The sequence below is a fragment of the Ruegeria sp. YKSD179 genome, assembly GCF_059612885.1.
Map to the genome: position 1 here is coordinate 57,672 of NZ_JBXWRL010000004.1, position 114,104 is coordinate 171,775.

Below are 114,104 nucleotides of genomic sequence, written 5' to 3' on the forward strand. Positions count from 1 at the left end.
GTTTTTCCGCAGCAAACCGTGATCAACGAAAACACAGGTCAACTGATCCCCGATAGCTTCGTGAATCAATATGGCTGCGACGGAACTGTCGACGCCGCCGGACAGGCCGCAAATGACCTTTTTATCTCCGACCTGCTGGCGGATCTTGTCGATCATCTGTTCACGATACGCGCCCATCGTCCAGTCGCCAGTAAACCCCGCCAGCTTTACAAAGTTCTCGTAAAGCTTTGCGCCTTTTGGTGTGTGGTGAACTTCGGGGTGGAACTGCACCGCGTAAAAATGCCTGTCGGTGTCGGCAGTTATCGCGAAGGGAGCATTCGGTGACGTGCCAAAAACTTGGAACCCCGGCGCGATTTCGCTGACATGATCGCCGTGACTCATCCAGACCTGTTCATCACCGCCCGCAAACCAGCCGGTTAGAATATCCAGCTTACCTTTTGGGGTGACAAAAGCCCGACCGAATTCGGCGGTTCCATGGCCACTTTCGACGCTGCCGCCCAATTGGTGCATCATCACTTGTTGGCCGTAGCAAATTCCCAAAATTGGAACGCCAAAGTCAAAAATTTCTTCTGGAACTCTTGGAGAACCCGCCCGGGTGACGCTGTCGGGCCCTCCCGAAAAGATAATCGCACGAGGCGCCATTTCACGTACGAATTCCATCGTGACGTTTTGGTAAGGGTGAATCTCGCAATAAACGTTCAGTTCGCGCAGACGACGAGCGATCAACTGCGTTACCTGGCTGCCGAAGTCGATGATCAGAAGGCGGTCATGAGTGTCTTGGGTCATGCTTGGCTATTAGGTCGCATACCTTGCTTGTGCAAGCGCAATGAGGTCAAATGCCTTGCACCCTTGGTTTGGCAACGACAGGAGAACGAAAAAATGGCCGCTATCGAGTACCGGGCAGCTGTTCCTTCCGATTCTGGCGCTATACGTCTTTGCGTTGCCCGTGCCTACGCATCAGCGCTTGGCGCCATAGCCGATTTGCCGGACGTGACCAGCGGAATCGAGCAAGATATCAACAAGCACAACGTGACTGTCGCGGAAGTGGACGAACAAATCCTTGGGGTAATTATCTTCGATGAAGTTTCTGACGCCATAATGATATTCAACCTTGCCGTTGCTCCCGAGGGGCAGGGCCGTGGTATAGCGCGTCGCCTATTGGAAGTTGCTGAAACTACAGCACGCGATTGTAGTTTTTCATTGCTGAGACTTCGTACGCACAAGCTTATGCGAGACACGAGATCGATATACCGTCACCTTGGCTGGTTCGAAGTCGCCCAAACAGAGAATTCGGTACTACTGGAAAAACCAGTTGCAACGTTAGTTGCTGAGCAGTGATTTGCTGGGTCCTTACATGTCGCTTTTTCCCCGATTACGCCGTTATGAACCTTCGGCGTCGTGCAGTGATCTTGTAACAAACCAGGCAACAGTTACCAAATAGACGGGATAATCTCATGGCAGAGGCAAACACCCGCCGCAGGGCGAGAGGGGGCGGAGGCGCGGCCCGTCGAGCTGAACGGACCGCGGTTGTCATCGAAACCGCTAAGTACATTGAGCGCAACATACCCAATTTTGAAGTCCTAAACGATGAAGCGCTGGAAATAATCGAAAACAACGCGGAAACCGTACTAGAGGAAATCGGGGTAAATTTCGTTGACAACCCCGCTGCGTTGGATCGTTGGAGCGAGGCGGGTGCGGACATTGACGGCGAACGTGTCCGTATTCCGCGCGGGTTGGCGCGTCAGTTGATAAAGACAGCGCCCTCGCAATTCACTCAGCATGCCCGAAATCCAGAAAAATCTGTGGTGATCGGTGGGCGAAATTTGGTTCTTGCCCCGGTTTATGGGCCTCCGTTTGTGCGGGATGCGCAAGGTGGGCGGCGTTACGCGACCATGGACGATTTCAACAAGTTCGTGAAACTGGCCTACATGTCGAAATGGCTGCACCACTCCGGGGGGACAGTATGTGAGCCGACGGATGTGCCCGTGAACAAGCGCCATTTGGATATGCTGATGGCTCATATGACTTTGTCAGACAAACCCTTCATGGGATCAGTTACAGAGCCGAGCCGCGCGCAAGATTCGGTGGACATGTGCGAAATTCTGTTTGGAAAGGATTTTGTGCAGGAAAACACCGTGATGACGTCTCTTATTAACATCAATTCGCCAATGACTTTTGACGATGTGATGATGGGCGCGCTGGAGGTTTATGCCAAAAACAATCAGGCGTGCATCGTCTCTCCGTTTATTGTCGGAGGTGCAATGGCACCGGTTTCTGTGGCGGGAACCCTGACACAAGTTCTGGCCGAAGTTTTGGCAGGTGTTGCGTATAGTCAGCTTATCCGACCCGGAGCCCCGGTAATTTTTGGCGCTTTCGTTTCTTCAATCGACATGAACTCCGGTGCTCCGACATTCGGCACTCCGGAAGCGTCACTTGTGACATATGGGGCCGGCCAATTGGCAAGGCGGTTGGGCTTGCCGTATCGCTCTGCGGGTTCGTTCTGTGGGTCGAAATTGCCTGACGCGCAGGCTGCATATGAGACAGCTAACTCGTTGAACATGGGGCTGATGGCGGGCGTGAATTTTATGTTGCATTCCTGCGGTTGGCTGGAAGGCGGTTTGGTAGCTGACTTTGAAAAATTCGTGATGGACGCGGATCAACTGGGTGTGTTGCACGGTTTGGCTAAAGGCGTTGCCTATGACGATAACGCACTGGGTCTGGATGCCATACGCGAGGTAGGCCCGGGTGGTCACTATCTCGGCTGCGCCCACACGCAAGCCAACTTCCGCGATGCTTTCTGGAAATCCGAACTGCTGGACTACAAGCCGTTTGAAACCTGGGAAGAAGAAGGCAGCCGCGACACCCGCGTTTTGGCCTCGGCGCGTGTCGAGCATTTGTTAGCGAACTACAAACAACCGCAGCTTGATCCGGACATCAATTCCGCTTTGCAAGACTATGTGGGCGAAAAAAAGGCATCAATGCCGGATGCCTTTACCTAACTACTGAAGGCGATAGGCGCGGCTTGCTTGAAATAGTCGCGCCTCTCCAACTATTGCGATCATCAGATCTAAATGACGAACCAGTGAATAAGCTGAGTCATCCTCAAGGCGTTGTGCATTAACGTCACGCTCCAATTCCATAAGACGCATCAAAGCTGCCCCTGATCCAGGTAAGCTGCCGTAACCAAGAATGCGCTGCAGGTGCCGCTCACGCACGTATTCCAGAGCGCCCTCTTTTGCCGCTCGGGCCAGCAGGCGAGGGCGGTGGAGTGTCGAGATCGTTGTCATCAAGTCCTGCACTGTGTGTTCCTTTGCATTTGAGGTTGCACGGTGTTTGTACACAACCTGAGCAAGTGTTCCCTTGGACCCCGTCACGCCGGACGATGGTTTCACGAGTGTTTATCTTTATAATTGAATTTTATCGTTCCCCGTCTGCGGTTAACGAACAAGTAACAAAAACGTACATATTTATAATTGGTTAACCATGAATCCAGCGGCGAGCAGTGGCAGTTTGTTAAATCGACAAAGGCTTAAATCTATGGAAAACACTCTGGCTTTCACCGTTCCAGCGTGGGTCCCTGAAGGGGCTCAACGTTATCTCGATCACACTGAGTCCGGCCGATCCATTCGTGATATTGCGCGGTCGGCAGGGTGCCATGCCTCGACCATTCTCAGGCAAATTCGTCGTATAGAAATGCGCCGGGATGATCCGTTGGTTGATGCGGAATTGCAATCGTTGGCTCGGACGCACTTTCCGCACGTTGATGGGGGTGACCAAATGGCCGGAAACGCTACGCGTCAAGCGGACTTTGAAGCTCAAGGAGATGATGAGTTTGAGCGAGAAGTGCTGCGAGTGCTGCGCAGGTTATGCGAGACAGGAGCGGTGCTTGCCGTGGCAGAGGACATGGAAAAGGCGGTCGTCGTGCGCGATGGAGGCTTCAGAAGTGCGACTAAAACCACGGTTGTCGACTGCAAAATCGCCCAAGCAATGGCCCTTAAAGATTGGATTTCATGCGATAAACCGGGGCGAATTTCGCGCTACAGAATCTCCACGTCAGGCCGTGCGGCGCTTAGCCACCTTATTGCCAAAACTGAAAACACAGCCCGAACCCGAAATGAATACGGAATGGGCGAGGCTCAATCTGCTTTCCAGCCATGTGCAGTGGATGAAAAAGATCGGATTAGTGAACGGACGCGACGAATACGCTACAACGCCGCCGAAAGTCCGTTGATGGCATTGTCACGCAGACGCGATCGGAATGGCAAACCATTTCTTGATGAAACGTTAGTTGCTGCCGGAGAACGTCTGCGCGAGGATTTCGAGCTTTCGCAGATCGGTCCGCAGGTGGCCCAAAATTGGGACCGATATTTAACTGGAGGCGGGCGAGGCGGCTTCCAGCCTGACACTTTTTCCGGGCAAGGCGCATCTGCCGCGCGAGACCGGGTGGGTCGGGCCCTGTCGGATCTTGGGCCTGGCCTAAGTGACGTGGCTTTGCGCTGTTGCTGCTATTTGGAAGGGTTGGAACTTGCCGAAAAGCGAATGGGTTGGTCAGCACGGTCTGGCAAAATTGTCCTACGTATCGCACTGCAGCGACTTAAGCGACACTACGATGATCAAGCCGAACGGGACCGTCTAATCGGATAAAATCCCGCCATAAAAATAAGGCCTTCTTGCGAAAATGCCGAAAATTGATAGTCAGAGGTTATGAATTTTACTCTTAGGCAGTTGCTATATTTCCAAGCCGTCGCTGAACAGCGAAACTTTGGCAGAGCGGCGCAAGTCTGTAATGTTTCGCAACCGGCTTTATCCGTTCAGATCAAAGCACTGGAGGAGGCAATGGGCGGATCTCTGTTGGAGCGGCAGGCCCGCGACATCCTGCTTACCCCTCTAGGCCGAGATGTCCTTGAACGGGTACGTTCAATTCTTGAGGCGGCGGACCATTTGGAAAAGTTTGCTCATGATCACTCGGGCGGACACCGTTCTTTGTCGCTGGGTATAATACCGACGGTAGCCCCCTATTTGCTTCCGGGTGTACTGGCGGGGCTACGCGCGGGTGATGTCTCGTTGCGGGTGCAAATTCGAGAGGCCAGAACCGATGGATTAATATCAATGTTGCGTAACGGCGAGATTGACGCGGCTGTTCTGGCTCTGCCGTCAGGCGGCGTTGATTTGTACGAACAACCACTGTTCGAGGATCGGTTCCTATTGGCAGGCAGCGGCGAACGCGTACGCCGACTTGGCGTCAACCCAGATGCTGTACGACCGGTCGATCTCAAAGCTGCGCAGTTGATGTTACTTGAAGACGGTCATTGTTTAACCGATCAGGCGTTAGAGGTTTGCGGGCAGGATCGATCCAGCGGTCAAATCAATATGGGCGCGTCTTCACTGGCGACTTTATCACGGTTGGTAGCAGAGGGATTCGGGCTTACGCTGATGCCCGAGCTGGCGGCGCGATCTGAGACGGAAGCGGTTCCGGGCCTGCAACTACTCAGATTTGGATCTCCACAACCATCCAGAACAATTGGATTGGTCCGGCGCAACTCGACCGCCTCGGAAGAATGGTTTGATGGGCTGTCACACGTGGTGCAGCAGGTCGGTGAGAGGATTGTGAAGAACACACGTATATAGTTTCACGCCACACCCTCAATTATCACGCTGGAAATCCTTTGCATTGATCGCGTTCAACGCTTGATCTGTTCAGTTCTTCTCCGGAATACGTCTATACGCTGAAACCATGATTGCGTAATTGGAAATTCACAGAAACTATTGACGCCAAAAATCTGATTTTATTGGTTAACCTAATTTTGAGTGTGCTTCATTGTGATGCTTTATTTTCCGTTAGAGATAAAAGGTATTTCCGACTGATACAGTCAGGTGTGCGTGTCGAAAACAAATTCCTGGTGAATGCGCCGCGGCAGTGCGATGATAGTCGTGACTGTATAAAAGATTTCGAATGTGCATTCAGCGACTTAAGTTCCGAATCCACGCCCAAATTCGCATAGCGGATATGCTCTGATGGTCTAGAGGCCGTTCGCAAACTATGTTAGGCAATGGAAAATTCACAAATAGCCAGGAATTACGTCAGTGCGTGATCTGAAAATACCCGAGCAAAGACATCCTGAAAAAGCCCATCGGCCTGACAACGCGCAGCCGAAAAAGCCAAAGTGGATTCGCGTGAAGGCCCCGGGTGGCAAGGGATACGCGGACACTCACAAGATCATGCGTGAAAATAATCTGGTAACTGTTTGTGAGGAGGCCGGATGCCCGAATGTTGGTGAGTGTTGGAGCCAAGGGCACGCAACCATGATGATCATGGGTGAGATTTGCACCCGAGGATGCACGTTTTGCAACATCGCTACCGGGCGCCCCGATGAACTTGACGTTTTCGAGCCCGGTCGCGTAGCTCACGCCGTTGAAAAGTTGGGCCTAAACCACGTTGTGATTACGTCTGTCGATCGGGATGATCTCGAAGACGGAGGGGCAGACCATTTCGCACAAACTATCCGAGCTGTTCGACACCGTTCGCCAAAAACAACGATCGAGATTTTAACGCCCGATTTCCTCAAATGTGATCCGTCAGTTCTGGAAACTGTGGTTGAGGCGCGACCTGACGTTTTTAATCACAATCTTGAAACTGTTCCCGGCCTTTATCCGCAAGTGCGTCCGGGCGCCCGGTATTTTCATTCGCTACGCCTTTTGCAACGTGTGAAAGAGATGGACCAATCGATTTTCACTAAATCGGGCATTATGGTCGGATTGGGCGAAGATGAACAACAGGTCCGTCAGGTTATGGATGACATGCGTGCAGCCAACATCGATTTTCTTACCATCGGTCAGTATCTGCAGCCGACCCCAAAACACCACCGTGTCGATCGCTTTGTCACACCCGAAGAATTCGCCGCATACGAAAAATCGGCCTTTGGTAAAGGTTTTCTGATGGTTTCTGCGACGCCTTTGACCCGCTCCTCATATCATGCAGGAGATGATTTTGTCCGGCTACGAAAAGCACGTGAGCAAAAGTTGACAAAAGGGTGACTCCTGAGGATCAGGCGTGGTTGACGCAAATTCGCCACGATCTTCACAAGCGCCCGGAAATATCTGGGGAAGAACAAGAAACTGCGGCTGCAATCGTGGAAGTTTTAGCAGCCTGTTCCCCGGATAGAGTATTGACTGACGTAGGTGGCCACGGTGTCGCCGCCGTATATGAAAGCGGAAAAAAGGGCCCGATTGTAGCAATCCGGTGCGAGCTTGACGGGCTGCCGATTCAAGAGACCGCAGACTTAACCTATGTGTCCGAATATACCGGCAGAGGGCATCTGTGCGGTCACGATGGTCACATGGCCATGGTTTTGGGTGTGGCCAAGGCGCTGTCTAACTCTCGACTGGAAACCGGATCGGTCGTTTTAATCTTTCAGCCCGCAGAGGAAACAGGAAAAGGCGCAGTTGCTTTTCGTCATGATCCGAAATTTGCAGAAATCACTCCGGACTATGTATTCTCGCTCCACAATTTGCCGGGGCTTGACCTAGGGCAAGTTGAGTTATGTCCGGGTCCAGCAAATTGCGCGTCGCGCGGAATGCGAATAGTTTTGGTCGGCAAAACCTCTCACGCAGCTGCGCCACATGACGGCAAATCTCCCGCGCAGGCATTATCTCGGTTAATGTTTGAACTTGAAAAAATGGGGCCGGACGGCCCTATGGATGAAGCCTTTGCTTTAACCACTGTAACGCACGCCAATCTGGGCGCAGCCACATTTGGTGTGTCCCCGGGTCATGCTGAGCTGTGGGTGACATTACGTACAGTGACGGATGTCAGAATGGCGGAATTGATTGGGGCAGCCGAAAGCATGGTTCGTTCTTTGGCGGAAGCTGAAGGTCTGTCTGTAACCATTGAATACGATGATATTTTCGAAGCTTGCAGCAATGATTCCGAAGCTGTTCGAGTTGTTTCGGACGCATGTGCAGCGATGGGTCTATCTGTTCTAACATCGTCAAATCCACAGCGATTTTCCGAAGATTTCGGACAATTTGCCAAAGGTGCGAAAACGGCGATGTTTTGGCTCGGAGCAGGCAAGCACCATCCGCAATTACACAACCCTGACTATGATTTTCCAGATGCCTTGATTCCGGTCGGAACCGGCGTTTTTCTGGCCGCTATAAACCGTCTTTTGGGTTTTGAATCCTGATGTCGACTGGTTAGCTTCGGGCACAAATACACGTTCGTTTCATGTGGTGCATGACAGTGTGTGAGATCCCCTTTAGTCGCCAATAAAGCGTACTTTACCGATAAAAGGCAAATTCCTGTTTCTTTGTGCGTAGTCGATTCCGTAACCCACCACAAATTCATCCGGAATCTCAAATCCGATCCAATCGGATCGGAAATCCACTTCTCGGCGGCTTGGTTTGTCCAGCAAGGCAATGGATTTTAACCGCTTGGGTGATCGGCTATTCAACAGTTGCGTGACATGGTTTAGCGTGTGCCCAGTGTCGACGATATCCTCGACAACCAGAACGTCACGACCTTCAATAGCACCCCGCAAGTCTTTGAGAATACGAACTTCTCTACTACTTTCCATCGCGTCTCCGTATGAGGACGCTTCGAGAAAATCCACCTCGATTGGTAAATCGAGTTCCCGCACCAAGTCTGCGATGAATACAAAACTGCCACGCAGCAGGCCGACAACAATCAGCTTGTCGGTATCACCGAACTCTGCCGTGATTTCCCTACAAAGCTCTTCAATCCTGGCGGCGATCGCTTTGGCCGAGATCATCTCATCTATCACATATGCGCGGTCGCTCATCAGTGCCCCCTTGATCTTTGGCGCGCAACATACGACATGACGCGCCATTGTCACCTGCTAATACAGAAAGCCATGCCGACCCATTCCGAAACGCGAACTCTGCCATACACTGCCCAGCAAATGTACGAATTGGTGGGTGATGTGTCGCGATACCCAGAGTTTTTACCATGGTGCGCTGCTGCGCGTATCAGGCGAACTTATTCCAAAGACGAGGGAAAAGTGATGGACGCGGATCTGGTGATTTCGTTTAAGGTGTTCCGAGAGCGGTTTGGCAGTCGCGTAACGCTCTTTGATGCGCGAAAAAAAATCGACACCGAATACCTGGACGGACCATTTAAATACATGAGGTCCGACTGGCAGTTCGAGGATGCACCAGATGGTGGATGCAACGTTTCATTTCATGTGGATTTTGAGTTTAAGAACGCGGTGTTGCAGGGCATTATTGGTGTCGTATTCAACGAAGCGATGCACCGTATTGTCCGCGCCTTTGAACAACGTGCGGCAGATCTTTACGGCTGAGGCTTTACCCGCCCAATACGGACGCTAGACTGTTTTTCATGACGGTTTTGACCAACGCTCTTGCTAATTTTGCGGCCCGACCTGTATCGACTACGGCTCAGGCGCGCATTGTGACTTCTCTTTCAGCATTGGATTGGCTGGCCGTGGGTCGTGCGGGTGCAGATGAGCCCGTCTCGCAAATCGTTCGCAATATGGTACTGGCCGAAGGCGGGGCAGAGCAGGCCAAGCTATTCGGAGGCGGCGCGGCTCCTTTGCGTGCGGCCTCTTTAGTCAACGGAACAGTTTCGCATGCGTTGGACTATGACGATACCCATTTTGCCCATATCGGCCACCCATCCGTGGCTGTTTTTCCGGCAGCACTCGCAGTCGCCCAGGCCTTAGACAAGCCGATAGTCGATCTGCTTGAAGCGGCTTTGGTTGGGATGGAAACATCGATACGCATTGGCCTTTGGCTTGGACGAGGGCACTATCAGGCTGGCTTTCATCAGACCGCGACATCGGGGGCATTCGGGGCAGCGGTGGCCTCAGGTCGTTTGATGGCTTTCGATATGGAGCAGATGAAAAAGGTTTTGGGCCTGACGGCAACTCGTGCCGCTGGACAGAAAACGCAATTTGGAACGATGGGAAAACCTTATAACGCAGGTCTTGCATCGTCCAACGGGGTTGAGGCGGCTTTGCTTATCCAAAGCGGCTTCGAAACCAATCCTGATGCGGTCGAAGCAACCAATGGGTTTGGAGCGACTCACCTTGGGGCGGATGATACAGCAAGCGCTCTGGAGGGTCTTGGTGAGGAATGGCTGTTCGAAAATGTCAGCCACAAATTTCACGCCTGCTGCCACGGCTTACACGCGGCCCTTGAAGCAGCGCGAGAGTTGGACATTGCTGAACCCGAGGTCGCCGAACTTAAGGTCAAAACTCACCCCAGATGGATGAGTGTGTGCAATCAATTGGCGCCGACAACGGGGCTTGGTGCAAAGTTTTCTTACCGGACGGTTATTGCAATGCAGGCTCTTGGCCATGATACGGCCTTGCCCGAGAGTTTTTCGGATGAAGTTTGCACTGATCCGCGTCTGATATCCCTACGAGACCGAATTTCGGTCGAAGCCGATGAAAATTTGTCTGAAACACAGGCGTTTCTGTCTTTGTTGAGAAGGGACGGAGCGCGGCGCGAGGCAGTTCACGATCTGTTGACTCCTCTTTCATTGTCCGATCGTGAGGACCGAGTGAGGGAAAAAGCGTCAAAGCTAATTGGCGGTGAAACGGTCGACGAAATTTGGTCCATGTTGCGTACGGGTGGGCGCGCGGCAGAGTTGGCCGCGCGATTGGGCGGCTAGGAAACGCGCCAATGCAATGGAAACCCTGGCTCGAATACGGTCACTGGGCCGTCGTCAGTTTCTATCTTCGCCGGATACTCAACTGGGCTGCCTTTGGTAAGGGTGATCGTTTCCTCATTGACAGGTAGACCATAAAAACTGGGCCCGTGGATCGAGGTAAACCCTTCCAGCTTGTCGAGCGCTCGTTTGCTTTCGAACATTTCAGCCAGCAATGACATGGTATTGCTGGCGGTGAAACATCCGGCACATCCGCAAGCCATCTCTTTATTGGCATCAGTATGTGGCGCACTGTCAGTGCCCAGAAAAAACCGTTCGTCGCCTGAAGTGGCGGCGACCAAAAGTGCTTGACGGTGCTCTTCTCGTTTGGCGACCGGCAAACAGTAGTAGTGCGGCTTTATCCCACCCGCCAGTATATGGTTTCGATTGATAATCAGATGATGCGTGGTGATTGTGGCTCCCAGACCGACTTCACTCGAAACGACATACTCGACGGCGTGCGAGGTAGTAACATGCTCCATCACAACGCGTAATTCCGGCGTGGACATGCGGACAGGGTCCAGTACTCGATCAATGAAAACCGCCTCACGGTCAAAAATGTCGATCTCGGCATCCGTGACTTCGCCATGCACGCACAACGGCAGGCCAATTTCCGCCATCCTTTCCAGCACCGGACGCACCTTGTCAAAATCACGCACACCCGAGGCTGAATTGGTTGTAGCGCCTGCGGGGTACAGTTTGACTGCTTTGATCAGTCCGCTTTGATGGGCGGCGGCCACATCATCAGGGTCGGTATCCTCCGTCAGATATAATGTCATCAAAGGCTCGAAGCTCATACCGTCGGGCAATGCATCCAAGATTCGGTCACGGTAAGCGGCTGCCTGTTCGCCTCGTACAACCGGTGGTACCAAGTTGGGCATGATTATTGCGCGCGCAAAATGACGGGCAGATTCGGGTAATACGGCGTGAAGCATTGCGCCATCGCGCAGATGCAGATGCCAGTCGTCGGGGCGGCGGATCGTCAGCGTGTCTGTCATTATATCCCGCTACCACAGCCTTAATCGCTGTAAAAGGCCATAGGGTCGAAGTCTTAATCTATAAAAAGTTTGCCATTGGATCGCAGCGTTGTAACTCCTCCGATGAAGACAGCCTTGACGAGCGGTTTTGGTCGTGACCTGTTGGGCGGAACACAAGTGAGGGCAACATGAAGCATCCAAATTCCATAGATGCCGTGCAGCAAGTTTTAAAAGAACAGGGTTACGTTTGCGGCAGGGCGCTGGCGACGGTCGTTTTCCTTTCGCTGAAATTGGGAAGACCATTGTTTCTGGAAGGTGAAGCCGGTGTCGGCAAAACAGAGATTGCCAAAGCGATTGCCGCGGGGTTGGGACGTCGACTAATTCGACTGCAATGTTACGAAGGGTTGGACGCGTCTTCGGCTGTCTATGAATGGAACTTTCCGGCTCAGATGGTTGCGATTAGGACGGCTGAGGCCGCGGGCGGTGCTGATCGGGGTGCGCTGCAAACCGAGCTTTTTTCGGATGAATACTTGGTAGAACGCCCTTTGCTGCAAGCGATGCGGCCCGACGAACAGGGCGCTCCTGTCTTGCTGATCGACGAACTCGACCGAACAGACGAACCTTTCGAAGCTTTTCTTCTAGAGGCGCTCAGCGATTTTCAGGTTACAATTCCTGAACTGGGAACAGTCAAAGCCCCAGAACCACCGATCGTGATCGTAACGTCGAACCGAACGCGCGAAGTGCATGATGCGTTGAAGCGTCGCTGTCTTTATCACTGGGTCGATTACCCCGACTTTGAACGCGAGATTGAAATCCTTCACGCCCGTGCACCAGAGGTTGCGGATGCACTTAGCCGTGAGGTCGTGGCGTTTGTTCAGCGTCTGCGCACCGAGGATTTGTTCAAGAAGCCGGGCGTGGCCGAAACCATCGACTGGGCAAAATGCCTGCTGGCCCTGGACGTGATGAACCTAAGCCCTGAAGTGATTGGTGATACGCTGGGGGCCATACTCAAGTATCAGGACGATATCCAAAAACTACAGGGGTCCGAAGCCAAACGGATTTTGGATGAAGCCAAAGCGACGCTTGAACCTGCCTGATTGTTATGGCTGAACAACTCCCGCTGGACATACCGGACAATCCAAAGCTGGCGCATAATATCACTCATTTTGCGCGGGCGCTGCGCAAGGCTGGGTTGCCGATTGGACCCGGTCGTGTGATCGATGCTATCCGCGCCGTACAGGCAGCGGGTTTTACCAAAAAACAGGATTTTTACTGGACGCTTCATGCCTGCTTCGTCAACCGACCAGAACACCGTACAGTTTTTGCGCAGGTTTTCCGAATGTATTGGCGCGATCCGCGATACATGGAACACATGATGGCGATGATGCTGCCTGCTATTCGCGGTGTGCAGGAGGAACGTAAGGCCGACGCTGGTGAAAAACGCGCGGCCGAGGCGCTGCTGGATGGAGTGGAACGCGACGCACCCGAATCGGTTGATCAACAGGAAGAAGAAACCGAGATCGAGATTGATGCGACACAGACCGCGTCATCTGAGGAACGGCTACGTAATCTTGATTTTGAGCAAATGAGTACGGCCGAAATTGCCCAGACAAAACGGATTTTGGCGCGTATGACATTGCCGGTTAAGCCCATCCAGTCGCGTAGGGGTAAAGCCAGCCATCTTGGACACCGCATTGACCGGGCACGAACGTTACGTGCAGCTATGAGGCAAGGGGGCGAGATGCGAGACATCGCACTGTTACAGCGCAAACCGCGCTGGCCCAACCTTGTGGCGCTTTGCGATATCTCTGGTTCGATGAGTCAATACAGCCGTATTATTCTACACTTCCTGCACACAGTATCGAATGCTAAAGGCGCGGGTTGGGCCAAGGTCTACGCTTTTACGTTTGGCACTCGGCTTACCAACATAACTCGCCATCTTCATCAACGTGACGTCGATGCAGCGCTGGCCGCGGCTGGTGCCGAAGCACAGGATTGGGAAGGAGGAACCCGCATCGGCGATTGCCTTCATCAGTTCAATCGCGACTGGTCAAGACGTGTCATGGGGCAGGGGGCGGTGGTTTTACTGATAACCGATGGTTTGGAGCGTGGCGATCCGGACCGCCTTGAAGCAGAGATGGAACGCCTCCATCTGTCATCCCGCCACCTGATATGGCTAAATCCATTATTGCGATGGGACGGGTTCACTCCTAAGGCGCAGGGTATTCTTGCAATGCTGCCGCATGTCGACAGTTTCAGAGCAGGCCATTCAATTGCTTCTCTGGAAGAATTGGCCGCCGTGATCTCGCAACCCGACGACCAGGGACAGAAAGCTCGGCTAATGGCCTCGCTCACCTCATAGTGTTTACGACAGTTGTTCTTCGTTACATTTTCGCGCCATTTCCATGGCTTTGTATGTGCCTGTAAGATCGACTGAAAAGGCAAACTCCTTTTCAGGGAAAACGATCATGACCTTTTGTCTGGCAATATCATCGGCGAACTGCGGATCATCGGATAAAACATAGCCGCCAGAGTACCCTTTGGTTATGTTGCCCTTCATTCCGGTGGCTTCGCCGACGTAGATATTTTCACCCAAAAGAATGGCAACGGCTTCTGTCTCACCTCGTTTTATATCAGTCTCTGCCTTGGTGAAAACGCCGACGTAACCTACGCCTCTATCTTCGGTAAGACCCATTTGCACGACGTTTTCAGAATCGTCGACTGCTTCGATCAGGCAGGACTTTTTATCTTGGTCAATAAAGACCTTCCAACCTTCAACCTCGCCATATTTCAGAAATGTGTCTGCTGACACAGCTGAGGCAGCGGTTAGCCCGATTATTGTGGCCATTGAGGTAATGATTTTCAATTTTCTGTCTCCTTTTTTAGAAATTTGGCGGGGACTGCGCTGAAACAAAGATGCTGCGCTTAGTTCAAGCTAAATCTCGTACCTTACATAATCAACGCTTTGTGTATTCGTATACTTGTGGCACGAGGATATCCACTCATCCAAAGAATAAAGAATTCTGGCTGTGCAGTCCTGGTAAGGGTAGTTATGCCCGCCATTACCTTGGAAGGTTTGAACAATCCGCGAAGCGATTGTCGACAGAGGGGAAGTGGCGTGCAGTATGCACAGACAGCTTTTCATTGCGCTAAACCTCCCTATGTTGGATCGCAATACCGTCGGAGGTTAGGATGGACAGATTCGACAACAGTTCTGAAACAGCACTGAACTGGTACCGTAGTGGCAAGGGTGCTGCGCTAGCGACAGTCGTGCAAACATGGGGTAGCGCACCAAGGCGTGTTGGATCACAATTGGTAATAGGAGGCGATGGTCAAATTGAAGGATCGGTGTCGGGTGGTTGTGTCGAAGGGGCGGTAATTGTCGAAGCCCTTGACGCTATCGAAGAAGGCGAAGCCCGCCTTTTGGAGTTCGGCGTCAGCGACGAGGACGCCTTTGCCGTCGGTCTTGCCTGTGGTGGAACGATCAGAGTGTTGGTCGAGCCGATCGGCAGGGTTTTCCCCGAAGCAATGCTTGAGGAATTGGTGGCAGCCCGCGCTAATCGGGAAGCGATTGCTTACGAGGTAAATGTCGAAACCGGGCAACGTGCCTTACGTCACAACGCCTACCCGGATCGATTGCGAATGGACCGTTCGGGTTTCGAAGAGGACGGTCAGACGTTTGTCGCAGTCCACAACCCTCCGTTGCGCCTAATCGTTGTCGGGGCGGTTCACATCGCGCAAGCACTTGTTCCCATGGCAAGAATTGCAGGCTATGATCCGGCCATTGTCGATCCAAGGGAAGCTTTCGCCTCTAACGCCCGGTTTCCCGGAGAGAAAATCCTAACGGATTGGCCGGACGAGGCGGTAAAACAGCTTGGGCTAGACTCGCGAACTGCAATTGTTTTGCTTTCACATGATCCGAAACTGGATGACCCCGCGCTGCAAGCCGCTTTACAAGCGAACGTTTTTTATATCGGAGCCTTGGGATCCACCCGTACACACGCCAAGCGCATTGATCGGATGAAACAGGCCGGTTTCACGGATGATCAGATTGCGCAAATTCATGGTCCAATTGGGCTTGATATCGGTGCCGCGGACCCATCTGAAATCGCCGTTGCAATTCTTGCGCAAATGACTGCGGTTCTACGAGGTAAGGCGTGAAGTTCGGACCGATCCCGGTTTCGCGAGCTAGCGGAACGATTCTCGCGCATTCTGTTAAGGTCGGGGATCGAAAGCTCCGCAAAGGTGTTCGGCTGACACCCGAACATATCGCTCAGATGGATCGGGCGGGTTTAACAAATGTCACAGTTGCACGGATGGAACCAGGCGATTGTCACGAGGACGAAGCCGCGCGAACTCTGGCAACTGCGCTTGCTCCTGATCCATCTTTGGCCAATCTAAGATTGACCGAAGCATTCACCGGGCGTGTCAATTTGGTTGCTGAAAGCCCCGGGGTCGCTGTATTGAGTACAGACGCGCTGCATCGGTTCAATCAAGTTAACGCGATGATTACTGTTGCAACGGTACCCCAATATCAGCAGATGAATGCTGGCGGCATGGTGGCAACCATCAAAATCATCTCTTATGCCGTCCCTAAGGCCGATGTAATTTACGCTGCAAACCTTGCTCATGGCGCGATACGGGTTGCGAAACCAGTTTTGCATACTGCAGGTCTTGTCGTAACGGATATTCCAGGCGGCCCGCCCAATGAAAAAGGCATCGCCGCTATCCGAGGCCGGGTGGAAGAGCTAGGGATGGAGTTGTCGGACGTTCGAATCGTTCCCCACCAAACACAGGCGATCTCAAACGCGATTCTGGATACTCACGGCGACGTAGTGATGATTCTTACGGCTTCGGCGACCTCGGACGAAAATGATGTTGCACCCGAGGCGGTTCGCGCTGCGGGTGGAACCGTGGATCGGTTTGGTATGCCAGTAGATCCTGGCAATTTGCTATTTCTTGGGTCCTTGCATGGCCGTGCCGTAATCGGTCTGCCGGGTTGCGCACGCTCGCCTGCATTGAATGGGGCAGATTGGGTTCTGTCCCGAGTAGCTTGCGGGATCGAAACGACAGGCAACGACATTGCCGCCATGGGTGTCGGCGGCCTTCTCAAAGAGATACCAACAAGACCGCAACCCCGCGCCGCAAAAAGCAAGTGACGCAACGGCACTTTTGCCGAATTGCTGTGTTGATCCACTATCATAGACTCGAGAAAGTTCATCTTGGGAAAACACGCAAATATTTTTGTTCTCAAACAAAAATTCCCGTGTTTAACTCGGGCCAAGGAAAAACACTAAATAGGGAGGATCTCATGACACAGGTCTCAATGACCGTGAACGGTAAGGCCGTTAGCGGTGACGTCGAAGGCCGGACCCTGTTGTCCAGCTTTTTGCGGGAACACCTGTCACTGACCGGTACCCATGTTGGCTGCGACACCGCACAATGCGGGGCTTGCGTCGTACACGTGAACGGAGAAGCCGTTAAGTCGTGCAACATGCTTGCGCTGGAAGCAGACGGATCGGAAGTTGGCACGATCGAAGGTCAGGCAAACCCGGACGGGTCGTTGAACGTGATTCAACAGGCTTTCCAAGATCATCACGGTCTACAATGCGGTTTCTGCACGCCGGGAATGGTAATGAGCGCGGCAGCACTACTGAAGGAAAACCCGCGCCCAACTGAGGCCGAGGTGCGTAAGTACCTTGAAGGAAACCTGTGCCGTTGCACAGGCTATCACAATATCGTCAAAGCGATCATGGCCGCGTCCGGCCAAGACGTCAGCAGCATAGCCGCCGAGTAACGCGGCCAAAAAAGAATTTTCCAGGGAAGTTCTTTTTCAGGGAGGAGAACAAGCAATGCCCAAAGACAGTGGCATCGGAGCCAGTTCCAAGCGGCGCGAAGACGTGCGCTTTCTGACCGGAGCAGGCAATTACACCGACGACATCAACGTGCATGGCCAAGCTTATGTGCATTTTCTAAGATCCGACATCGCGCACGGCAGAATTAAGTCCGTGGACACCTCTGCGGCAGAAAACATGCCCGGAGTTGTGAAAGTTTTTACCGGTAAAGATTTCGAGGGCGTAGGCGGGATGCCCTGCGGGTGGGAAGTGACCGATCGTCATGGCGCTCCTATGCAGGAGCCACCGCATCCAATTCTGGCGCAGGGAAAGGTTCGCCATGTAGGGGATCCGATAGCAGCGGTAGTCGCGGATTCGCTGGAACAGGCGCGTGATGCGGCCGAAGCAATTGCTTTGGATATCGAAGAGTTACCCGCGGTTCTTGACATGAAAGCTGCTGCGCAGGACGGCGCCACTCTGGTTCACGATGATCTGAAAAATAACATCTGTTATGACTGGCATCTTGGTGAAGCTGATAATGCAAAGGTAGATGAGGTCTTTGCCAATGCGGCGCATGTGACCACGCTGGATTTGGTCAACAACCGTTTGGTTGCAAACCCGATGGAGCCTCGCGTTGCCGTTGCTGAATACAAGCGCGGTACTGACGAGTACACGTTGTACACCACGTCGCAGAACCCGCACGTTATCCGTTTGCTGATGTGCGCTTTTGTTCTGGGCCTTCCGGAGCACAAGGTTCGCGTCGTCGCACCCGACGTCGGCGGTGGATTTGGCACCAAAATCTTCCACTATGCGGAAGAGGCTTTTTGTACCTTTGCGGCGAAAGCTTGTGGGCGACCCGTCAAGTGGACCGCAAGCCGATCCGAGGCGTTTATGTCTGACGCACAGGGCCGTGATCACGTCAGCAGAATCGAATTGGCGCTTGACGCGGACAACAATTTCGTCGGCTTGCGTACTGACACATATGCCAACTTGGGCGCATATCTTTCGACTTTCTCTAGTTCAGTTCCGACTTGGCTGCACGGTACTTTGATGGCGGGCAACTACAAGACGCCGGTCATTCAGGTGAACGTGAAGGCTATGTTTACCAACACGGTGCCGGTGGATGCCTATCGCGGGGCAGGTCGCCCCGAGGCCACGTTCCAGTTAGAGCGTGTGATCGACAAAGCCGCCCGTGAATTGGGTGTGGATCCGATTGCTCTCAGACGGCAGAACTTTATCACCGAGTTCCCATACGACACTCCCGTGGCGTTGACCTACGACACTGGGAATTACAATGGGACAATGGACAAGCTTGAAGCAGCTGCCGATCTGTCTGGCTTTGCGGCGCGCCGCGCGGAAAGTGAGGCCAATGGCAAACTACGCGGCTTGGGTATAAATTGTTACATCGAGGCGTGTGGAATTGCCCCATCTAACATTGTTGGCATGTTAGGGGCTCGTGCGGGTCTTTATGATGCTGCGACGGTGCGGGTAAACGCCACTGGCTCAATCAGCGTCATGGTCGGCGCACACAGCCATGGCCAGGGCCACGAAACGGCTTTCCCGCAAGTCGTAGCGGACATGATCGGTATCGACGAGTCGATGGTCGAGATCGTGCATGGTGATACTTCCAAAATTCCGTTTGGAATGGGAACGTATGGTTCGCGTTCGCTGGCCGTCTGTGGCTCGGCCATGGTAAAGGCAACAGAAAAAGTGATCGATAAAGCGAAAAAGATCGCTGCGCATCTGTTGGAAGCGTCAGAAGCTGATATCGAATTGAAGGATGGTCAGTTCACTGTTGCTGGCACGGATAAATCCGTGGCGTGGGGCGATGTGACGTTGACGGCTTACGTTCCTCACAACTTCCCTCTGGAAGTGGAGCCTGGGCTGGAAGAGACGGCGTTCTATGATCCAGCCAATTTCACGTTCCCTGCGGGAGCCTACGCTTGTGAGGTCGAAGTCGATCCAGAGACTGGACAGGTCACAATTGAAACTTTCACGGCGGCAGATGACTTTGGCAATATCATCAACCCGATGATTGTGGACGGTCAGGTGCACGGTGGAATTGGTCAGGGAATTGGTCAAGCATTGCTTGAAAATTGTGCCTATGACGAAAATGGCCAACTCCTAAGCGCCTCATTCATGGATTATGCGATGCCGCGTGCGGACGACCTTCCGTTTTATGGTGTGGATCATTCCAGCCAGACGCCGTGTACGCACAATCCGCTAGGCGTCAAAGGCTGCGGAGAGGCTGGCGCAATCGGGTCGCCTCCTGCAGTGGTCAACGCGGTTCTGGACGCTTTAAACTCGGGTGGCAAAACCGTCGATCACATCGACATGCCGGTAAGCCCCTCACGCGTCTGGGCAGCTTTGAACAGCTAAGTTGTTGTGTGGGTGCGAGGGGCAATCCTTCGCACCCCAAGGATTTTAATTGCCAGAAGAAGGGCGGTTCCGCGCCTTTTTGAAAGGAAAACGAAATGTACAATTTCGAGTTCGAAAAACCCTCAACCATCGCCGATGCAGTTGCAGCGATGGGAGGAGAAGAAGCTCAGGCATTGGGGGGCGGGCAAACCTTGATCCCTACGCTAAAGCAGCGATTGGCCGCACCATCGTCTTTGGTATCTTTGACAGGCATCCAAGAGATGCGGGGTGTTTGCGTCGAGGATGATGGGTCAGTTTCTATTGGTGGCGCTACGACGCACGCTGCCGTGGCCGCTGATGCGGCTGGCAGCTATCCCGCGTTGGCGGCCCTGGCCGGTCAGATCGGCGATCCTGCCGTTCGAAACCGTGGTACCATTGGTGGCTCGATTGCTAACAACGATCCTGCAGCCTGCTATCCAGCGGGTGCGCTCGGCTCAGGAGCAACGATCGTTACCAATAATCGCCAAATTTCTGCAGATGACTTCTTTGAGGGTATGTTTAGCACCGCCCTGGAAGAAGGCGAGATCATCACGTCGGTCCGCTTTCCAGTGCCTCAGGCGGCAAGCTATCAGAAGTTCTTGCAACCAGCCTCCCGTTTCGCGTTAGTCGGGGTGTTTCTGGCACGGTTCGCCGACGGCGTTCGAGTCGCGGTAACTGGTGCAAGCGAAGATGGGGTGTTCCGCTGGTCCGAAGCAGAACAGGCGTTGAGCAAAGAATTCCGCCCAGACGCCCTGATGGATCTCAGGATCAATGCAATGAATATGATTGCCGACTTGCATGGAAGCAAAGCATATCGTGCACATCTTGTCAGTGTTATGACAAAGCGCGCCGTCGAAGCGTGTATGTAACTAGAGACGAAAAAACAAAAAAGCCTCGGCTAATAACCGGGGCTTTTTATTTTCTTTACGCGGGGCAGTCGTGATGGTTGCCAATATGCCCCCGTATCTTCGCGGGCTTTTAAGTGAAGTTCGACCCGGTCACGCGCGGCGTCACCGCCCGCAGAAACGAGATGCCCCAACAAACACTCCAAAACAGCCATCGCCCCCGAAAAGCTGGAGAAATGGTGCAATGATCGTGTGCTTACTGGTAAAACCACGTCTGCCGAGATACCTGGCGCGATTACATCGCTATCGGACATCATTATCAGTTTGAGTCCTTGTTTTTTTTGCAAATCGCATCGCTTGGATCGTATCGGAAGAATAGGGTTGAACAGTTATAGCAAACAGACAATCCCGTTCATCAGCACCAAGCAAATCATCGATTGCCGAGCCAACATGCCGAGGCGCTAATTTAAGCCCAGGATGCGCCATTCGCCCTGCATAATGAAAATAATATGCCAGGGCATAACTGGCGCGAGTTGCTGTGACATAACAACGATTAGACTGCATAATCAATTGTGTCGCCGCGCCTATCGTTTCAGGTTCCAGCAACCTTAGGGAGCGTGACACAACATTCAATTCGTTCCTGGCGAATTCCGCCTGCGCAGTTCCGTAATTCCCGGATTTATCTGATTGGTCCAGCCAATCCTGACCTAGTTTTTCTTCGGCATCCGTAACCAATGCAGACCGAAATGGTTGGCGGAACGCGTTGAAACCGTCAAATCCCATTTTATCGGCCAAGCGGACTAGTACGTTTGGGCTTACTCCGATCTTTTGAGATGTGACCCGAATTGGGTCGATCCCAAAATCACCCGGGTGATCAATAATATATTTTGCAGCTGCCTTTAGTTGCGTTGGCAAATCGTCGATGTCGCGACGCAATCGATTTGTCAGTTGTGTTACATGGAGTTCCATATCAAGAAAAAAACATATGTTTTGGAAATTACAAGTGCGAAACGTTTGGACTGAACGTAGACCGCAACTATAGCGCCTAAAAAGAGGGCTATGGGTAGATTAATCAGGAAGAACATCGTGTCGCAATTAGATGCAACTGGGCCTTACATTCTGGTTGCTCCAAACGGAGCAAGACGCCGGCTTACGGATCATCCGGCGATACCGATTTCAATGGACCAGATCGTTTCAACGGCGAAGGCGTGTTATGATGCTGGTGCGCGTGGCTTACATTTACACGTTAGGGACGACTATGGCCGGCATTCTTTGGACGCTGGCAGGTACCTCGAAACGATTTCGGAACTGCAACAAAATGTACCTGCGATGGATGTTCAAATCACGACTGAAGCAGGTGGTATGTATGACGTTGAGGCGCAATATCTCTGCCTGTCAGAAGTTAAGCCCAAATGGGCTTCGATTTCAGTCAGAGAGGTTGCAAAAAACCCTGAACTTGCGGCACGTATATACAGCCTTTGCGAGGATCAAGGAACCCGCGTACAGCATATCCTGTACGATGCGGCAGATGCAGATTTATTGATCAAGTGGCAAACTGAGTGTGTGGTTAAACCGTCGCAAGTGGAAAGACTTTTGGTGTTGGGACGCTATTCATTAGACCGAAATTCAGCGCCTGAGGATATCGATCAATTTCCCATCGACACTTCTCCGTGGATGGTGTGTGCCTTTGGATCGCAGGAGCATACTTGTTTGGTTAACGCCGCATTGCGCGGAGCTGATGTTCGGGTTGGGTTCGAAAACAGCTTGACCATGGAAACTGGTCAACAATGGGTCGACAATGCCGCATCAGTCGCAGCATTAGTGGCGCAGATAAAAGGTAGATCAAGATGAGTCATGTTTTCCCACGTCACACAAAATCTGAATTGCCGACCGCAATAAGCGGGGAGGGTTGTTATCTGATCGACAGTCAAGGGCGGCGATATTTGGATTGCGGCGACGCTGCGGTTTCGTGCTTGGGGCATTCGAACAAGGCAGTCATCCAAGCTGTTCAACAACAAGTGGAACAGATTGCCTTTGCTCACACCGGATTTATGACTTCGGAACCAGCTGAGGCTCTTGCTGACCTGCTCATAAAATACGCTCCGGGAGAACTGGATAGAGTCTATTTTGTGTCCGGTGGATCAGAGGCAACGGAGGCAGCGATCAAGCTGGCTCGGCAGTACTTCCTTGAGATTGGACAGCCCACTCGAAGTCACGTCATCGCACGTCGTCAGAGTTATCACGGCAATACATTAGGCGCATTGTCGGCAGGTGGGAATGAGTGGCGCCGGGCACAGTTCTCTCCGATGTTGATAGAAATGAGCCACATAGCACCCTGCTACGAATATGCCGAAAAACCCGACGCTGAGAGCAGTTTTGAATATGGGCAACGAGTGGCCAATGAACTGGAGACAGAAATTCTACGTCTTGGACCAGAGTCGGTCATGGCATTTATGGCCGAACCTGTAGTGGGCGCGACATTGGGAGCAGTTCCTGCCGTTGATGGATACTTCAAACGGATCAGAGAGATTTGTGATCAATACGGAGTGTTATTGATTTTGGATGAGGTCATGTGCGGCATGGGACGGACCGGGCATCTGTTTGCGTGCAACCATGACGGCGTGGTGCCAGACATTCTGTGTATCGCAAAGGGACTGGGCGCCGGATATCAACCAATCGGCGCCATGATGTGTACCGGAAAAATATATGACGCTATTCGCGACGGATCGGGTTTTTTTCAGCACGGCCATACTTATGTCGGACATCCAGTTGCCACTGCTGCAGCTTTGGCGGTTGTGACAGAATTGACCGAAAGAAACCTGCCGGAACGGGCGGGCGTCAAAGGTGAAAACCTGCAATCGGCATTAGAAGCGACGTTTGGCCAACACCCGAATGTCGGCGACATTCGGGGAAGGGGACTTTTCCGAGGAATCGAATTAGTTTCCGAAAGAAACAGTAAGACCCCATTTGATCCCAACAACGGAATCGCAGGTAAGGTCAAAAAAGCAGCCTTGGCCGAAGGGCTGATTTGCTACCCGATGTCAGGTACCCGCGACGGCCGAACAGGAGATCACATATTGTTGGCGCCGCCGTTTATAATCCAAGACTCTGAGGTCGACGAGTTGGTGGTAAAGCTGAAACGCGCTCTAAATAACGTATTATGAAAAGGGCTCCACCCACTTTTGAAGGAGCCCTTAGAATAAGAAATACGCAATCTTACTTTTGTGGTAGCGGCCCAATCATCATGATCATTTGACGGCCTTCCATCTTCGGCATGTTTTCTATCTTGCCGATTTCCTGAATGTCTTCAGCGACGCGTTCGAGCAACTCGCGCCCGAGATTTTGGTGCGCCATCTCACGGCCACGAAAGCGTAGAGTTATTTTGACCTTGTCGCCCTTTTCAAGGAACTTTACGACGTTTTTCATTTTGACGTCATAGTCATGCGTGTCGGTGTTCGGACGGAATTTGATTTCCTTCACCTCTATGACTTTTTGTTTCTTTCGGGCTTCGCTTTCGCGTTTTTGCTGTTCGTATTTAAACTTGCCAAAATCCATGATCTTGCAGACCGGTGGGTTCGCGTTGGGCGATATCTCGACCAGATCGAGGCCAGCTTCGGCGGCAAGTTGCATGGCTTTCGCGGGATGAACCACCCCGACATTTTCGCCATCAGCGCCTATCAGGCGAATTTCGGGGGCACGGATTCTGTCATTTACGCGCGGTCCGGTTTCTCTCTGCGGTGGCGCGTTGTGAGGTCTGCGAGCTATGGGTTCATTCCTTTGATGATTTCAGAAATTCGAGCCCGGAATTTAGACGTCTCCGGGCATCGTTTCAAGCGGCATAACGGGGTATTACACCGAAAAATCTAAGTTTTGTCTGGGGTTTTTAGCAGGCAGGGTAAGTTTTAGCCCTGCCTTTGAATTGTGTCAGCCCACAAAGGCCTTTTCGACCACGAATTCTTTGGGTTCGGAATTAGCGCCTTCGCGCAAGCCGAAACCTTCCAGAATAGCTTTAATGTCGTGGTTAAAGGCGAGACTTCCGCAAACCATAGCACGATCTGTCTCGGGCCTTATTCCACCTTCGACACCCAAATCAGCGAATACAGTTCCGTCCTGCAACAAGGTGGTGATACGTCCCATCTTTGGACTCTCTTCTCTTGTTGTTGTCGGATAATACCGAATCTTGTCGGCGAAGTCTTCACCGATGAGTTCGGCCAGTAACTCGTCCTGCCGAATGTTGTCGATCAATTCCTGGCCATAGTTCAACTCGGCCACGTCGCGACAAGTGTGAGTGATGATGATCTCGTCATAATCTTCATAAGTCTGTGGTTCGCGCAGCAAGGAAGCAAAAGGAGCGAACCCAGTTCCTGTGGCAAAAAACCAAATACGCTTGCCCGGCAAGAGCGCGTCGTGCACCAGGGTGCCAACTGGTTTGGGTCTTAGAATGATCTGATCGCCAGGTTTGATATGCTGCAGCTTGGACGTAAGCGGGCCATCCTGAACCTTGATCGAGTAAAACTCCAATTCTTCGTCCCAAGAAGGGGAGGCGATAGAGTAGGCACGCAACAGCGGTTTACCGTTATCACCTAACAGTCCAATCATAACAAATTCACCTGAACGGAACCGTAAAGAGGCCGGGCGCGTGACTTTGAACGAGAACAAACGATCCGTCCAATGTTTGACGTCGGTCACAGTTTGGGCGTCTGGCAAGACGGGAGCCTTAACGGCGGTTGCTTCGGTCACGGATTTCATCTCTGTCATCGTTTCGCTGCCGATCTGCTAAACCGACATCTCCGTTTAATCTTTGATCCAAGTCAGGAAAAGGGGCAGATTGTCCCTTTCGGCGTCTTACGTTGAAGCGTCGGTCGATCAGCCGCGAAGACGCGCCTGATAGTTGTGCTCCTGCCAATCGGCTCTGCTCAGCCATTGGTCTTCGGGTTGGCGGGCAGCCAACGCGTGATCAATCTCAATCTCATCAAATCCACTTCTTCGGGCCATTGCATATTGATCAGCCAACACATGGCCCTTGGCCCTCAATCGGCCTCTATAGCCTTTCAGGCGCAATGTCCGCGCGATGGTAAAGCCGCGACCGTCAGCAAAGGACGGGAAGTCCACGCGAACCATTCGGGAGCTGCCCAAGCGTTCCATTAACTCGTCAGGATCTGCGTCTGAATTCACATCCAGCGCGACAACATCATTAGCCGCATCATCAAGTGTGACGAAACCGTCTGTCCAGTCATCAGGGGAAAACCCCCCGTCGGTAACAATTACGTTCATGTTTTTTCTCCGGTACGGACCATTTTTCCATCAATGAAATGGATGCCGCATTCTTCTTTGTTCTGATTGCGCCAACGTCCGGCGCGCGGTTCTTCGCCCTCTTTGACCGGCGATGTGCAGGGGGCGCAACCGATCGAAGGGTATCCTTTTGCCACCAGTGGATGTCGTGGTAAGCGATTTTCGTCCATATAGGCACGTACGTCTTCTGGTGCCCAATGTGCCAACGGGTTGACCTTGATCCGACCTGTTCCGTCTTCGACTTCGAAGAACTCCAGAGTGGCCCGATTGCCCGACTGAAAGCGCTTTCGCCCTGAAATCCAGCCGCTGTAGCCAGAAAGTGCCTGTTGCAAGGGAAAGGTTTTCCGCAGATTGCAACAGGCGTCTGTATCATGAACGTGAAGGGCGCCATATGGGTCGTCACGCTGTACATCTTCATCATTCGCTCGGATAATACGGACGTTGCTCAGCCCCAGTCTATCACTGACTTCATGCTGATACTCCAAGGTCTGAGTAAACAGCATCTGCGTATCAATGAACAACACTGGTGTAGCCTTATCGACTACTGCCACCATGTGCAGCAAGACGACTGATTCCGCTCCAAAGCTGGAAACCAGGGCAAGATCTTCGATTTCTGCCAGCGCGCCATGCATCACGTCATGAGCACTGTGGTGCCGGAACCGATTATTCAGCGCACCGACTTGCTGTGTCAGCGCGCGACGATCCCGGCCAAGTTCCGTTTGTATCAGGTCAAGCGGCATTTGCTCGAGCCTCTGGATAGAGAGCAGCCTTGAACGGCGCCATTCCAACGCGACGGTAAGTTTCCAGGAAAGTCTCTTCGGTGCCGTCTCGCTGCTCCAAATAGGTTTCTACGATACGTTCCACGGCAGGCACGATTTCGTCGTAAGCAAAACCAGGCCCGGTGCGATCACCAACCGCGGCGGCTTCGGTTGCGTCGCCACCCAATGTAATTTGATAGTTTTCGACGCCAGCACGATCCAAGCCAAGAATACCAATATGGCCTACGTGGTGGTGGCCACACGCGTTAATGCAGCCCGAAATCTTGATCTTCAGGTGGCCGATATCATGCTCAAGCTTCAGCTCGTCGAAGCGGGTCGCAATCTCTTGTGCAACCGGGATTGAACGGGCGGTCGCCAGCGCGCAGTAATCCATGCCGGGGCAGGCAATGATGTCGCTGATCAGGCCGATATTGGCTGTGGCCAGCTCATACTCTTGCAGCTTGGCATGGATCACCGGCAGGTCCAACTTGTGGACATGCGGCAGAATCACGTTCTGCTCATGGCTGATGCGCAGTTCGTCATAGGCGAACTCTTGGGCCAGATCCGCCATCACGCGCATCTGCTCGGCAGTCGCATCACCCGGTGTCTGACCGTGCTTCTTGATCGAGATCGTGACGATCGCGTGGTCCGCGTTCTTGTGCGGTGCGATGTTGGTATCGACCCACGAACGGAAGACCGGATCGTTGGTATAGGCGCCTTCGAACGACGCAACCGAACCTTTGCGGAAGGCCGGAGGTGCAAAGTGGCCTTTGATCTCATCCAGCAGAGCCATATCGGCGCCCTTGAACTGCGGGCGAACCTGTAGGAAGCGCTCATTCACCTTGGCGCGGATGGCGTCGATGCCATGTTCGTGCACAGTGATCTTAATGCGCGCTTTGTACTTGTTGTCGCGGCGGCCGATCTGGTTCCACACGGACACCGTGGCTTCCAAATAGGCCAGCAAATCGTCAAATGCGACGAACTCGGACAGCTCCTTGCCGATCATCGGAGTACGGCCAAGACCGCCACCCACGATAACACGGGCACCAAGAACGCCGTCACGTTCAACCAGTTGCAGGCCGATATCGTGCGCCTTTATCACTGCGCGATCGTTTTCCGATCCGGTAATAGCGATCTTGAACTTTCGCGGCATGAACTGGAATTCCGGATGGTCGGTGGACCATTGACGCAGAAGTTCAGCGTAGGGGCGGGGGTCCGCAATTTCATCTGCCGCGGCACCCGCAAAATGGTCGGCAGTAACGTTGCGAATGGTGTTGCCCGAGGTCTGGATGGCGTGCATGCCAACCTCGGCCAGCGCATCCAGCATATCCGGCACGTCATTCAGTTTGGGCCAGTTGTACTGGATGTTTTGACGGGTGGTGAAGTGACCGTACCCTTTATCCCACTTCTCGGCTAGCAGGGCCAACTGGCGCATCTGCGCGCTGGACAGCGTACCATAGGGAATAGCTACTCGCAGCATGTAGGCGTGCAACTGCAGATAAAGGCCATTCATCAAACGAAGTGGTTTGAATTCATCTTCGGTCAAAGAGCCGTCAATTCGACGTTCAACTTGAGCGCGGAACTGCGCGTTGCGCTCTGACAAAAATGCTGCGTCAAACTCAGAGTAACGATACATGATTAGTTGTCCTTAATTGCAGCCCCGAACCTTGGGGGCCTTTACGGGGAGAGAGGGCCGGAGGTCAGGCCCGGGGCTGCGGGGAAGTTTCCTGTTTGCCATGGGCATAATTGGACGGGCCAGTCCGTCGGAAATCTTCCCGAAAATGGGTAGGTTCAGGACCTGAGTCACCCGCCACAGCATCAGCGAGATAGGCGCCGACAATCTTGCTGTACTGGCGTTCGGCATCTAGCAATCGAACTTGCGCGTGTGCTTCGTCGGTGATCAGTTCCGCATCAGAAAAATCGCGAGACCAACGGTCATCTTCTGTCAGGTAAACCACATCTCCTTCCAACAGATCGTTGGCGGTGACAACTTTGGGTGTAAAAGCGCGGGCCATCAGGCAAGCTCCTTGTTGAAATCTTTCTGTGCGGCGAATGCGTCTCGCGGCGACAAACCGTAAAATGTCAGCGCAGGTCCGTTCATCTCAGCGGCGGTCAGATCGGCTGACAAACGATCCAGTGTCGTGTGCACCACGCACTGATCAGAACGCGACGCGTTTTCGACAATGGTAACGGGTGTATCGCGATCTGCCCCATGCATAATCAGACGGCCCTGGATGAATCTGGCGGATTTTTTGCCCATATAGATTGCGGCCACAGAGCCAGGGCGCGCCAAAGCAGCCCAATCGTGATCAGCAAACCCGTTCACATCGTGGCCCGTTAGAAATCGAACGGATGAGTTACGTTCTCGCCGAGTGAGGCTTTGACCAATTGTCGCTACTGCTGCCGACGCTGCAGTAACACCGGGCACAATGCGCCATGAAATACCTGCGGCCTCAACGGCATCTATTTCTTCATCAAGGCGGCCAAAAACGGTCGGGTCGCCAGACTTCAAACGAACGACACGCTGATACTTGGTTGCGTATTCGACCAGCAATGCGTTTATGTCACTTTGTTTCCATGACGGGCCAAAACCGGCTTTACCTACATCCACTAGGGGCGCTTTTTTGCCGGCCAGCTCGAGCACTTCAGAACTTATTAAGCGGTCATGCAGAACAACGTCCGCCGATTCAAATGACCTTATCGCCTTAACGGTAAGCAGTTCTGCATCGCCGGGGCCAGCGCCGACAAAATCGACGTTACCGGGTTGAACTATGTCTTGATGATGCTGCATTTGGCGATCCGGGCGTGGTTTGACTTACCTCACAATATAGGAAATATTTCCTCCACGACGCCATAATGTGTGAAAAAAAAGAACATTTGTTCCAAATTTTACTGCCGGAGGAACAAGAGTTTCGAAACGAGAGGAAAACAAGAATGTCGGTGCGAATAGACGCCACAGACCAGAAAATTCTGTTCGAGCTGCAAAGAGACGCTAGCCAATCTCTGGATGAGATCGCAGCTCGTGTTGGTAGTTCGAAGACACCAGTTTGGAATCGCATACGAAAGCTGAAGGGTGCTGGTGTTATAGGTCAGCAAACTGTGTTGCTGGATGCCGAGGCGTTAGGTTTCGAGGCGACATTCTTTGTCCTGATCCGAACTTCGGAGCATGAGGCTGAATGGCAGCGTAAATTTCTCAACGCATTGCGAAATCGCCCCGAAGTTCAAGAAGCGCATCGGCTAGCAGGCGACATCGACTACATTCTGAAGGTTCGGGTCAAAAATGCCCGCGCATACGATGCGTTTTATCAAAACCTGATTTCCGAGGTTCGGGTTCACAACGTCACGGCCTTACTATCGATGGAAGAAATTAAGTCCACAACCATGTTGCCGTTGAATGCGATTTCCCTGGACTAACACGCGAAATTCAAGCTTGGACCATTAAGTTTGACAGGCCGTGAAAGTGATAGGTGTCAGCGTACCGCGCCTTTTCAATGAGGTGCAAATTTGGACATCTATCGAACAAAACGCGCAACGCAATGCGCATCTCAAGTCGCGCAAGAGGAGCTCCGACGCAGAAATGCAGCCCTCCGCCAAAACTAACATTAGCAATTGCTTTGCGGCTGGGATCGAATAAGTCTGGCTGCGGCCAAACCTCGGGGTCTCGGTTTGCTGCCGCTAGCAGTAAGGCGATTTGCTCACCTCTACAGAAGGTATTTCCAAAAACTTCGACATCTTCATAAGCGTATCGCGTGAACATGTGCAAAGGTGGGTCGTACCTTAAGACTTCCTCGACCAATTGGTCTAAGGGGCTGGAAAATAAGTCCTGAGAAAAGGCTCCATCAGTCAGTACAGCATTTAAGCCATTTCCAAGGGTGTGCACGGTTGCTTCATGTCCCGCGTTCAGCAAAAGTATGCAGGTTGCAATTAACTCATCTCTGTTTAGCTTTTCACCATCTTCTTCCGCTTGAATCAAACGTGTGATGAGGTCGTCTTTCGGATCGTTACGGCGGTGTTCGATGTATTCGTTTAAGAACGCACTGAATTCGCTTGAAGATTGGGCAGCCGCGTCTTCGGTTTGCCTTGTCCTGCCTGCCTGATACATAGCGACCATATCGTGCGACCAAGCCAGAAGTTGTGGGGCTATATCCTCAGGCACCCCGAGCAAGCGACAAATAGTGATGACGGGAACTTGATTGCAGTATGCTGGCAAAAGATCGAACGGTTCTTTGGGAAATTCGTCGATCAGACTATTGCATAGCTCTTCAATGCCCGTTGACATCGCTGAGATAGCCCGGGAAGTGAACGCGCGCAAAACCAATGCCCGCAACCTTGTGTGACGAGGCGGTTCAAGCTCAAGCATTGAGTTGATCTCGACCGACAACCAAGGGGCTAGATGCGAGGGTCCCGGCGAAGCCATTTCAGGCGGAACCTCGCGGCCAAAGCGACGATCACGCAACAGGGACAGGACAGCCCGATTAGATACAGCCGCAACCATCCCGTAATCGTGCCAAAAAAACAGGTCGCCATATTGTCGAGCTTCAGCATAAAAGGAATAGGGGTTCTGTACGAAGGACGGGTCAGTAGGAGATTGTGTCAACGTCTTCATGAACCGCACACTTGCCATGGCGCCCGTCGAATGCAAGACCCTAAAGCATGCATCGGTTATGGATCATACTAGGGTTTCTCTCAGCGGTCGGGCTATTGTCTGTGGGCGTTTGGACCTATGCCTATCGTCAAGCTCTCTCGCAACTAAGTGAAAAGGCAGAGGCGGACCTCGAACTTGCGGCCGACAGGTTGAGCACACAGATGCAGGTGTACCAAGAATTGGCCGTGTTGATGGCAGACCACCCGGGCCTGCGTACGCTCGAAGACGCATCGCAGAAACGGGCAGCGCGGTTATTGTTGTTGGACGTGGCGGACAAAACTGCTGCAGTCAACATTATGTATTTGGATCGCAAAGGGCAGGTTCTGGCGGCAGCACAACCGACGCCACAACCAAGTTTAGCGAAACACCCGGCATTTAAACGGGCAATGCAAGGCGCCTTGGGCACTGCGCATGGAGTCATGCCGAACAGCGATGATCGTACATATTCATATGCTGCGCCTTCTTTCGGTCCTTTTGGGGAAATTGAAGGCGTCTTGATGGTCGTCGCAGACGTTCAGGATGTGGAACAAACCTGGCGTGGTAGCACCGAGGCGGTATTCTTCGTCGATTCCGATGGGATCGTCTTTATCTCCAATCGGTCTGATCTTTTGTTTTGGCAAAGGTCCGAAGGGCAACCCGGACTGGTCCCTCCCAACGGTGGGTCCGTTGATTTCGCCTCAATTCACGTTGGGGTTCACGAGGTTTGGAAACTGAACTGGGGCCGTTATCTGCCTAACCGCGCACTGCATCTTACGCTTGATCTTCCAGTGATCGACATGACGGCGGAGGTGTTGGTGGACGTCGCACCCGCACGGCGCTTAGCTATTTTACAGGCCGCTGCCGTTGCTGCGATTTGTTTGGCATTTGGTGCATTTTTGTTTCTTGCGACCGAGCGTCGACGTGCGCTGTCCGAAGCTAATGCGGTATTGGAAAGCCGCGTTGCGCAGCGAACACGCGCCCTCACTGCCGCAAATACTGCTCTGCGCCACGAGGTTTCAGAAAGACAAGAGGCGGAAGCGGCCCTTCGACAAGCACAGGCTGAGCTTGTGCAAGCTGGTAAGCTGAGTGCGTTAGGGAAAATGTCAGCAGGGATCAGTCACGAACTGAACCAACCACTGATGGCAATTCGGCAATTTGCTGACAATGGCTCTGCGTTTCTTGATCGTGGAAACGAGTCGCGCGCTGGGGAAAACTTGGGGCGGATTTCCGAAATGGCGGCTCGTATGGCGCGGATCATCAAGAACTTGAGGGCATTCGCCCGAAACGAAAGCGAACCCATGGGTAGGGTTGATCTCGTTCAGGTCCTCAACACAGCTGTGGAACTGACCGAAACTCGTTTGCGCACTGATGGAGTCGATTATGACTGGGAACCTCCAACTACACCGGTATGGGTTTGGGGCGGCGAAGTTCGTTTAGTTCAGGTTTTTGTTAACCTTATCACCAATGCCGCGGATGCTATGGAGGGATCCCAAAACGCAAGAGTCAAAATAACACTACACACTGATAGACGGCCAAGGGTCTCGGTTCGAGACACCGGGCCAGGCATCGAGGACCCGGATCGTATGTTCGAACCTTTCTACACCACTAAATCAGTCGGCAGCTCGGAAGGTATGGGGTTAGGCTTGTCAATATCGTATGGGCTTGTTCAGAGTTTCGGGGGCGACATACGGGGCAGGAACACACCAGAAGGAGCTGAATTTACTGTCGAGCTTGACCCCTATACCAAGGAAAAGGCGGCATAATGCGCAAAGTTCTTTTGGTCGACGATGATCCTGCTGTTCGCGAAGCTCTGGCACAGACACTAGAACTTGCGGACTATGAACCGGTTTCCACAGGTTCGTTTGTCGCTGCCAAGGATCATATTCGAAGGGATTTCGCAGGAGTAATTGTATCTGACATTCGTATGCCGGGTCGCGATGGTTTTCATCTGCTTACATACGCCCGAGACATCGATCCAGAGTTACCGGTTATTTTGCTTACCGGAGAAGGCGACATACCAATGGCGGTTCAAGCTATGGGGAAGGGCGCCTTCGACTTTCTGGAAAAACCTTGTGCCGCCGACGATTTAGTGTCGGTGCTGAAAAGAGCGTTCGCCGCCCGTGACGAAATACTCGATAAGCGAAAACAAAAACGGGAACTAGAGAAGGGTGACCCTGCGGCGCGCATGTTATTTGGGTTGTCGGATCAAGCGGAGGCGCTGCGGGCCAGGGTTAGGACAGTAGCCGCAACCAGGGCTGAGGTTTTAATTAAGGGTCCGACCGGTAGTGGTATTTCCAAAGTCGCGGAAGTCGTGCACTTGATATCCGCCAACGGACAGGGGGCTTTTGTAAAACGCCCTGCGTCGGGCTTGTCGAGCCAAGAGTTGATACAAAGCTGTGAGGACGCAGCCGGTGGCTCGTTGTTTCTGGATGAAATTTCGGCAATGCCCACCGCGACTCAATACGCGGCACTGGACATTATGGAAAAGGGTTCCCTTGCACGGATCATCGCCGGATCGACAGCTGATCTGGAGAAATTGTCTGCAGAGGGGCAGTTCAACGCAGATCTTTTCTATCGATTGGACGTAATGCGTGTAAGGATCCCATCGTTGGCTGAACGGCCCGAGGATATTCCCGTTCTTTTCCGGCAATACGTCGACCAGGCCGCAGAGCAAGCGGGATTGACGGCACCCGACGTATCCTCGGAACACCTTGCGGCACTGATGGCGCAGGATTGGCCGGGTAATGCCAGATCTTTAATGTCGGCGGCGATGCGTTTTGTGCTTGGTATGCCAGAAGAGGCCGCAAAAGCTGCGGATCAGGGTTTGAATGAACAGATGGCCAGCGTAGAGCGTTCGCTGTTGATCGCGGCTTTGGGGCGACACAACGGTAAGGCTTCGGAGGCGGCAAAAGCGCTAAAGCTGCCGCGTAAAACATTTTACGACAAACTCGCTCGTCACCAAATACGGCCCGAGGATTATCGAAGATAACATCTGTTGCCGCGTCTTCGAAACATAAGTGCGCCTCGACCTGTTGATTCGATGTGTGCGGATTTTCGCACAACCAAGGAGACCGGTGTGCGGGAATTCGCACAATGAATTCTGGATCATCGCTCAAACTTTTAGCTGAGGGTCATAAAACAATGTTTTTGTGGCAAAAACTGTTTGGCGGAGAGCTTGGAAACAAATCGTTGAGGTCCAAGCGGCGATTCGCTTCACTTCGCGCAGCGATCGCTGGCACAGCGTTCAGCAGTGAATTGAAGTCTGGGAGGAAAGACAAATGAAGTTTTTGACAACAGCTGCCACGGCTCTGGCCCTGTCCGTCACGGCCACGGCAGGTTTTGCCGCATGCGAAGAAGGCGAAATCGTCGTCAAATTTGCGCATGTGACAAACACGGATAAGCACCCCAAGGGGATTGCGGCATCACTTCTTGAGCAGCGCGTAAATGACGAGATGCAGGGCGTGATGTGCATGGAAGTTTACCCGAACTCCACGCTTTACAACGACGACAAAGTGCTTGAGGCGATGTTGCAGGGTGATGTGCAGCTAGCGGCTCCGTCGCTATCGAAGTTCGAAAAATTCACCAAGCAGTTCCGGCTGTTTGACCTGCCGTTCATGTTCAAGAACATTGACGCTGTGGATGCTTTCCAGGCGTCTGCTGACGGCCAGGCTATGAAAGACAGTATGCAGCGCCGCGGACTGCAAGGACTGGCATTCTGGCACAATGGCATGAAGCAGATGTCGGCTAACAAGCCTCTTATGGATCCGTCAGATGCCGACGGCCTGAAGTTCAGAGTTCAGTCGTCAGACGTTCTGGTTGCCCAGATGGAGGCAATTGGCGGCAGCCCGCAAAAAATGGCGTTCTCAGAGGTTTATGGTGCGCTGCAGCAAGGCGTTGTGGACGGACAAGAGAACACTTGGTCGAACATTTATGGCAAAAAATTCTTCGAGGTTCAGGACGGTATCACAGAAACCAATCACGGCATTATTGACTACCTTGTTGTGACGTCCGTTGACTGGCTGGACAGCCTTGACCCCGAAGTAAGAGAGCAGTTCCTAACCATTTTATCCGAGGTCACCGAGCAACGTAACAAAGAAGCTTTCGCCGTAAACGAAGCTGCAAAAGCCTCGATAACAGACGCCGGTGGCATTATTCGCGATCTCAACCCAGAACAGCGTCAGGCTTGGGTCGATGCGATGAAGCCTGTGTGGGACAAGTTCGCAGATGACGTAGGTCAGGACAAAATCGACGCCGCTCAGGCGATCAACGCAGGGTTCTGATCCCTGATCGGGTCGCGCGTCTGACGACTGGGGAGTGATCGACGCGCTGGCCGGGCGGGCGACATTTGGCCCGCCGCACTTTACTCTCGTTACAAAAAAATGCGGGGACAGATAAATGTCTGGTTCAAAAACCGGCCAAGGCGGGTTGGTTGACCAAATCGAAGAAACCATGATTGCGTTGCTGTTGGGTCTTATGACAGTTGTGACTTTCGCCAACGTGATCGCGCGGTTTGTGTTCAACTCCAATATTCTTTGGGCTCTTGAACTAACGGTCTTCACTTTTGGCTGGTTAGTTCTTTTGGGTGCATCATACGCCGTTAAAAAACACGCCCACCTGGGAGTGGACGCGATCCTTAATATGCTTGCGCCTGCACCTCGTCGCATTCTAGCCTTGATAGCCGTTGCGTGCTGCCTTGTTTTCTCGTTGCTGCTGTTGAAAGGGTCCTACGACTATTGGGCCGTCTTCGCGGACTTGCCACCAACATCTGGTCGCTGGTTTCCAACTGGGTTCGATACCGGCGCGCGTAGCCAAAGTTTTTATGAAGTAGATGACATTCCAATGGTTGCACCGTTGCGCTTTCTGGAAGACCTCATCAACTACGGCGAAGGCTATGAAAAACTTCCCAAGGTGGTGCCGTATCTTGTTCTGCCTGTTTCCATGCTGCTGCTTGTGATCCGATTTTCACAGGTCGCCGTGCAGATCTGGCGCGGTGAGACTGATCGCCTTGTTGCCAGCCACGAAGTTGAAGACGAGATCGAAGAAGTTCGGGCTCAGCAGGGAGAGCACGACTAATGGACGTAATACTTCTATTTTCGATGGTCATCGGCCTGCTGTTGATCGGGGTTCCGATCGCCGTAGCTTTGGGCCTAAGCTCAACCCTCTTTCTGTTGATCTACTCCGACAGCTCGCTGGCCTCTGTCGCCGGCACGCTCTTTGAGGCGTTCGAGGGTCACTTTACTCTGCTTGCGATTCCTTTCTTCATATTGGCCTCGTCCTTCATGACGACCGGTGGTGTCGCGCGAAGGATCATTCGCTTTTCAATTGCCTGCGTCGGTCACTTGCCAGGAGGTTTGGCGATTGCCGGTGTCTTCGCCTGTATGTTGTTTGCGGCTTTGTCCGGATCCTCTCCGGCCACGGTCGTTGCAATCGGTTCCATCGTCATCGCGGGAATGCGCCAAGTCGGTTATTCCAAGGAGTTTGCCGCCGGTGTGATCTGTAATGCTGGGACATTGGGTATCCTGATCCCGCCATCAATTGTGATGGTTGTCTATGCTGCAGCTGTCGAAGTTTCAGTTGGGCGAATGTTCCTTGCCGGAGTTATTCCGGGCCTGCTTGCAGGTTTAATGCTTATGGTCACCATCTATGTCATGGCAAAGGTGAAGAACCTGCCAAAAGGCGATTGGAAAGGGTGGGGCGAAATAGTCGTTTCGGCCAGAGAGGCCGGTTGGGGTCTGTTTCTTATTGTCATCATTCTGGGCGGAATCTATGGCGGTATTTTCACCCCGACGGAGGCAGCGGCCGTGGCTGCGGTTTACGCCTTCCTGATTGCGAGCTTTGTCTACAAAGATATGGGCCCGTTAAGCACTGAAGGCGAGGCATCAAATGTTTCTCTGCTGAAGAAACCTCAGGCACTGATTACGGCGTTTTTTCACCCAGATACAAAGCACACGTTGTTTGAGGCCGGAAAACTGACTGTTACGCTGCTGTTTGTGATCGCCAACGCCTTAATCCTGAAACATGTACTGACAGACGAACAGGTGCCGCAACATATTGCCAGCGCAATGCTTTCCGCGGGTTTGGGTCCGGTAACTTTTCTGATTGTGGTCAATGTAATTCTGTTGATCGGTGGTCAGTTCATGGAACCATCCGGCCTTTTGGTGATCGTTGCGCCATTGGTATTTCCAATCGCGATCGAACTGGGAATCGATCCGATTCACTTGGGCATCATAATGGTCGTAAACATGGAAATCGGAATGATAACGCCCCCGGTGGGATTGAACCTGTTTGTGACTTCGGGTGTCGCGGGGATGCCAATGATGGGCGTGGTGAGGGCCGCGCTGCCCTTCTTGGCAGTGTTGTTCGTGTTCTTAATATTGGTCACTTATGTCCCTTGGATATCGACCTATTTACCAAACACGTTTATGGGGCCGGAAATCGTCACGAATTAGAATATCTACAATGAAAGGGGGCGGACCCTTTGCGGGCCCGACCTCTCTTTTTTGAACATAATCAAGTAATGTCAGGCGTTTTCCAACGCTTGAATAATGCCTGAGAAGTCTTCTGCCTTAAGGCTGGCGCCGCCTACCAACGCGCCATCGACGTTTGAAACGGAAAAAATTTCGGAAGCATTTTGCGGCTTTACCGACCCACCGTACAGTAACCGGATCGAGCTTGCTGAGTCCGCGCCAAAGCGGTCTGCAAGTTTTGTCCGCATAAAGTCGTGAACTTCGCAAATCTGATCCAGAGTGGGAATTTTGCCTGTTCCAATTGCCCAGATAGGTTCATATGCCACGACTAGGTTCTCTCCGATTGGTTGGTCCGGAATAGAACCCGAAATCTGTTCACCTATAACATCCAGTGTTTCCGCAGCCTCGCGCTGCTCTATGCTTTCCCCCACACAGACGATGGCAATTAGTCCGGCATCCTTCGCTGCGATGGCCTTAGCTCTTACGAGTTCATCGGATTCGCCATGATCCTGCCGCCTCTCAGAGTGGCCCAGGATCACGTATTCGGCGCCTGCATCTTTTAGCATCTCGGCGCTCAGATCACCGGTGTGTGCACCGGCAACTAGTGCGTGGCAATCCTGTCCACCCACGATGACGCTGTTGGCCTGAACAGCCTGAGCTGCCCGATGCAAAAGCGTCGCGGGTGGGCAAATCAGGATGTCGATATCTGGATTTGGGTACAAACTAGAGAGTTTCTCTAATTCCGCGAGAGAGGTAGCCGTACCGTTCATTTTCCAATTGCCCGCTGCAAGTTTGCGCCGCATCTCCAACTCTCCGTTGTGAAAATTTCGTAGCATTTCAGTTAGCACCCCTATCGAAAGCTTACAATTCCGCTTGCGGTCAGTTGCATTGCAGGGCAGGAGTTTCGCGCGAATAAATCTGGTGCAAAATGATAGACAACCTAAATCTTGAAAAATTGGATCAACGCGACCCCGCAGAACTAGCCCGACTAGCGCGAGGGGTACGCGAGCTTGGCTTTCTTACAGTTTCCGAAACCGGACTGAACGAGCAACAACTTAAGGACGTTTTCGACGCCTATCGTAATTTTTTTCACTTGCCCGAATCTGAAAAACAAACGGTCAACATGGCTGCCACCGGATCGAACCGGGGATGGGGTGCGCCAAAGTCAGAGCAATCCAACCCTGATGCTAATCCCGATTTCAAAGAAGTTTTCGACTGTGGATATGAGCTTCCACCCGGAGACCCTTATAGCATCCGAAATCTCAGCGTTTATGCACCCAACCTGTGGCCAGAAAATCCGCCTGGATTTCGTCCGACAATCGAATCTTACTACAGCACCGCCTGCAATGTCGCGATGAGGGTGCTTCGGGCTATCGCCGTAGCCGTCGGTCGTGATGAAGCCAGTTTTGACAACGCATTCGACACCCCGATGGCGCTGCTACGTGGAAACTATTATCCGCAGCGCCCTCGATGGGCCGGAGAAAAAGACTTCGGAATTGCCGAACACACTGACTATGGCTGCCTGACCTTGCTGGCAACCGATGGAACACCTGGGCTTGAGGTGAAATTGCCTGATGGAAGCTGGCAACTGGTTCAAGCTGGACCCGGTCAATTCATAATAAATTTCGGAGAAATGTTGGAACTCTGGACTTCCGGAGAGGTCAAAGCGACGTTGCACCGTGTGAAAGGAGGGGGACAGGAACGGATTTCGATCCCACTATTCTTCAACCCGTCATTCGACACAAATGTCGCCCCGCCGCGTTCGGGTGAAACCATAACCGCAGGCGAACATTTGACGCGGCGGTTCAACGAGACCTATGTACATCTGCAAAAAGCGTCCTAGGACTGGGGCGCGATGTTTTCGTCGAATTTGATGGACTCACCGCAGCCACAGGCATCAACTACGTTGGGGTTGCGAAACTTGAATCCTGATTCAAGCAACGACACCTCATAGTCGATTTCGGTTCCAAAGAGGAACATCTGGGCCATCGGAGCAATAATAACGCGGGCGCCGTCCTGTTCGACGACTTCATCGTTTGGATCTGCCTGATCGACGTAGTCCATGGTGTATTCCATCCCGGCGCACCCGCCCTTTTTCACACCGATGCGCAGCCCGGCATGACCACCCGACTGCATCAGGCGAACAATCTGCTCGGCGGCTTTAGGCGTCATAGTAACGGCCTGTTTGCCCGGAATACCAAACATAGAAAACTCCAACTTCCACGTGCTGACACCAATTTAGGATGGACAGAAGCCGGGCTCAAGAGACGTCAAACAAAGACATGCAACAATTCTACCGAAGTTTCGTCAATTTGAGACGGGTTGCGTGTGATTGGTGGATGGAGTTAGCCTGCCTGAAATATAGAATTAGTTGAATTGGAAGGCATCGAGCAATGGCTCAACTAAGTAAATTCTACAACAAAAATCTGACGCTGATGGCTGCCTTAGGATTGATGTGTATTGGACACGCGCAATTGGCAGTCGCTGACACAAAACGCCACCCAGTCGGTTGCGCCACAGCCGAAGGCGATTTACGTGCAATAGCGGCAGAGAAAAAACATGCCCAAGATCAACAGGTTGAAAGCGTTGTTTCCATCACTCCGGCCGGCGCACTTTTGGGTTTAGTTACCGGAACCGAAGACAAAAGGCTCGAAATGCTGTCCGGTGAGTATGTCAAGCAACTGGACGAACGAGCCGCGGAAATAAGAGCGAAGTGTAACGTTAAGTAATTAAACAGATCGTTCTTTGGCGACTGCGGTCCGCAGCGGACCAAAATTGTAGGGATGGCAGGTACCAAAGGCCCGTGCAGTTCGCGCAATACGTTTCGGCAGCTGGCCAGTTGGAAAAGACGCCCTTAACCTTCATGTCCCGCGCAGGACACAACCAGCAACAATATGACATTCCGGAAACAGTTATTTACCAACCTACACATCGCCTTGTATCGGCCAAGCATTTGTTCAGGATATACCGGAGTTACATAAAGCCCAGTTCAAGACGTGCTTCGTCGGACATCATTTCCATGCCCCACGGGGGTTCCCAAGTGAGCTCTACATCAACTTCCTTAACACCGGCAACCGGTTCGATCGCCTCAACGATCCAACCCGGCATTTCGCCAGCTACCGGGCATCCCGGTGCCGTTAAGGTCATGATGACCTTGACGACATTTTCGTCACTGATGTCAATCGTGTAGATCAAGCCCAAGTCGTAGATATTGACCGGAATTTCAGGGTCATAGACCGTTCTACAGGCGTCAACCACAGGCTCGTACAAAGGATGCTCGATAGTAGATGGAGCAATCAAAGGACTGCCTTCAAACTGTTCGCTTGGGTGGTTCATCTATGCCTCGGGTCTGTTACCTGACGAATTATATAGGGAAAGACCTCGGCACCGTCCAGAGGCGGTATTGTGCCCGAGATGCGGGCACCGTACCGGTTCATTCGTTAATGTCGTGATCAAAGGTTTTTACTTGCCCGTGCGGCATTGCGAACATACGGCGCAATACCAACCAAACGATCAGTGATAAGGCAGCAAAAATTAGAAGCAACACAGGCAATGTTGGCGTCATTCCAGAGATAAGCAACAAAATTCCGGTTGCCGCTCCGCCGACGGCAAATCCCAAAAAGATAAAACCGGGCAGGAACACTTCGAGAATGGCCAGTGAAATGGCGGCCGCTATCCAGATCCACCATGTCAACCAAAATGGATCAGCCATTACTTATTTCCTTTCAGCATGTTAAACGCATTTCCGAATGCTTCTAGCGCGTTTGCAGGGACAACAATAGTCTGAGTTCCGCTGCCGTTACCGAGCGCGTTCAGAGACTCAACCTGTTTCAGCGCGACCTGATATTGCGCGGCCTCCAGCCCGTTTTCCTGGATTGCTTTGGCAACGACACCAGTGGCATAAGCCTCTGCCTCGGCCTGAATACGTCGCGCTTTGGCGCTTTGCTCGGCTGCATAAAGCTCAGCTTCAGCCTGAAGCTCGACAGCACGCTTTTGACCTTCGGCCTCGGTCACTTGCGCGCGACGCGCGCGTTCGGCGTTCAATTGCTGCAACATTGCGTCACGGGTGGCCTGGTCCAGATTCACGTCTAGGATTTCAGCCCGGGTTACTTCGATTCCCCAATCGTCAACTGCAGTTTCAACACTCTCTTGAATGCGTGTTATCAGTTGCGCGCGGTTAGATTGCACTTCATCTAGGTCCATTTTACCGATTTCCGCGCGAACTATTCCCGCCACAGTCGTGGCTATCGCTCCGTCGACATCGCGAATACGATAGACCGTCTTTTCAGGTTCAAGGATACGGTAAAACACCGAAGTGTCGATTTGAACAAGTACATTATCCTTGGTGATCGCATCCTGTGTGGCGTTGGGCAACTGACGCTCTAGAATGGATATCTTATGCCTTGCAACATCTAGAAAAGGGACAATAAAATTAATTCCAGGACCAAGAACAGAGTGCAGACGCCCAAATCTTTCGACAACATATTTTTCGGATTGCGGAACTATTTTTATGCCTTTGAATATAACGGCAATTATGAACGCCGCCGCCAGTAAGTAGATTATGTTTGAAGAAATCAGGCCTATTATCTGGTCTTCGGTCATGTCTGTCCTCTATTATTGTGTACGATAGTATACATTTGGGGATTGAGTCAGCAGATATCAACTCTGGTTGGAATTGAGGTCGCAACGTTGAAAGTTACTAAGCTGATCATGTCAAACGAAATACCCGTGAAGTGATTGCTTTGCATCCTGTTCTGACTGCGATATCGGACGGTAATGAAGCTGATTATTGATACAGACCCCGGAATTGACGACGCAATGGCAATTGCATACGCAGCAGCCGCGCCTGAAATTGACTTGATCGGTCTTACAACCGTATTCGGAAATACTCTGATCGACCAGTCCAGCCGAAATGCCAGGTTTCTGTTGGATAAACTCAATCTAACCGTACCTGTTTCTCAAGGTGCGTCTTGGGCTTGGGGTAGGGACAGCCATCGCGCTTCGGTACATGTTCATGGCCCAGAGGGATTTGGGGACGTTACAGACATTCCCGACCTTGGCAAAAACCACCACATGCCTGCAGCCGAGTATCTGGTCGAGATGGCCCGACGCCACAAAGGTCAATTGACAGTTTGCGCCGTGGGTCCATTGACCAATATCGCCGACGCAATCGCGCTTGATCCTGCGTTCTCGTCCAATTTGGCGAGATTGGTGATTATGGGAGGTGCGGTATTTTGCCGAGGCAATGTCACGCAACACGCCGAGGCCAACATACACAATGACCCCATTGCTGCGCAGGCTGTTTTTGACAGGCCTCCTGAGACGGTTTTGGTCGGTCTGGATGTCACAATGCAAACCCTTTACCAAGGTTCGGATTTCGATGCTTTAGCCAAGCAGTCCCCGGATTTCGGAGGGTTTTTGCGCGCTATTTCGGACTTCTACCTTAGGTTTTATCAGGACATAGCTGATCAGGATGGCTGTGGATTGCATGACTCGACCGCAGTAATTGCCTGTAGTCACGAGGATATGTTCGAGACTGTCGAAACGGGCATGAGAGTTGTTCAGGACGGTCCAAGCGTCGGTCAGACCGTACCCGACCCCAATCGGCCAGCGATAAAAGTGTGTCAAGATCTCGACGCTGTGGGAGTGGTTAATCTGTTCACAGAGCGGTTAGGTTCACTTCCCTGACGGGTTGCAATGCCTCGACAGATGAGGCAAAGCCTGCCCGTTCTGGACCCGAGGCATAACGATGACTGACCGTTTCTCATTTGATTTGAAAGCAACAGATGGAAAGGCCAGAACCGGCGTAATTCATACGCCAAGGGGTGAGGTTCGGACACCTGCTTTCATGCCTGTTGGCACTGCCGGTACTGTGAAAGCGATGATGCCAGAAAGCGTGCGCGCAACCGGGGCTGACATTCTATTGGGAAATACGTACCACCTGATGTTGCGCCCTACAGCGGAACGTATAGATCGTCTTGGCGGATTACATAAGTTCATGAATTGGGACTTACCGATCTTAACAGACTCGGGCGGATTTCAAGTAATGTCTTTGGCCGGGCTGCGCAAACTTACAGAAAAAGGTGTCACCTTCAAATCTCACATCGATGGTTCGAAACATGAGCTTACCCCGGAACGTTCGATGGAGATTCAACGTTTGTTGGGTTCTGACATCGTTATGTGTTTCGATGAATGCCCAGCGTTGCCAGCGGACCGCCATCGCATCGCGGAATCGATGCGCCTGTCTATGCGATGGGCAGAAAGGTCGCGTGACGCATTTGGAGAAAGACCAGGCCACGCTCTGTTCGGCATAATGCAGGGTGGTTTGGAACAGGATCTAAGACAGGAGAGCGCCGAAGCACTGACGTCTATCGGCTTTGAGGGTTACGCTGTAGGCGGTCTGGCGGTTGGGGAAGGGCAACAAGCCATGTTTGGCTGTCTTGATTATGCGCCCGGTTTTCTGCCTGTCGATAAACCACGTTATTTGATGGGAGTGGGGAAGCCAGACGACATCGTCGGCGCTGTTGCCCGTGGAATTGATATGATGGATTGCGTACTTCCATCTCGCTCTGGCCGTACCGGACAAGCGTTTACACGTTTTGGTGTCGTGAATATTAAAAATGCGCGTCATGCTGACGACCCGCGACCGCTGGATGAAGAATGTAGCTGCCCTGCTTGCTCAAACTATTCACGGGCGTATTTGCACCACGTGTTTCGCGCAAATGAAATGATCTCGGGAATGTTGCTGACATGGCATAATTTGCATTATTTTCAGAAGATTATGCATGGAATGAGGAATGCGATCGGAAATGGTACGTTTTTGTCTTGGCAAGAAGAATTCTATTCCAAAAGAGAACAAGGCGATATCGAGCCGTTGTGACCCATTAATCGAAGAAAATTGCCGGATATGTGCGCTTGATGCCTTGCAGTCGGTTCGACCTCGGGTCATTCTTAAGCCCAACAGGTGATGGTAAGGTTGAAATGTGGCGCGAACCGCCCCACCTTTACCGTCCAAGACAGGAGACGGCCGGGAGTTGCCTCGATGAGGGACCAGAGCCGTCTTGCCAACGATAAGGATAGAGCATGCAAGAGCCTCTGAACTCCTCATACCCAGTACTGCCACTGCGCGATATTGTTGTGTTTCCACACATGATCGTCCCACTTTTCGTGGGCCGAGACAAATCTGTCCGCGCCCTGGAAGAGGTTATGCAGGATGACAAGCAAATACTATTGTCCAGCCAAGTAGACCCGGGCGAAGACGACCCGAATACAGACGGCATTTACCGTTCAGGAGTGCTGGCCAACGTACTGCAATTACTGAAATTACCGGATGGTACAGTCAAAGTTCTGGTCGAAGGTCAGGCTCGGGTTCAAATCACAGAATTTCTCGAAAATGAGGATTTCTTTGAGGCTCGTGCGGAATATCTGACGGAGATTCCGGGTGACGTGACTACCACGGAAGCGTTATTACGGACCGTCGCAGATGAATTCGAGCGTTACGCCAAAGTTCGTAAGAACATCCCCGAAGAAGCGTTGACAGCAGTTGGCGAAACGACGGAGCCAGCCAAATTGGCTGACTTGGTATCAGGTCATTTGGGTATCGAGGTTGAGCAAAAGCAAGAATTGCTGGAAACGCTATCTGTAAGTGAGCGGCTCGAAAAGGTTTATGGCCTGATGCAGGGCGAAATGTCTGTTTTGCAGGTCGAGAAAAAGATCAAAACACGCGTCAAATCACAGATGGAGAAAACACAGCGCGAGTACTATCTGAATGAGCAAATGAAGGCGATTCAGAAAGAGCTTGGCGATGGCGAGGATGGAAGTAACGAAGTCGCCGAACTGGAAGCTAAGATCGCAGAAACCAAGCTGTCTAAAGAAGCCCGGGAAAAGGCCGAAGGTGAGTTGAAAAAACTCCGCAATATGAGCCCGATGTCGGCCGAAGCTACTGTAGTTCGGAACTATCTAGATTGGATTCTTTCTCTGCCGTGGGGCACCAAGTCTCGCGTTAAAAAGGATTTGGGTCGTGCGCAGGATATTCTCGATGCTGATCACTATGGCCTCGAAAAGGTCAAGGAACGGATTGTCGAATATCTGGCAGTTCAACAGCGTTCGAAAAAGCTGAAGGGTCCGATCTTGTGCCTTGTGGGTCCCCCGGGTGTTGGTAAAACCTCTCTCGGTAAATCAGTTGCCAAAGCTACAGGTCGTGAGTTCATTCGCATCTCGTTGGGTGGTGTGCGTGATGAATCTGAGATTCGTGGGCACCGCCGCACCTATATTGGTTCGATGCCTGGCAAGATTATCCAGGCGCTGAAAAAGGCGAAAACTACAAACCCGCTCATCTTATTGGACGAAATTGATAAGATGGGTCAGGATTTCAGAGGTGACCCAGCCTCGGCCATGTTGGAAGTTTTGGACCCGGAACAGAATAATACGTTTATGGATCACTATTTGGAGGTCGAATATGATCTTTCCAATGTAATGTTCCTGACCACTTCGAACAGTTACAACATGCCTGGGCCTTTGTTGGACAGGATGGAAATTATCCCGCTTGCTGGTTACACTGAGGATGAAAAAAGCGAGATCGCCAAACAGCACTTGATCAGCAAGCAGATCAAAAACCACGGGCTGAAAGCAAAGGAATTTGATCTGACTGACGAGGCGCTGCAGTCGATTATCCGTACCTACACGCGGGAAGCAGGAGTGCGGAACCTTGAACGTGAGATCGCCAAAGTAGCGCGAAAATCACTGACCAAGATCATCAAGAAAGAAGCGGAAACCGTGACGGTTACGCCTGACAATCTTGATGAATTCCTTGGCGTGCCCAAATATCGCTACGGCTTGGCGGAGCAAGACGATCAGGTTGGTGTGGTGACTGGCTTGGCGTGGACCTCGGTTGGAGGCGACCTGCTGCATATTGAGGCTCTTAAACTGCCCGGTAAGGGCCGGATGAAGACCACCGGTAAGCTGGGTGATGTGATGAAGGAGTCCATCGACGCGGCTTCGTCTTATGTTAGGTCCGTTGCGCCTGAAATAGGGGTGAAACCGCCGAAGTTCGACAAGATTGATATCCACGTGCACGTGCCTGACGGAGCGACCCCCAAGGACGGTCCAAGCGCAGGACTGGCTATGGTAACGTCAATTGTTTCGGTTCTGACGGGCATCCCAGTACGTAAAGACATTGCCATGACGGGCGAAGTGTCCTTGCGTGGGAACGCAATGCCGATAGGCGGATTGAAAGAAAAACTGTTGGCGGCGCTGCGCGGTGGAATAAAGACTGTGCTGATACCGGAGGAAAATGCAAAGGATTTGGCTGAAATCCCGGATAACGTTAAGGACGGGCTTGATATTATTCCGGTAAAACATGTTTCGGAAGTTCTAGAGCATTCGTTAGTCCGCAAGCCCGAACCTGTAGAATGGGACGAGGCGGCAGAAAAGGCGGCTGCGGCTGCGACCAAGTCCGCAGACACAGGTGGGCAGACGGCGACTGCTCACTAATATTCGCAACATAGTACTTTCAAAGGCGGGCTTAATGCCCGCCTTTTTTGACTGCCCAAAGGTTGCAACTCTAAACCACGGCCCCTCAGAATCTATGTATAACGCTCCGTGGTGTTTGACTGGCATGACGTTAATCCTGCCGATCATGAAGTTGATATGATATCAATGCGTTGCGGACAAATTTTCACTCGCTCATAATTCTAGAAGAATCTTTGAGAAACCATCAAAAGTAATTTCTCGATAAAACATCCACTCGTCGCCAGACAAAAGGAATTTGCTCAAAAAGATTAATCTAATCGTTCTGAAATGTCTCGCGGTCCAGAAAACCTCGAAAACAGGAAAAAACTTTAAAACGCCGCTTGACGATACCGGGGTTGAGCCATAATACACCCCAACGTTCAGCAATGAACGGGCAGTGGGCGGTTGTAGCTCAGTTGGTTAGAGTACCGGCCTGTCACGCCGGGGGTCGCGGGTTCGAGCCCCGTCAACCGCGCCATCGCTGCCAGCCTTAGATCCGGGCAAATGGATCGGACATAGACCCAAAATGCGCGGTTGTAGCTCAGTTGGTTAGAGTACCGGCCTGTCACGCCGGGGGTCGCGGGTTCGAGCCCCGTCAACCGCGCCATCATTAATTCAAACTGAATTACAAATTGTGCGCACCCGAAGTATGGGGCCGTGGTGGCAATGTGAATTGGTGTCGGCAATAAATCGTTAGTTCACACTTTGTTCTAAATTTTTTGTTGGAGACTCAGTGCCGCTCGCCTATTTCTAAGACACTTATGTTTTGGGGGCCGAAATGGCTGAACTAAAGAATATTGAGGTGCGTGGCGCACGCGAGCATAACCTCAAAAGCATTGATGTTGATATTCCACGTGACCAGCTTGTCGTGATTACAGGGCTTTCTGGTTCGGGTAAGTCTTCATTGGCCTTCGACACCATTTATGCCGAGGGCCAACGCCGCTATGTCGAAAGCCTTTCGGCTTATGCGCGGCAATTTTTGGATATGATGGAAAAACCAGATGTGGATCACATCAGCGGTCTTTCACCTGCTATTTCCATTGAACAGAAAACGACTTCGAAGAACCCTCGCTCGACGGTGGGCACTGTAACGGAAATTTACGATTACATGCGCCTGCTGTTTGCACGTGCCGGGACTCCCTTTAGCCCGGCAACGGGGCTGCCAATCGAAGCGCAGCAGGTGCAAGATATGGTGGATCGAATAATGACGATGGAGGAGGGGACACGCGGCTACCTTCTTGCTCCAATCGTCCGTGATCGGAAGGGAGAGTATCGAAAAGAGTTTCTAGAGCTTAGAAAACAAGGATTCCAACGCGTTAAGGTCGACGGCGCGTTTTACGAGTTGGATGAACCACCGACGCTGGACAAGAAGTTTCGCCATGATATCGACGTGGTGGTAGACAGACTTGTGGTGCGCGAGGGCATGGAAACCCGATTGGCCGACAGTTTGCGAACCGCGCTGGACTTGGCCGATGGCATCGCGATTCTTGAAACGGCTCCGCGCGAGGGCGATCCGGAACGTATCACATTCAGCGAAAATTTTGCTTGTCCGGTCAGTGGTTTTACGATCCCGGAAATCGAACCTCGGTTATTTTCTTTCAATGCGCCATTTGGGGCCTGCCCGGACTGTGATGGTTTGGGAGTCGAATTGTTTTTTGACGAACGGCTGGTGGTTCCGGATCAAACCCTACAGCTTTTTGATGGTGCGCTGGCGCCGTGGCGAAAGGGAAAATCACCCTATTTCCTGCAGACAATCGAAGCAATAGCGCGCCATTATGAATTTGATAAGAACACACCCTGGAAGGACTTACCTGCCAAAGTTCAGCAGGTTTTCTTGCAAGGATCAGGCGAAGAAGAAATCCAGTTTCGGTACGACGAAGGCGGGAGAGTGTATCAGGTCACGCGCAGCTTTGAAGGCGTCATTCCAAATATGGAACGCCGCTATCGCGAGACAGACAGTGCCTGGATCCGCGAGGAATTCGAGCGTTACCAAAACAATCGGCCCTGCGGGACCTGCAACGGATATCGGCTTCGGGCCGAGGCTCTTGCGGTCAAATTAGCGGGCCTGCATGTTGGGCAAGTGGTCGAGATGTCAATCCGCGAAGCGCTGGATTGGATAGAGGACGCTCCAAATCATCTCAGTAGCCAGAAAAACGAAATTGCTCGTGCGATCTTGAAAGAAATACGTGAAAGGCTTGGGTTTCTGAATAACGTAGGTCTGGAATACCTTACGCTTTCACGTTCAAGTGGCACATTGTCAGGTGGTGAAAGCCAGCGCATCCGTTTGGCCAGCCAGATCGGCTCGGGGCTGACTGGTGTGTTGTACGTTTTGGATGAACCTTCGATCGGGTTGCATCAACGTGATAATGACCGCCTTTTGGGGACACTCAAGAACCTTCGAGATCAAGGTAATACGGTGATTGTTGTCGAGCATGACGAAGAAGCAATCCGTGAAGCCGACTATGTTTTTGATATCGGCCCAGGAGCTGGAGTGCATGGAGGCCAGGTCGTGAGCCATGGCACGCCTGATCGCATCGCGGGGGATGCAGCTTCTATAACTGGGCAGTATTTGTCGGGAACGCGAGAGATTGCCGTGCCGGCCGAAAGACGCAACGGCAAGAAACACAAGGTTACGGTGGTTAAGGCGACCGGGAACAACCTTAAAAACGTGACTGCGGAATTTCCACTTGGCAAATTTGTGTGCGTGACGGGTGTCTCTGGTGGAGGTAAATCTACCTTAACAATCGAAACCTTGTTCAAGACGGCCTCGATGCGCCTTAATGGTGCACGTCAAACACCAGCCCCCTGCGAAACGATAAAAGGTCTTGAATATCTGGACAAGGTTATCGACATCGACCAGCGTCCCATCGGGCGGACTCCTCGTTCAAATCCAGCCACTTATACCGGGGCTTTTACCCCAATCCGCGATTGGTTCGCAGGCCTGCCCGAGGCGAAGGCGCGTGGGTACAAGCCAGGTCGGTTCAGCTTTAATGTCAAAGGTGGTAGGTGCGAGGCTTGTCAAGGTGATGGTGTAATTAAGATCGAGATGCACTTTTTGCCAGACGTGTACGTGACGTGCGAGACCTGCAAAGGAGCGCGCTACAATCGAGAGACACTGGAAATTAAGTTCAAGGGTAAATCCATCGCGGATGTGCTTGATATGACGGTGGAAGACGCTCAGGAGTTTTTCAAAGCCGTTCCGTCGATCCGAGATAAGATGGATGCTCTGGCGCGGGTTGGGCTTGGATATATCAAGGTCGGGCAACAGGCGACCACGCTTTCGGGCGGTGAAGCTCAACGAGTGAAACTTTCAAAGGAGTTGTCTAAACGTTCGACTGGCAGGACGTTGTATATCCTGGACGAACCAACAACTGGTCTGCATTTTGAAGATGTTCGCAAGCTTTTGGAAGTACTGCATGAACTGGTCGACCAAGGCAACACTGTCGTCGTAATCGAACACAATCTGGACGTGGTTAAGACTGCGGACTGGATCATCGACATCGGCCCCGAAGGCGGAGATGGGGGCGGCCAGATCGTAGCCGTGGGAACACCCGAAGATGTGGCTGATTGCGAACGCAGCCACACGGGTCGATATCTTAAACCAATGCTGGAAGGTCGTGCAGTTGCGGCAGAATAATTCGGATTAGTACAAGATATCCGCGACAGCGCCGATCAAATTAAGCACCTTTTGTGTGTCGGGATCGACACGATAGACATAATTGCCTGCGCGCACGTAATTTCCACGACGGTCCAGACCGTAGCGGAAAGGATCCTCAATCCAAGTATAGTCGCTACCTATCTGGTCTCCGACACGATACCGGTTCTTGACTTGACCAGGTGGAACACACGGTACGGCCTTTTTGGCAAGGCCGGGCGGACAATGCTTCGACTTTGCCACAATAACACCATCTTGCGGTACCGCTCGGTGGACTTCAAAACCCTTGCTCTTACTCTTTCCATTTCCAGCTAACCCAATGGTTGGGCTAATGGCCATCAGCGCGATCGATACTAAAAAGGCGTTAGGTTTCATTTACGCGGTCTCCAACAAGGAATTGTGGATCATATAGCCACTAAAGTTGCTGGATTCCCGCGAATTCTACCCCTTGAGCGGGTTTTCGCCTTGATGCGATCAACTGCGATTGCGTTTTTCATAACGTGGAAGCATCGCACTGAAGTCCATACCCATACCATTCTCGTTTTCTACGAACTGCTCATATAAATTTGTTGCGATGTATCCCATTGGGGTGTCTGCATCCACGCTTTCTGCTGCCTGCTGACTAAGGCGCAAGTCTTTGAGCATGAGTTCGGCGGCGAACCCGGGTTTATAGTCATTGTCGGAGGGGCTTTGAGGGCCGACACCCGGAGCGGGGCAATAGGCGTTCATGGTCCAGCTATAACCAGATGAAGTGCTGACGACATCGAACATTTTTTGCCGGTCCAGTCCTAGCTTGTCTGCCAAGGCAAAAGCTTCGCACGTAGCGATCATTGTCACGCCCAAGATCATGTTATTGCAAATCTTTGCTGCTTGCCCTGCGCCGGATTCTCCGCAGTGAACGGCCTTCTGTCCCATAATATCGAATAACGGGGCAGCTTGGGCAAACGCCGCTTCACTGCCGCCAGCCATAAACGTCAGAGTTCCAGCCGCTGCTCCGCCAATTCCACCCGAAACCGGAGCATCGACAGGAAGAAGCCCAACAGTCTGAGCCTGATTTGCGACAGCACGCGCACTTTCCACGTCAACTGTCGAACAATCCACGAACCCAGCACCCGCTTGCATCACTGGTATGATGTCGTCAGCAACTGCGCGCAAGATTTCGCCATTTGGCAACATAGTGATCACCACGTCCGCGTCCGATGCAGCCTCTGCGCTCGATCCGGCCATCACTACGCCCTCGACGCTTACGCTTGCCATATCAAACCCTACGACTAAGTGCCCCGCCTTTGCCAAATTGGCGGCCATCGGTGCGCCCATATTTCCAAGCCCAATAAACCCAATTTTCATTGCCTACTCCTCCGGAAAACTTAATGCATCCGATCCAAGCGGCTGCAGCATTTTTGAAACCGCTACCGCCGGGACGTTCATGTCGGCAAATTGCCATTGCGGATTGCGGTCTTTGTCGATGATTTGGGCGCGAATTCCCTCTAGGATGTCTCCGTGTTCCATAGCTCTGAAGGTGAACCGGTACTCCAATTCCAGCGCCTTTCGTATGGTCAAACTCGTTCCTCGCAGCCGGTGAAGCATCTCTATCGTGCAGGCAACTGAAAGAGGCGAATTGCGTCGAAGGGCGGTCATCGCCTTGTTCGAAAACTCGGATTCAATGTTGCGTAAATTGTTCAAAATGTCTGACAGGGTCTCTCCATCAAAACACTGATCGATTTCTGCCTGTAGATAGTTAAGAGTCCCAATGGGTGGCGTATGCGCGTGATCGTCTATTATTTCGGCGCGTCCTGAAGCCTCAAGCAACTCGATCAGGTCGGGCCAGTTTATTTGCGGGATAAAGTAGTCCGCGAAACCAACAAGGATCGCGTCTGCCGGACCCATGCGATACCCAGTAGTGCCCAGGTATTCTCCTAGTCTTCCTGGCGCAAGTGCAAGCATGAGCGATCCGCCAACGTCGGGCACCAAACCAATCGAGCATTCGGGCATCGCAATCTGAGAACTTTCTCCTACCACTCTGTGGCTTCCGTGGCATCCGATCCCAACGCCACCGCCCATGGTGAAGCCCTGCAAAAAACTGATTACGGGCTTGGGGTACTCAAATATCAGCGCATTCAATCGATACTCATCGCGCCAAAAAGTCTGACCAAAAGAAAAATCTTCTTTAGTGCCAGTTTCGTAAAGTTCCGCGATATCACCACCGGCGCAAAAGGCCTTTTCCCCTTCTGCATCCAGAATAACCAGATCCACATCGTCGTCCTCGCGCCAGTTGCGCAGGGCGCTATCGATAGCCATACACATGTCATAGCTGAGGGCATTCAGCGCCTTATGACGGGTCAAAGTAATACGCCCGGCGCGTCCTGTCGTTTGAATATCGATGTCCGGCATTGAGTCCTCAGCGATTTTTCAACATCTGCCGCGCGACGATGACGCGCATTATTTCATTGGTGCCTTCCAAAATCTGATGCACGCGCAAGTCACGTACAAGTTTTTCGATCCCGTAGTCGGCAAGGTAACCATACCCGCCGTGAAGTTGCAGACACTGATCGACAATTTTCGAGCCCGTCTCGGTAACGAACTTTTTGGCCATGGCGCAGAACTTGGTGGCGTCCGGTGCACCCTGATCCAGCTTCCATGCTGCATGACGCAGAAACGTGCGGGCTGCTTGCAAATCGATTTCCATATCTGCAAGGCGGAATTGCAAGGCCTGAAACTGATCAATTGATTGACCGAATGCTTTTCGTTCCGACATGTACTGAAGCGTCATGTCCAAACCGTTTTGCGCCGCCCCCAGGGAACAGGATGCGATATTCAACCGGCCGCCATCCAGCCCCATCATCGCGTATTTAAATCCATCGCCCTCAGATCCAATAAGATTTCCCGAGGGAATTTTGCAATCGTCGAACTGAACTTGAGCCGTCGGCTGGCTCTTCCAACCCATCTTTTGTTCAAGGGCTCCAAAGCTTAGGCCGGGTGTTCCATCTTCCACGTAAACAGAAGATATCCCCTTGGGCCCGTTCTCACCGGTACGAACCATGCAAACATATGCGTCAGAGTAGCCACCCCCTGAAATGAAGGCTTTGGTACCATTCAATGTATAGCCTTCGTTTGTTCGTTCTGCGCGCGTTTTCAAAGCAGCTGCGTCGGACCCTGAACCGGGTTCCGTCAAGCAATAGCTGAGAACGGTGTTGAGACTAAGAACATCCGGCATTATCCGCGACTTCAACTCATCATTGGCGAAGCTGTCTAGCATTTTGGCGCACATGTTGTGGATCGACAGAAACGCCGCCACGGAAGGGCACGCCATGGAAAGGGCTTCGAAAACAAGCGTCGCATCTAGTCGCGTTAACCCAGAACCCCCGGCTTGTTCCGAGACATAGAGTCCGCCGAAACCGAGTTCACCAATCTGTGGCCAAAGCTCTTTAGGGATCGTGCCGTCGGCTTCCCACTGTCGAGCAAATGGCGCGATGTGCTCTTGCCCAAATGCGTGTGCCATGTCGAATATGGCTGTCTGTTCCTCGGTCAGCGCGAAATCCATTGCGGAAAATCCCTGTTGCTGGTGGAATTGAACAAGTGTTTTATTATTCAATCCTTACAGAACTTTTGCAATGACAGCAAACCATCCAGTCAAGTTTCGGGAACTCCCATGATGCGCTATAATGCAGGCATTGTTGCAAACAAATTTACGGAGGCATTGATGTCCAATTTCAAAATGGCAGTAGTCGCCATTCACGGCATGGGAAGCCAGCATAATCCGCAGAACCAACCTCCGTCGTCCACGCCCACATTTTCAAAGGATCTACGGAAGAAAGTTGCTAGAGAAGTTGGCTCGGACATGGACAAAGTGAACTGGCAAGAAGTTGTTTGGGCTCAGATTTTGCAGGGACGACAAAAGGGATACCTACGTAAGATCAATCGGAGCCTGGGCTATGACAAGTTGCGCGAATTTGTTGTCTGCAACTTGTCGGATGCGGCGTCTTATCGTCCTACTCCTGATGAAGGTGACAAGATTTACGCCGCAATTCACGAAAAAATAGAGCTCGTGATGCGGGTCATCCGGCATCAGATCGGGGACCACGCCCCGATTTTAATCGTAGCCCACTCACTGGGCGGTCACATAATGTCGAATTATATTTATGACAAACAACGACACTTGAGGCACGGTGGACCGCCAACAGAACCCACGCCAGTTGAAAACATGCAAACAGTGGCCGGCATCGTGACATTTGGCTGCAACATCCCAATTTTCCTGTTTGCCTATCCCGAAAACGAAATTTATCCGATCATGGCACCAAACCGGGATCTGCCGCCTGCGCTGCGGTTTCGGACCTGGTGGTACAACTACTATGATCGTCACGATGTTTTGGGCTTTCCATTAGGCAAAAGTGCTCCGAGTTACGAACAATTGGCCAGAGACAGGGCGCTGAGAGATAAGCCAATAAATGCTGGTAAGATTTTCACATCTTGGAACCCGTTTTCGCACAACGGCTACTGGAAAGATCGGGATTTGTACGAGCCGGTAGCGGACCGCATCAAAGACATTCTTGCGCGGGTCTGACTTTAGAGGTCAGCGTGGAATTCCTGGATCAAGTGCTCGACTACCGCTTTGCCCGGATCGGCCCCGCTGGCGGCAGCCTCGGCATGTACGCGGCGTTGACGGGTTGCCGAGGTTCCGTTTTCCGCGATTTGACGCAATCGGGCAAGTTCAGACATGGTGCCCAAAGCTTCGGCATCTTCTGCCAGCATGCCCATCAATTCACCCATAAGCTCGGCCATTGGTTTAATCGAACGGTCCCCAAAATCAATCAAACCTTCGCCAACGCCGTAACGCTGGGCGCGCCACCGATTTTCTCCAATTAAGAAACGGTCATACTGCCGCCACCTAAGGTTTCGTGCCTTCAGGCGGCATAGCATTCGGGTAAGAGCCTGATTGAGTGCGGCCAATGACAAGGTATGTTCCAGTCTGGGTTGAACATCCATGATACGAGTTTCAAGGGTTGGAAACCGATGTGAGGGTCGCAAATCCCACCAAATTTTGGTGGTATCTTCGATCACTCCCAGTTCGACAAGTGCACCGGTGGTCCGTTCATATTCAGCCCAACTTCCAAAGATAGGCGGCAGACCCGTACGCGGTAGATTGTCAAATACGGTTAATCGGTAAGAAGACAAACCAGTATCTTCGCCGCTCCAGTAGGGAGAGGAGGTGGATAGCGCCAACAAATGAGGCAGGAAATATGAAAGCTGAGGCATTAGATCAGCCCGCAGGGCCGGGTCCTCGATGCCGACATGCACATGCATCCCGCAAATCAGCATACGGCGCGCGACGCCGCCCAAAGCATGTTGCAACGCGTCATATCGTTCCTTGCGGGTGTGGTGCTGGTCCTTCCAATTGGCAAATGGGTGACAGGAAACAGCAATAGGTGCCAGATTATATTCCGCAGCCCGTTTGGAGACACAAGAGCGCAGGCGCTTTAAGTCTTCTCGCGCGCTCTTAATCGTTACATGAGGTCGCGTCCCAACTTCGATTTGGCACTGCAGAAATTCAGGGCTTACTTGACCTTCAAAATCAGCCTGACATGCGTCCATCAACGCTTCTGGGGCTTCAGCAAGTTGCAAGCTGTCGCGGTCGACCAGCAGGTATTCTTCTTCAATACCAAGAGTAAATTCTTGCTGCATCGCGCTCCCCCGTCGTTCAGGTTAAACCAGTGAATACGGAATTAACCGGTTTGCCAAGGGATTGACGCAGTGCGGCTTGCGAACACCCGGCTCCCACGGGTAAGGAGCATCAATCAGATCATTGCTTGGAGTCACCTGCGTGAAACCCAGAAAATTTCCCCGAATAAATTCTGTCCTTGATCGGATTAGCGTAAAGCTTATCGACAAAGTGACCGAGCGGGAGGAACAAGCGCGTTTGGAGACTTTTGAGCGCGCTGGCGGGTTGGCCAAACCTGCATATGCCCTGTCTCCGGGAATGGAGGGGTTTGATGTAACGCAGCTTCTCGAAGGGTTTTCGACCCATTCACAAGCGCTGGAAGCTTTGAAAGACCCCGCTAAAAATCAAACCGGCTATCGTTCCGGAAATGGCTACTATGACAGTCCGGACGCCGATGCGCTTTATCTGATGATCCGGCGTTTTCGACCAAAGAATGTTGTCGAGGTGGGTTGTGGGAACTCAACCCGGGTGACAAGGCAGGCGATCATTGATGGCGGACTGGAGACGAAAATCACTGCAATAGATCCCTTTCCAAGGGCCGACATAGCGCACGTGGTAGATTCATTTGAACAAAAACGGTTGGAGGAAGTCGATCCTGCGCTTTTCGAAAGACTGGAAGCAGGCGATGTCTTGTTTATAGATTCTAGCCATGTCGTGAGAGTCAGTAACGACGTCGCGCATCTGTTTTGCAGGATCATCCCATCCCTGAAACCAGGTGTTGTTGTTCACGTGCACGATGTTTTTTTACCTTTCGAATACCCCAAGCGCTTTTTCTACGATTGCCCCGGCTGGGGGGAGCAGTACATGCTGCACGCAATTCTTCAATCTGGTTCATTTTCAATGCTTTGGCCGGGTTACTTTCTACAGCAGATGCGGCCAGATGTGGTTGAGGCACTGCCTTTCTTAAAGGACGGTCGAGCGCAAAGTATCTGGGTTCAAATTAAAGAAAATTGAAACCAAAGTGATCCGCTAGCGCAAACCTGCCGTATCCCTCCTCATAACAAGCTGGAGAGGAGAAGACAGCCATGTTCCGCCGTACATTTATGGGCGCAGCCGCCGCACTAGCCTTTGCTATGCCTTTAAAAGCCGAAGCAGCAGACATCGTTGATACCGCTGTATCAGCAGGTTCGTTCAACACCTTGGTCGCTGCCGTCCAAGCTGCTGGTTTAGTAGATACGTTGAAAGGCGATGGTCCATTTACAGTGTTTGCTCCGACGGACGAAGCGTTCGCGGCACTACCAGAAGGTACAGTCGAGTCTTTGTTGTTGCCCGAAAATAAGGATCAGCTCGTCTCGATCCTGACCTACCACGTAGTACCAGCGAAAGTGATGTCAGGCGACATAGCAGGAAAGCGTGCGAAGGTACTTACAGTGCAGGGTGATCGGCTCAGCGTAAACGCGAAAAACGGTGTCAAAGTCAACGATGCTAAAGTCGTACAGGCTGACATTGAAGCCAGCAATGGTGTCATACACGTCGTAGACGCGGTAATTCTGCCAGAATAATTACTGGTATCCTCTAAAAGGTAAGCCCCGGTCCAGAACGGCCGGGGCTTTCCATTTTGAAAATCCAGCCTGCAGTTAGACCAGTCGTACCTTTGTGCCAACCTTAACCAGCGGATACAGTTCTTCAACGTGCTGGTTGTAGAGGCCAATACACCCAGACGAGCTTTGACGCCCGATCTTGCGAGTATCATGCGTGCCGTGAACCAAGTAAGCCGGCCAAGACAGGTACATTGCGCGGGTTCCTAGCGGATTACCAGGGGCGCCCCCTTCGATACTCACGGGCAGGGATGGATCCCTTTCACGCATGGACGCGGTCGGCGTCCAGCTTGGATTTTCTCGCTTTCTTACAACTTCAGTGTAACCGCGCTTAGTAAGTTCCTCGCTCATTGGAACAGAACTTGGATACAGTTTATAAGTGCCGTCCGGCCCCCAATAATGGACTGCGCGACTGGTGATATCGGCCAACAAACATCCAACTCCGATCTGATCAAAATGATCTTGCCAGCTCTGTTGCGAAAACGACGAAGTGTTGCGACGCACAGGTAATTGCGTGCTGATCGCTTCCTCGTCCTGCGGAAACGCGTCCAGGCTTTGAGCGCGTAAAAGGGTGGGGGTCGCCAAAAGGGACGACACGCCCAGCAAAGCGGAACGACGGGTAATACGGGATTGGGACAATGCTGCCTCCGAGGATAAAATCTGCACAATCGTCAACTTGGCGGCAAACTATTCGCACAAACACTAATTTTCCAGAGTTGTGGTTCTGAATTTCTCGTGATTGCGGCACTTGGGCATTATGCTATCAGTTTTTTGAAAAACTCGGCCAATTTATTTGGCCGAGTTTCGTTTCTTAGGTGAGTGAGAGTGAGTGGTGGTGCTGTCTGGATCAGTCCATGGCTTTGAAGTTGAACTCGCCACCTTCCTTGATCCCGGACGGCCAGCGTGACGTCACAGTCTTAGTACGGGTATAAAACTTAAAGCTGTCGGGGCCATGCTGGTTCAGATCCCCAAACATGGATTTCTTCCATCCACCGAAGGTGTGGTAGGCCAACGGCACTGGAATTGGGACGTTGACGCCAACCATGCCGATGTTGATGCGGCTGGCAAAGTCACGCGCAGTATCACCGTCGCGGGTAAAGATGGCTGTGCCGTTGCCGTATTCGTGATCCATGGCAAGTTTCAGCGCCTCTTCGTAGGATCCCGCACGAACGGTGGAAAGTACCGGGCCAAAGATTTCCTGTTTGTAGATATCCATGTCAGGGGTGACATGGTCGAACAGATGAGGGCCAACAAAGAAGCCGTCCTCATATCCCTGCAAACTAAAGTCGCGGTTATCAACAACCAATTTCGCGCCTTGTTCCACGCCCGAGTTGATCAGCCCAAGAATACGCTGCTTTGCGGCACCTGTAACGACCGGCCCCATGTCCACATCATCACCAGCGGTATATGGTCCAACCTTAAGCTTTTCGACACGTGGTATCAGTTTATCTATTAGTGCGTCGGCTGTTTCCTCGCCTACCGGAACCGCGACTGAAATTGCCATGCAGCGTTCGCCCGCTGCACCGAAACCAGCACCAACTAACGCGTCTGCCGCTTGGTCCATATCAGCGTCTGGCATAACGATCATGTGGTTTTTTGCACCACCGAAACATTGCGCGCGCTTACCGTTCGCAGTTGCACGTGAATAGATATATTGTGCAATCGGCGTAGATCCGACGAAAGACACACCCTGAATTATTTCGCTATCTAGAAGAGTATCGACGGCTTCTTTGTCGCCATTAACGACTTGGAACAAGCCCTTTGGCAAACCAGCTTCTACAAACAGTTCAGCCAGCATCAGTGGGACAGAAGGGTCGCGCTCGGATGGCTTCAACACCACGGCGTTGCCGCAGGCCAAAGCTGGACCAACATGCCACAACGGCATCATGGCCGGGAAATTGAAAGGCATGATCGAGGCAACAACACCAAGCGGTTGACGCATCGAATACATGTCGATGCCTGGGCCCGCGCTGTCAGTAAATTCTCCCTTAAGCATCTGTGGGGCGCCGATGCAATATTCGATCACTTCCAGACCACGTTGCAGGTCGCCCTTGGCGTCGGGAATGGTTTTACCGTGTTCGCGGCTTAGCGCTTCGGCCAGTTTGTCCATGTCTCGGTTTATCAGGCCGACCATAGCCATCATAACACGTGCGCGTTTTTGCGGGTTCGTTGCACCCCATGCAGGCTGGGCGGCCGCTGCCTGTTCGATGGCCATAGTTGTCTCGTCAGCACTCGCCATTGGGCATTTGTACTGAACTTCACCCGTCGCAGGGTTGAATACATCGTCGAAACGACCAGACGTGCCCGGTACCATCTCGCCGTTAAAAAAATGAGTCAGGTCGTTCATTGCAAACTCCTCAGATAAATTTAGCCGCACAATAGACTTGCAAAAATCCCCCGAACAGAGGCAATGTCTCAAAAGAGCTTTGCAAAAATGCAAAGAGGACAGGAATGACACCAAACTGGGACGACATGCGGATATTCCTGGCGATTGCGCGCGAGGAAAGTCTTTCGGCGGCGGGGCGTATCCTTAAAATTGATCCAGCAACCGTAGGGCGCAGGATTGCCCGCCTCGAGGCGTCTTTGGACACGGTGCTATTCACCAAATCGCAGCAGGGTTACGTATTGACTGCCGCTGGTGAAAGACTGATGGATCATGGGCTTCAAGCGGAAGAGGCGATGCGGAGTGCAGCCGGAGCCGTCGCTGGATCTACAAAGTCTCTGAGTGGTCAAATCAGAATCGGCGCGCCAGACGGATGCGCCAATTACTTACTTCCACAAGTTTGTTCGCGTATCTGCGACGCCAACCCAGACCTCGACATACAAATTCTAGCCTTGCCGCGGATCATCAACCTTTCCCGGCGAGAGGCCGACATGGCGGTAACCGTTAGTGCGCCTACGGCAGGCAGGTTGTTGGTCCAAAAGATAACAGACTACCGGTTGCATGTGGTGGCCAGTCAAAATTACTTGCAACGAAACGCACCCATAATGTCAGGCGATGACCTAAAGCGGCATCGAATGATCGGATACATTCCAGACATGATATTTGATCGTGAGCTGGATTACTTGAATGACCTTGGAATTGACAGGGTTGCCCTGGCATCAAATTCCGTCTCAGTACAGTTGCGGCAGGTGTCGCTGGGATCAGGCCTTTGTGTTGCACATGACTTCACCCTTCCGTTTCATCCTGGACTGCAAAAAATTGTAACGGATCAAGTTAGTTTGACCCGGAGTTTCTATCTGGTTCGGCATCAGGGGGATCAGCGCAACGAACGGCTGAACCGCTTCGCTGGTGAGCTGACGCAAGGCTTGCGCGATGAGGTTACGCGACTTGAGGCAGAAGCTTCACCTTGACAGGTTCATTCATTCCGGCAACGCTTTGTAAAACGGCAAATTATTTCGGAGGTTTTGCATATGCTGGTTCAGGCCATTCTCACATCAAAGGCTACCGATGGGGTGGTGACGATTGAGCCGTCGGCAACAATTTCCGAAGCCGCCAAAATTCTCGCTGAAAAGAGGATTGGCACGGTCGTAGTCTCAGAAGACGGCGGACAAACGGCAATCGGAATTTTATCCGAACGGGATATAGTACGGGAATTGGCTGCAAGCGGCAGTGGCTGTCTGAATAAAACTGTCAGCACCTACATGACCAAGAAGCTTGTGACAGCCAGTCGTCAAGATTCGGTTCAGGATGTCCTCGCGCAAATGACCGAGGGTCGGTTCCGCCACATGCCAATCGTTGAGGACGGTCAACTCCTGGGCATCGTTACCCTTGGCGACGCCGTTAAGGCGCAATTAACCGAGTTGGCCATGGAGAAAGATGCGCTCGAAGGCATGATAATGGGTCACTGACGCTCGCCCGGCTCATGCCGAACCCTTGCACCTATGACAAAGTTGTGTTTGCTTGCGCCGAAATTTTGCTGCGCTGGAGTGTTTGATGCGCGTTGGATTATACCCCGGAACTTTCGACCCGATCACGTTGGGGCATATTGACATAATTCGGCGCGCAACAGCGTTGGTTGATAAATTGGTGATCGGGGTCGCGATCAACCGAGACAAAGGACCTTTGTTTTCTCTGGAAGAACGCGTAGCGATGATCGAGGCTGAATGCGCATTTCTAACAGAACAGACCGGCACCGAAATTGTTGCATATCCGTTTGAAAACCTTCTGATCGACTGTGCGCGGGACGTTGGAGCACAGATCATCGTACGTGGTTTGCGCGCCGTGGCGGATTTTGAGTATGAGTTTCAGATGGTTGGTATGAACCGGGCATTGGATAACTCGATTGAGACTGTCTTTCTAATGGCTGAGGCCCGGCATCAGGCGATTGCATCAAAGCTGGTTAAGGAAATCGCAAGGCTGGACGGTGACGTTTCAAAGTTCGTTACCCCGCGAGTGAATGATGCATTGCGCGAACGGCTTGGCTAAAACTCCGATCGAGCGTGTGAACGTGGGTGAAAGGTCCGTTAGGTTTTTCTCAGCGCCAAAAGGCTAGCCAATCAAGAAAGTCGTACAGTTTTTTGCCCAGAAACAACAAATGTTCGGTTCCTACCAGGGCCACATCCACTACGACGCCCCCAAGAATGAGAACACCTAGCCAGATGGCGATTTGATTGGTCATAGCGGCCCCGAACGAAAACGCCCGCCCAGATAACCTGAGCGGGCAAATAGGTTCAAGCAAAGTCCTTAATTTCAGTTAAGGCGTCCCATTGTAACAGCGACGTCGGCCATCCTTACGGAGAATCCCCACTCATTATCGTACCAAGCCAACACGCGCACCATGCGGTTGTCGACGACACGAGTCTGGTCCGGGGCAAAAATCGAGCTTTCCTCGGTGTGATTGAAATCCGTCGAAACAAGCGGCGCTGGTTCAAAACCTAATACGCGCTGCATGGGCCCTTTGGCGGCTTCTTCGACGATCGCGTTCACTTCTTCAACCGTCACATCGCGCGCGGCGCGAAAGCTGAGGTCGACCGCCGAAACATTTGGTGTAGGGACGCGAATTGCGGAACCGTCCAAGCGCCCTTTGAGATTGGGGAGAACTTCACCCAGCGCCTTCGCGGCACCTGTACTCGTAGGGATCATTGACATCGCTGCAGCACGCGCGCGGTAAAGGTCGCTGTGTCTACGGTCCAGCGTCGGTTGGTCACCGGTATAGGCGTGGATCGTGGTCATAATACCGTGTTCGATGCCTATTCCCTCGTCCAGAACCTTGGCAAGCGGAGCAAGGCAATTCGTGGTGCAGGATCCGTTGGACACCATTCTGTCCTTTGTAGAAAGGCTATTGTGATTGACGCCAAACACTATTGTCTTGTCGACATTCTTTCCGGGGGCTGACAGCAAAACCCTTTGAGCGCCCCGCTCAAGATGCGTCTTGGCCTTATGGCCATCGTTGAATTGGCCAGTGCATTCCAGAACGACGTCACAGCCTTCCCAGTCCAGTTCGTTCAATTCGTATGTCGAAAACATCTCCATAGGGCCGCGGCCAAGGTCCATGGTGCTACCGCTGATGGAAATGTCACGAGGAAAGCGCCCGTGTATGCTGTCGTATTTCAAGAGGTGCGCAGATGTTTCAAGGGGGCCGGTTGCGTTGACCTTGATCACTTCAATGTCGTTGCGGGCCGAAGCCGCGATGTGGGAGAGAGTACAACGGCCAATCCGGCCAAAACCATTTATACCGACCTTAATGGTCATACGACGCCTCCAAATTCGCTTGCGTTAATGGCCATATAGCGACGAAACCAATTTCCCAAAAGAGTAAAAACGTCATATTTCTAAGGTGTTAGCGCAAACTTGCGCCGATTGCGCTAACGCTTGCGCTAATCTTTGAATCAGTTAGGGTCCAGGTGCGACGGATGAGACGAAGGAAAGCGCAATGAGTGGTCTTTTGGCCCTGTTAGACGACGTGGCGGGAATTGCAAAAGTAGCCGCGTCTTCGGTCGACGACGTAGTAGCGGCGGCAGGTAAGGCAGGGGCCAAGACTGCAGGTGTCATTATTGACGACGCGGCTGTTACACCAAAGTACGTTCAGGGATTTGCTCCGGCTCGGGAATTACCGATCATCTGGCGTATCGCTCGGGGCTCGGTCTTCAACAAAATAGTTCTCTTGCTTCCGGTCGCTTTGTTACTTGCTAATTTTGCTCCTTGGATGATCACGCCATTGCTGATGATAGGGGGGTCATATCTATGTTTCGAAGGCGCGGAAAAGATATTCCACGTCCTATTTCCACATGGCAGCCATGAAATTGACGAAGATATGAAAGTCCGCGACCCAGGACATCTTGAAGAGCAAAAGGTCAAAGGAGCCATCAAAACAGATTTTATTCTGTCTGCTGAAATTATGACGATAGCACTGGCAGCTATCGAAGCGCCGAATCTATGGATGCAAGCAGCCACCCTCGCGGTAGTGGGAATTGGTGTCACGGTTGCCGTTTATGGATCCGTCGCGCTGATCGTGAAGATGGATGATGTGGGGCTGTTTTTGGCAAAGTCCGCGCATACACCAATTGGCCGCGGCATGGGGCGCGGACTTGTCAAGGCGATGCCTGTCGTAATGAAGGTTCTTTCGGTCGTTGGGACCGCCGCCATGCTATGGGTTGGCGGGTCAATAATAATCCATGGGCTTGAGGTTTTGGGTTTTGGGTGGCTGGGCCACCACATCCATGACTGGGCTCATGCAATTGGCCATTCGGTCACGGATCAGTGGACCGGGGTTGTCGAGTGGGTTTCCAAGGCGACAATGGACGGTATTTTTGGCCTAGCTTGGGGTTTTGTCCTGATCCCAATCGCGACCAAAGTGGTCGGACCCATGCTGTCCAAGAGGTCCGAGACGCATTGAAAACGGGCGGTCAAAGCCGCCCGTGACCAGTTGAAACTGCTCGTCACAACTTACAGTCCTAGAAGACCCTTTACTTTGGCAACCGCAGACGCAGCTATAATGTCGAAATGTTTGTATAAATCCCCGGCAGGGGCGGAGGCTCCGAAACTTGACATACCGATGAAGCCTGCTTTGGCCTCTCGTCCGCGCTCTCCAAGCAGCCATCGGTCCCAGCCTCCGGCCCGAACAGCCGCTTCGATGCCTACTCGCACTGGGCCACCGGGCAGAACGCGCTTTCGATAGGCTTCCTCCTGCTGAGCGAACAGCTCCATGCATGGCATAGAAACAACGCGGGTGCCGATACCTTCGGCTTCAAGCATCGCCTTAGCTTCTATCGCCAGCGAAACTTCGGAACCAGTGGCGATAAGAATTGCCTGCCGTTTACCTTCGGCTTCAGCCAGAACATAAGCGCCTTGCGCGGTCAGGTTCTTGGCCTTGTGCTGGGTTCTTACCGTTGGAACACCTTGACGCGTCAGTGAAAGAACCGACGGACTTGTTTTGAAGGTTAGCGCCAACTCCCAAGCTTCGGCAGTTTCAACAGTATCCGCTGGCCGGAAAACGTAAGTATTCGGTGTCGCGCGGGAAATTGCCAGATGTTCGACCGGTTGGTGGGTAGGACCGTCCTCGCCCAAACCAATCGAGTCATGCGTCATGACAAAAACAGTGGGCACTTTCATAAGCGCCGCAAGTCTCATTGATGGGCGAGCATAGTCAGTGAACGCCATAAATGTACCGCCGTAGGGGCGTATTCCACCATGCAAGGCCATTCCGTTCATCGCGGCGGCCATGCCGTGTTCGCGTATTCCGTAGTGGATATATCGACCCTTACGGTTTTCCGGCAGGAAAACGCTCATATCAGCAGACTTAGTGTTATTGGATCCTGTCAGGTCTGCAGACCCACCGATGGTTTCAGGCATGATAGGGTTTACGACATTCAGAACCTTTTCAGAGGATGCTCTTGTGGCCAGTTTAGGCTGTTCCTCAGAAATCTGTTTTTTGAAAGACCGAATAGCCGCAGACAGCTTTTTCGGTGCTTCGAAACTGTAGGCCCGATTAAACTCTTCCTGCTTACGTTCTGACAAAGTGGCAAATCGTTCTTCCCACGCTGCACGTTCAGTCGCGCCCCGGGCTCCAATTGCTTCCCACGCGGTTTTGACGCTTGCCGGAATGTCGAAAGCATCGTGAGGCCAGCCATAGCCCTCTTTCGCAGCTTTCAACTGATCTTGATCCGTCAGCGCGCCGTGGCCTTTTGACGTATCTTGCGCAGCGTGGCCTAAGGCGATGTGACTTTCGCACGCAATCATGGTGGGCTTGCTTGATTTTTTCGCCGCGACGATGGCTGCGTCGATCGCTTGAGGATCGTGACCATCAATTTCGATTACATGCCAACCTGAAGCCTCAAAGCGTTTAACCTGGTCCGTGCGGTCCGCCATATCCACAGTACCGTCGATGGTGATATTGTTGTTATCCCAAAACACAATAAGCTTGCTCAGCTCATGCCTACCAGCCAGAGTAATGGCTTCTTGGCTAACGCCCTCCATCAGGCAGCCGTCCCCGGCGATCACGTAGGTGTAGTGATCCACAACCTTTTTTCCGTAATGCGCGCGCTGAATTTCTTCGGCCATGGCAAACCCAACAGCGTTCGCAATCCCCTGACCAAGTGGTCCGGTTGTCGTCTCGACGCCATCGATCAGAAAATTTTCAGGATGACCGGCGGTTTTGGCGCCCAACTGCCGAAAGTTTTTAATTTCTTCTATCGTCACATCCGCATGACCGGTGAGATACAGCAGAGAGTATACCAGCATCGATCCGTGCCCCGCGGACAGAATGAAACGGTCGCGATCGGGCCAGTTCGGCACCGACGCATCAAATTTCAAGTGCTTTTCAAACAGTACAGTTGCTACGTCGGCCATGCCCATGGGCATACCGGAATGGCCTGAATTGGCAGCAGCGACGGCATCAAGGGTTAAGGTGCGAATAGCCGCAGCTTTGTTCCAATGTTCGGGGTTGGCATTTCGCAGCGCAGTAAGGTCCACGGGCGTTGTTCCTTTGGATTACAAGCAGATCGGGCGCTGAATACCACTCACCCTCCAAAGTGCAAGTGGAACTGGTCGTTCCAAACTGCGAACGCTTGAAGAGTGCAATCCAAACCCTTGAAAGCAAACAGTAGGTATTTTCCAACACATTCAGTTAGACTAGGTCAAATTATCGCCACCCGTGATTCGGTCTGGCGCTAAACAGAACGAACCTTGGTTAAGAGGTGACAGGCGCATGAGCCAAATTGAGGAATTACAACGACGTATCATGGCGGCAATGGAGCGCATTGGCTCTGGGGTTGAGGCGTTGGACAAACCGATCTCACCCAGCGGTGATTATGATCAGGAACTAAAGTCTGCATTGGAGGAAGAGCGTCTCGCTAATGCGCAGTTGGAAGAGCGGTTAAAAGCTCTCAAGGATCGTCACGATCAAGAAACTGACGCTATGCGTGCTGATATCGAAAAGTTACGCGGTCAATCCAACTTAGATGGTGAGAACGCTCAATTGCGTGCTCAACTCGAGGAAGCCACATCCAAGCTGGCAACTGTTGAAGCCGCTCGCGAAGACTTGGCCGAAGCCAAAGCAGCACTGGAAAATACAACAAAAATAGTAGAGTTGACGGCCGAAATTGAATCTTTGCGTTCTCTGAAAGGCGCAGCAGAGGAGGCGGCGGCGCTGAGAAAAGAACTTGAAGAACTGACCCCGCTAGCAGATCGCGCTGAAGAGTTGCAGGCCGAAGTGAAAGCCTTACGTGCGTCTACGGCTGACACGGAGCGGTTAGGCGATTTGAACGCCGAGCTTGAGATGTTGCGCGCAGAACGCACAAGCCATGGCGCCGCCATGTCCCGTTTGGACGACGACCTGCAGCGGCTGCGCAAGGCAAATGAGGAGTTACGAGGCACTGTGGAAGAGTTGCGGTCTGCTGCTCAACAGGGTGTTACAGACGCGGCGCTTTTGAATCGTGCGACGGCTGCGGAGTTGGAAGCGACCAGAGCTGCCCGCGCGTCGGACGCAGCTGAGGCCCATGCTGTTCTGGCGCGACTTGAACCGCTGCTGAACCAGGCCAACTTGGCGGAAGGAGAAGTTGAGTGATGCCCGAAGTGACAATTCATATCGGCGGCCGAGGTTTTGAGGTGTCTTGTAGGGACGGCGAAGAAGCGTTTTTACAAGCGGCAGCAAAGTTGCTGGATGACGAAGCTCAAGTTCTGTCGGACCAAATTGGGCGTATGCCTGAATCGCGCATGTTGCTAATGGCAGGTCTTATGCTTGCCGACAAATCGGCCAGTCAGGAAGATCGCGTCAAAGCGGCTGAAGCCAAGTTGACCGAAGTAGAGGCGGAACTGAACAAAATGCGTAATGTGCCCAAGCCGGAACCCGAACGCATCGAGGTGGCAGTTGTACCACCATCTGTCACTGATACGTTGGCCGAAATGGCGGCACGTGCTGAAGCTTTGGCAGCCGTCATAGAAGAAAAATCTAAAGTATGACGCTCGTGCGCTCGATCGCGGCAAGCTTGATTTTGGCCTCGCTCGGATTTGCGGCCACGGCCCAAATCGACATCTTGTCAGTCACGTTTTCCTGTGAAGACAACACAGAAATCCCAGTTTCATACTTCAATGCCACCGACGGATCTGGTGCTGCTGCCATGGTGATTGACGGTGAACTAATAGCAATGCGCCAAGCCGAAAGCGGCTCTGGCGTTCGCTATATCTCGGAAGGTGCAGAGGGCACCTATACCCTACGTTCGAAAGGCTGGGACGCTTTGATCTCGTATCAGGCGTCCGGCAACACTGCACCAGAACAGCTGTTACTGGGGAACTGCACAAGCCGATAAAGACGTATCAGGCGTTGGCCTCGCGAATTTTGTCAGCGGCGTCCTTGTTGTAGCTAACGCCATTGTCATCAAACAATGTGTCCAACTCACCCGACAGGGTCATCTCTGTGATGATATCACAGCCACCGACGAATTCGCCCTTTACATAAAGCTGGGGAACGGTCGGCCAGTCGGAATAGTCCTTGATGCCTTGACGTACCTCTTCATCAGCCAGGACGTTAACGTCCGTGTATGCCACACCCATATAGTTCAGCACGCCAGCAACACGTGAGGAAAACCCGCATTGCGGCATTTCTTTAGTGCCTTTCATATAAAGGACAACGTCGTTGGCTTTGACGGTTTCGTCGATCTGGTTTTTCACGTCGGTCATGTCGCGTTTCCTTCATGTCTCGCGTCTGGCGTTGGTGTTTCTAAAATCCCGCCAAGTGTTTTTTCGTTTGGGTTCTTTAATAAGGTCAAGCTTGGGCGCCTACATTCCTAACTGCGGGTTCCATCTGTCCCAACGCTTTGCGACCTCATTGGAAAACTTCTTCATTCCGGCACTTTCGTCGTCAGCGCCAATGCATGCAGCTCACCATCTGGGCCATCCATTTTGCCTTTCAAGGCTGCATAGACGGCACGTTGTTGCTGAACCCTGTTCTTGCCGCGAAAGCTTTCATCCACGACCATAGCAGACATATGCACGCCATCATTGCCACCAACCTGAATTTCCGCATCAGGAAAAGCTTCGCGCAGCAGGTGTTCGATTTCGTGGGCGCTCATCGGCATGTAGGTGTCTCCTGAAAAATCTTTTCAAAGATGTAGAGCGATGTGCATGGGCGTGCAAGGTGCGGTTAATGTTCTGAAACAACAGGAGCCGCGACGTGAGAAAGCGCGCGGTCCACTTTCAAACGAGAAACCTATATGCCTTAGATCAAGCTACCGCTGCAGCAAAACTGGAGCGAAATGTCTGTGCCAGCTCGGACAGCGGTGCCTCGGACGACCCTATCTTCACGCTGTCGCCTGTAAAACGTCCAACTGAAACCATCGGTACACCAGCTTGTCCTGCTGCGATCATTAACGCCTCAGCCTGATCGAAATTGCAGGCGATAAGATAACGAGCCTGATCTTCGCCGAAAAGGAACTCGGCCGGCGCATCGTCCAAGTTTACACCTACACCAGAATTTTCCGCCAATTCAAAGGCCGCTAAGGCAAGGCCTCCGTCGCTTAGATCTGTGCACGCTTTGATCATCTCGCGGTTGGCTCGGATGAAATCGCCATTACGTTTTTCGGCTTCCAAGTCGACGTGCGGGGCGTCACCGTCCTCGCGGTTGAAAACCTCGACCAAAAGGGCTGATTGGCCGAGATGGCCTTCAGTTTCGCCGACGACCAGCGCAACATGACCGTCACGTACTTCGTTGCCAATGATATCATCTGCGTGGTCAAGCAACCCAACTGCACCGATCGTGGGCGTCGGTAAGATCGCCTGACCATCGGTTTCGTTGTAAAGCGACACGTTCCCCGAGACGACCGGCATGTCCAGAGCCGCTACAGCTTCTCCAATTCCTTGAATCGCGCCGACGAATTGACCCATAATTTCAGGTTTTTCAGGATTGCCGAAGTTCAGGTTATCTGTGGTAGCCAATGGTTTTGCGCCGACGGCTGTTAAATTGCGATATGCTTCGGCTACAGCTTGTTTTCCGCCTTCAATTGGATTTGCGCGCACGTATCTAGGTGTCACATCACTGGTAAATGCCAACACTTTGTTTGTGCCATGAACGCGTACCATTCCAGCGCCCAATCCAGGCGTCCGCGAAGAGTCTGCCATTACCATCGTGTCATATTGCTCATAGACCCATTGTTTGGCGGCATAATTTGGCGAGTTGAGCAGGGCGCGAAGCCCATCGATCGGATCAATCTGCGGGACTTCGGCGAGTTCTTCCGCCTTAGGTGTAGGTTGCCATGGGCGGTCATATTCAGGCGCCGTAGAAGCCAGCTTAGATAGGGGTAAATCTGCTTTGATCTCGTCGTTGTGCATGATCAAAAAACGATCTTGGGATATAGTCTCTCCGACGATTGCAAAGTCCAAGTCCCACTTTTCGAACACCGCCCGGGCTTCGGTCTCAAGTTCGGGTTTAAGAACCATCAACATGCGTTCTTGCGACTCAGAGAGCATCATTTCATACGCAGTCATGTTTTCTTCGCGCTGGGGAACGGTTTCGAGGTTCAGACGAACGCCGAGTCCCCCCTTGTCGCCCATTTCGACGGCAGAACAAGTCAGACCAGCGGCTCCCATATCTTGAATCGAGATCACGGCGCCTGTTTGCATCAATTCCAGCGTTGCCTCCATCAGACGCTTTTCTGTGAAAGGGTCGCCGACTTGAACGGTTGGGCGCTTTTCTTCGATAGTGTCATCGAATTCGGCCGAAGCCATAGTAGCACCACCGACACCGTCGCGACCTGTTTTTGCGCCCAAATAGACGACAGGCATACCGACGCCGGAGGCCGCGGAATAAAATATCTTGTCACTATCGGCCAAACCAGCAGCGAAAGCGTTCACAAGACAGTTGCCATTGTATGCCGGATGAAACCGGACCTCTCCACCAACGCAAGGAACACCGAAACAGTTGCCATAGCCGCCGATTCCTTCAACGACCCCGTTGACCAGTTGGCGCGTCTTGTGATGATCAGGCTCGCCGAAAGACAGAGCATTCATTGAGGCGATAGGCCGAGCACCCATAGTGAATACGTCACGGAGGATCCCACCCACACCTGTCGCGGCCCCTTGGTATGGTTCGATATATGAAGGGTGATTGTGGCTTTCCATTTTGAAAACCACTGCCTGACCGTCACCAATGTCAACGACGCCGGCATTTTCACCTGGTCCACAAATCACTTGTGGACCCGAAGTCGGCAGGGTGCGCAACCATTTTTTTGAAGATTTGTAAGAGCAATGCTCATTCCACATTGCCGAAAATATCCCAAGCTCTGTAAAGGTTGGCTCACGCCCGATAATTTCGAGGATCATGTCGTATTCTTCGGGTTTTAACCCGTGTGCGGCGATCAGATCCGGGGTAATGGCGGGCTCGTGCATCGTATGTCCTTATCCAGAGTGGCCGGGATTGCGCGCCTTTTAAGCCAAGGGCGCGTCGGTGGAAAGGGTATTGAAGACACGGTCAGTTCAGAACCGTTGACCGACATAAATATACAGCTGATCTTCGTCCAGATCGTTTCGCGCCCAATCAACTGAAAAGTCCACCGGGAACTTTTTCGAAACACGATAACGCGCACCAAGACCAACTGCTGAGTGGGTGCCCCCGTCGGATAGATCGGAAAAGCTGTCTCCGGTTTGGCCGACACCTCCAAAGGCAACAGCGCCAATCCTTTTTGTGAATTGATGGCGGTATTCAATTTGAAGGGAAGCCGACCTGAAGTCTAAAAACTGGGTTACAGGAAAACCACGGAACGCGTCGGTCCCGCCAAGAGAGCATTGATCGAAAAATGGTGTATCCTGCGAAGCCCCACAGATCGACGCACGAGCAGCAATTACACCCTTTGCTGTAGGGTTCAGGTAATGCGTGTAATTGACAAACGCTTTCGAGTAGTCCCCGGTTACTCCTTTGAGCGTGTAGCTATGTGAAATTTCGGCCTGAAGGTTCGATCCTCTGGTAGGGTAAATCGTGTCATCCCGCCGATCCCATGCGGCTACCAAAGCTGGAGTAATAATGCGCATGTTCAAAAACTGGTCAAACGGAGGTGGGATTGGCGGCAGCCCAAGACCATCCAAACTGACCGAGGTATCCAGGTATCGAACCGAAAGTCCCGCAGAAATTTCCGGCGTAATTCCGTAAGAAAACTCAATCCGAGCCAAGTCGCCGTCCTGTGTCACAGGCAGTTGCCCGGTTGTAGTAAACAGGTCGTAGTTGATCGTGGCCTTGGCATACAAAGTCTCGATTTGCCATCGGTTGCTGTCAAAGGCAAAATTAGCAGCACCGCCATAAGCCCGTGTACCGTTACTGGAGCCAAGAACGGCTATACCGAACAATGACGGCTTGGACTCTTCGTCCATTTGATAAAGATACCCAGCACCGAGCGTCAGACCCGATCCAATAGTGGGATTGGAAAACGGGATGGGTACCGCGATGAAGGAACCGTTACGAAATCCGATAGACGCCTCGGACTGTGCTTGGTCGAAACCGTCCACATTTGTTTCCACCGTCACGGAACCCGAAAAGGCAGTGTTCGGCAAGACGCTTAATAATAGTGTTTTTAAGGTGATTCCGGATAGTCTCACGACAACAATCTCATGAACTGTAGAACCGGATTTTACCCGGTTCTATTAATGTCAAAGTCAGGCTGGTCCTTGCTCTTTGTTTACCGCATCGCTCGCCGCCGCGCCAATGGCCGCTTTTTGTGGTTCCGAAAGGTGTTCGGCCTCATCCAGTCCTGGGATCGCAACACGGACTTCGCGGCGCGCAAAATCAATTCCGTTTTCTTTGAAAGCGGCTTTTACCCGATTGAAAATTTCCTTACGCAAGGTGAATTGCTTGCCCGGTTTGGCCATGAACTTGCCGCGGATAATCATGCCCACATCGTCAAAGTCAAAAACACCTTGGGATTTGAATGGTTGGAGGAAACCATCCTTGTGAGTCTCGTCCTCCATCATCTCGGCACCGATCTTCTTAAAAATCTTTTTCACTTTGTTGGGGTCCGTGTCGAATGGCACAGTGAATTTAAGCTTCATTATTACCCAGTCGCGGCTGTAGTTGGTCAGCTTTTGGATTTCGCCGTAAGGAATGGTGTGAACTGGCCCTCGGTGATGGCGCAATTGCATCGACCGGATCGATATCTTTTCGACTGTCCCGGTCGTGCCTCCAACATCCACATATTCACCTACACGGAACGCGTCATCGATCAGGAAGAATATTCCACCAACGATGTCCGAAACCAGTTTCTGGGCACCAAATCCGATAGCAAGACCAAGAATACCGGCACCTGCCAGCAATGGCGTGATATCAAGCCCCAGAGCGCCTAACGCCAACAGCGCGAAGATTACGGCTATCGCGACCTGCGCTGTCACTCGCAATAATGGCAATACGGTCGCTAAACGCGAGCCTCCGGTACCGCCACCTTCGCCAGCTTCTTCGTCAGGGCTTTGTTCGGCAGCGGTTTGTTCTTTGGCCAGACGTCGGTTGATCCACAAAGACACAACCTCGTTTAGGATATAGCCGACAGCGATTATGATGAAAAATTGTATTACTTCACTGCCAGAATCAGATGAGCCACCAGCAATTTCCTGAAGGTCTAAGTCCCAGGCACCTGCAATCATCAGAATCACAAGAATGCCTGCCAAAACGCGCCCGATGCGGATGTAACTGCGCTTGGTGGATTTATAAGCTCTTTCCGCCACTGGACCGTCTCCGATCATTGGTGGCTGCAGATGCCGCACCAATCCTCTGATCAAGGTGTCCAAAGCTGGCGCGATAAGCAGCCAGAACATGGTGGTGAAGTGGGCACCATGGGCAAGTAGGGCAAAGACTGTTGGGTTTCTCTGTGATGCCAGATACTCCACGAGCAGCCAGATACCCGCCGAAACTCCGATTGCGAAATAGGGGTATATCCGCGCTACGTCTTCATCGAACTTTGTACGGTCAGGATCTGTACCGAGCATCATGTCCGACAAACCATCGCGAGCTGTCCATGCGATAACGCCAATGTAGATGTGGATCGCAGTATTGAGCCAGAACCCCAAACGGGATTCACCCGGAGGAACACCATTGGTTGAGTTGAAGTCCAGGATGAACATTGTGAAACCGATCAGTAGGAACAGACCGATCAGGTTGCGATGCAGATATTTGGCCCAATGGTCATCTACGTTTACCAAGCGCAAGTTGTGCTGTTTAGGGGCCAGAATAAAACGCGAAATAGCCGCGCCCAAGCGGGGAAACCAGATCAAATAAAAGACAAACGGACCCGCCTGAGCGATCTGCTGTTCGTCCAACAATTGCCTGCCCACAAAGACCAGCGTGTAGTAAAAGACGAGAAGGCCCAGAAATTCGAAACAGAAACGCTTGAACAGAAAGGTGACTGCACCGAGCAGGTCGGTCGAGGAGTCGCCATCTACGACCTTCATCCAGCGCCGTGTCCACAAACCAACGATGTTTTCAGCCGCGTAGCCAACGGCCAGGGCAAGGAAAGTAAATCCAAAAAGCGTCATTAAACCACTGGCGCCAAATGAGTTGCCAAAGTTGGAAAATGCCTCGATCTGGGCTGTAATTAGCAATGGAATTTTTCGAATGACGTCCAACCATGAAGCGGTCATGCTGCTGACGGTATCCGATATGGCCTGTACCACGCTACGACTGGTCGGAGCGGCTTCTTCCTGTTTCGCAGCCACAGCGTCCAGCCGTTCTAGCAAAATCGCGCGTACCTGATCGTCAGACATCCTTGCAACGAGGTCGTCGACCTGATCCGGTGTCAGATCTTCGGGGATGGTGGCAGGTGCGGTGGAGGTCGTACTTTCCTGAGCCAAGACTGGCAGTGACAGAAAGATTACCGATATGAACGCCAGCAAAAGGCGGAGTGGGTGGAACATTAAATTACCCTCGAAGCCGAATTTTAGGTCTGTTTTTCTGGATCATAGGGGTAGGTGGCTCAATTTGACAGCATGTTGTAATGTAAACGGTGAAAAACCAAAAAAAAGGCCGAGCACTAAGCTCGGCCGTAGTCCAACAGGGAGGTATGAAGATGATGAGCGTTTCAGCATCACCGCCTTCGAATGCTCATTTAGGGATCACATTGTTGACTATCAAGGGATTTTCCCTTTCTTTGGATCATGTCCGCTATGACGTTACTGCATAGCTAGAGTTTTCCCATTTGTCTCAATTGCTTACGATGCGAAATGATTTCGTCCTGAACAAAGTCGCGGAAGGCAGAAATCCTCTTGGAATGGCGCAGTTCCTCGGGGTAGGCAAGGTAAACAGGTACTTCGGCCCCTTGTATATCAGCTGGAACATGCACCAAATCGGGAAAATCTTGCGTGACATAGTCTGGCAAAACGCCAATTCCCAGATCATTTAAAACGCCTTGTAAAACACCAAAGTAGTTGTTGACCGTCAGTAATGAGCCCGGATTGTGGGTCATTAATTGACGAACCATCGCTGCACTCGCGCCGACTTGCGGGGCCGCTGGTGTCTGACAAATCAACCTGTGTTTTGAAATATCCTCGACTTTTTGGGGTGGCCCGCCATGGGAATCCAGATATCTGCGTGTAGCATACAGTTGCATCTGAACAGTCATTAGACGCTTTCGCACGAGATCCGCCTGGCTAGGTTCCTTCATTCGAATGGCGACATCAGCTTCACGCATGGGCAGATCCAAAACACGCTCTTCCAACATCAAGTCGACATTGAGGTCTGGATATTGTTCGTAGAGTTTTGGTAACCGTGGCGCCAACCATAAAGTGCCAAACCCAAAGGTGGTCGTGACCCGCAAGACGCCAAACACTTCGTCTTCGCTATCGCGGATACGGGCGGCTGTGGCATCCAGGCGTTTGGACATCGCCGACGTAGCGTCGAATAGCAGTTCACCTTGTTCGGTGAGAATCAACCCACGAGCGTGACGGTGGAAAAGGGTGGCATCCAGCGATTCCTCAAGAGCGCGAATCTGTCGACTAACAGCGGATTGAGACAAATTTAGCTTGTCTCCCGCATGAGTAAGGCTGCCTGCGTCGGCGACCGCGTGAAATATTCTAAGCTTGTCCCAATCCATCGACGCAACTTTCGTTATTCAAGCGCACGCCTATATGAAAGACGTAACAAATTCCACAATCAAACGGGGAAATCGTTACATCTAAGGGGAATTTCACTATGCAGGTCAGTATTTATGACCTAATATAACAGATATTGGAGCACACTAATCGGACCTGGGAGGCGTCAGATGAGTCAGCCAAAAGTTTCGCTTAATGACAGGTTCGATCTGTCGAAATCACCAGTTTTACTGAACGGGACTCAAGCGCTTGTCCGTCTAATGCTAATGCAAAAAGCCCGCGACGTTGCCGCAGGTTTGAACACAGCTGGCCTGGTAACCGGGTATCGGGGTTCTCCACTTGGCGCAGTAGATCAGCAAATGAGCCGAGCCCAAAAACAGTTGGCCGAAAACGACGTCACATTCCAATACGGCCTAAACGAGGATTTAGCTGCAACGGCGCTGTGGGGAAGCCAGCAAGCCGGCCTGCGAGGAGACGGCAAGTTTGATGGCGTTTTTGGCCTTTGGTACGGGAAAGGCCCCGGTGTTGATCGTTCGGGCGACGTTATGCGCCATTCCAACATGGCGGGAACGGCAAAGTATGGCGGCGTGTTGATGGCCATGGGGGACGATCACACGGGCGAAAGTTCGACCGTTCTACACCAGTCCGAATGGTCGTTGGTCGATATGTATATGCCAGTTGTTAGCCCGGCCGGTGTGCAAGAGATACTAGATTACGGAATTTATGGATTTGCTCTCAGCCGGTTTGCGGGTGTGTGGGTGGGTTTGAAAACCATGAAAGACACGATCGAAGTCACGTCAGTAGTTGATGGATCGCCCGACCGGATGCAACTGGTTACGCCCGAATTCGACATGCCAGAAGGCGGCCTGAACATTCGATTGGGAGACACACCGCACCTGCAGGAGGCTCGGGTAATCGACTATAAACGGTTTGCAGCTGAAACCTTTTCCCATGCTAACAAATTGGACAAAAGGGTCTGGGGCAAACCCGGAGCGAAGATTGGCATCGTCGCTGCTGGCAAGAATTGGCTCGATTTAGTTCATGCAATGTCTTTGCTGAATATCGATGCCAATGAAGCCGAACGGCTGGGCATTACAACTTACAAAGTTGGCCAGACATTTCCATTAGATATGAAAGGCTTTCACGACTGGGCGGAAGGGCTGGATCTGGTCATAATCATTGAGGAAAAGCGCAAGCTTATCGAAGTGCAGGTCAAGGAGGCGATATTCGATGACCGCCGAGGACGGCGCGTTTACGGATGGTACAAAGGCGGTGCGGGTACTTTGCATCGCGAAGAACTATTCCCGACCCGAGGGGCCTTGGACCCAATCATGATTGCTGAAAAACTTGGCGGCATCCTGGTCGAAGAAGGCCGAGATACTGACGGAGTCCAAGCCGGGCTTGCTGCTTTGTCCGAAGCCCGCCGCGCAGACAACGCCCAAGAAATCGCTGCACGCCTTCCATATTTTTGTTCAGGATGTCCTCATAACAGCTCAACAAAACTGCCCGAAGGCAGCCGGGCTTATGCAGGCATCGGGTGTCATTACATGGTTCAGTGGATGGATCGTGAAACAACGGGTTTTACACAGATGGGCGGTGAAGGCGCCAACTGGATTGGTGAGGCACCATTTTCTACGACTAAACATGTTTTCCAAAATCTCGGCGACGGAACCTACAACCATTCCGGTGTTCAGGCCATACGGGCCGCTTTGGCCGCTGGAACGAATATTACTTTCAAAATCCTATTTAATGATGCGGTTGCCATGACGGGCGGACAGGATAATGAGGGCGGACTGAGCGCGGAACGTATTGTTGCTGAAGTGAAAGCGATGGGCGTTGAACATGTGGCAGTCGTATACGACGAGAAAGAAGACTTAGATATTAAGTCGTTACCAGCCAACGTTGAAACTCATGAACGAGCCGAATTGATCAATGTTCAGGAAAAGTTTAGGGAAATTGAAGGTGTCTCTGTCATTGTGTATGTGCAAACTTGCGCTGCCGAAAAACGCCGACGCCGGAAACGCGGCACCTTTCCTGACCCTGACAAACGAGTTTTCATCAACACCGATATTTGCGAAGGCTGCGGAGACTGCGGCGTCCAATCAAACTGCGTTTCAATCGTACCAAAAGATACCGAATTGGGGCGCAAACGCGCGATTGATCAATCAAGTTGCAACAAGGATTTCTCTTGCCTTAACGGGTTTTGCCCGTCTTTTGTCACGTTAGAAGGTGCCATGATCCGCAAAGAAGCGACGACAGACTTTGATTTGCCGGATTTGCCTGACCCCGAATTACCGCAGATCCAAGGTACTCATAACATCGTGATAACAGGTGTTGGAGGCACCGGTGTCGTGACAATAGGTGCAGTGCTTGCACAGGCAGCCCAGATTGATGGTAAGGGGGCTGGTATGATGGAAATGGCTGGCTTAGCGCAGAAAGGCGGCGCGGTACACATCCATTGCCGCCTGGCTAACGCACCCGAGGACATTAGTGCGATTCGAGTGGCAACGGGCGAGGCCCACGCGTTAATCGGTGGCGATCTGGTTGTATCAGCCGGCGCCAAGACTCTCGGGTTAACCCGGGCGGGCCATACTGGAGCGGTAGTCAACAACCACGAAATAATTACTGGTGACTTCACCCGCGACACAGAATTCAAGATCCCAAGCGACCAGTTGGAGTTGGCCTTGCAGGCTCGACTAAAAGAACGGGTCGACCTGTTTGATGCAAGTGAACTTTCTCGTGCAGTAATGGGTGACTCCATCTATTCAAACATGATGGTTTTTGGAGCGGCTTGGCAACGCGGGCTTGTACCAATTCACCTCTCTTCGATTTTTCAAGCTATCGAGTTGAATGGAACTGCTATCGAACGCAACAAACGGGCGTTTCAGGTCGGGCGTTGGGCTGTGCTGTACCCTGAGGTTGTCTCGGGAATCCTTGGCCAGAATGTGACCGAAATTCCCAAAACATTGGAACAAACTATCGACTTCCGGGCCAGTCACCTGGTTCAGTATCAAGGGAAAGGGTTGGCTAATCGATACCGAAAACTGGTTGATTCGATTTCGGATGAAACAGTTCGTGAATCTGTGGCCAAGGGGTATCATAAGGTTCTGTCTTACAAAGACGAATACGAAGTCGCCCGTTTGCTGCTGCAGACACGGGAAAATGCCGTGGCCGAGTTTGACGGCGATTTCAAAATGACTTTCCATCTGGCACCTCCGATACTAGGAGGGAAATCCGCCAGCGGACGACCTAAAAAGCGGGCTTTCAGCGAAAAAATAATAGGACTGCTTAGACTTCTAGCGCGGTTCAAGTCATTGCGTGGTACGCCTTTGGACCCATTTGGTTATAGCAGCGAACGCAGGATGGAGCGCGCGTTGATACGGCAATATGAAAAAGACATGAAAGAGGTGTTACCGAAACTGACACCCGAAACGCGGGAAGCGATTGCAGCGTTGGCAAGGTTGCCCTTAGATATTCGTGGTTTTGGTCCTGTCCTTTCGGAAAACGAGGCAAAGGCGGCCAAACGCCGCGAGGAATTGCTGTCCGTGATCCGCGATGGAGGCCCTGATATTCGGGCTGCGGCAGAGTAAATCGTCACGAGACTGTCATGTTGCCTCGGCAAAATCGTTACCTGCATTACAATGGCAGGTCATAGTCCGGAGTTCCCAATGCCCTCGCACCGTCATGTCGCTCGTGACATTTCATATTCCTATTCCGCTGAGACAAGAGGCGGTCGGATGATCATTAAGCTAATGGAAAACACGACGGGTCGACTGCGTTTGATAAAACGCGCCGACGGGTACGAGCAGGAGGTGGCAAACGGGCGGAACTTTTGGTCTGTAATGGTCGAACGATATGGTTTGTCATTGGATGTGGTTGGGGGATCCTTGGCCAACATTCCGAAGGAAGGACCGCTGGTTCTCATCGCGAACCACCCCTACGGTATTCTTGACGGGTTGATGATGGGACACATCCTGTCACAAACGCGTTGCGATTTTAGGATTTTGGCTCACAGAGTGTTTCGAAAAGCCGGCGACCTAAACAGCATCATTCTTCCAATTTCGTTTGACGAGACGAAAGACGCGATCAAGCTGAACCTCCAGACCCGAAAGGCATCACTCGATTATCTTGACCAAGGTGGTGCGATCGGAGTTTTTCCGGGTGGAACAGTCAGTACCGGGGTCAAACCATTCTCTCATCCGATGGACCCGGGTTGGCGCGGATTCACCGCTCGAATGGTTGCAAAATCAAACGCGACAGTCGTTCCGGTTTTTTTTGAAGGCCATACATCGCGCCTTTTCCAGATCGCCAGTCATATGCATTCGACGTTGCGTATGGGTCTATTGATCAAAGAGTTCAAAAAAAGGGTCGATACTCCCGTTGAAGTAGTCATAGGAGAACCGATCGGGCGCGATGTTCTGGACCCGTTGGGAAAGGATACGCGCAAGATGATGGATTTCCTGCGCAAAGCCACGTATGAGCTGTCCCCGAAGCCGCTTAAGTCTTATGACTACGGCTATGAATTCGAGGAACGGCATCGCGCCTGAAGGGGCAAATGGCAGTAGGAATATTTGATTCTGGATTGGGCGGGCTTACCGTCCTGGACGTCGCGCAGAAACGCCTGCCTGACGTTGATTTCCTTTATTTTGCCGACAGCGCGCACGCGCCGTATGGCGTTCGCGATGCCGACAACATCTATGACCTTACCCGTAACGCGGTGCACGACCTATGGGCGCGCGGCTGCGATTTGGTGATTCTCGCGTGTAACACTGCCAGCGCCGCCGCACTGCGCCGGATGCAAGAAGCTGGAGTTCCGGATGGCAAGCGTGTGCTCGGTGTATTCGTGCCTTTGATCGAGGCGCTGACGGAGCGGCAGTGGGGTGATAATTCTCCTCCCAGAGAAGTCGAAGTCCAACACGTGGCACTTTTTGCAACACCGGCAACAGTTTCCAGTCGCGCTTTTCAGCGGGAACTGGCGTTTCGCGCGATAGGCGTGGATGTCGAAGCGCAGGCATGTGGCGGTGTAGTGGATGCTATTGAAGACGGGGATATGATTCTTGCCGAGGCGTTGGTTCGGTCACATGTTGATGCGCTAAAGCGCAAAATGCCCACACCGCAGGCGGCTATTTTAGGATGTACCCATTATCCGTTGCTGTCTGATACATTTCAGCAAGCGCTTGGATCAGAAGTTAAAGTCTACAGCCAAGGTGATTTGGTTGCAGAAAGTCTTGCTGACTATCTAATCCGTCATCCCAACATGCTGGGCAAAGGCGAGGGCGGTTTCCTGACTACTGGAAAACCTAGCGTCGTCAGTGACCGCGCAACTCAATTTCTCCGACGAAAAATCAACTTTGAGGCGGCCTGACCTAGGTCAAGGAAGGCTCTGCGCGAACAATTAAATTATCGGCCGTCTCGTTGGTCCACAAAACACCTGACGTTTAAGTGAAAGAGGTCTGGCATGACCCACAAAATCGCAATTCTTGGTTCATCCGGCTATACCGGAGCGGAACTTGTACGGCTGATAGCCGAACACCCGAACATGCAAATCGTTGCCTTGTCGGCCGAACGCAAAGCCGGACAATCCATGGCACAAGTCTTTCCGCACCTCCGCCATTTGGATTTACCGGACTTGTGCAAAATCTCCGAAATCGATTTTTCGCAAGTTGATCTGTGTTTTTGCGCTCTGCCGCATAAAACGAGTCAGGCAGTCATTAGGAACTTACCCAAGACGCTAAAGATTATTGATCTGTCTGCGGACTTTCGGCTTCAAGACCCGCAGGAATACGAGAAGTGGTACGGTAATCCGCATTCCGCTCTTGAGCATCAGAAAGAGGCCATTTACGGCCTTACTGAGTTTTATCGTGACGAAATTCGCGCTGCGCGACTTGTTGCAGGTACAGGATGTAACGCTGCGACTGGCCAGTATGTTCTGCGGCCTTTGATCTCTGCCGGAGTTATCGATCTGGATGACATCATTTTGGACCTGAAATGTGCTGTGTCTGGAGCGGGTCGGGCGCTAAAGGAAAACCTTCTGCATGCGGAGCTTAGTGAAGGTTCCAACGCTTATGCGGTCGGTGGTTCGCATCGGCACCTTGGTGAGTTCGATCAGGAGTTGTCAAAGCTGGCGGGCCGTACGGTTCACGTTCAATTCACCCCGCATCTGATCCCCGCAAACCGCGGAATTCTTGCAACTTCTTACGTCAAAGGTGACCCACAGTCTGTTTACGAAACCCTGGCAGCCACCTATCAGCATGAAACCTTCATAAGGATGTTGCCTTATGGAGAAACGCCGTCAACGCATCATGTTCGCGGGTCCAACTTTTGCCATATCGGTGTTGTGGGCGACCGGATTGAGCGCCGTGTAATCGTAGTTGCAGCGTTGGACAACCTTACGAAAGGCAGCAGTGGCCAAGCCTTGCAGAATGCAAACCTGATGTTAGGTGAAGATGAGACTACGGGCCTGATGATGGCTCCTTTGTTCCCATGAGGCACCAATGAAAACGCTAAAGAAACGCCGTCGTGTTCAGATCATTCTGGTAGCCATAGTGGCGCTTGCCTTGTCTACCGCGCTCATTGGATATGCGATGCGCGACGGAATTAATTACTTCCGCTCACCCAGTGAGGTGATTGCTGAACCGCCTCAACCTTCGGTCGTATTTCGCATCGGCGGTCTGGTAGAGGAAGGCTCGATTGAACGCGGACAGGGTGAAACTGTGCGCTTTGTCGTAACGGATGGTGGTGAAAGTGTTCCCGTCGCCTTTAAAGGAGTGCTGCCGGACCTGTTTGCTGAAAATCAAGGCATGGTCGGTACAGGAAGTTACGTAAATGGCGTCTTTGAAGCCACTGAAATTCTTGCGAAACACGACGAGACTTATATGCCAAAGGAAGTTGTGGACGCGCTAAAAGAGCAGGGCGTCTATAAGGAAAGTGGCGGTAGCTAAGGAAAAACTCAAAGAAAAGATTTCTGATTAGGCGTTGCGAGGGGAAGCCGCGCAGCGGTTTTTACGTTGTTAATGATTAAATAGATTTTAGGGACAGTTTGTTCAGCAAATGCAGCGGAGAAACGATGCAGACTGTACATCAAATAGCCAAAGAAATTGTCGAGCGTGAAGGTGGTTTCGTGGAAGACCCGGATGATCCTGGCGGGGCTACAAAATTTGGTGTGACCATTCATACCTTACGCCGCCTAGGAATGGACGTAACCGGAGACGGTACGATCGACCGCTCGGATGTCAAAGCTTTGAGCAAATGGCAGGTGGTTGAAATTTTTTTAACCCACTACTTCGAAAAACCAAAAATAGGGCTGGTTCCTAAAGGACTACAACCTTCCTTATTTGATATGTATGTCAACGCCGGAGGTGAGGCGGTTAAAACTTTGCAGGCGTTGCTCAATCAAATGGGCTTCTATGTCGATGTGGACGGGATCATTGGCCCACAAACGAGTAAAGCCGCCCATACAGCCGTAGACCCCGATCCTCAGATGTTACGAGATGCCTACGGGGTGGCGCGGCGTAACTACTATTTTAGGTTGGCAGATCGTCGGTCTACACTCAGAAAGTTCGCACGCACGCGTTCCGGCGCCAAAGGTGGTTGGATAAAACGGGCCGAGGAATTTCTATCGCCCAAATACCACCTCAGTGACGAAGAATTTCAAAACAGGGTTTCTAAATGGGATTGATTTCTGGACTTTTGAGCTTGTTGTTTGGCGGTGAGCGGAATGTTGTGCGCGAAACAGCTGAAGTTTTTCTTGAAAATGCGGAATCTGCAGCAGCGCGGTCGGCCGCACAGCGCGAGCAGGCTTTAATGCAATTCGGTGCAGAATTCCAATTGCAGCCCAAAAGTGGCTTCGATCGTTTTATGGATGGAATAAATCGTTTACCGCGACCCGCGCTTGCATTGGGGACGTTGGGATTATTCGTCATTGCGATGATCGATCCGCTTTGGTTTGCAGAACGAATGCACGGAATTGCATTGGTTCCCGAGCCCCTGTGGTGGTTATTGGGTGTGATCGTTTCATTTTACTTCGGTGCACGCCACCAAACCAAAGCTCAGGAGTTCCAACGTGAAGTTGGGGTGACATTGGCGCAAGCCCCGAAAGTTATGGAAAATTTGGAGGCCTTGGAGCGCTTGCAAAATCGCAGTTCTAGAGATGCCCGTAAGGAGCCAAGCAAACAACGCACCAGAGAGGGCCGCAACCCAGCATTGGATGATTGGCGACGACTTCGAACCGCTGAATAGGCCGCGACACTATGTGCGCGCCGCATCGATAAATGTTAATGGCGCGCCACTGATGCGAGCGGTATATATGTTTCATGATTACAGAGCTCGGCCATTTTGCACTGATCCTGGCTTTCCTTGTTGCCATCGTACAAAGCGTAGTGCCACTGATCGGGGCCGCCAAAAGGTGGAGCGGATGGATGACCTTCGCAGAACCTGCCGCAATCGCGCAGTTTCTGCTTACAGGGTTTTCATTTGGCGCGCTTACATGGGCGTTTGCGTCATCTGATTTTTCACTACGAATTGTTGTTGAAAACAGTCATTCCCTAAAGCCGATGATTTACAAGATCAGCGGCACTTGGGGAAACCACGAAGGGTCAATGTTGCTGTGGGTATTGATTGTCACGATTTTCGGTGCGATGGCTGCAGCCTTTGGCGCAGGCCTGCCACCGACGCAAAAAGCGCGCGTTTTGGCGGTTCAAGGCGCGATTGGAGTGGCGTTTTTCGCGTTTATTCTGTTCACGTCCAACCCCTTTGACCGCATGGCGGTTCCACCTTTTGACGGGCGCGATCTAAATCCACTGTTGCAGGATCCCGGTCTCGCGTTTCATCCCCCATTTTTGTACTTGGGCTATGTCGGGTTAAGCATGGCGTTCAGCTTTGCCGTTGCTGCCCTTATCGAGGGGCGCGTGGACGCGGCTTGGGGCCGCTGGGTGCGACCCTGGACGTTGGCGGCGTGGGTGTTTTTAACCATTGGAATCGCTTTGGGATCTTGGTGGGCCTATTACGAATTGGGTTGGGGCGGCTTCTGGTTTTGGGATCCGGTTGAAAATGCGTCGTTTATGCCATGGCTGCTGGCTGCCGCCTTGCTTCACTCTGCAATTGTCGTAGAGAAGCGCGAGGCTTTGAAAAGTTGGACAATCCTTTTGGCGATCATCGCTTTTGGCTTCTCGTTGATCGGTACATTTATTGTTCGCTCGGGTTTGCTGACATCGGTACACGCTTTCGCAAATGACCCGGAACGCGGCGTATTCATATTGATCATCTTGGTTATCTTTATTGGCGGGGCGTTGACTCTTTTTGCCGCGAGAGCACAAGCAATGGAGGCAAAAGGCGTGTTTGGCGTTGTCAGTCGAGAAAGTGCGCTGGTGCTAAACAACGTTCTCCTCGCAGTCAGTTGCTTTGTGGTATTCTTCGGAACCATGTGGCCGATGGTGGCTGAAATGGCTTTTGACCGAAAACTCTCGGTTGGTCCGCCGTTTTTTAATGCAGCATTCACACCCTTTATGATTGCGTTGGGTATTTCGCTGCCGATCGGGGCAATGCTGCCTTGGAAACGGGGTAGGATAGGGCGTGCTGCATGGTCTTTGCGTTATGCTTTTCTATTGGCCGTTGCGCTTGCCATTCTCGTCTGGACGCTGCAATCCGGACGCAGCGCTCTTGGCCCGGTGGGTTTGTTTCTTGGCATTTGGATCGTGTTTGGCGCCCTCGTGGATTTGTGGAGCCGAACTGGGCGATCTGGCAGCTTGACGCGCCTGTTTCGTCTGCCTGGTGCCGATTGGGGCAAAGCTGTTGCCCACAGTGGCTTGGGCGTCACTATGTTTGCTATCGCCGGACTGACTGCCTGGGAAGTCGAAGATATTCGAGTCGCCCAACCCGGGCAGCCGTTCCAAGTTGGCCAGTTCACCTTGAGTCTCAAGGATGTTCGGCGCGTGCAGGGCCCCAATTACTTCTCAACCACCGCAGATATTAACGTAACGGAAAGCGGGGGGCGTGTTACGACGCTACACCCCGAAAAACGGGACTATCCGGTTGCGCGTATGCCCACCACCGAGGCAGCAATCGACTATCGCTTTTTACGCGATCTTTACGTGGTTCTCGGAGATCAACAAGCTGACGGTGGTTGGGTAATAAGAACTTACATCAAACCGCTGGCCAACTGGATCTGGGGTGGATGTATTCTCATGGCTCTTGGCGGGGCACTTAGCCTATCTGATCGACGTTTCCGAGTTGCTGCAGGCGCACGGAAATCACCAAAAACCGGAGTTCCCGCAGAGTGATACGCTTACTTTTTGTCTTTCTGATGCTGACAAGCCCAGCATACGCGGTTCAACCTGACGAAGTATTGCAGGACCCGGTGCTGGAAGAGAGGGCGCGCAATATTAGTACCGGGCTGCGGTGCTTGGTTTGCCGAAATGAGAGCATCGACGAGAGTAATGCGGAACTTGCCCGAGACCTGCGCATATTGCTACGGGAGAGGTTGGTGGCGGGAGATACCGATCAAGAAGCTGTCGATTTTATTGTCGATCGGTATGGCGAGTATGTACTTTTAAAGCCCACTGCGTCGGGCGCGAACCTGCTGCTTTGGCTGGCCGGGCCAGTCATGTTGCTGATTGCTGGAGCAGTAGGTTTAAATTTTGTCCGGAACCGTTCCAAAACGCAAAGCACTGTTCCAAGCGGTAGCGACACTCTGACCCAAGAAGAACAAGCGCGACTGCGTCAAATACTTGAAGACTGACGCGTAGTTACGCTTTCACTTTCACTGATTATGCGTAAGGGTTTCGTGGAATTCTGCGCGGGTGAGGTTTAAATGGAATACGAACAGGTCCATCTCGACATAACTAATGACTTGGCGGTTCTGACCCTTGACCGGGCAGACAAAATGAACGCGCTGACTAAACGGATGAGGGCAGAGATAACCCACGCGATGAACCATGCGGCCAAGAACGCTCGGGCCGTTGTTATCACCGGGGCAGGAAACGCGTTCTGCTCAGGTCAAGATCTTGGCGATGCGTCAAGTACGGGCAAAATTGATTTGGGACGAGCTTTGCGCGATGAGTATGAGCCTATGCTTAAGTCCGTATATGACTGTCCGGTTCCGACTATAGCGGCTGTTAACGGTCCTGCCGCTGGCGCCGGCGCTAATCTGGCACTGTGTGCGGATGTGGTGATTGCAACCGAAAGCGCTTATTTTATGCAAGCGTTCGCGAAGATCGGATTGATACCGGATGCGGGCGGAACTTGGTTCATGCCGCGTCAAATGGGATTTGCAAAAGCAATGGGCGCCGCGTTGTTTGCTGACAAAATCAGTGCCCGTCAAGCTGATGACTGGGGGCTGATCTGGGAAGCGGTTGCCGATGCTGATTTTGTCACCCATTGGCAAAGGCGGGCTGCTCATTTAGCAAACGGACCCACCGCTGGTTTTTCGGCGATTAAGCAGGCCATTCGCAAAAGCTTTGATCATACACTTCCAGAGCAACTGGAAACCGAGGCCCAGTTACAGGAAAATTGCGGACGCACGCGCGACTTTGCCGAAGGCGTCGTGGCGTTTCTTGAGAAAAGGCCCCCCAAATTTGAGGGCCGTTAAAACCGTCGTTTAGGCCCGGCGACGCCGTCTTGTTCGACGTTCTGGCTGCGCGCCGGTTTCCTCAGTCCCATCAGTTTCGGAAGAAAACGGGCCAAGCGCAGCTGTGATTTGATCCAAGGTCGGGCGAACACCACACGGAACCGTATCCAACGCCTCGCGCATTTTACGCAAATGTGCAGGCATCGTTCCGCAACATCCACCAATTATCGTGGCGCCAGCGTCTCGTGCCATAGCAGCGTACTGTCCCATCAGTTCTGGTGTTCCGTCGTAATGAATATGCCCATCGACGTACTTTGGTATTCCGGCGTTGCCCTTGGAAATAAGCGGACGTTCTGTTCCTTGCGCGACAAAACCTAGAACAGTACGTAAAATATCCGACGAACCAGTTCCACAATTCGCGCCGAATGCGATCGGTGGGTTAGCCAATGTCTCGACGATCTTTGCCAGATCCGCAGAAGTAACTCCCATCATAGTGCGACCCGCAGTGTCAAAACTCATGGTTCCGCACCATGGCATGTCGGCTAGGGCAAAAGCCTCGGCGGCGGCCCGGAACTCTTCCGGCGCGCTGATGGTTTCCACCCAAAGTACGTCGACGCCACCATTTTTCAGGGCGTCCGCTTGTTCGTGGAACATTTCGACCGCATCAGAATGCGACAGACTACCGACAGGTTCCATAATTTCACCTGTGGGCCCCACTGATCCCGCCACGATGACCCGGCGGTCTGCTTGGTCAGCAATTTCACGACCAAGCTCGGCACCAATCCTGTTCAGTTCAGCCACTCGGTTCTGAGCGTCGTGCAGTTTAAGGCGCGCAGCCGTTCCTCCGAACGTATTTGTAAGAAACAAATCGCTGCCAGCGTCGACAGAGCCCTTGTAAAGTGCCCGGATCTTTTCGGGCGCTTCCACATTCCACAACTCAGGCGCATCGCCCGATTGCAAACCCATGTTGAAAAGATTTGTTCCCGTAGCACCATCAGCCAAAATTGTATCGCTGGTTTCCAATAGTTTACTAAGCGCGTTTGTCATTGGCGTAATCCAAATACGGCCATAAGGGCCAAATCATAAAGAGACGCCCCATGTCCCACGACCAGGGCGTCAAATCAAACTCATTAAACTCATGAAGATCATGAGCGCGGTGAAAATAAACTCAGTCGGTCTCGCTCAGCACCTGCGCTTTGGCTTCTGGCAGCAGTTCTGCCATTTTTGCGCGAATTTCTTCAGCCGTGGACAGGTTCCCCAGATCGCCTGCAACTTTTCGCACGACATCTTCGTGACCCGCTTCCTCAAAATCGGCAATTACCACAGATTTGGCATATTCATCGGCTTCCGCACCGGATTTTCCCAGTTTTTCAGCGGCCCAAAGGCCCAGAAGCTTGTTGCAGCGAGCCTGCGCTTTGAACTGCATTTCTTCGTCGTGAGCAAACTTTGCTTCAAAGGCGTTTTCGCGTTCGTCGAACGTGGTCATTGGTTGAGGACCTCATATCACTAATTTCGTTAAACAGATAAAAAAACCGAAACAGAATGTATAGCGAAAATAGCCCATGCGCGACCAATTGCATCGAGAGGGCAAAGAAGGTTCGCAATGTCGAATTCTGGCGTCAAGACTGGAGCGTAGCAAAGGCTCAAACCGTCATGCTGTGAGTGAAAATAGGTCCAAAGCCTTTAAATCTGACCGCAAGCGATATCTCTGACGCTTGCGGGCGGGGGCTGGCTGGAATAAGAGGACGACAGCCGCGCGATCAATGCGCGTAACCGTTATGGAAAGGTCGCCAATGGCGCGTCGCAAGAAAATTTACGAAGGCAAGGCCAAAATTCTATACGAAGGTCCTGAACCGGGCACAATCGTGCAATATTTCAAAGATGACGCCACCGCATTCAACGCGGAAAAAAAGGATGTAATCGACGGCAAAGGTGTTTTGAATAACCGCCTGAGTGAATTCTTCATGACAGGCCTGACACAAATCGGCGTTCCCAACCACTTTATCCGCCGTTTGAATATGCGTGAGCAGCTGGTGCGGAATTGCGAAATTGTTCCGCTTGAAGTGATCGTGCGCAATTATGCCGCCGGGACAATGTCAAAACGCCTTGGGATAGCTGAAGGCACCCAATTGCCGCGTCCAATAGTCGAATATTGCTACAAAGACGACTCTCTGGGCGACCCACTTGTCACCGAAGAACACATCGCTGCTTTTGGCTGGGCCAGTCAGCAGGACATGGACGACATTCTAAGCATCGCGTTAAGGGTCAACGACTTTCTGAGTGGAGTAATGCTGGCTGTTGGCATCCGTCTGGTCGATTTCAAAATAGAAATCGGGCGAATTTTCGACGGTGATTATCAACGTCTGATTGTCGCAGATGAGATCAGTCCCGACAGCTGCCGTCTTTGGGATATCGAAACCGGGCAGAAGTTGGACAAAGACGTGTTTCGCCGAGATCTGGGCAACCTTACAGATGCCTATTCCGAAGTTGCTCGCCGTCTGGGCGTTCTGCCAAAAAGTAATGTCTCTAAGCCGACTCTGATCAACTGATTGTCATTGCAACATTTTCTAGCAAGGCGTCATGGAAATAACGTGACGCCTTTTTAGTTCAAGATGCGCGTTTGACAGCTTCGACAAGAATACAGCATGCTCTGTGCCGAACGATCTTTTTGGTTTACTGTCAAGGCGATATTCAACATGCTCGATTTGTTTGACCAAGCCGTGTTTCTCAAGTTTTTGGCGGCGATCCTCGCTATTTTCAATCCGCTTTATAATATTCCGATTTTCTTGAGCATGACGAAAAACTGCACGAAGGAAGAGCGTCGGCGGGTCGCTTTGATTGTGTCTGTTTCGGTAACGGTCATTGCCTTGATTGCAGTTGTGATCGGTGAGGAAGTATTGGCCGTTTTCGGCATAGACGTCCCATCGTTCCGAATTGCAGGCGGGATCATAATTTTTGGAATTGGAATGTCGATGTTAAGGGCCGATGACCGCTCTCCGGGCGATCAGGCGGCTGCAGCGGAAGGGCACGAAAGAAAGCTAAACTTTGCGGTCGTTCCCTTGGCAATTCCGCTTACTATTGGTCCCGGCACAATCGCGGTGACGATCGTTTTTTCTCACCAACTATCGCATGGCTCCGAAGTGGTGACGCTGGGTTCCGCGGTGTTAATCGCGTGTGCAATTGTTGCATTGGGGTTGCTGTTTGCCGACCAAATTTCTCGCCTCGTCGGAGAAACAATGATCAACGTTTTGACGCGCATCATGGCAATCTTATTGGTCGCGGTCGCCGTTGAGATGGTTTTAACAGGTACATTCAATGCAATCGACGTGCATTACCCCGGATTAACAACGCAATCGGGCAACAATTGATAGACAAAAACTGCCGCCGCACCAAGGGTTGTCCAACAAGGCCAAGCAGGATATTCCCCACCCATCGGAACACGCCAGTTCCATGATCTTCAGGTGGAGTTTACGAAAATGAAGGCACGGGTGCATGTGATGCTCAAAGACGGGGTACTAGACCCGCAGGGCGAGGCGGTTCGGCACGCATTGGGCGCCATGGGCTTTGATAAGGTTGAGGGCGTGCGCCAGGGAAAGGTAATCGATCTTGAATTGGCGGAAGGTGCGACCGAAGCTGATATAACAGATATGTGCGAAAAACTGTTGGCAAACACAGTTATCGAACGTTTTGAAATAGAAATGGTTTAAGTCTTTTCAGAAAACAGAGGGTTAGCCATGCGCGCAGCAGTTATCGTGTTTCCAGGCTCAAACTGTGACAGGGACCTTGCCGTTGCCTTTGAAAGGGCTGGCTTTTCGGTCGACATGGTTTGGCACAAGGACGCCACCCTTCCGGATGGTGTGGATATTGTCGGCGTTCCCGGAGGATTCTCTTACGGTGACTATCTTCGATGCGGAGCGATTGCTGCGCAGTCGCCGATCTGCAAGGCGCTGGTCCAACATACTGAGCGAGGCGGATATGCCATCGGAATATGCAACGGTTTTCAGGTCCTGACTGAAACCGGGATTCTGCCCGGTGCTTTGTTGCGCAATGCTGGTCTTAAATACATCTGCCGAACTGTTGGTCTGCGCGTTCAGACCAGCGACAGTGCATTCACCGAAGGATACAACGCCGGTGATGTGATCGATATTCCGATTGCTCATCATGACGGCAATTATTTTGCAGATGATGAAACTTTGGCGACGTTGAAAGATCAAGATCGGGTTGCATTTACATATGATCAAAACCCCAACGGTTCGCGCGACGACATCGCTGGTATCCTTTCTGGCAACCGCCGTGTGTTGGGCATGATGCCGCACCCCGAGCGTGCGGCGGATTCAGGCCATGGCGGTACGGATGGAGCGGCGCTCTTCCGCGCACTGTCCGGTGTTTTCGCACCGGCATGACTTGAGATCAATGTCACTGGCGCGTAGCGTCGAAAAATGAGTTCAGACGTTCAACCAGAGAGCCCCGGTTTTCTGAGCCGTTTTGGAGGCGGCCCACTAGGCTGGCGCCTGCGAATTGCCGTTCTGGTTCTTCTTCTCGCAACCGTTGTCACTGTTTGGGTTACCAACAGCTTACTTACCAGCAGGTTTACTGAGTCTACGCGCAATCGGGCCGAGCTTCGGCTGGCACTTTATTCTGGCAACTTGCTTAGCGAGCTGCGCCGCAACGCCATCGTCCCACAATTGCTTGCGCGCGACCCGACCCTGATCGGCGCCTTGCAGTCGAGCGACTATACCTTATCGAGCCAGCGACTGATTTCCTTCGTCGAAGAAATTGGAGCCGCTTCGCTGGTATTGTTGGATGGCGATGGATTGACCGTGGCAGCAACAGACCGAAATCGATTGGGCGAAGGTCACCGCAACACAGCATATTTTGTCGATGCAATCCGCGCGAATGCAACCCTGTTTTCAATTATTCCGCGCGAATCTGGTGGTTACAAGTTCGTGTATTCACGGCGCATCGAGGCGAATTCTGAAGTTCTTGGCGTGATAGTTGTCGAAGTCGACTTACAGAAATTCGAACGAGCTTGGGCGGGTATCTCAGATGCGGTTATGGTGACCGATAGTACTGGCACTATTATTTTGTCGACGGAACCTCAATGGCGTGGATTGGACGAGGGGTCGGCAATGCTTCGGCAACCCCCACAAGGGGCGATCCAAAGGGCCATTCGGGCAACGACAGATTGGACCGCCCTTCCGCCCGACGCTTACCTGCAGGGTGAAGCGGTGATGCGGATGGAAACGCGTATTCCGTTCAGAGGTTGGCAGATGACTTCGTTCACCACCTACTCCTCGATCCGGGAGAAGGTGAACAGCGTTCTGGCCTTGGAAATCATGGGTTTTGCGATTCTCTTGGCCCTTGCGTTCTACGCGCTCAGCCGGCGGGCAACGTCCCGCATGACTTTGTTCCAGCGAGAGTCGGCGGAGCTTCGCGCATTGAACACCAGGTTGCAGCGGGAAATCGCTGAGCGTGAACGGGTGGAAAAGACGTTGGAAGTTGCCGAGCAAACCCTTGCGCAAAGTTCGAAACTGGCCGCATTGGGTGAGATGTCGGCAGCCGTAAGTCACGAATTGAATCAACCTTTGGCTGCGATGAAAACCTATCTTGCAGGTGCGCGCCTTTTACTGCGTCGTGATCGATCAGAGGAAGCATTGGCCAGTTTCGGCAGGATCGATGGATTGATTGAGCGGATGGGCGCAATAACCCGGCAGCTAAAATCTTATGCTCGAAAGGGCGCGGACGCGTTTTCCCCTGTAGATCTTGGCGAAGCGCTGGCTTCGTCTCTATCAATGATGGAGCCGCAGCTGAGGCAACGTCATGTCAAGATTACGCAAATTTTGCCTGAGGAACCTGTGGTCGTGATGGGCGATCGAATGCGGATTGAGCAGGTCATGGTCAACCTCTTGCGAAATGCTCTGGACGCCACCAAATCAATAGATGAACCGGACGTTGAAATCATCCTTGCGGCGGGTGAGACTGCGGTACTGACCGTCCGAGACAATGGGCATGGCATCGAGGATATCGAAAACCTGTTCGAACCGTTTTACACTACTAAACGGCCCGGGGACGGAGTTGGACTAGGCCTTGCTATCTCGTCCGGGATCGTCAACGACCACGGTGGGCGGCTGACCGCACGCAACGGACAAAATGGCGGCGCAGTTTTCGAAATGCAGCTGCCGATACTTGGAAGCGACGGCCTGGAGGCCGCTGAATAACGAGGAATGACTATGGCACAAGCCATGAAGATCGCCATCGTGGACGACGAACAGGACATGCGCCAGTCGATCAGCCAATGGTTGGCGTTGTCAGGTTACGACACCGAGACGTTTGCAAGCGCCGAAGATGCTCTAAAGGTGCTCGGGCCAGAGTATCCAGGGATCGTGATATCAGATATCAAGATGCCCGGTATGGACGGCATCCAGCTGTTGAAGAAACTCATGGGCGCGGACAGCACCTTGCCTGTGATTATGATCACCGGACACGGTGACGTGCCGATGGCTGTTGAGGCCATGCGCGTAGGTGCATTCGATTTCCTCGAAAAGCCTTTCAATCCGGACCGCATGTCGGAATTGGCCAAACGCGCCAGTAATGCAAGAAGATTGACGTTGGACAACCGGGCGCTGCGGCGAGAGTTGTCTGGCGGAACTCAGATTATGAACAAGTTGATCGGCGCCAGCCCGGTTATGGAACGTCTGCGAGAGGATATTCTGGATTTGGGTCAGGCGGATGGTCACGTTTTGATCGATGGGGAAACCGGAACAGGCAAAACACTGGTTGCTCACGCCCTGCACGCCGTCGGTAGCCGTGCGGGCAAGAAATTTGTTTTGGTCTCCTGCGCTGCTTTGGAAGAAGATGCGCTTTCAAAGCGCTTGTTTGGACCGATGATGCCCGAAGACTCGCAACTGCCAGCGATTGAGGAGGCACGTGGCGGAACGCTAGTACTCGAGGATGTCGAGGCGCTAAGCGATACCCTGCAAGCGCGACTGTTGAGCGTGATGAATCAGCAGGGCACTCCGGCAGAGACGAGGATAGTGGCAATCTCGAATTTGCAGGAAGCTGGTAAAACCAGCGAGGATGTTCTGCGGCCCGATTTGTTTTATCGATTGGCTGCACTTCGTATAACAATGCCACCTTTGCGGCAGCGAGGTGAAGATATCCTGACTTTGTTCACCCGCTTAAGCGAGCAATTCGCTGAGGAATACGGCTGCGACACTCCGCAGGTCAGCGCCCAAGAAGCTGCTCAGCTATTACAGGCACCATGGCCGGGGAATGTGCGCCAGTTGATCAACATAGCCGAGCGTGCGGTTCTGCAATCGCGTCGTGGGTCTGGTACGATTGCTTCGCTTTTAATGTCCGACCATGAGGAAATGCAGCCGGTTATGACAACTGAAGGCAAGCCGCTTAAGGAATATGTCGAGGCATTCGAAAGGATGCTGATCGACAACACCATGCGTCGCCACAAAGGTTCGATCGCTTCAGTTATGGACGAACTCTGTCTACCGCGCCGGACCTTGAACGAGAAAATGGCGAAGTATGGGCTGCAGCGGTCAGACTATTTGTAAGCGCCAATTGTGGCCCCAAACTTCCTGAGCAACCAATTTAATTCACGTTTGCGAACTTTTTACCTAATTGAAGTGCACCCGCGTTAAGTTCGTAGGATGCAATTCAGTTTGCCCATTGTCTTTTCCGCAGGACTGCTTTTATTGTGTTCGAACGGGCCGGGCATTTTTCCGCTCTTAAGCCCCGGATATTTGAGTTTCGCTGCTTTGCCGCAAGTGAAGAAAAACTTTGGCAGCAAAGCAGACCGATTGTGCCCTGACTGGGCAGTAGAGCACCTGAGCCCGAATGACGGGCGAAAGGAATAAATGGGCAGGCAGCGATAAATCGCGCCTGTCGGAGAAGAACCGCGATGACGCGCGCGCAACGATCGAGTATACGGGCAGGGGGCCATGGCGCCAGACCCTGCCGCGCGCCGTCTGATATCGCCCTGACAAGACACCTCCCCAAATGCGCCCTTCCAACCGGACGGGCCAGGACAATGCGTTTGGCGCGGTGCACCAAGGACAAATGGCCAAGAAAATGCTTATCGATGCCACCCACGCGGAGGAAACCCGCGTCGTGGTGGTCGACGGGAACAAAGTTGAGGAGTTCGACTTTGAGTCCGAAAACAAACGCCAGCTTGCTGGCAACATCTATCTTGCAAAAGTAACGCGGGTTGAGCCGTCTCTACAGGCGGCTTTTGTGGACTACGGTGGCAACCGCCATGGTTTTCTGGCGTTTTCGGAAATTCACCCGGATTATTATCAAATACCGGTCGCTGACCGCGAAGCTTTGATGGAAGAGGAGCGTGCCTATGCCGAAGCAATGAAGGCACGCGATGAAGACGAAGAATCCAAACCGAAAAAACGCCGATCTAGATCGCGCAGCAAAGCTGCGGATGTTAAGTCTGATGATCCCGTTGAGACAATGGACGTGTCCTCTGAACCAACGGGGATGGAGACAATAGATCTGGACGAAGTAGACGAAGGCGACGTTTCAGAGGTCCCCGAAGGGACGTCTCCGATGGAATTGGTTGGAGAAACCCCTGTCGAGGAACCCGAAGAATCCGCAGAAGAAGAAACTTCGGATGACACTGTCGCAGATGACGCAAACGGTGATGGATCAAGCGTAGAAGCCCAGTCGGAAACTGCTTCAGAGGAAAAGCATGAGACTGTTACGCAAGAGCCCCCACAGGCAGCGGACGATGAAGACGACGGTCAGGTTGAACCTTCCAACGATACCGAATCCGATGGCTCTGAGACTGAACGGGAAGAGCCCGACAGCGACAACTCGGTTGAAGAAAGTGAAGAGGCTTCAACTGATGCCTCGGACAAAGACGACCAGATTGAGTCAGTTGCCGAGGAAGATGACAGTGAAGACATTCGACCACCCCGCAAGCCGCGTCCTCGTCGCTACAAGATCCAAGAAGTCATCAAGGTTCGCCAAGTCCTGCTGGTGCAGGTCGTTAAAGAAGAACGCGGCAACAAAGGTGCCGCCCTTACTACTTATCTTTCGCTTGCAGGCCGGTATTGCGTACTTATGCCGAATACAGCGCGGGGCGGGGGAATTAGCCGCAAGATAACAAACGCAGCAGATCGGAAAAAATTAAAAGACATAGCGGCGGAAATTGATGTTCCCGACGGTGCCGGATTGATCGTTCGGACAGCCGGCGCAAAGCGCACCAAATCCGAGATAAAGCGCGATTACGAATACCTGCAGCGTTTGTGGGAACAGATTCGCGAGCTTACTTTGCAGTCGATTGCTCCTGCAAAAATTTACGAAGAAGGCGATTTGGTCAAACGCTCGATCCGTGATTTGTACAATCGCGATATCGACGAAGTTCTTGTGGAGGGCGAAGGCGGGTATCGTATCGCCAAGGACTTCATGAAAATGATTATGCCGTCCCACGCTAAGAACGTGAAGCGTTATGAAGACGCGCTGCCGTTATTCGCGCGATATCAGGTCGAAAGCTATTTGGCGGGGATGTTCAACCCGACAGTTCAGTTGAAGTCTGGTGGCTATATCGTAATCGGCGTAACGGAAGCATTGGTCGCAATCGATGTAAACTCGGGCAGAGCCACAAAAGAAGGCTCGATCGAAGACACCGCGCTTAAGACCAATCTTGAAGCCGCCGAAGAGGTGGCGCGGCAATTGCGATTGCGGGACTTGGCCGGACTGATCGTCATTGACTTCATCGATATGGATGAGCGCAAGAACAATTCAGCGGTCGAAAAGCGCTTGAAGGAAAAGCTGAAAACTGATCGAGCGCGAATTCAAGTTGGTCGGATATCAGGATTTGGCTTGCTGGAAATGAGCCGTCAGCGCTTGCGGCCTGGAATGATCGAGGCAACAACGCAACCATGCCCGTCTTGCCACGGAACCGGTTTGATCCGTTCAGATGACAATATGGCACTGTCGATACTTAGGCAGATTGAAGAGGAAGGCACGCGTCGTCGCTCTCGCGAGGTTTTGGTTCGGTGCCCAGTAAGTATCGCCAATTTCCTGATGAACCAAAAGAGAGAACATATTGCCCAAATCGAGTCCCGGTACGGGTTGTCAGTTCGGGTTGAGGGCGACGTTCATCTCGTTAGCCCTGACTTTTCAATGGAGAAATTCAAGACAGCCAGCCGGATCGTGCCCGAAGCGACCGCGCCTGTAGTTTCGGTGGACGCCTCACTTATGGATCTGGTGGATTCGACCGAAGAACCCGAAGTTGAAGACGAAAACACCGAGCAAACAGAAGAAGAAGCCAAGCCCAAGCGCAAACGCCGTCGTCGTCGTCGCAAGAAGAGCGGAGTCAATTCGGATGCGACCGAATCCGATGTCGCGGAAGGCGAACCTGTTGAAGTTGCCGGTACTGACGAACTGGTGTCTGCAGAAGAAGAAGGTGCTAATCCCGAACCCGCAGAGGATGAAGAAAAGTCAGCAAAACCCAAGAAACGCCGCGTGCCGCGTCGACGGAAGAAAGACGCAGATGTGCAACCTGCTGAGGAAGTAGAGACACTTAAGAATGCTCAGGATGAAACGGCTGAGAAACCCACCGCCATCGAAGCTGAAGCAGAGCAACAGGAGATCGAGGTCCAGAATACCGAAGGTGACAAAAAGGTATCTGAAGTAGTTGCAGAGCCATCTGGCGTAAACGACGCAGTTACTGCGTCTGAAGTGTCAGAAAATATTGCTGCAACTGAGGAGGCAGACCCCGAACCACCGGAAAAGCTTGGAGAAGCGTCTGAACCGGTACTCGAGACTGTTGCCGAAGAACCCAAGCCAGCTCGGGCCAAACCCAAACGCCGAGGTTGGTGGTCACTAGGGCAATGAAAAAAGCGGACCTATTGGTCCGCTTTTTTTAAAGTAGATCAAAGGCGTAATCAGGACGATTTTTGGATTAAATAAACCTGATGGTCATTTGCGTCTTCGCGAGAAAGCAGTTTGTGGCCCGCCTCGGCGCAAAAATGCGGGACGTCTACAATAGCAGCAGGATCGTCCGCCAAAACGCGCAGCAACGCTCCGGCCGGCATGGACTTTAGCCGCTTTCTTGCCTTTAAGACGGGCAGGGGACACAAAAGCCCGAGCGCGTCCAGTGTTTCATCGGTATCTTCCATTGTTCTGGAAATATGTGTTGTGCGCGACGCTGTCCAGCGCGCAACCACGAGGATGTGACCGAATAGACCCGTGACGCGAAGCATCGGATAACATATGTCCGACTCATGTTCGGAATAGATATCATTGATGCGGGATTATTACCCGCCATGTTCGTCGCGATGATTGGGGGACTAATCAGCTTTCTGTCGCCATGCGTACTGCCAATTGTCCCACCCTATCTTGCATATATGAGCGGCGTGACGATAAACGAAATGCAGGATGAATCCCACGCAAGGCGCAAAGCCACCTTGTCGGCTTTGTTTTTTGTGCTGGGTTTGTCGACAGTCTTTTTGTTGTTGGGGTTTACCGCTTCGGCTTTCGGGGCGTTTGTGCTGCAAAATCAAGAACATTTCGCAAAGATGTCGGGCGCCATTGTAATCGTGTTCGGCCTGCATTTTTTGAATATTATCCGCATACCTCTACTGGACCGAGAGGCTCGCGTAGAAACCAAGGACTCTGGGGGATCGGTTTTCGGGGCTTACGTCTTGGGGCTGGCTTTTGCATTTGGTTGGACCCCATGCATTGGACCGCAGCTAGGAGCAATCTTGTCATTGGCGGCCTCCGAAGCTTCCGTTGCAAGAGGGACTTTTTTGTTGGGGGTTTATGCAGCGGGTCTTGGAATTCCATTTTTGTTGGCGGCAATGTTTCTGAACAGGTCAATGAAGTTTATGAATCAGATAAAGCCCTATTTGGGGACTATTGAAAAGGTCATGGGAGCCCTGCTGTTATTCGTAGGGATAATGTTGATTACCGGTCTGTTTACACAGTTTAGTTGGTGGTTGGTCGAAACCTTCCCCGGTTTGGCAGCACTAGGTTAACCCTTTAGCAAATTGGCGATGATGTTGTCGTTGCAGGCCTTACCTTAAAGGCAATGCTACGCTAACTTGTCGACCAAATGAGCAGTAAGAACAGACCTCCGCAAATATTCAAACGCCGGGTATTTTACATTCCGGGATACGATCCGTTTCCGCCACGTCGATACCGTGAATTGTACCGTAAAGAGGGGAAAGAACAGGCGGAAATCTCGGGTTACTCGATCAGCGTCTCGGCCGATTCAGTAAGCGGTTCTAACAATTGGCATGTCACGTCTGTGCAAGAAGGCGTTGAAGTTCAGACCGAATTTGAGGTCCTGCCCTGGTCGGATATCGTCCAACGCAGCATGTCAGGGTCGATCCTGGTAACATATATCCAAATGGCCAGAACCGTTTGGACATATGTGTCGACAGGCGTTTTTTGGCGCTTGATGCGGCTTCGTAAAGGACCAGTTCTGGCGGCGCTTTACCCAGTTGTAATGTTAATTTTGCAATTGTTGATAGCCATTTTGATTGCGTTGTCGATCTACGCATTGATTGATACGTACATGGGCGAACTGGCAATTCTGCCCGCTGCTTTAGGGGCCTATTGTTCCTTATTTTGGTTCCGGCGCATCGATAATCGTTTGTTCGCCTATTACTTGTTGCATGATTACGCATATTCTTCTCGCTTGCGCGGTGTGGTTTCACCGGAGTTGAACGACCGGCTACAACTTTTTAGCAAACGAATAAATGAGGCCCTCAGTACCGAACTGAATGAGGTTTTGATCGTTGGCCACAGCTCAGGGGCACATTTGGGTGTAATGGCGTTAGCTGACGTCCTGCGAAAGCACGATGGTTTCCGGAACAGCCCGTCCTTATCACTTTTAACTTTGGGGCAGGTTATTCCGATGCTAGCTTTTTTGCCCAAAGCGCATCGGTTACGAAAGGACCTTCGCGATCTTTCCATCGGTTCAAATTTGACTTGGGTGGATGTGTCCGCGCCTGGTGATGGTTGTACCTTTGCCTTATGTGACCCTGTGGCAGTCAGTGGAGTCGCGAGGCAAGAGCAAAAGTGGCCGCTTGTCCTTTCTGCAGCATTTACGCAAACACTTTCTGCTGAGAGGTTGAAAACACTGCGCTGGCGGTTTTTTCGATTACACTTTCAGTATTTGTGTGCCTTCGATCGACCCGGCGATTACGACTATTTCAGAATAACGGCAGGGCCACTAACACTCAGAAAACGGTTCGAGGGACGCGCTCCGTCACAGTCTCGTATCACACGAACTGCTTCAAAATATACTTCGGTAAGAGCATGAAGCCGCCGAAACCAAAATCCCGAGAGGGAAGGGTCACGCTGTGGCGGTACGCAAAACTTTTCAAACAAGATCTATTGTCCGCTCAGCCAGAGCGGCTTTATCGGGCTTGGATGGCAGAGTTTCGCACACCTTTTTTTCGATCTTTTTTGATCAATCAACCAGAACTGATTGACTTAGTCTTGAAAGAACGCCCTGAGGATTTTCCCAAGTCCAAACGTGTCGGTGAAGGCTTGCGTCCACTTTTGGGTAACTCTGTTTTCCTGACCAATGGAGAAACCTGGAAACGGCAACGTCGCGTGATCGATCCTGCTTTCGAGGGTGGCCGCCTCAAAGACACTTTTCCAGCTATGTTGGCTGCGGCCCAAGCCTGCGTCGATAGACTTCAAACGCATATAAATTCAGACCTCGAATTTGAGGAGTTCACGAGTCACGTTGCGGCCGATGTCATATTCCGAACATTGTTTTCTGTGCCCATCGATAACAAAGTTGCGGCGCAAGTTTTTAAGAAATTCAAGGCATACCAACGAGAACAACCATTGATGAACCTGGCCGCTTTCTTTCCTTTGCCGCATTGGATTCCTAGGTTTTTTTCCCGGGAAACGCGCAAAACAGCGCGCGACATCAGGGAACTGATTCGAAGGATGACCGAGGAGCGGGCCAAGTTGATCATTGCAGGTAACGCACCCGACGATCTTGCAACAAAGATAATGACGACGCCCGACCCTGAAACAGGGCTTTGCTTGGAAGAAGATGAAATGGTCGATCAGGTGGCGATCTTTTTTCTCGCTGGCCACGAAACCAGCGCTTCAGCACTCGCGTGGACATTATATTTGGTGGCGCTCAATCCAGAATGGCAAGATCGCCTTGCAGAGGAGGCGCAACATCTGGACGCACCAGACTTCGCCTCGGTTTCCCGCCTACAAATCTGTCGTGATGTTTTTCGTGAGGCATTACGGCTCTATCCGCCTGTTCCAATGATGGTCCGGGAAACAAGCTGCCCTGAGCAATTTCGCGGACGGAACATAGCTCGAGGGTCTCAGATCATACTCAGCCCTTGGCACCTGCACCGGCACGAACGCTTATGGGAACGCCCTGATGAGTTTGATCCCTCAAGATGGCAAACGGAAAACGGCAGATCCTGTCAGAGGGATGCTTATATCCCTTTTTCCACCGGACCCCGTGTTTGTATCGGTTCTGGCTTTGCTATGATCGAAGGCCCACTGATTCTATCGATGCTGCTGCGGCAGTTCCGTTTCGAAACAATCCCTGTAAAAACCCCTGTACCGGTCGCACATCTTACCGTTCGCTCTAAGGATGGAATTTGGTTAAGGGTACGTGGGCGCTAACAATCTACCATCGGTTTGCAGGTTGCTGTATGCGAAAGGTGAATTCGGAATCATTTTGAACGGGAAAGAGTTATGTCCAAGGCAGAACAACGCGCGCAAATGACCAACGGTGCGGGATTTATCGCCGCATTGGACCAAAGTGGTGGCTCGACCCCAAAGGCGCTGGCACTGTATGGAGTGCCTGAAACTGATTACAGCTCGGACGAAGAAATGTTCGGCGAAATTCAAGAAATGCGCGCCCGGATCATTCTTGCAGACGATTTCACCAAGGACAAAGTGATCGGCGCCATTCTATTCGAGCGCACGCTAGGTGAAGAAATCGACGGCCACAAAGTAGCTGACTATCTCTGGTCTGTAAAAGGCATCGTTCCTTTCTTGAAAATAGACAAGGGCTTGGAAGAAACAGCAAACGGCGTTCAACTGATGAAGCCAATCCCTGGGCTGGCGGATACTTTGTCCAAAGCACAAGGTGTATTCGGTACCAAAGAGCGATCAGTCATACACGAAGCAAACGCAGATGGCATAGCGGCGATTGTCGCCCAGCAATTCGACGTAGCCCGAGAGGTCACAGACGCGGGCATGGTTCCAATAGTCGAGCCAGAGGTTAACATCCATTCTGAAACCAAGGCCGAAGCCGAGAATATTCTTAAGGAAGAAATTCTTAAGAATTTGGATCAACTGACCGAAGGGCAGGAGATCATGCTGAAACTGACGCTTCCCAACCAAGCGAATCTTTATGACGAAGTAGCAGATCACCCTCGGGTATTACGTGTAGTGGCATTGTCCGGTGGATATTCGACCGAGCAAGCCTGTGACCTGCTAAACCAAAATAACAAGATGATTGCGTCGTTCTCTCGCGCCCTTACGGAAGGGCTGGCAAAGCAGCAATCGGATGCTGAATTTAACGCTGCTCTGGGCAGCAACGTAAACAAAATCCATCAAGCTTCTGTTTAGAAGAATTATTCCGGCTTTATTAGCGAGCGGCGCAACAGCGTCGCTTTTTCCCGCATGATGCAGCCTTCGACGTGATCGTTGACAAGACCCATTGCCTGCATAAACGCATAAACGGTTGTGGGTCCGACGAACTTCCAACCTCGCTTCTTTAGCTCTTTCGATAGAGCAACCGACTCGGGTGAGGTCGATGCCAGGCGGGGCGTCCTTTGGACCTCGGTTTCATAGCGCCAAACAAAGCCAGCCAACGATCCCTCTGCCGCCACCAACTCTTGCATTCGTTGGGCATTGTTAATTACGGCCTCAATCTTGCCACGATGACGAATAATGTTGGCATCTTGAAGCAATCGGGCGACATCGACTTCGTCAAACAAAGCGATCTTGTTAAAGTCAAATCCGCAAAAGGCACGGCGGAAATTCTCACGTTTATTCAGGATCGTGCGCCAACTCAGGCCTGATTGAAAACTCTCCAGGCAAAGCTTTTCAAATAAACGCCTGTCGTCAATGACAGGGTAACCCCATTCAGAGTCGTGGTACTCGAAGAATTCAGGCGCTGCCTGACACCAAGCACAGCGCATCCGCCCATCCGGTCCAGAAACTGTATCAGACATAAAAAAATACCCTTTTTACTTCACAGGGCTTCAGTGGCCCTTTACTTCAAAAGACAAGGATTCAATTTTTTGACCAATACCAGTTTAAAACGAATACCCGAATAGCCGATGCCAAACCGGTCTCAGGATTCCGGGCAGCATCAATTTCTGAAGCTAGGACGTTGATAGGAATTGATTTTGATTGTGCGATCTCGCGAAATGCATTCCAAAACTCATCCTCCAGCGACACCGAGGTTCGATGACCCTGCAGCGTAAGCGATCGTTTGATCGGAGGCCCACTCATTTATCCAACTCGTGATTGTCCAATTCTTTCTTGGACTTGGAACGCTCAAGATCAGTTGCTTCCTTCTCGGCTTTGCTACGACCATAACAGAAGGAATTCCGATCCGCGCGGGCCTTTTTCTCGGCCCGCGACTTTGCTTTTCTATACCGGTTCAGGTTGACCGGCTTGCCCATCAGTTCTTCGGACCGATCATATGTTCAGGCCGCACAACGGCATCAAAGGTCTCTTCATCCACGAAACCCAGCGCGATTGCTTCTTCTTTCAGGGTCGTCCCGTTCTTATGAGCGGTTTTTGCAACCTTTGTAGCATTGTCGTAACCGATTGTTGGGGCCAGTGCAGTGACCAGCATAAGCGATTCTTTCATCAGTTTGTCGATACGTGGTTCGTTGGCCTGTATCCCAAGCAACATACGTTCAGTGAAACTGTCGGTGGCATCTCCCAATAACTGAATTGATTGCAGTAGGTTATACGACATCATTGGGTTATATACATTCAGCTGGAAATGGCCCTGCGAACCGGCAAATTTCATAGCTGCATCGTTCCCCATGACATGTGCTGCAACCTGAGTCAGAGCTTCGGCTTGCGTTGGGTTAACCTTGCCCGGCATGATGGAAGAACCCGGTTCATTCTCGGGAAGGATAAGTTCGCCCAAACCAGACCGCGGTCCCGAGCCCAGGAAACGGATATCATTGGCGATTTTATAGCAAGAACCTGCAACCGTTGCCAAAGCCCCTGACAGAAAAACCATCGCGTCATGAGCCGCCAGAGCCTCAAACTTGTTAGGTGCGGTGACAAATGGCAGCCCGGTGATTTCTGCCATGTTACTGGCTACCGCCTCATCCCAACCGCTATGAGTGTTCAAGCCAGTACCAACGGCGGTCCCACCTTGCGCCAATTCGTAAATGGCAGGCACTGCTGAATGAACCCGCGCAATGCCTTGGCGAATCTGATGAGCGTATCCCCCGAATTCCTGCTCGAGCGTAAGTGGCGTGGCATCTTGTGTGTGTGTGCGCCCAATCTTGATGATGCCGGCAAATTCCTTTGCCTTTTGCTCTAACCCACTTGCCAGTTTTTCAAGCCCCGGCAGCAGAACATCACGAACGCTCATAGCGGCGGCAATATGCATCGCAGTGGGGAAAGTGTCATTGGAAGACTGCCCCATATTGCAATGGTCATTTGGGTGAACGGGATCTTTCGAACCAATCACGCCACCCAGTATTTCGATGGCGCGGTTGGCGATCACTTCGTTCGAGTTCATGTTTGATTGTGTTCCCGAACCGGTCTGCCACACGACTAAGGGAAAGTTATCATCGAACTTACCATCAATAACCTCGTCCGCAGCCTGAATCACCGCATCGGCAATCTTGGCATCCAACTTACCTGTAGCTTTGTTTTCCATTGCGCACGCTTTTTTTATGACGCCCAATGCACGAACAATGGCTACTGGCTGTTTTTCCCAACCGATCGGAAAATTCATGATAGACCGCTGGGTCTGCGCGCCCCAGTATTTGTCCGCTGGTACTTCGAGAGGGCCAAAACTGTCGGTTTCGGTGCGGGTCTGAGACATTTGTCACTCCGTTTGGCATGCAATCGTATGCCGTGTAACCTCAGCATCAGCGCAAGGCAATCGGCCAGTTACGCGCACCTTAATCTTTGGCCTAACAAAGGTATAGATACGGCGCGGTTCCATTATTTGTCCGTTAGCGAAAACAGTGCCATTGTGCCCAAGCGAGCTAAAGTTACAATATAAGCGCAACCGCCACGGAGTTTCTTATGCGTGCAGCACACATTGTCCGACCTGTGTATATGTTTATGACCGTGTTTTCCGTGTCGCTATTGCTTTTGGCCGGCACAAATTCCACTTTCGCCGCAGAAATTGAACCATTTGTGGGGGATTATGTTGGGTCCGCTAATGTCGTAGACTCTGACGGCACAGAGACCCCAAGGGATATGAGCGTATCGATTAGCGAGTTAAAAGACGGATTCAACGTAAGTTGGACCACAACCACTTACAAAGGTGACGGTCGCATCAAAGAAGAAGAATATTCGGTCGACTTTAAGACGACTGAGCGCCCTGATGTGTTTTCGGCGGCTATGAAACGAAATGTGTTCGGTCACGAAGTCCCGTTAGACCCGATGAAAGGCGAACCGTTTGTTTGGGGACGGATCGAAGGGGCGACACTGACAGTCTTTTCGTTATTTATTGGTCCAAACGGTGGATACGAATTGCAGCAATTCGACCGAACTCTTGCCGATGGCGGGCTAGACCTTTCTTTCTCGCGATTCCGCAATGGTGAAAAATCGAGGTCGGTAGAGACATTTTTGGAGAAAAAATGAACCCGGCTGGTTAGGGGTTAGTTTGGGCAGTTACTTGCGGAAATTGTCCAACGAAACAACATCCGCATCGTGATGATGCTTCTCTTCTTCAGAATCGATTTCGATCGTTTCTTCTTCTGAAAACTCTGCCTCATCCTCATCTTCTGCGCTCTCAAATCGCAATCCGAATTCAACAGATGGATCGACGAAAGTTTTGATAGCCATATACGGGATGTACAACGGCTCCGGCGCGTCGCCGAAGTTCAGTGTGATTGAGAAACCATCGTCACCGACCTCTAGATTCTCGAACCAATGCTGCATGACGATTGTCATTTCATCAGGGTAACGTTCTCGCAACCAGTCGGCCAATTCGACACCCTCTTGTTGCGTGTCGAATGTGATGAAGAAGTGGTGTGCACCCGGTAAACCGTTATTTGACACGTCAGTAAGAACAGTCTTGATAAGACCGCGCATTGCCGTGTGCATAAGGTTCCCATAATCTATGTCTTGCGACATTTTCGATCCTCGAGCGTGTTTGATGTCAGCATAAGGGATTTGAGCGGAAACGAAAGACTGGGTTGCACAAGTTCAGCTACAAAACCTCAATCGCAATTCCCGCTAGGCTCATCGCTATCAGCGTTACCGTCAAACCTGATTTCATGCGGAATATCAAGATACTCGCTATCAAGATCAAGATCAAAGCTGCGAGGTCCAGCGTGGACGGGACGGGCAGGGGCATTTCGAATGGCCCCCACGATACTCCATCCACCGATCGGAACAGAACATTCATACCGAACCACACCAAGAGGTTTAGAATCACTCCGACAACCGCGGCGGTTACAGCCTTCATCGAAGCTGCCAATCGCGGGCGGGTCGCGATTTTGTCTAAGTACGGGCCGGTCAAAAAAATCCAAAGAAAACAAGGTACAAATGTTGACCATAGGGCAACAATACCAGCGGCAATGGCAAGGGACGTACCGCCTGCCATCTGTCCGGTCAGCATAGCAACGAACTGTGTGACAAGAATCAAAGGCCCAGGCGTTGTTTCAGCGAGTCCCAAGGCATCTATCATTTGGTCCGTGCTGATCCAGTTATAGGTTTCGACGACCGTTTGCGTCATATACGCTAGTACGGCGTACGCGCCCCCAAACGTCACAACTGCCAATCGGGCAAAGAACCAACCCAGTTCAGCCAGTAGAGTTTGCCCCGCCCAGCTAAGTAAAATCAGCGGGATCAGCCACAAAGCGAGCCAGACGAAAGCTGTTCGGATGGGACGTGTAAGTATTGGAGAGGGGTCAACGGGCGGTAAAGTTATGTTTTGCGCCGTGCAATACCCCCAAATCGCCGCCGTGAGGATGATCAATGGAAAAGGCAGATTGAACACAAAAATCGCCAAAAAACCCAAACCCGCAATCAGTCGATATCTGCTGTCTGTTAAGGCTTTGCCGGACAAGTTTCGAACTGCTTGAATTACGATGACAATAACTGTCGCCTTGATCCCTAAAAAGCCGGCCTGAACCAAAGGCAGGTCTCCGTAAGCCGCGTACAAAAAGACAAGCAACGTTATCACGATGGCACCGGGCAATACGAAAAGACTGCCGGCAATCAAACCCCCGACGACCCCTTTGAGGCGCCATCCAGCATATGTGGCTAATTGCATGGCTTCAGGCCCCGGCAGCAGCATGCACAACGATAAAGCACGCAGATAGGTCTGTTCATCCAGCCAAGACCTACGCTCCACTAATTCCTGGTGCATCAACGATATCTGAGCAGCCGGACCGCCAAATGAAAACAGCCCTATGCGCCCAAACACAAGACAAAGCTCGTTTATGCTCGGTGTCATGAGGTGTGACCGTTCGGCCAATCATGAACTTCATTGAAACCGTCACGAGCCCATCGGTATAGAGCATCGTAAATGTGCATACCGGCTTCAAGCTGTTGATGGTCGTCTTTGTATTGGCGCGATAGACCGACCGAAATTGCTAACAATCCAGCAGCTTCCGGGGCCACCTTATGTTTGTTTGTGTCTGCTGCACGAATAACATCGGCCATGCGATCAAGGGGGGCGGAGTGGATATCGAACTCGTCAAGCATCGTATCGAAAGTACAGTTTTCACCCCGGTGGCTCCAGAATTCACCGTCTTCGTCGAACGCAGTCGCACCAAACTTTGCTACCACACCTTTAACCTCAGACGGCGCTACAAAAAGGAACCGAGCGTTGGGATCCACAAATCGACGAATAAGCCACGGGCATGCAATCCGATCGATTTTAGGTCGATGACGTGTAACCCAAAGTGTTCCTGACCCGACTTCTTCCGGCAAAGCCGAAACTGAAACCAGTTGGCTATCTGGCATGTCCCGCCAAGCAAAGTGACCGCCTTCAAGATACTCGGCCGCGTGCCCATCGCTGCGCAGCCACGAAACCACCCCTTGGCTCAGTTTTTTTCCTTTTTGACAAATAATAACGCAGGGTCGGTTACCGATAAGTGCCCGCAACTCGACAATTTGGTTATGCGGATGTCGTACTGATCCAGGTATGAGCCTGGGATCATCGGCGAAGTCAAAATCTGTGCGTATATCCACTATAATAGGCGCAGATGGCGTCCCGACAATCCGGGCAAGTTGTTTTGGGGTAATAGCGTTTGGGGCAGCCACAGCATGTCTCCTTCTAAATCTCGGATACATGCGAAACTTGGGCTGCCGCCTCACGGGGCGTTCGCAAGCTAACCCCTTAAGGATTTGCTAGCGTGTAAGTAACGTGTTGGTCAAGCGTACTGGACTGTATTTTAGGCCCAATCCAACCGCTGACCAGTCATACAGACTGGCAAAGTGTCTTGCGGGAACTGGCCTAGCTGCTCAAACAGAGAAATAAAATCGAACTGGTTGTAGGCCTCAACAATTTTGCCGTCTTTGAACCGCGCCATAACTTGTCCAGTCACTTCCAACGGAGCACCATTGTCAGCTCGAAAAGTTCGTACATGTAAAATCGCAGAAACCCAGTCTTCGTGCTCTACGACTTTGGGCAGATAAAACTTTATGTCGCCAAGCACGTAGCGAAATGCGGTTACAAGGTCACGAAAATCGTCAGCTCCAACTTGCATTTCTGGGATCAAACCTTCGGCCATTACATCCGGAGCAAAGAATTTATTTATTGCGTCCGTATTCCCATTTTCCCAAACCTCGGAGTACCACCTGCGAAGTATTTCTGAATTCGTCATAACGACTCTCCTGTCCTGTTCCGGCAGGATGTGAAACAGAAATAAACAAACTCTGAACCGTTTCGGAATTTGTGGGGCAAACAACACACATAAAGCGGTAAATGCAGGTTTCTGTTGCCAGGTACCTGCGAACCCCGCCTTACGCGGCTAGGCGCAAGGACTTAGATTTCGGTCTTGTTACTGCTTACGCAGCAACTGCAACCGGAGCACGATTGTCGTTTGCAATTGTACTATTTTCGCCGATAACGGTGGCAGACAGCCGAGACAAAGCTAACCCCTTTAGACGTTCGTCGATCCTATTTCGGCCCCATGATCCCCAAACGAAGGATTTTGGTGGAGCCGCCGGGTACCGCCCCCGGGTCCGATCCGTTTATTACGAGCGCGTTTATGTCCATAGTCCCGAAGGACACATATTATATAGGTGAGGTTTGGCTCGGATGCAAATCGGGAATGATGGGTTCAAGCGCTTTTTATTCCAATGCCTTACATGGACCTGTTCATGTTTGCAGCGATTAGCCAAATTGCCAGGACCAATTCGATTCCTCCGAAAGTCATAGCTTTGGCCAGTGGCGGATTATCAAGAAGGACTGACACGAAACGCCCCAAAGCTGCGCCAGCATAAACAATGCCGAGCATCGCATAGGCCGAGGGTGTATTTAACCAAATCACCGCAACTCCAGTCACAACGAATAATCCGCCAACAGATGCCCGCATTTCGCTTAACCCCATGTTGCTGTCTGTAGGCGCGAGATCCAGCGAAGCCGCAGTCCACGCTGGGGCAAGAAACCCGAACAGACCAAACCCAATCGTCAAAAGCGCGGCTAAAACATTGAATGCTGCTGTCATGATGTCCTCGTCGGGGTCAAAAAAGCGATTTGATAGAACCTAATTCGACCAGCTGGAATGAAAAGCAATTAAAGCGCGGACCACAATCCCAAAAAACCAACTAAGATCAGGCTCAAGGCCCAGATCAGTTCTAGGTTAAACCAACTGCGGGACAGAAACTGAAGACCAAGCCAGCGATAAACGGCAAAGGCCACAATACCCCCGCCCAAAACCATGGCGGCCGTATGTATGACGGCCACGGCCAAGACGAGCATCCCGTTGGTAGTCATGATCTCGGAAATTGCGCGGTGGCCGGCATCCAGTTCATCAAGACCACATAGTCCAAGATAGATCGGGACCAACATCAATGCAGCACCATGTGCGAGCGCCACAAGAAACGACCAGAGGGCTAACTTGCTGGGTGGTATGCGAGAAAGAACTCGGGGGTGCCGTCGCGTTATCGCGATGTAAAGACCCATGGTGATGACTATAAGAGCAGCACCAACGCGAATTTCCCGCTGATATTCGACAAGTAGCGTCATTAATGCGAAGGGAAGCAAAACTCCCAACATTGCCACGAAATGCCCACCAGCCAAAGCAGCGAGTGCGCCCCAAAGCGCAGATTGCCGTTGCTCCATCAGGGCCGACGAAACCGCCAGCGGCCATCCCATCCCTGGATTTAATCCGTGGTAGGCTCCGCTTAGAACGACGGCCAGCCAAAGGCCAGCCGTCGATGTCATCAGAAACTCCAATTCAGACGGACGGGTAGCAGAAACTGTCAGTTGAACAGTCGCCACCCTCAAGACGGATTTGGTGGCTCCGGTAGCCTTTCGGGAAATCCACCCAGAATTTGGGATCAAGCGTCAAGCCACCGTTTTCACCGACATCAGCCTTGACCATAGCGGCTCCACGATCACCGGGGTAGAACTGATCATCCCATGTCGAATACAGCGAATTCGTCCAATAAACGCGTTTGCCGTCCCGGCTGATTTCAACCATTTGCGGCCCATAGCCAAATTCCTGACCGTTCGGATGCTTCGTCTTTTTGACGATGCCGCCAATTTCAACCACGCCGGCCAACTTTGGGTTCATTGGGTCTGACACATCGTATTGATGCATTTCGCCTGTTCCCCAGCAGGAGACGTAGAGATAGTTATCATCAAGGCTCAGATCGATGTCCGTGACTAATGGAGGAACCGCCGAGAAACCTTTCAGCAGGTCAGGCAAATCGTCAGGGTCAGCCGGTTGTGGATCAATAGTGATCGTCTTTTTCGCCTCAAAGGTTCCGTCGTCGTTGCGCCACCACGTAAAGATCGCACCCTGCAGGTTAGTGGTATCGACTACGACACCGCAAAATCCATATTGCTTTACGGGATCATGAGCGGGGCGAATCTCCAAAGCCATTTGGTGGTTCTCACCTAAATCAATGGTCTGAATATTGGTGCGATCACGAAGGTTCCAAAAGTGAATCCGATGCCCATACTTGTTTGAAAGAAGATCCTCGGCCACGATCCCGTTTTCGAATTGCGGTGGTAATCCCCATTCAGAGCTTACCATGTAATCGCGAGGCAGGTTCCACCAGAAATCATAATGCTTGTCTTGAACTCCGCGCTCGATCTCGTATCTACCAATTATATCAAAGGTTTCGCAGTCCATGATAAAAATACCCGGAGGACCATCTGTACCTTCCTTTCCACCACCGCCAAGTGTGCTGACATAGATGCCTTCCGGTCCGCAATGGATCGTGTGTGGGCGGGAATACCCAGTTTTAGCAAAGACTTCTTCGGGTTCGATAATCTTGTGAATTTTGGCTTCCAGCGGATTTTTAACATCAATAATGTAGATTCGGCTTGATCGAATGCCGGGAATTATCAGGTAACGGCGTTCAAGGAATGCATGTCCGCTAAGTGGCGACAGAGAAGACGAGCACGCATTCCAACCAAAATGGTGAAATTCATCCCCTTTTTCGGGCATAATCACCTGATGAACGATTTTTCCGTAATCTCCCGATGTTGGGTCGACGTTCACAACAGCCAAGCCATCTGGCTGCGAAAAATCTGGACTAAGCATAAGCGTGAAAGCCAGTGTTTCCGTCGGTCCTTCCATAGCCAGCTTTGCAGATGGATAAAAGGTTGGGTCCGGTCTTTGGTTCATAACGTCCTCCCGTAAGAAATTGATATTCAACATTTTTGAGAGTTCCGGTCTTGATGCCGGGTGACTGGCTGCCTGCTCGTGTTTCAGTGTCTTCCTTCTGCTGCTCCAATTCCGTTTAAATTCTGCTTCAGGCCGGCTTGCGGCGCTGTTCTGCAACGTCTTGTGCCAGTTGGCGCGTATAAGTTTCCAAATCCGCCAGCGCCGCGTCGACAACATCGGCGTCGCGTGCTTCTAACGCATCTGCGATTTTGCTGTGCATAGCAATTATCGCCTCTCGCGACCTCGCTGTGAAGGTGATCATATTCATCAACGGCTGCATAGCTTCAACGGCACCAGCTAATTGATAGGACAAAACCGGATTTCCCGCACCATCCACCAATGCTCGGTGAAAAGCTACATCCGACGTACAAAACGCTTCGTCCGTAAGTCCTGGCTGTGACTGCCTGAAAATTTCCGTTCTCATAGTAGCCAAATGGTCAGGCGTACGCCGGTCGGCTGACAAAGCGGCGCATGCTCTTTCCAGAGCGTAACGTGCCTCGCACGCCGTATCGAAACTTACAGCATTCATGGATAGTAACAGCGTCGATGTCGTGATCTGCTGGGAATAGGCGTCTTCAAAATTAAGCCGATTTACAAATGCTCCACCAGCGGCACCGCGTTGTGTACGGATCAGGGACTGGGCCGCCAACCTCTTTAACGCCTCGCGGACTGTTGGACGCGAAACTCTGAACTGATCGGAAAGCTCGG

112 protein-coding genes, 2 tRNA genes and 1 other RNA gene (2 of these 115 cut by a window edge) are annotated in these 114,104 nt (G+C 52.0%); 63 read left to right on the top strand and 52 right to left on the bottom strand.

The annotated features are described in order from the left end of the window. Positions 1-786, bottom strand: the 5' portion of a protein-coding gene (guaA, locus tag AC2FNE_RS03385; protein ID WP_170606712.1) for a glutamine-hydrolyzing GMP synthase. Its footprint begins 774 nt before the window's first position; only the first 786 of its 1,560 coding nucleotides appear in the window; its start codon is at positions 784-786; its stop codon lies off the left edge, out of view. Positions 787-879: 93 nt separating this feature from the next. Between guaA and AC2FNE_RS03390 the strand changes: the two genes are divergently transcribed. Together AC2FNE_RS03390 and AC2FNE_RS03395 are read left to right on the top strand one after the other, a co-directional pair. Beyond that, positions 880-1,338 carry a GNAT family N-acetyltransferase gene (locus AC2FNE_RS03390; RefSeq protein ID WP_170606714.1) on the top strand — a complete coding sequence of 153 codons (459 nt, stop codon included), beginning with the start codon at positions 880-882 and terminating at the stop codon, positions 1,336-1,338. Positions 1,339-1,454: 116 nt separating this feature from the next. Then, a complete protein-coding gene (locus AC2FNE_RS03395; RefSeq protein ID WP_170606716.1) occupies positions 1,455-2,999 on the top strand; it encodes a trimethylamine methyltransferase family protein in 1,545 nt (514 codons plus the stop codon). Here the strand turns inward: AC2FNE_RS03395 and AC2FNE_RS03400 are convergent, their stop codons facing one another. Next, positions 3,000-3,392, bottom strand: a complete 393-nt coding sequence (locus AC2FNE_RS03400; RefSeq protein WP_496804790.1) for a DUF6477 family protein — start codon at positions 3,390-3,392, stop codon at positions 3,000-3,002. Between the two features lie 145 nt (positions 3,393-3,537). Between AC2FNE_RS03400 and AC2FNE_RS03405 the strand changes: the two genes are divergently transcribed. The 4 genes from AC2FNE_RS03405 (at position 3,538) to AC2FNE_RS03420 (ending at position 8,183) form a co-directional block, all read left to right on the top strand. Next, positions 3,538-4,644: a DUF6456 domain-containing protein gene (locus AC2FNE_RS03405; RefSeq protein WP_496804791.1), complete on the top strand. Its 1,107-nt coding sequence runs from the start codon at positions 3,538-3,540 to the stop codon at positions 4,642-4,644. 60 nt (positions 4,645-4,704) lie between these two features. Then, positions 4,705-5,628, top strand: coding sequence for a hydrogen peroxide-inducible genes activator (locus AC2FNE_RS03410; RefSeq protein ID WP_170480244.1), 924 nt, complete (start codon positions 4,705-4,707; stop codon positions 5,626-5,628). A 456-nt stretch (positions 5,629-6,084) separates the two neighbouring features. After that, positions 6,085-7,035: a lipoyl synthase gene (gene lipA / locus AC2FNE_RS03415; RefSeq protein ID WP_170606720.1), complete on the top strand. Its 951-nt coding sequence runs from the start codon at positions 6,085-6,087 to the stop codon at positions 7,033-7,035. Then, a complete protein-coding gene (locus AC2FNE_RS03420) occupies positions 7,032-8,183 on the top strand; it encodes an amidohydrolase (protein WP_496804792.1) in 1,152 nt (383 codons plus the stop codon). The genes lipA and AC2FNE_RS03420 overlap by 4 nt, the downstream gene beginning before the upstream one ends. 72 nt (positions 8,184-8,255) lie before the next feature. Here the strand turns inward: AC2FNE_RS03420 and hpt are convergent, their stop codons facing one another. Continuing rightward, positions 8,256-8,798, bottom strand: a complete 543-nt coding sequence (gene hpt, locus AC2FNE_RS03425; protein WP_170480250.1) for a hypoxanthine phosphoribosyltransferase — start codon at positions 8,796-8,798, stop codon at positions 8,256-8,258. A 72-nt stretch (positions 8,799-8,870) separates the two neighbouring features. Here hpt and AC2FNE_RS03430 point away from each other — a divergent pair, with 72 nt between their 5' ends. Together AC2FNE_RS03430 and AC2FNE_RS03435 are read left to right on the top strand one after the other, a co-directional pair. Continuing rightward, on the top strand, positions 8,871-9,317 hold the full coding sequence (locus AC2FNE_RS03430) for a type II toxin-antitoxin system RatA family toxin (protein WP_170607011.1): 447 nt from the start codon (positions 8,871-8,873) through the stop codon (positions 9,315-9,317). Positions 9,318-9,355: 38 nt separating this feature from the next. After that, complete coding sequence (locus AC2FNE_RS03435; RefSeq protein WP_496804793.1) at positions 9,356-10,651, top strand: MmgE/PrpD family protein; 1,296 nt, start codon at positions 9,356-9,358, stop codon at positions 10,649-10,651. Here AC2FNE_RS03435 and pyrC read toward each other — a convergent pair. Then, a complete protein-coding gene (gene pyrC / locus AC2FNE_RS03440) occupies positions 10,648-11,685 on the bottom strand; it encodes a dihydroorotase (RefSeq protein ID WP_496804794.1) in 1,038 nt (345 codons plus the stop codon). The genes AC2FNE_RS03435 and pyrC overlap by 4 nt on opposite strands. 167 nt (positions 11,686-11,852) lie before the next feature. Here pyrC and AC2FNE_RS03445 point away from each other — a divergent pair, with 167 nt between their 5' ends. Both AC2FNE_RS03445 and AC2FNE_RS03450 read left to right on the top strand, forming a co-directional pair. Then, positions 11,853-12,761 (top strand): AAA family ATPase, encoded by a 909-nt coding sequence (locus AC2FNE_RS03445; RefSeq protein ID WP_170606731.1) that lies wholly within the window; start codon positions 11,853-11,855, stop codon positions 12,759-12,761. A gap of 5 nt (positions 12,762-12,766) precedes the next feature. Then, complete coding sequence (locus AC2FNE_RS03450) at positions 12,767-14,026, top strand: vWA domain-containing protein (protein WP_170606733.1); 1,260 nt, start codon at positions 12,767-12,769, stop codon at positions 14,024-14,026. 3 nt (positions 14,027-14,029) lie between these two features. Here AC2FNE_RS03450 and AC2FNE_RS03455 read toward each other — a convergent pair whose 3' ends face one another. Beyond that, entirely contained in the window at positions 14,030-14,530 is a 501-nt protein-coding gene (locus AC2FNE_RS03455; protein WP_170480262.1) for a hypothetical protein, read from the bottom strand. A 326-nt stretch (positions 14,531-14,856) separates the two neighbouring features. Here AC2FNE_RS03455 and AC2FNE_RS03460 point away from each other — a divergent pair, with 326 nt between their 5' ends. The 5 genes from AC2FNE_RS03460 to AC2FNE_RS03480 all read left to right on the top strand — a co-directional run bounded on the left by AC2FNE_RS03460 (position 14,857) and on the right by AC2FNE_RS03480 (position 20,764). Next, positions 14,857-15,825 carry an XdhC family protein gene (locus AC2FNE_RS03460; RefSeq protein WP_496804795.1) on the top strand — a complete coding sequence of 323 codons (969 nt, stop codon included), beginning with the start codon at positions 14,857-14,859 and terminating at the stop codon, positions 15,823-15,825. Further along, on the top strand, positions 15,822-16,823 hold the full coding sequence (locus tag AC2FNE_RS03465; protein WP_170606737.1) for a molybdopterin-binding protein: 1,002 nt from the start codon (positions 15,822-15,824) through the stop codon (positions 16,821-16,823). The genes AC2FNE_RS03460 and AC2FNE_RS03465 overlap by 4 nt, the downstream gene beginning before the upstream one ends. Positions 16,824-16,975: 152 nt before the next feature. Continuing rightward, positions 16,976-17,461: a (2Fe-2S)-binding protein gene (locus AC2FNE_RS03470; RefSeq protein ID WP_170480267.1), complete on the top strand. Its 486-nt coding sequence runs from the start codon at positions 16,976-16,978 to the stop codon at positions 17,459-17,461. Positions 17,462-17,516: 55 nt separating this feature from the next. After that, on the top strand, positions 17,517-19,877 hold the full coding sequence (locus tag AC2FNE_RS03475) for a xanthine dehydrogenase family protein molybdopterin-binding subunit (protein ID WP_170606739.1): 2,361 nt from the start codon (positions 17,517-17,519) through the stop codon (positions 19,875-19,877). Positions 19,878-19,972: 95 nt separating this feature from the next. After that, a complete protein-coding gene (locus AC2FNE_RS03480; RefSeq protein ID WP_496804796.1) occupies positions 19,973-20,764 on the top strand; it encodes an FAD binding domain-containing protein in 792 nt (263 codons plus the stop codon). Between the two features lie 29 nt (positions 20,765-20,793). On the opposite strand, the gene AC2FNE_RS03485 is transcribed toward AC2FNE_RS03480, so the two are convergent. Both AC2FNE_RS03485 and AC2FNE_RS03490 read right to left on the bottom strand, forming a co-directional pair. Next, on the bottom strand, positions 20,794-21,057 hold the full coding sequence (locus tag AC2FNE_RS03485) for a hypothetical protein (protein WP_496804797.1): 264 nt from the start codon (positions 21,055-21,057) through the stop codon (positions 20,794-20,796). After that, positions 21,044-21,676: a MurR/RpiR family transcriptional regulator gene (locus tag AC2FNE_RS03490; protein WP_496804798.1), complete on the bottom strand. Its 633-nt coding sequence runs from the start codon at positions 21,674-21,676 to the stop codon at positions 21,044-21,046. The genes AC2FNE_RS03485 and AC2FNE_RS03490 overlap by 14 nt, the downstream gene beginning before the upstream one ends. A 150-nt stretch (positions 21,677-21,826) precedes the next feature. On the opposite strand from AC2FNE_RS03490, the gene AC2FNE_RS03495 reads away from it, so the two are divergent. Both AC2FNE_RS03495 and AC2FNE_RS03500 read left to right on the top strand, forming a co-directional pair. Next, complete coding sequence (locus AC2FNE_RS03495) at positions 21,827-22,591, top strand: beta-keto acid cleavage family enzyme (RefSeq protein ID WP_367648163.1); 765 nt, start codon at positions 21,827-21,829, stop codon at positions 22,589-22,591. After that, positions 22,588-23,904: an aspartate aminotransferase family protein gene (locus AC2FNE_RS03500; RefSeq protein WP_170606747.1), complete on the top strand. Its 1,317-nt coding sequence runs from the start codon at positions 22,588-22,590 to the stop codon at positions 23,902-23,904. Before AC2FNE_RS03495 ends, AC2FNE_RS03500 begins: the two co-directional genes overlap by 4 nt. Before the next feature lie 52 nt (positions 23,905-23,956). Here the strand turns inward: AC2FNE_RS03500 and infC are convergent, their stop codons facing one another. The 7 genes from infC to cobA form a co-directional block, all read right to left on the bottom strand. Continuing rightward, a complete protein-coding gene (gene infC / locus AC2FNE_RS03505; protein ID WP_170480668.1) occupies positions 23,957-24,505 on the bottom strand; it encodes a translation initiation factor IF-3 in 549 nt (182 codons plus the stop codon). Between the two features lie 159 nt (positions 24,506-24,664). Then, positions 24,665-25,498, bottom strand: a complete 834-nt coding sequence (locus AC2FNE_RS03510) for a ferredoxin--NADP reductase (RefSeq protein WP_170480278.1) — start codon at positions 25,496-25,498, stop codon at positions 24,665-24,667. A 108-nt stretch (positions 25,499-25,606) separates the two neighbouring features. Further along, positions 25,607-26,014, bottom strand: a complete 408-nt coding sequence (locus AC2FNE_RS03515; RefSeq protein WP_170606749.1) for a DUF934 domain-containing protein — start codon at positions 26,012-26,014, stop codon at positions 25,607-25,609. Further along, positions 26,011-26,772, bottom strand: a complete 762-nt coding sequence (locus AC2FNE_RS03520) for a phosphoadenylyl-sulfate reductase (RefSeq protein WP_496804799.1) — start codon at positions 26,770-26,772, stop codon at positions 26,011-26,013. Before AC2FNE_RS03520 ends, AC2FNE_RS03515 begins: the two co-directional genes overlap by 4 nt. Continuing rightward, complete coding sequence (locus tag AC2FNE_RS03525) at positions 26,762-28,426, bottom strand: nitrite/sulfite reductase (protein ID WP_170606753.1); 1,665 nt, start codon at positions 28,424-28,426, stop codon at positions 26,762-26,764. Before AC2FNE_RS03525 ends, AC2FNE_RS03520 begins: the two co-directional genes overlap by 11 nt. Positions 28,427-28,490: 64 nt before the next feature. Next, the gene (locus AC2FNE_RS03530) at positions 28,491-28,805 is read right to left on the bottom strand and encodes a DUF2849 domain-containing protein (protein WP_170480285.1); all 315 of its coding nucleotides are present in this window, start codon (positions 28,803-28,805) and stop codon (positions 28,491-28,493) included. Continuing rightward, a complete protein-coding gene (gene cobA, locus AC2FNE_RS03535) occupies positions 28,805-29,581 on the bottom strand; it encodes a uroporphyrinogen-III C-methyltransferase (protein ID WP_496804800.1) in 777 nt (258 codons plus the stop codon). The genes AC2FNE_RS03530 and cobA overlap by 1 nt, the downstream gene beginning before the upstream one ends. A 143-nt stretch (positions 29,582-29,724) precedes the next feature. Between cobA and AC2FNE_RS03540 the strand changes: the two genes are divergently transcribed. After that, entirely contained in the window at positions 29,725-30,204 is a 480-nt protein-coding gene (locus tag AC2FNE_RS03540) for an Lrp/AsnC family transcriptional regulator (RefSeq protein WP_170480289.1), read from the top strand. A 10-nt stretch (positions 30,205-30,214) separates the two neighbouring features. Here AC2FNE_RS03540 and AC2FNE_RS03545 read toward each other — a convergent pair whose 3' ends face one another. Continuing rightward, positions 30,215-31,396: a cytochrome P450 gene (locus tag AC2FNE_RS03545; protein WP_496804801.1), complete on the bottom strand. Its 1,182-nt coding sequence runs from the start codon at positions 31,394-31,396 to the stop codon at positions 30,215-30,217. 47 nt (positions 31,397-31,443) lie between these two features. Between AC2FNE_RS03545 and AC2FNE_RS03550 the strand changes: the two genes are divergently transcribed. From AC2FNE_RS03550 to AC2FNE_RS03570, 5 genes are all read left to right on the top strand, one after another. After that, a complete protein-coding gene (locus AC2FNE_RS03550; RefSeq protein ID WP_170480294.1) occupies positions 31,444-33,177 on the top strand; it encodes a sensor histidine kinase in 1,734 nt (577 codons plus the stop codon). After that, complete coding sequence (locus AC2FNE_RS03555) at positions 33,174-34,403, top strand: sigma-54-dependent transcriptional regulator (RefSeq protein WP_496804834.1); 1,230 nt, start codon at positions 33,174-33,176, stop codon at positions 34,401-34,403. The genes AC2FNE_RS03550 and AC2FNE_RS03555 overlap by 4 nt, the downstream gene beginning before the upstream one ends. 289 nt (positions 34,404-34,692) lie before the next feature. Further along, the gene (locus tag AC2FNE_RS03560; RefSeq protein ID WP_170480296.1) at positions 34,693-35,694 is read left to right on the top strand and encodes a DctP family TRAP transporter solute-binding subunit; all 1,002 of its coding nucleotides are present in this window, start codon (positions 34,693-34,695) and stop codon (positions 35,692-35,694) included. 115 nt (positions 35,695-35,809) lie between these two features. Further along, complete coding sequence (locus AC2FNE_RS03565) at positions 35,810-36,487, top strand: TRAP transporter small permease (protein WP_170606759.1); 678 nt, start codon at positions 35,810-35,812, stop codon at positions 36,485-36,487. Beyond that, positions 36,487-37,863, top strand: coding sequence for a TRAP transporter large permease (locus tag AC2FNE_RS03570; protein ID WP_170606761.1), 1,377 nt, complete (start codon positions 36,487-36,489; stop codon positions 37,861-37,863). Before AC2FNE_RS03565 ends, AC2FNE_RS03570 begins: the two co-directional genes overlap by 1 nt. Before the next feature lie 71 nt (positions 37,864-37,934). Here the strand turns inward: AC2FNE_RS03570 and tpiA are convergent, their stop codons facing one another. Further along, positions 37,935-38,684: a triose-phosphate isomerase gene (gene tpiA, locus AC2FNE_RS03575; RefSeq protein ID WP_170606762.1), complete on the bottom strand. Its 750-nt coding sequence runs from the start codon at positions 38,682-38,684 to the stop codon at positions 37,935-37,937. 125 nt (positions 38,685-38,809) lie between these two features. On the opposite strand from tpiA, the gene AC2FNE_RS03580 reads away from it, so the two are divergent. Beyond that, positions 38,810-39,724 (top strand): isopenicillin N synthase family dioxygenase, encoded by a 915-nt coding sequence (locus tag AC2FNE_RS03580; protein ID WP_170606765.1) that lies wholly within the window; start codon positions 38,810-38,812, stop codon positions 39,722-39,724. Here AC2FNE_RS03580 and AC2FNE_RS03585 read toward each other — a convergent pair. Further along, on the bottom strand, positions 39,721-40,086 hold the full coding sequence (locus AC2FNE_RS03585; protein WP_170480306.1) for a HesB/IscA family protein: 366 nt from the start codon (positions 40,084-40,086) through the stop codon (positions 39,721-39,723). The genes AC2FNE_RS03580 and AC2FNE_RS03585 overlap by 4 nt on opposite strands. Before the next feature lie 188 nt (positions 40,087-40,274). Here AC2FNE_RS03585 and AC2FNE_RS03590 point away from each other — a divergent pair, with 188 nt between their 5' ends. Beyond that, a complete protein-coding gene (locus AC2FNE_RS03590; RefSeq protein WP_170606767.1) occupies positions 40,275-40,610 on the top strand; it encodes a hypothetical protein in 336 nt (111 codons plus the stop codon). Between the two features lie 244 nt (positions 40,611-40,854). Here AC2FNE_RS03590 and AC2FNE_RS03595 read toward each other — a convergent pair whose 3' ends face one another. The 3 genes from AC2FNE_RS03595 to AC2FNE_RS03605 all read right to left on the bottom strand — a co-directional run bounded on the left by AC2FNE_RS03595 (position 40,855) and on the right by AC2FNE_RS03605 (position 42,483). Continuing rightward, positions 40,855-41,217, bottom strand: a complete 363-nt coding sequence (locus tag AC2FNE_RS03595) for an SUF system Fe-S cluster assembly protein (protein WP_170480310.1) — start codon at positions 41,215-41,217, stop codon at positions 40,855-40,857. 97 nt (positions 41,218-41,314) lie between these two features. Beyond that, entirely contained in the window at positions 41,315-41,593 is a 279-nt protein-coding gene (locus AC2FNE_RS03600; RefSeq protein ID WP_170480312.1) for an NfeD family protein, read from the bottom strand. After that, positions 41,593-42,483, bottom strand: coding sequence for an SPFH domain-containing protein (locus tag AC2FNE_RS03605; protein WP_170480314.1), 891 nt, complete (start codon positions 42,481-42,483; stop codon positions 41,593-41,595). Before AC2FNE_RS03605 ends, AC2FNE_RS03600 begins: the two co-directional genes overlap by 1 nt. Before the next feature lie 174 nt (positions 42,484-42,657). Here AC2FNE_RS03605 and AC2FNE_RS03610 point away from each other — a divergent pair, with 174 nt between their 5' ends. The 6 genes from AC2FNE_RS03610 to uvrA all read left to right on the top strand — a co-directional run bounded on the left by AC2FNE_RS03610 (position 42,658) and on the right by uvrA (position 51,028). Continuing rightward, on the top strand, positions 42,658-43,569 hold the full coding sequence (locus AC2FNE_RS03610; RefSeq protein ID WP_496804802.1) for a nucleoside hydrolase: 912 nt from the start codon (positions 42,658-42,660) through the stop codon (positions 43,567-43,569). 61 nt (positions 43,570-43,630) lie between these two features. After that, a complete protein-coding gene (gene tgt, locus AC2FNE_RS03615; protein ID WP_170606770.1) occupies positions 43,631-44,761 on the top strand; it encodes a tRNA guanosine(34) transglycosylase Tgt in 1,131 nt (376 codons plus the stop codon). 203 nt (positions 44,762-44,964) lie between these two features. Beyond that, a complete protein-coding gene (gene lon / locus AC2FNE_RS03620) occupies positions 44,965-47,373 on the top strand; it encodes an endopeptidase La (protein WP_496804803.1) in 2,409 nt (802 codons plus the stop codon). A 419-nt stretch (positions 47,374-47,792) separates the two neighbouring features. Next, positions 47,793-47,869: transfer RNA gene (locus AC2FNE_RS03625), tRNA-Asp, on the top strand. A 52-nt stretch (positions 47,870-47,921) separates the two neighbouring features. Continuing rightward, positions 47,922-47,998, top strand: a tRNA-Asp gene (locus tag AC2FNE_RS03630). A 171-nt stretch (positions 47,999-48,169) separates the two neighbouring features. Further along, positions 48,170-51,028 (top strand): excinuclease ABC subunit UvrA, encoded by a 2,859-nt coding sequence (gene uvrA / locus AC2FNE_RS03635; protein WP_496804804.1) that lies wholly within the window; start codon positions 48,170-48,172, stop codon positions 51,026-51,028. Positions 51,029-51,034: 6 nt separating this feature from the next. On the opposite strand, the gene AC2FNE_RS03640 is transcribed toward uvrA, so the two are convergent. The 4 genes from AC2FNE_RS03640 to AC2FNE_RS03655 form a co-directional block, all read right to left on the bottom strand. Next, entirely contained in the window at positions 51,035-51,421 is a 387-nt protein-coding gene (locus AC2FNE_RS03640) for a hypothetical protein (RefSeq protein ID WP_170606776.1), read from the bottom strand. 99 nt (positions 51,422-51,520) lie between these two features. Then, positions 51,521-52,393 (bottom strand): 3-hydroxyisobutyrate dehydrogenase, encoded by an 873-nt coding sequence (gene mmsB / locus AC2FNE_RS03645; protein WP_170606778.1) that lies wholly within the window; start codon positions 52,391-52,393, stop codon positions 51,521-51,523. A 3-nt stretch (positions 52,394-52,396) separates the two neighbouring features. Beyond that, a complete protein-coding gene (locus AC2FNE_RS03650) occupies positions 52,397-53,437 on the bottom strand; it encodes an enoyl-CoA hydratase/isomerase family protein (protein ID WP_496804805.1) in 1,041 nt (346 codons plus the stop codon). A 7-nt stretch (positions 53,438-53,444) separates the two neighbouring features. Beyond that, positions 53,445-54,587, bottom strand: coding sequence for an acyl-CoA dehydrogenase family protein (locus tag AC2FNE_RS03655; protein WP_170606782.1), 1,143 nt, complete (start codon positions 54,585-54,587; stop codon positions 53,445-53,447). Positions 54,588-54,746: 159 nt separating this feature from the next. On the opposite strand from AC2FNE_RS03655, the gene AC2FNE_RS03660 reads away from it, so the two are divergent. After that, positions 54,747-55,607 (top strand): hypothetical protein, encoded by an 861-nt coding sequence (locus AC2FNE_RS03660; RefSeq protein WP_496804806.1) that lies wholly within the window; start codon positions 54,747-54,749, stop codon positions 55,605-55,607. A gap of 2 nt (positions 55,608-55,609) precedes the next feature. Here the strand turns inward: AC2FNE_RS03660 and AC2FNE_RS03665 are convergent, their stop codons facing one another. Further along, on the bottom strand, positions 55,610-56,725 hold the full coding sequence (locus AC2FNE_RS03665) for a carboxylate-amine ligase (protein ID WP_170480333.1): 1,116 nt from the start codon (positions 56,723-56,725) through the stop codon (positions 55,610-55,612). A 139-nt stretch (positions 56,726-56,864) separates the two neighbouring features. Here AC2FNE_RS03665 and AC2FNE_RS03670 point away from each other — a divergent pair, with 139 nt between their 5' ends. Then, complete coding sequence (locus AC2FNE_RS03670) at positions 56,865-57,716, top strand: class I SAM-dependent methyltransferase (RefSeq protein ID WP_496804807.1); 852 nt, start codon at positions 56,865-56,867, stop codon at positions 57,714-57,716. Between the two features lie 71 nt (positions 57,717-57,787). Continuing rightward, a complete protein-coding gene (locus AC2FNE_RS03675; RefSeq protein ID WP_170480337.1) occupies positions 57,788-58,264 on the top strand; it encodes a fasciclin domain-containing protein in 477 nt (158 codons plus the stop codon). Positions 58,265-58,339: 75 nt separating this feature from the next. Here the strand turns inward: AC2FNE_RS03675 and AC2FNE_RS03680 are convergent, their stop codons facing one another. Continuing rightward, on the bottom strand, positions 58,340-58,939 hold the full coding sequence (locus tag AC2FNE_RS03680; RefSeq protein ID WP_170480339.1) for a L,D-transpeptidase: 600 nt from the start codon (positions 58,937-58,939) through the stop codon (positions 58,340-58,342). 208 nt (positions 58,940-59,147) lie between these two features. Then, positions 59,148-60,647 carry a CoA-acylating methylmalonate-semialdehyde dehydrogenase gene (locus AC2FNE_RS03685; protein ID WP_496804808.1) on the bottom strand — a complete coding sequence of 500 codons (1,500 nt, stop codon included), beginning with the start codon at positions 60,645-60,647 and terminating at the stop codon, positions 59,148-59,150. 104 nt (positions 60,648-60,751) lie between these two features. Between AC2FNE_RS03685 and AC2FNE_RS03690 the strand changes: the two genes are divergently transcribed. From AC2FNE_RS03690 to coaD, 3 genes are all read left to right on the top strand, one after another. Next, positions 60,752-61,654 carry a LysR family transcriptional regulator gene (locus AC2FNE_RS03690; protein ID WP_170480343.1) on the top strand — a complete coding sequence of 301 codons (903 nt, stop codon included), beginning with the start codon at positions 60,752-60,754 and terminating at the stop codon, positions 61,652-61,654. 60 nt (positions 61,655-61,714) lie between these two features. Next, positions 61,715-62,152 (top strand): CBS domain-containing protein, encoded by a 438-nt coding sequence (locus tag AC2FNE_RS03695; RefSeq protein ID WP_170480345.1) that lies wholly within the window; start codon positions 61,715-61,717, stop codon positions 62,150-62,152. 85 nt (positions 62,153-62,237) lie between these two features. Further along, entirely contained in the window at positions 62,238-62,729 is a 492-nt protein-coding gene (coaD, locus tag AC2FNE_RS03700; RefSeq protein WP_170480347.1) for a pantetheine-phosphate adenylyltransferase, read from the top strand. A gap of 49 nt (positions 62,730-62,778) precedes the next feature. On the opposite strand, the gene AC2FNE_RS03705 is transcribed toward coaD, so the two are convergent. Both AC2FNE_RS03705 and gap read right to left on the bottom strand, forming a co-directional pair. Then, a complete protein-coding gene (locus AC2FNE_RS03705) occupies positions 62,779-62,922 on the bottom strand; it encodes a hypothetical protein (protein WP_170480349.1) in 144 nt (47 codons plus the stop codon). Between the two features lie 71 nt (positions 62,923-62,993). Continuing rightward, the gene (gene gap / locus AC2FNE_RS03710; RefSeq protein ID WP_170606791.1) at positions 62,994-63,995 is read right to left on the bottom strand and encodes a type I glyceraldehyde-3-phosphate dehydrogenase; all 1,002 of its coding nucleotides are present in this window, start codon (positions 63,993-63,995) and stop codon (positions 62,994-62,996) included. A 181-nt stretch (positions 63,996-64,176) separates the two neighbouring features. Between gap and AC2FNE_RS03715 the strand changes: the two genes are divergently transcribed. Next, complete coding sequence (locus AC2FNE_RS03715; protein WP_170606793.1) at positions 64,177-65,139, top strand: DUF808 domain-containing protein; 963 nt, start codon at positions 64,177-64,179, stop codon at positions 65,137-65,139. Positions 65,140-65,189: 50 nt separating this feature from the next. Here the strand turns inward: AC2FNE_RS03715 and tkt are convergent, their stop codons facing one another. Continuing rightward, on the bottom strand, positions 65,190-67,214 hold the full coding sequence (tkt, locus tag AC2FNE_RS03720; RefSeq protein ID WP_170606795.1) for a transketolase: 2,025 nt from the start codon (positions 67,212-67,214) through the stop codon (positions 65,190-65,192). A 235-nt stretch (positions 67,215-67,449) separates the two neighbouring features. Here tkt and AC2FNE_RS03725 point away from each other — a divergent pair, with 235 nt between their 5' ends. From AC2FNE_RS03725 to AC2FNE_RS03735, 3 genes are read left to right on the top strand one after another with little or no spacing between them, the layout of a single operon-like run. Further along, the gene (locus AC2FNE_RS03725; protein ID WP_496804809.1) at positions 67,450-68,307 is read left to right on the top strand and encodes a hypothetical protein; all 858 of its coding nucleotides are present in this window, start codon (positions 67,450-67,452) and stop codon (positions 68,305-68,307) included. Beyond that, on the top strand, positions 68,307-68,702 hold the full coding sequence (locus AC2FNE_RS03730; protein WP_170606799.1) for a cell division protein ZapA: 396 nt from the start codon (positions 68,307-68,309) through the stop codon (positions 68,700-68,702). The genes AC2FNE_RS03725 and AC2FNE_RS03730 overlap by 1 nt, the downstream gene beginning before the upstream one ends. Then, positions 68,699-69,049, top strand: a complete 351-nt coding sequence (locus AC2FNE_RS03735; protein ID WP_170606801.1) for an MliC family protein — start codon at positions 68,699-68,701, stop codon at positions 69,047-69,049. Before AC2FNE_RS03730 ends, AC2FNE_RS03735 begins: the two co-directional genes overlap by 4 nt. Positions 69,050-69,056: 7 nt before the next feature. On the opposite strand, the gene grxD is transcribed toward AC2FNE_RS03735, so the two are convergent. The 6 genes from grxD to AC2FNE_RS03765 form a co-directional block, all read right to left on the bottom strand. Continuing rightward, a complete protein-coding gene (gene grxD / locus AC2FNE_RS03740) occupies positions 69,057-69,419 on the bottom strand; it encodes a Grx4 family monothiol glutaredoxin (protein WP_170606803.1) in 363 nt (120 codons plus the stop codon). 161 nt (positions 69,420-69,580) lie between these two features. Continuing rightward, complete coding sequence (locus tag AC2FNE_RS03745; RefSeq protein WP_152457878.1) at positions 69,581-69,817, bottom strand: BolA/IbaG family iron-sulfur metabolism protein; 237 nt, start codon at positions 69,815-69,817, stop codon at positions 69,581-69,583. Between the two features lie 145 nt (positions 69,818-69,962). Next, the gene (gene purL / locus AC2FNE_RS03750; protein ID WP_170480364.1) at positions 69,963-72,122 is read right to left on the bottom strand and encodes a phosphoribosylformylglycinamidine synthase subunit PurL; all 2,160 of its coding nucleotides are present in this window, start codon (positions 72,120-72,122) and stop codon (positions 69,963-69,965) included. Between the two features lie 87 nt (positions 72,123-72,209). Further along, positions 72,210-73,232, bottom strand: coding sequence for a BamA/TamA family outer membrane protein (locus AC2FNE_RS03755; RefSeq protein WP_496804810.1), 1,023 nt, complete (start codon positions 73,230-73,232; stop codon positions 72,210-72,212). Between the two features lie 147 nt (positions 73,233-73,379). Continuing rightward, positions 73,380-75,623 (bottom strand): mechanosensitive ion channel family protein, encoded by a 2,244-nt coding sequence (locus tag AC2FNE_RS03760; RefSeq protein WP_170606806.1) that lies wholly within the window; start codon positions 75,621-75,623, stop codon positions 73,380-73,382. A gap of 266 nt (positions 75,624-75,889) precedes the next feature. Then, positions 75,890-76,798 (bottom strand): LysR family transcriptional regulator, encoded by a 909-nt coding sequence (locus AC2FNE_RS03765; protein ID WP_170480372.1) that lies wholly within the window; start codon positions 76,796-76,798, stop codon positions 75,890-75,892. Positions 76,799-76,966: 168 nt separating this feature from the next. Between AC2FNE_RS03765 and AC2FNE_RS03770 the strand changes: the two genes are divergently transcribed. The 10 genes from AC2FNE_RS03770 to AC2FNE_RS03815 all read left to right on the top strand — a co-directional run bounded on the left by AC2FNE_RS03770 (position 76,967) and on the right by AC2FNE_RS03815 (position 88,380). After that, on the top strand, positions 76,967-80,386 hold the full coding sequence (locus AC2FNE_RS03770) for an indolepyruvate ferredoxin oxidoreductase family protein (protein ID WP_496804811.1): 3,420 nt from the start codon (positions 76,967-76,969) through the stop codon (positions 80,384-80,386). Positions 80,387-80,464: 78 nt separating this feature from the next. Further along, on the top strand, positions 80,465-81,343 hold the full coding sequence (locus AC2FNE_RS03775) for a lysophospholipid acyltransferase family protein (RefSeq protein WP_170606810.1): 879 nt from the start codon (positions 80,465-80,467) through the stop codon (positions 81,341-81,343). Between the two features lie 8 nt (positions 81,344-81,351). Further along, positions 81,352-82,161: a glutamate racemase gene (locus AC2FNE_RS03780; RefSeq protein ID WP_170606812.1), complete on the top strand. Its 810-nt coding sequence runs from the start codon at positions 81,352-81,354 to the stop codon at positions 82,159-82,161. 93 nt (positions 82,162-82,254) lie between these two features. After that, positions 82,255-83,283, top strand: a complete 1,029-nt coding sequence (argC, locus tag AC2FNE_RS03785; protein ID WP_170480380.1) for an N-acetyl-gamma-glutamyl-phosphate reductase — start codon at positions 82,255-82,257, stop codon at positions 83,281-83,283. A gap of 7 nt (positions 83,284-83,290) precedes the next feature. After that, entirely contained in the window at positions 83,291-83,737 is a 447-nt protein-coding gene (gene ccmE / locus AC2FNE_RS03790) for a cytochrome c maturation protein CcmE (RefSeq protein ID WP_170606814.1), read from the top strand. Positions 83,738-83,862: 125 nt separating this feature from the next. Beyond that, a complete protein-coding gene (locus AC2FNE_RS03795) occupies positions 83,863-84,474 on the top strand; it encodes a holin-associated N-acetylmuramidase (protein WP_170606816.1) in 612 nt (203 codons plus the stop codon). Then, the gene (locus AC2FNE_RS03800; protein WP_496804812.1) at positions 84,465-85,034 is read left to right on the top strand and encodes a holin family protein; all 570 of its coding nucleotides are present in this window, start codon (positions 84,465-84,467) and stop codon (positions 85,032-85,034) included. The genes AC2FNE_RS03795 and AC2FNE_RS03800 overlap by 10 nt, the downstream gene beginning before the upstream one ends. Positions 85,035-85,108: 74 nt before the next feature. Beyond that, positions 85,109-87,073, top strand: a complete 1,965-nt coding sequence (locus AC2FNE_RS03805) for a heme lyase CcmF/NrfE family subunit (protein WP_496804813.1) — start codon at positions 85,109-85,111, stop codon at positions 87,071-87,073. Next, positions 87,070-87,531 (top strand): cytochrome c-type biogenesis protein, encoded by a 462-nt coding sequence (locus AC2FNE_RS03810; protein ID WP_367648167.1) that lies wholly within the window; start codon positions 87,070-87,072, stop codon positions 87,529-87,531. The genes AC2FNE_RS03805 and AC2FNE_RS03810 overlap by 4 nt, the downstream gene beginning before the upstream one ends. 72 nt (positions 87,532-87,603) lie before the next feature. Beyond that, entirely contained in the window at positions 87,604-88,380 is a 777-nt protein-coding gene (locus tag AC2FNE_RS03815; RefSeq protein WP_170606821.1) for an enoyl-CoA hydratase-related protein, read from the top strand. A gap of 9 nt (positions 88,381-88,389) precedes the next feature. On the opposite strand, the gene bmt is transcribed toward AC2FNE_RS03815, so the two are convergent. Both bmt and AC2FNE_RS03825 read right to left on the bottom strand, forming a co-directional pair. Further along, positions 88,390-89,406 carry a betaine--homocysteine S-methyltransferase gene (gene bmt, locus AC2FNE_RS03820; RefSeq protein WP_496804814.1) on the bottom strand — a complete coding sequence of 339 codons (1,017 nt, stop codon included), beginning with the start codon at positions 89,404-89,406 and terminating at the stop codon, positions 88,390-88,392. 121 nt (positions 89,407-89,527) lie between these two features. After that, on the bottom strand, positions 89,528-89,845 hold the full coding sequence (locus AC2FNE_RS03825; protein ID WP_170480396.1) for a DUF1476 domain-containing protein: 318 nt from the start codon (positions 89,843-89,845) through the stop codon (positions 89,528-89,530). A 307-nt stretch (positions 89,846-90,152) separates the two neighbouring features. On the opposite strand from AC2FNE_RS03825, the gene purC reads away from it, so the two are divergent. The 7 genes from purC (at position 90,153) to AC2FNE_RS03860 (ending at position 99,219) form a co-directional block, all read left to right on the top strand. Continuing rightward, on the top strand, positions 90,153-90,908 hold the full coding sequence (gene purC / locus AC2FNE_RS03830; protein WP_170480672.1) for a phosphoribosylaminoimidazolesuccinocarboxamide synthase: 756 nt from the start codon (positions 90,153-90,155) through the stop codon (positions 90,906-90,908). Between the two features lie 147 nt (positions 90,909-91,055). Continuing rightward, a complete protein-coding gene (locus tag AC2FNE_RS03835) occupies positions 91,056-91,727 on the top strand; it encodes a MarC family protein (protein ID WP_170480398.1) in 672 nt (223 codons plus the stop codon). A 108-nt stretch (positions 91,728-91,835) separates the two neighbouring features. After that, positions 91,836-92,066 (top strand): phosphoribosylformylglycinamidine synthase subunit PurS, encoded by a 231-nt coding sequence (gene purS / locus AC2FNE_RS03840; RefSeq protein ID WP_170480400.1) that lies wholly within the window; start codon positions 91,836-91,838, stop codon positions 92,064-92,066. Between the two features lie 27 nt (positions 92,067-92,093). Then, positions 92,094-92,762 carry a phosphoribosylformylglycinamidine synthase subunit PurQ gene (gene purQ, locus AC2FNE_RS03845; protein WP_170480402.1) on the top strand — a complete coding sequence of 223 codons (669 nt, stop codon included), beginning with the start codon at positions 92,094-92,096 and terminating at the stop codon, positions 92,760-92,762. A 36-nt stretch (positions 92,763-92,798) separates the two neighbouring features. Next, complete coding sequence (locus AC2FNE_RS03850; protein ID WP_170480404.1) at positions 92,799-94,577, top strand: sensor histidine kinase; 1,779 nt, start codon at positions 92,799-92,801, stop codon at positions 94,575-94,577. Between the two features lie 12 nt (positions 94,578-94,589). Then, complete coding sequence (locus AC2FNE_RS03855) at positions 94,590-95,924, top strand: sigma-54-dependent transcriptional regulator (protein ID WP_170480674.1); 1,335 nt, start codon at positions 94,590-94,592, stop codon at positions 95,922-95,924. Positions 95,925-96,429: 505 nt separating this feature from the next. Then, complete coding sequence (locus AC2FNE_RS03860; protein WP_496804815.1) at positions 96,430-99,219, top strand: Rne/Rng family ribonuclease; 2,790 nt, start codon at positions 96,430-96,432, stop codon at positions 99,217-99,219. Positions 99,220-99,269: 50 nt separating this feature from the next. Here the strand turns inward: AC2FNE_RS03860 and AC2FNE_RS03865 are convergent, their stop codons facing one another. After that, positions 99,270-99,503 (bottom strand): sulfurtransferase TusA family protein, encoded by a 234-nt coding sequence (locus AC2FNE_RS03865; protein ID WP_170480406.1) that lies wholly within the window; start codon positions 99,501-99,503, stop codon positions 99,270-99,272. Between the two features lie 105 nt (positions 99,504-99,608). Here AC2FNE_RS03865 and AC2FNE_RS03870 point away from each other — a divergent pair, with 105 nt between their 5' ends. The 4 genes from AC2FNE_RS03870 to AC2FNE_RS03885 all read left to right on the top strand — a co-directional run bounded on the left by AC2FNE_RS03870 (position 99,609) and on the right by AC2FNE_RS03885 (position 103,953). After that, positions 99,609-100,361: a cytochrome c biogenesis CcdA family protein gene (locus AC2FNE_RS03870; protein ID WP_170606825.1), complete on the top strand. Its 753-nt coding sequence runs from the start codon at positions 99,609-99,611 to the stop codon at positions 100,359-100,361. A gap of 77 nt (positions 100,362-100,438) precedes the next feature. After that, complete coding sequence (locus tag AC2FNE_RS03875) at positions 100,439-101,653, top strand: hypothetical protein (protein WP_170606827.1); 1,215 nt, start codon at positions 100,439-100,441, stop codon at positions 101,651-101,653. Continuing rightward, complete coding sequence (locus AC2FNE_RS03880) at positions 101,650-102,999, top strand: cytochrome P450 (protein WP_496804816.1); 1,350 nt, start codon at positions 101,650-101,652, stop codon at positions 102,997-102,999. Before AC2FNE_RS03875 ends, AC2FNE_RS03880 begins: the two co-directional genes overlap by 4 nt. 72 nt (positions 103,000-103,071) lie before the next feature. Then, positions 103,072-103,953 (top strand): fructose bisphosphate aldolase, encoded by an 882-nt coding sequence (locus tag AC2FNE_RS03885; RefSeq protein ID WP_170606828.1) that lies wholly within the window; start codon positions 103,072-103,074, stop codon positions 103,951-103,953. 5 nt (positions 103,954-103,958) lie between these two features. Here AC2FNE_RS03885 and AC2FNE_RS03890 read toward each other — a convergent pair whose 3' ends face one another. From AC2FNE_RS03890 to fumC, 4 genes are all read right to left on the bottom strand, one after another. After that, complete coding sequence (locus tag AC2FNE_RS03890; RefSeq protein ID WP_170606831.1) at positions 103,959-104,561, bottom strand: DNA-3-methyladenine glycosylase I; 603 nt, start codon at positions 104,559-104,561, stop codon at positions 103,959-103,961. Positions 104,562-104,622: 61 nt separating this feature from the next. Further along, the gene (locus tag AC2FNE_RS03895) at positions 104,623-104,844 is read right to left on the bottom strand and encodes a ribbon-helix-helix domain-containing protein (RefSeq protein WP_170606833.1); all 222 of its coding nucleotides are present in this window, start codon (positions 104,842-104,844) and stop codon (positions 104,623-104,625) included. Next, positions 104,841-105,017, bottom strand: coding sequence for a DUF4169 family protein (locus tag AC2FNE_RS03900; protein WP_170480414.1), 177 nt, complete (start codon positions 105,015-105,017; stop codon positions 104,841-104,843). Before AC2FNE_RS03900 ends, AC2FNE_RS03895 begins: the two co-directional genes overlap by 4 nt. Beyond that, complete coding sequence (gene fumC / locus AC2FNE_RS03905; protein ID WP_496804817.1) at positions 105,017-106,411, bottom strand: class II fumarate hydratase; 1,395 nt, start codon at positions 106,409-106,411, stop codon at positions 105,017-105,019. The genes AC2FNE_RS03900 and fumC overlap by 1 nt, the downstream gene beginning before the upstream one ends. A gap of 206 nt (positions 106,412-106,617) precedes the next feature. On the opposite strand from fumC, the gene AC2FNE_RS03910 reads away from it, so the two are divergent. Then, a complete protein-coding gene (locus tag AC2FNE_RS03910) occupies positions 106,618-107,181 on the top strand; it encodes a hypothetical protein (RefSeq protein WP_437436531.1) in 564 nt (187 codons plus the stop codon). A 30-nt stretch (positions 107,182-107,211) separates the two neighbouring features. Here the strand turns inward: AC2FNE_RS03910 and AC2FNE_RS03915 are convergent, their stop codons facing one another. The 9 genes from AC2FNE_RS03915 to AC2FNE_RS03955 form a co-directional block, all read right to left on the bottom strand. Then, complete coding sequence (locus AC2FNE_RS03915) at positions 107,212-107,676, bottom strand: SspB family protein (RefSeq protein ID WP_170606835.1); 465 nt, start codon at positions 107,674-107,676, stop codon at positions 107,212-107,214. Positions 107,677-107,752: 76 nt separating this feature from the next. After that, complete coding sequence (chrA, locus tag AC2FNE_RS03920) at positions 107,753-109,003, bottom strand: chromate efflux transporter (RefSeq protein ID WP_496804818.1); 1,251 nt, start codon at positions 109,001-109,003, stop codon at positions 107,753-107,755. Then, the gene (locus AC2FNE_RS03925; RefSeq protein ID WP_170480421.1) at positions 109,000-109,815 is read right to left on the bottom strand and encodes a chromate resistance protein ChrB domain-containing protein; all 816 of its coding nucleotides are present in this window, start codon (positions 109,813-109,815) and stop codon (positions 109,000-109,002) included. Before AC2FNE_RS03925 ends, chrA begins: the two co-directional genes overlap by 4 nt. 131 nt (positions 109,816-109,946) lie before the next feature. Beyond that, on the bottom strand, positions 109,947-110,378 hold the full coding sequence (locus AC2FNE_RS03930) for an ester cyclase (RefSeq protein WP_496804819.1): 432 nt from the start codon (positions 110,376-110,378) through the stop codon (positions 109,947-109,949). A 100-nt stretch (positions 110,379-110,478) separates the two neighbouring features. Beyond that, positions 110,479-110,825: a transfer-messenger RNA gene (gene ssrA / locus AC2FNE_RS03935) on the bottom strand. Between the two features lie 36 nt (positions 110,826-110,861). After that, complete coding sequence (locus tag AC2FNE_RS03940; RefSeq protein ID WP_496804820.1) at positions 110,862-111,224, bottom strand: DUF4345 family protein; 363 nt, start codon at positions 111,222-111,224, stop codon at positions 110,862-110,864. Between the two features lie 68 nt (positions 111,225-111,292). Further along, positions 111,293-111,943: a hypothetical protein gene (locus tag AC2FNE_RS03945; protein ID WP_170606842.1), complete on the bottom strand. Its 651-nt coding sequence runs from the start codon at positions 111,941-111,943 to the stop codon at positions 111,293-111,295. 13 nt (positions 111,944-111,956) lie between these two features. After that, positions 111,957-113,357 carry a selenium-binding protein SBP56-related protein gene (locus tag AC2FNE_RS03950; RefSeq protein WP_170606844.1) on the bottom strand — a complete coding sequence of 467 codons (1,401 nt, stop codon included), beginning with the start codon at positions 113,355-113,357 and terminating at the stop codon, positions 111,957-111,959. A 127-nt stretch (positions 113,358-113,484) separates the two neighbouring features. Next, positions 113,485-114,104: the 3' portion of a FadR/GntR family transcriptional regulator gene (locus AC2FNE_RS03955; protein WP_170606846.1), read on the bottom strand. Its footprint extends 112 nt past the window's final position; only the last 620 of its 732 coding nucleotides appear in the window; its start codon lies off the right edge, out of view — the gene reads right to left on this strand; it ends in the stop codon at positions 113,485-113,487.

Bases quoted from the DNA above. Each gene is read 5' to 3' on its own strand.
- AC2FNE_RS03410 (WP_170480244.1), top strand. From the start codon at position 4,705: ATGAATTTTACTCTTAGGCAGTTGCTATATTTCCAAGCCGTCGCTGAA.
- argC (WP_170480380.1), top strand. From the start codon at position 82,255: ATGACCCACAAAATCGCAATTCTTGGTTCATCCGGCTATACCGGAGCG.
- AC2FNE_RS03480 (WP_496804796.1), top strand. From the start codon at position 19,973: ATGTACAATTTCGAGTTCGAAAAACCCTCAACCATCGCCGATGCAGTT.
- chrA (WP_496804818.1), bottom strand. From the start codon at position 109,003: ATGACACCGAGCATAAACGAGCTTTGTCTTGTGTTTGGGCGCATAGGG.
- AC2FNE_RS03395 (WP_170606716.1), top strand. From the start codon at position 1,455: ATGGCAGAGGCAAACACCCGCCGCAGGGCGAGAGGGGGCGGAGGCGCG.
- tgt (WP_170606770.1), top strand. From the start codon at position 43,631: ATGACTGACCGTTTCTCATTTGATTTGAAAGCAACAGATGGAAAGGCC.
- ccmE (WP_170606814.1), top strand. From the start codon at position 83,291: ATGAAAACGCTAAAGAAACGCCGTCGTGTTCAGATCATTCTGGTAGCC.
- purQ (WP_170480402.1), top strand. From the start codon at position 92,094: ATGCGCGCAGCAGTTATCGTGTTTCCAGGCTCAAACTGTGACAGGGAC.
- AC2FNE_RS03655 (WP_170606782.1), bottom strand. From the start codon at position 54,587: ATGGATTTCGCGCTGACCGAGGAACAGACAGCCATATTCGACATGGCA.
- bmt (WP_496804814.1), bottom strand. From the start codon at position 89,406: ATGACAAACGCGCTTAGTAAACTATTGGAAACCAGCGATACAATTTTG.
- AC2FNE_RS03580 (WP_170606765.1), top strand. From the start codon at position 38,810: ATGATAGACAACCTAAATCTTGAAAAATTGGATCAACGCGACCCCGCA.
- AC2FNE_RS03520 (WP_496804799.1), bottom strand. From the start codon at position 26,772: ATGCCGCTTGACCTGATACAAACGGAACTTGGCCGGGATCGTCGCGCG.
- AC2FNE_RS03760 (WP_170606806.1), bottom strand. From the start codon at position 75,623: ATGTTCCACCCACTCCGCCTTTTGCTGGCGTTCATATCGGTAATCTTT.
- AC2FNE_RS03860 (WP_496804815.1), top strand. From the start codon at position 96,430: ATGGCCAAGAAAATGCTTATCGATGCCACCCACGCGGAGGAAACCCGC.
- AC2FNE_RS03880 (WP_496804816.1), top strand. From the start codon at position 101,650: ATGAAGCCGCCGAAACCAAAATCCCGAGAGGGAAGGGTCACGCTGTGG.
- AC2FNE_RS03515 (WP_170606749.1), bottom strand. From the start codon at position 26,014: ATGAACGTAATTGTTACCGACGGGGGGTTTTCCCCTGATGACTGGACA.
- AC2FNE_RS03745 (WP_152457878.1), bottom strand. From the start codon at position 69,817: ATGCCGATGAGCGCCCACGAAATCGAACACCTGCTGCGCGAAGCTTTT.
- purL (WP_170480364.1), bottom strand. From the start codon at position 72,122: ATGCACGAGCCCGCCATTACCCCGGATCTGATCGCCGCACACGGGTTA.
- AC2FNE_RS03885 (WP_170606828.1), top strand. From the start codon at position 103,072: ATGTCCAAGGCAGAACAACGCGCGCAAATGACCAACGGTGCGGGATTT.
- mmsB (WP_170606778.1), bottom strand. From the start codon at position 52,393: ATGAAAATTGGGTTTATTGGGCTTGGAAATATGGGCGCACCGATGGCC.
- AC2FNE_RS03525 (WP_170606753.1), bottom strand. From the start codon at position 28,426: ATGTATCGTTACTCTGAGTTTGACGCAGCATTTTTGTCAGAGCGCAAC.
- AC2FNE_RS03945 (WP_170606842.1), bottom strand. From the start codon at position 111,943: ATGACATCGACGGCTGGCCTTTGGCTGGCCGTCGTTCTAAGCGGAGCC.
- gap (WP_170606791.1), bottom strand. From the start codon at position 63,995: ATGACCATTAAGGTCGGTATAAATGGTTTTGGCCGGATTGGCCGTTGT.
- AC2FNE_RS03605 (WP_170480314.1), bottom strand. From the start codon at position 42,483: ATGACCGAAGACCAGATAATAGGCCTGATTTCTTCAAACATAATCTAC.
- cobA (WP_496804800.1), bottom strand. From the start codon at position 29,581: ATGCAGCATCATCAAGACATAGTTCAACCCGGTAACGTCGATTTTGTC.
- AC2FNE_RS03850 (WP_170480404.1), top strand. From the start codon at position 92,799: ATGAGTTCAGACGTTCAACCAGAGAGCCCCGGTTTTCTGAGCCGTTTT.
- AC2FNE_RS03570 (WP_170606761.1), top strand. From the start codon at position 36,487: ATGGACGTAATACTTCTATTTTCGATGGTCATCGGCCTGCTGTTGATC.
- AC2FNE_RS03730 (WP_170606799.1), top strand. From the start codon at position 68,307: ATGCCCGAAGTGACAATTCATATCGGCGGCCGAGGTTTTGAGGTGTCT.
- AC2FNE_RS03510 (WP_170480278.1), bottom strand. From the start codon at position 25,498: ATGACAGAGATGAAATCCGTGACCGAAGCAACCGCCGTTAAGGCTCCC.
- AC2FNE_RS03825 (WP_170480396.1), bottom strand. From the start codon at position 89,845: ATGACCACGTTCGACGAACGCGAAAACGCCTTTGAAGCAAAGTTTGCT.
- AC2FNE_RS03590 (WP_170606767.1), top strand. From the start codon at position 40,275: ATGGCTCAACTAAGTAAATTCTACAACAAAAATCTGACGCTGATGGCT.
- AC2FNE_RS03660 (WP_496804806.1), top strand. From the start codon at position 54,747: ATGTCCAATTTCAAAATGGCAGTAGTCGCCATTCACGGCATGGGAAGC.
- AC2FNE_RS03650 (WP_496804805.1), bottom strand. From the start codon at position 53,437: ATGCCGGACATCGATATTCAAACGACAGGACGCGCCGGGCGTATTACT.
- AC2FNE_RS03940 (WP_496804820.1), bottom strand. From the start codon at position 111,224: ATGACAGCAGCATTCAATGTTTTAGCCGCGCTTTTGACGATTGGGTTT.
- AC2FNE_RS03780 (WP_170606812.1), top strand. From the start codon at position 81,352: ATGGCAGTAGGAATATTTGATTCTGGATTGGGCGGGCTTACCGTCCTG.
- AC2FNE_RS03545 (WP_496804801.1), bottom strand. From the start codon at position 31,396: ATGAAGACGTTGACACAATCTCCTACTGACCCGTCCTTCGTACAGAAC.
- AC2FNE_RS03550 (WP_170480294.1), top strand. From the start codon at position 31,444: ATGCATCGGTTATGGATCATACTAGGGTTTCTCTCAGCGGTCGGGCTA.
- tpiA (WP_170606762.1), bottom strand. From the start codon at position 38,684: ATGCGGCGCAAACTTGCAGCGGGCAATTGGAAAATGAACGGTACGGCT.
- AC2FNE_RS03665 (WP_170480333.1), bottom strand. From the start codon at position 56,725: ATGCAGCAAGAATTTACTCTTGGTATTGAAGAAGAATACCTGCTGGTC.
- AC2FNE_RS03735 (WP_170606801.1), top strand. From the start codon at position 68,699: ATGACGCTCGTGCGCTCGATCGCGGCAAGCTTGATTTTGGCCTCGCTC.
- AC2FNE_RS03930 (WP_496804819.1), bottom strand. From the start codon at position 110,378: ATGACGAATTCAGAAATACTTCGCAGGTGGTACTCCGAGGTTTGGGAA.
- purS (WP_170480400.1), top strand. From the start codon at position 91,836: ATGAAGGCACGGGTGCATGTGATGCTCAAAGACGGGGTACTAGACCCG.
- AC2FNE_RS03795 (WP_170606816.1), top strand. From the start codon at position 83,863: ATGCAGACTGTACATCAAATAGCCAAAGAAATTGTCGAGCGTGAAGGT.
- AC2FNE_RS03595 (WP_170480310.1), bottom strand. From the start codon at position 41,217: ATGAACCACCCAAGCGAACAGTTTGAAGGCAGTCCTTTGATTGCTCCA.
- AC2FNE_RS03500 (WP_170606747.1), top strand. From the start codon at position 22,588: ATGAGTCATGTTTTCCCACGTCACACAAAATCTGAATTGCCGACCGCA.
- AC2FNE_RS03725 (WP_496804809.1), top strand. From the start codon at position 67,450: ATGAGCCAAATTGAGGAATTACAACGACGTATCATGGCGGCAATGGAG.
- AC2FNE_RS03765 (WP_170480372.1), bottom strand. From the start codon at position 76,798: ATGGATTGGGACAAGCTTAGAATATTTCACGCGGTCGCCGACGCAGGC.
- AC2FNE_RS03430 (WP_170607011.1), top strand. From the start codon at position 8,871: ATGCCGACCCATTCCGAAACGCGAACTCTGCCATACACTGCCCAGCAA.
- AC2FNE_RS03540 (WP_170480289.1), top strand. From the start codon at position 29,725: ATGTCGGTGCGAATAGACGCCACAGACCAGAAAATTCTGTTCGAGCTG.
- AC2FNE_RS03705 (WP_170480349.1), bottom strand. From the start codon at position 62,922: ATGACCAATCAAATCGCCATCTGGCTAGGTGTTCTCATTCTTGGGGGC.
- AC2FNE_RS03460 (WP_496804795.1), top strand. From the start codon at position 14,857: ATGGACAGATTCGACAACAGTTCTGAAACAGCACTGAACTGGTACCGT.
- AC2FNE_RS03445 (WP_170606731.1), top strand. From the start codon at position 11,853: ATGAAGCATCCAAATTCCATAGATGCCGTGCAGCAAGTTTTAAAAGAA.
- AC2FNE_RS03685 (WP_496804808.1), bottom strand. From the start codon at position 60,647: ATGAACGACCTGACTCATTTTTTTAACGGCGAGATGGTACCGGGCACG.
- AC2FNE_RS03855 (WP_170480674.1), top strand. From the start codon at position 94,590: ATGGCACAAGCCATGAAGATCGCCATCGTGGACGACGAACAGGACATG.
- AC2FNE_RS03715 (WP_170606793.1), top strand. From the start codon at position 64,177: ATGAGTGGTCTTTTGGCCCTGTTAGACGACGTGGCGGGAATTGCAAAA.
- AC2FNE_RS03775 (WP_170606810.1), top strand. From the start codon at position 80,465: ATGCCCTCGCACCGTCATGTCGCTCGTGACATTTCATATTCCTATTCC.
- AC2FNE_RS03910 (WP_437436531.1), top strand. From the start codon at position 106,618: ATGCGTGCAGCACACATTGTCCGACCTGTGTATATGTTTATGACCGTG.
- hpt (WP_170480250.1), bottom strand. From the start codon at position 8,798: ATGAGCGACCGCGCATATGTGATAGATGAGATGATCTCGGCCAAAGCG.
- AC2FNE_RS03890 (WP_170606831.1), bottom strand. From the start codon at position 104,561: ATGTCTGATACAGTTTCTGGACCGGATGGGCGGATGCGCTGTGCTTGG.
- AC2FNE_RS03470 (WP_170480267.1), top strand. From the start codon at position 16,976: ATGACACAGGTCTCAATGACCGTGAACGGTAAGGCCGTTAGCGGTGAC.
- AC2FNE_RS03805 (WP_496804813.1), top strand. From the start codon at position 85,109: ATGATTACAGAGCTCGGCCATTTTGCACTGATCCTGGCTTTCCTTGTT.
- AC2FNE_RS03405 (WP_496804791.1), top strand. From the start codon at position 3,538: ATGGAAAACACTCTGGCTTTCACCGTTCCAGCGTGGGTCCCTGAAGGG.
- AC2FNE_RS03450 (WP_170606733.1), top strand. From the start codon at position 12,767: ATGGCTGAACAACTCCCGCTGGACATACCGGACAATCCAAAGCTGGCG.
- AC2FNE_RS03690 (WP_170480343.1), top strand. From the start codon at position 60,752: ATGACACCAAACTGGGACGACATGCGGATATTCCTGGCGATTGCGCGC.
- AC2FNE_RS03915 (WP_170606835.1), bottom strand. From the start codon at position 107,676: ATGTCGCAAGACATAGATTATGGGAACCTTATGCACACGGCAATGCGC.
- AC2FNE_RS03865 (WP_170480406.1), bottom strand. From the start codon at position 99,503: ATGGAAGATACCGATGAAACACTGGACGCGCTCGGGCTTTTGTGTCCC.
- AC2FNE_RS03875 (WP_170606827.1), top strand. From the start codon at position 100,439: ATGAGCAGTAAGAACAGACCTCCGCAAATATTCAAACGCCGGGTATTT.
- AC2FNE_RS03475 (WP_170606739.1), top strand. From the start codon at position 17,517: ATGCCCAAAGACAGTGGCATCGGAGCCAGTTCCAAGCGGCGCGAAGAC.
- AC2FNE_RS03610 (WP_496804802.1), top strand. From the start codon at position 42,658: ATGAAGCTGATTATTGATACAGACCCCGGAATTGACGACGCAATGGCA.
- grxD (WP_170606803.1), bottom strand. From the start codon at position 69,419: ATGACCGACGTGAAAAACCAGATCGACGAAACCGTCAAAGCCAACGAC.
- AC2FNE_RS03695 (WP_170480345.1), top strand. From the start codon at position 61,715: ATGCTGGTTCAGGCCATTCTCACATCAAAGGCTACCGATGGGGTGGTG.
- pyrC (WP_496804794.1), bottom strand. From the start codon at position 11,685: ATGACAGACACGCTGACGATCCGCCGCCCCGACGACTGGCATCTGCAT.
- AC2FNE_RS03560 (WP_170480296.1), top strand. From the start codon at position 34,693: ATGAAGTTTTTGACAACAGCTGCCACGGCTCTGGCCCTGTCCGTCACG.
- AC2FNE_RS03530 (WP_170480285.1), bottom strand. From the start codon at position 28,805: ATGGCCCGCGCTTTTACACCCAAAGTTGTCACCGCCAACGATCTGTTG.
- AC2FNE_RS03485 (WP_496804797.1), bottom strand. From the start codon at position 21,057: ATGATGTCCGATAGCGATGTAATCGCGCCAGGTATCTCGGCAGACGTG.
- AC2FNE_RS03585 (WP_170480306.1), bottom strand. From the start codon at position 40,086: ATGTTTGGTATTCCGGGCAAACAGGCCGTTACTATGACGCCTAAAGCC.
- AC2FNE_RS03835 (WP_170480398.1), top strand. From the start codon at position 91,056: ATGCTCGATTTGTTTGACCAAGCCGTGTTTCTCAAGTTTTTGGCGGCG.
- AC2FNE_RS03770 (WP_496804811.1), top strand. From the start codon at position 76,967: ATGAGTCAGCCAAAAGTTTCGCTTAATGACAGGTTCGATCTGTCGAAA.
- AC2FNE_RS03800 (WP_496804812.1), top strand. From the start codon at position 84,465: ATGGGATTGATTTCTGGACTTTTGAGCTTGTTGTTTGGCGGTGAGCGG.
- AC2FNE_RS03870 (WP_170606825.1), top strand. From the start codon at position 99,609: ATGTTCGGAATAGATATCATTGATGCGGGATTATTACCCGCCATGTTC.
- AC2FNE_RS03390 (WP_170606714.1), top strand. From the start codon at position 880: ATGGCCGCTATCGAGTACCGGGCAGCTGTTCCTTCCGATTCTGGCGCT.
- AC2FNE_RS03815 (WP_170606821.1), top strand. From the start codon at position 87,604: ATGGAATACGAACAGGTCCATCTCGACATAACTAATGACTTGGCGGTT.
- purC (WP_170480672.1), top strand. From the start codon at position 90,153: ATGGCGCGTCGCAAGAAAATTTACGAAGGCAAGGCCAAAATTCTATAC.
- coaD (WP_170480347.1), top strand. From the start codon at position 62,238: ATGCGCGTTGGATTATACCCCGGAACTTTCGACCCGATCACGTTGGGG.
- AC2FNE_RS03895 (WP_170606833.1), bottom strand. From the start codon at position 104,844: ATGAGTGGGCCTCCGATCAAACGATCGCTTACGCTGCAGGGTCATCGA.
- AC2FNE_RS03950 (WP_170606844.1), bottom strand. From the start codon at position 113,357: ATGAACCAAAGACCGGACCCAACCTTTTATCCATCTGCAAAGCTGGCT.
- AC2FNE_RS03900 (WP_170480414.1), bottom strand. From the start codon at position 105,017: ATGGGCAAGCCGGTCAACCTGAACCGGTATAGAAAAGCAAAGTCGCGG.
- AC2FNE_RS03435 (WP_496804793.1), top strand. From the start codon at position 9,356: ATGACGGTTTTGACCAACGCTCTTGCTAATTTTGCGGCCCGACCTGTA.
- AC2FNE_RS03565 (WP_170606759.1), top strand. From the start codon at position 35,810: ATGTCTGGTTCAAAAACCGGCCAAGGCGGGTTGGTTGACCAAATCGAA.
- AC2FNE_RS03640 (WP_170606776.1), bottom strand. From the start codon at position 51,421: ATGAAACCTAACGCCTTTTTAGTATCGATCGCGCTGATGGCCATTAGC.
- fumC (WP_496804817.1), bottom strand. From the start codon at position 106,411: ATGTCTCAGACCCGCACCGAAACCGACAGTTTTGGCCCTCTCGAAGTA.
- AC2FNE_RS03600 (WP_170480312.1), bottom strand. From the start codon at position 41,593: ATGGCTGATCCATTTTGGTTGACATGGTGGATCTGGATAGCGGCCGCC.
- lon (WP_496804803.1), top strand. From the start codon at position 44,965: ATGCAAGAGCCTCTGAACTCCTCATACCCAGTACTGCCACTGCGCGAT.
- AC2FNE_RS03675 (WP_170480337.1), top strand. From the start codon at position 57,788: ATGTTCCGCCGTACATTTATGGGCGCAGCCGCCGCACTAGCCTTTGCT.
- uvrA (WP_496804804.1), top strand. From the start codon at position 48,170: ATGGCTGAACTAAAGAATATTGAGGTGCGTGGCGCACGCGAGCATAAC.